At 57.4% G+C, this 114885-nt stretch carries 110 protein-coding genes, 1 tRNA gene and 2 pseudogenes (2 of these 113 cut by a window edge); 36 read left to right on the top strand and 77 right to left on the bottom strand.

The annotated features are described in order from the left end of the window. From ACP0GE_RS17255 to ACP0GE_RS17160, 20 genes are all read right to left on the bottom strand, one after another. Window positions 1–225 carry the 5' portion of a DUF5333 domain-containing protein gene (locus ACP0GE_RS17255; protein WP_424833144.1) on the bottom strand. Its footprint begins 180 nt before the window's first position, so the window shows 225 of its 405 coding nt (coding positions 1–225); the start codon lies at window positions 223–225; the stop codon falls past the left edge of the window. Window positions 226–323: 98 nt separating this feature from the next. After that, window positions 324–722 carry a hypothetical protein gene (locus ACP0GE_RS17250; protein WP_424833143.1) on the bottom strand — a complete coding sequence of 133 codons (399 nt, stop codon included), beginning with the start codon at window positions 720–722 and terminating at the stop codon, window positions 324–326. 14 nt (window positions 723–736) lie between these two features. Further along, entirely contained in the window at window positions 737–1153 is a 417-nt protein-coding gene (locus ACP0GE_RS17245; RefSeq protein WP_424833142.1) for an MAPEG family protein, read from the bottom strand. A 5-nt stretch (window positions 1154–1158) separates the two neighbouring features. Then, on the bottom strand, window positions 1159–2457 hold the full coding sequence (gene nuoF / locus ACP0GE_RS17240) for an NADH-quinone oxidoreductase subunit NuoF (protein ID WP_424833141.1): 1299 nt from the start codon (window positions 2455–2457) through the stop codon (window positions 1159–1161). Between the two features lie 6 nt (window positions 2458–2463). Next, entirely contained in the window at window positions 2464–2691 is a 228-nt protein-coding gene (locus ACP0GE_RS17235) for a DUF5337 domain-containing protein (RefSeq protein WP_424833140.1), read from the bottom strand. Between the two features lie 31 nt (window positions 2692–2722). Then, complete coding sequence (gene nuoE / locus ACP0GE_RS17230) at window positions 2723–3820, bottom strand: NADH-quinone oxidoreductase subunit NuoE (protein ID WP_424833139.1); 1098 nt, start codon at window positions 3818–3820, stop codon at window positions 2723–2725. Further along, window positions 3820–4203 (bottom strand): hypothetical protein, encoded by a 384-nt coding sequence (locus ACP0GE_RS17225; RefSeq protein WP_424833138.1) that lies wholly within the window; start codon window positions 4201–4203, stop codon window positions 3820–3822. Before ACP0GE_RS17225 ends, nuoE begins: the two co-directional genes overlap by 1 nt. Further along, entirely contained in the window at window positions 4200–5423 is a 1224-nt protein-coding gene (locus tag ACP0GE_RS17220; RefSeq protein ID WP_424833137.1) for an NADH-quinone oxidoreductase subunit D, read from the bottom strand. The genes ACP0GE_RS17225 and ACP0GE_RS17220 overlap by 4 nt, the downstream gene beginning before the upstream one ends. Beyond that, window positions 5423–5548 carry a hypothetical protein gene (locus ACP0GE_RS17215; protein ID WP_010442774.1) on the bottom strand — a complete coding sequence of 42 codons (126 nt, stop codon included), beginning with the start codon at window positions 5546–5548 and terminating at the stop codon, window positions 5423–5425. Before ACP0GE_RS17215 ends, ACP0GE_RS17220 begins: the two co-directional genes overlap by 1 nt. Continuing rightward, a complete protein-coding gene (locus tag ACP0GE_RS17210; protein WP_424833136.1) occupies window positions 5548–5721 on the bottom strand; it encodes a hypothetical protein in 174 nt (57 codons plus the stop codon). Before ACP0GE_RS17210 ends, ACP0GE_RS17215 begins: the two co-directional genes overlap by 1 nt. A gap of 3 nt (window positions 5722–5724) precedes the next feature. Further along, window positions 5725–6327, bottom strand: a complete 603-nt coding sequence (locus ACP0GE_RS17205; protein WP_424833135.1) for an NADH-quinone oxidoreductase subunit C — start codon at window positions 6325–6327, stop codon at window positions 5725–5727. Window positions 6328–6338: 11 nt separating this feature from the next. Then, window positions 6339–6872 carry a NuoB/complex I 20 kDa subunit family protein gene (locus ACP0GE_RS17200; RefSeq protein ID WP_010442777.1) on the bottom strand — a complete coding sequence of 178 codons (534 nt, stop codon included), beginning with the start codon at window positions 6870–6872 and terminating at the stop codon, window positions 6339–6341. Next, window positions 6863–7228 (bottom strand): NADH-quinone oxidoreductase subunit A, encoded by a 366-nt coding sequence (locus tag ACP0GE_RS17195; RefSeq protein ID WP_050602775.1) that lies wholly within the window; start codon window positions 7226–7228, stop codon window positions 6863–6865. The genes ACP0GE_RS17200 and ACP0GE_RS17195 overlap by 10 nt, the downstream gene beginning before the upstream one ends. Before the next feature lie 194 nt (window positions 7229–7422). Further along, on the bottom strand, window positions 7423–8205 hold the full coding sequence (locus tag ACP0GE_RS17190) for a crotonase/enoyl-CoA hydratase family protein (protein WP_424833134.1): 783 nt from the start codon (window positions 8203–8205) through the stop codon (window positions 7423–7425). A 9-nt stretch (window positions 8206–8214) separates the two neighbouring features. Beyond that, window positions 8215–9069 carry a hydroxymethylglutaryl-CoA lyase gene (locus tag ACP0GE_RS17185; protein WP_424833133.1) on the bottom strand — a complete coding sequence of 285 codons (855 nt, stop codon included), beginning with the start codon at window positions 9067–9069 and terminating at the stop codon, window positions 8215–8217. Window positions 9070–9147: 78 nt separating this feature from the next. Beyond that, a complete protein-coding gene (locus ACP0GE_RS17180) occupies window positions 9148–11079 on the bottom strand; it encodes an acetyl/propionyl/methylcrotonyl-CoA carboxylase subunit alpha (protein WP_424833132.1) in 1932 nt (643 codons plus the stop codon). A gap of 6 nt (window positions 11080–11085) precedes the next feature. Next, window positions 11086–11511: an ASCH domain-containing protein gene (locus ACP0GE_RS17175; RefSeq protein WP_424833131.1), complete on the bottom strand. Its 426-nt coding sequence runs from the start codon at window positions 11509–11511 to the stop codon at window positions 11086–11088. Between the two features lies 1 nt (window position 11512). Continuing rightward, window positions 11513–13117 carry a carboxyl transferase domain-containing protein gene (locus ACP0GE_RS17170; protein WP_424833130.1) on the bottom strand — a complete coding sequence of 535 codons (1605 nt, stop codon included), beginning with the start codon at window positions 13115–13117 and terminating at the stop codon, window positions 11513–11515. 14 nt (window positions 13118–13131) lie between these two features. Further along, window positions 13132–13635: a hypothetical protein gene (locus tag ACP0GE_RS17165; protein WP_424833129.1), complete on the bottom strand. Its 504-nt coding sequence runs from the start codon at window positions 13633–13635 to the stop codon at window positions 13132–13134. After that, window positions 13632–15158 (bottom strand): AMP-binding protein, encoded by a 1527-nt coding sequence (locus ACP0GE_RS17160; RefSeq protein ID WP_424833128.1) that lies wholly within the window; start codon window positions 15156–15158, stop codon window positions 13632–13634. Before ACP0GE_RS17160 ends, ACP0GE_RS17165 begins: the two co-directional genes overlap by 4 nt. 137 nt (window positions 15159–15295) lie before the next feature. Here ACP0GE_RS17160 and ACP0GE_RS17155 point away from each other — a divergent pair, with 137 nt between their 5' ends. Beyond that, window positions 15296–15895 carry an OmpW/AlkL family protein gene (locus tag ACP0GE_RS17155; protein WP_424833127.1) on the top strand — a complete coding sequence of 200 codons (600 nt, stop codon included), beginning with the start codon at window positions 15296–15298 and terminating at the stop codon, window positions 15893–15895. 50 nt (window positions 15896–15945) lie between these two features. On the opposite strand, the gene ACP0GE_RS17150 is transcribed toward ACP0GE_RS17155, so the two are convergent. From ACP0GE_RS17150 to ACP0GE_RS17140, 3 genes are all read right to left on the bottom strand, one after another. After that, window positions 15946–17109: an isovaleryl-CoA dehydrogenase gene (locus ACP0GE_RS17150; RefSeq protein ID WP_424833126.1), complete on the bottom strand. Its 1164-nt coding sequence runs from the start codon at window positions 17107–17109 to the stop codon at window positions 15946–15948. 167 nt (window positions 17110–17276) lie between these two features. After that, a complete protein-coding gene (locus ACP0GE_RS17145; protein WP_424833125.1) occupies window positions 17277–18467 on the bottom strand; it encodes a DegT/DnrJ/EryC1/StrS family aminotransferase in 1191 nt (396 codons plus the stop codon). A 39-nt stretch (window positions 18468–18506) separates the two neighbouring features. After that, window positions 18507–19178 carry an HAD-IA family hydrolase gene (locus ACP0GE_RS17140; protein ID WP_424833124.1) on the bottom strand — a complete coding sequence of 224 codons (672 nt, stop codon included), beginning with the start codon at window positions 19176–19178 and terminating at the stop codon, window positions 18507–18509. Window positions 19179–19310: 132 nt separating this feature from the next. Between ACP0GE_RS17140 and glmU the strand changes: the two genes are divergently transcribed. The 4 genes from glmU to ACP0GE_RS17120 are packed head-to-tail and all read left to right on the top strand — an operon-like array spanning window position 19311 to window position 23728. Beyond that, window positions 19311–20666, top strand: a complete 1356-nt coding sequence (gene glmU, locus ACP0GE_RS17135; protein WP_424833123.1) for a bifunctional UDP-N-acetylglucosamine diphosphorylase/glucosamine-1-phosphate N-acetyltransferase GlmU — start codon at window positions 19311–19313, stop codon at window positions 20664–20666. Window positions 20667–20669: 3 nt separating this feature from the next. After that, complete coding sequence (gene glmS / locus ACP0GE_RS17130) at window positions 20670–22493, top strand: glutamine--fructose-6-phosphate transaminase (isomerizing) (protein ID WP_424833122.1); 1824 nt, start codon at window positions 20670–20672, stop codon at window positions 22491–22493. 3 nt (window positions 22494–22496) lie between these two features. Then, a complete protein-coding gene (locus ACP0GE_RS17125) occupies window positions 22497–23039 on the top strand; it encodes a pyridoxamine 5'-phosphate oxidase family protein (protein ID WP_424833121.1) in 543 nt (180 codons plus the stop codon). A 2-nt stretch (window positions 23040–23041) separates the two neighbouring features. Next, a complete protein-coding gene (locus ACP0GE_RS17120; protein ID WP_424833120.1) occupies window positions 23042–23728 on the top strand; it encodes a DNA alkylation repair protein in 687 nt (228 codons plus the stop codon). On the opposite strand, the gene ACP0GE_RS17115 is transcribed toward ACP0GE_RS17120, so the two are convergent. Continuing rightward, complete coding sequence (locus ACP0GE_RS17115; RefSeq protein WP_424833119.1) at window positions 23716–24123, bottom strand: hypothetical protein; 408 nt, start codon at window positions 24121–24123, stop codon at window positions 23716–23718. The genes ACP0GE_RS17120 and ACP0GE_RS17115 overlap by 13 nt on opposite strands. A 90-nt stretch (window positions 24124–24213) precedes the next feature. Between ACP0GE_RS17115 and moaA the strand changes: the two genes are divergently transcribed. Continuing rightward, on the top strand, window positions 24214–25221 hold the full coding sequence (moaA, locus tag ACP0GE_RS17110) for a GTP 3',8-cyclase MoaA (RefSeq protein ID WP_424833118.1): 1008 nt from the start codon (window positions 24214–24216) through the stop codon (window positions 25219–25221). A gap of 1 nt (window position 25222) precedes the next feature. Further along, on the top strand, window positions 25223–26548 hold the full coding sequence (locus tag ACP0GE_RS17105) for a 3-deoxy-D-manno-octulosonic acid transferase (protein WP_424833117.1): 1326 nt from the start codon (window positions 25223–25225) through the stop codon (window positions 26546–26548). 42 nt (window positions 26549–26590) lie between these two features. Here the strand turns inward: ACP0GE_RS17105 and ACP0GE_RS17100 are convergent, their stop codons facing one another. The 5 genes from ACP0GE_RS17100 to ACP0GE_RS17080 are packed head-to-tail and all read right to left on the bottom strand — an operon-like array spanning window position 26591 to window position 33134. After that, window positions 26591–27754: a M20 aminoacylase family protein gene (locus tag ACP0GE_RS17100; RefSeq protein WP_424833116.1), complete on the bottom strand. Its 1164-nt coding sequence runs from the start codon at window positions 27752–27754 to the stop codon at window positions 26591–26593. A 17-nt stretch (window positions 27755–27771) separates the two neighbouring features. Beyond that, window positions 27772–28935: a M20 aminoacylase family protein gene (locus ACP0GE_RS17095; protein WP_424833115.1), complete on the bottom strand. Its 1164-nt coding sequence runs from the start codon at window positions 28933–28935 to the stop codon at window positions 27772–27774. An 18-nt stretch (window positions 28936–28953) separates the two neighbouring features. Further along, a complete protein-coding gene (locus ACP0GE_RS17090; RefSeq protein WP_424833114.1) occupies window positions 28954–30120 on the bottom strand; it encodes a M20 aminoacylase family protein in 1167 nt (388 codons plus the stop codon). Window positions 30121–30141: 21 nt separating this feature from the next. Next, entirely contained in the window at window positions 30142–31308 is a 1167-nt protein-coding gene (gene argE, locus ACP0GE_RS17085; RefSeq protein WP_424833113.1) for an acetylornithine deacetylase, read from the bottom strand. A 5-nt stretch (window positions 31309–31313) separates the two neighbouring features. Next, window positions 31314–33134, bottom strand: a complete 1821-nt coding sequence (locus ACP0GE_RS17080; protein WP_424833112.1) for an ABC transporter ATP-binding protein — start codon at window positions 33132–33134, stop codon at window positions 31314–31316. 286 nt (window positions 33135–33420) lie between these two features. On the opposite strand from ACP0GE_RS17080, the gene ACP0GE_RS17075 reads away from it, so the two are divergent. The 3 genes from ACP0GE_RS17075 to ACP0GE_RS17065 all read left to right on the top strand — a co-directional run bounded on the left by ACP0GE_RS17075 (window position 33421) and on the right by ACP0GE_RS17065 (window position 37202). Further along, on the top strand, window positions 33421–35127 hold the full coding sequence (locus ACP0GE_RS17075) for a peptide ABC transporter substrate-binding protein (RefSeq protein ID WP_424833111.1): 1707 nt from the start codon (window positions 33421–33423) through the stop codon (window positions 35125–35127). A 94-nt stretch (window positions 35128–35221) separates the two neighbouring features. After that, on the top strand, window positions 35222–36229 hold the full coding sequence (locus tag ACP0GE_RS17070) for an ABC transporter permease (protein ID WP_424833110.1): 1008 nt from the start codon (window positions 35222–35224) through the stop codon (window positions 36227–36229). Beyond that, on the top strand, window positions 36222–37202 hold the full coding sequence (locus ACP0GE_RS17065) for an ABC transporter permease (protein ID WP_424833109.1): 981 nt from the start codon (window positions 36222–36224) through the stop codon (window positions 37200–37202). The genes ACP0GE_RS17070 and ACP0GE_RS17065 overlap by 8 nt, the downstream gene beginning before the upstream one ends. 7 nt (window positions 37203–37209) lie before the next feature. Here ACP0GE_RS17065 and ACP0GE_RS17060 read toward each other — a convergent pair whose 3' ends face one another. The 6 genes from ACP0GE_RS17060 to ACP0GE_RS17035 form a co-directional block, all read right to left on the bottom strand. Next, window positions 37210–38307: an MFS transporter gene (locus ACP0GE_RS17060; RefSeq protein WP_424833108.1), complete on the bottom strand. Its 1098-nt coding sequence runs from the start codon at window positions 38305–38307 to the stop codon at window positions 37210–37212. 108 nt (window positions 38308–38415) lie between these two features. Continuing rightward, window positions 38416–39693, bottom strand: a complete 1278-nt coding sequence (locus ACP0GE_RS17055) for a DUF3422 family protein (RefSeq protein WP_424833107.1) — start codon at window positions 39691–39693, stop codon at window positions 38416–38418. Between the two features lie 107 nt (window positions 39694–39800). Beyond that, on the bottom strand, window positions 39801–40157 hold the full coding sequence (locus ACP0GE_RS17050; RefSeq protein WP_424833106.1) for a VOC family protein: 357 nt from the start codon (window positions 40155–40157) through the stop codon (window positions 39801–39803). Window positions 40158–40317: 160 nt separating this feature from the next. Beyond that, window positions 40318–41772, bottom strand: coding sequence for an NAD(P)(+) transhydrogenase (Re/Si-specific) subunit beta (locus ACP0GE_RS17045; protein WP_424833105.1), 1455 nt, complete (start codon window positions 41770–41772; stop codon window positions 40318–40320). A 13-nt stretch (window positions 41773–41785) separates the two neighbouring features. Next, a complete protein-coding gene (locus ACP0GE_RS17040; protein ID WP_424833104.1) occupies window positions 41786–43357 on the bottom strand; it encodes a Re/Si-specific NAD(P)(+) transhydrogenase subunit alpha in 1572 nt (523 codons plus the stop codon). A 131-nt stretch (window positions 43358–43488) separates the two neighbouring features. Beyond that, a complete protein-coding gene (locus ACP0GE_RS17035; RefSeq protein ID WP_424833103.1) occupies window positions 43489–43938 on the bottom strand; it encodes a methyltransferase family protein in 450 nt (149 codons plus the stop codon). 170 nt (window positions 43939–44108) lie between these two features. Between ACP0GE_RS17035 and kynU the strand changes: the two genes are divergently transcribed. Beyond that, window positions 44109–45266 (top strand): kynureninase, encoded by a 1158-nt coding sequence (gene kynU / locus ACP0GE_RS17030; RefSeq protein WP_424833102.1) that lies wholly within the window; start codon window positions 44109–44111, stop codon window positions 45264–45266. Here the strand turns inward: kynU and ACP0GE_RS17025 are convergent. Further along, window positions 45259–45837 carry a TetR/AcrR family transcriptional regulator gene (locus ACP0GE_RS17025; protein ID WP_424833101.1) on the bottom strand — a complete coding sequence of 193 codons (579 nt, stop codon included), beginning with the start codon at window positions 45835–45837 and terminating at the stop codon, window positions 45259–45261. The two genes, kynU and ACP0GE_RS17025, sit on opposite strands and share 8 nt — an antisense overlap. A gap of 99 nt (window positions 45838–45936) precedes the next feature. Between ACP0GE_RS17025 and ACP0GE_RS17020 the strand changes: the two genes are divergently transcribed. Together ACP0GE_RS17020 and ACP0GE_RS17015 are read left to right on the top strand one after the other, a co-directional pair. After that, entirely contained in the window at window positions 45937–46401 is a 465-nt protein-coding gene (locus ACP0GE_RS17020) for a (2Fe-2S)-binding protein (RefSeq protein ID WP_424833100.1), read from the top strand. 3 nt (window positions 46402–46404) lie between these two features. Further along, complete coding sequence (locus tag ACP0GE_RS17015; RefSeq protein ID WP_424833099.1) at window positions 46405–48645, top strand: molybdopterin cofactor-binding domain-containing protein; 2241 nt, start codon at window positions 46405–46407, stop codon at window positions 48643–48645. Window positions 48646–48694: 49 nt separating this feature from the next. Here the strand turns inward: ACP0GE_RS17015 and ACP0GE_RS17010 are convergent, their stop codons facing one another. The 3 genes and pseudogenes from ACP0GE_RS17010 to ACP0GE_RS17000 all read right to left on the bottom strand — a co-directional run. Beyond that, a complete protein-coding gene (locus tag ACP0GE_RS17010) occupies window positions 48695–49474 on the bottom strand; it encodes a gamma-glutamyl-gamma-aminobutyrate hydrolase family protein (RefSeq protein WP_424833098.1) in 780 nt (259 codons plus the stop codon). Between the two features lie 231 nt (window positions 49475–49705). Continuing rightward, the gene (locus ACP0GE_RS17005; protein ID WP_424833097.1) at window positions 49706–50131 is read right to left on the bottom strand and encodes a GlcG/HbpS family heme-binding protein; all 426 of its coding nucleotides are present in this window, start codon (window positions 50129–50131) and stop codon (window positions 49706–49708) included. 24 nt (window positions 50132–50155) lie between these two features. Continuing rightward, a pseudogene (locus tag ACP0GE_RS17000) lies at window positions 50156–51139 on the bottom strand (malate synthase G); the annotation flags it as partial. Between the two features lie 171 nt (window positions 51140–51310). Here ACP0GE_RS17000 and ACP0GE_RS16995 point away from each other — a divergent pair. After that, a complete protein-coding gene (locus ACP0GE_RS16995; RefSeq protein ID WP_424833096.1) occupies window positions 51311–53143 on the top strand; it encodes an IS1634 family transposase in 1833 nt (610 codons plus the stop codon). A gap of 130 nt (window positions 53144–53273) precedes the next feature. Here ACP0GE_RS16995 and ACP0GE_RS16990 read toward each other — a convergent pair. Further along, window positions 53274–54422: pseudogene (locus ACP0GE_RS16990) on the bottom strand (malate synthase G); the annotation flags it as partial. Window positions 54423–54619: 197 nt separating this feature from the next. Here ACP0GE_RS16990 and pepN point away from each other — a divergent pair. The 7 genes from pepN (at window position 54620) to ACP0GE_RS16955 (ending at window position 63996) form a co-directional block, all read left to right on the top strand. Continuing rightward, on the top strand, window positions 54620–57172 hold the full coding sequence (gene pepN / locus ACP0GE_RS16985; protein WP_424833095.1) for an aminopeptidase N: 2553 nt from the start codon (window positions 54620–54622) through the stop codon (window positions 57170–57172). After that, the gene (locus ACP0GE_RS16980) at window positions 57172–57609 is read left to right on the top strand and encodes a hypothetical protein (RefSeq protein WP_424833094.1); all 438 of its coding nucleotides are present in this window, start codon (window positions 57172–57174) and stop codon (window positions 57607–57609) included. Before pepN ends, ACP0GE_RS16980 begins: the two co-directional genes overlap by 1 nt. A 127-nt stretch (window positions 57610–57736) precedes the next feature. Further along, on the top strand, window positions 57737–58984 hold the full coding sequence (locus ACP0GE_RS16975) for a hypothetical protein (protein ID WP_424833093.1): 1248 nt from the start codon (window positions 57737–57739) through the stop codon (window positions 58982–58984). 101 nt (window positions 58985–59085) lie between these two features. Beyond that, window positions 59086–60597, top strand: a complete 1512-nt coding sequence (gatB, locus tag ACP0GE_RS16970) for an Asp-tRNA(Asn)/Glu-tRNA(Gln) amidotransferase subunit GatB (RefSeq protein ID WP_424833092.1) — start codon at window positions 59086–59088, stop codon at window positions 60595–60597. Between the two features lie 91 nt (window positions 60598–60688). Further along, on the top strand, window positions 60689–61945 hold the full coding sequence (pepT, locus tag ACP0GE_RS16965; protein ID WP_424833091.1) for a peptidase T: 1257 nt from the start codon (window positions 60689–60691) through the stop codon (window positions 61943–61945). A gap of 80 nt (window positions 61946–62025) precedes the next feature. After that, window positions 62026–62508, top strand: coding sequence for a DUF4177 domain-containing protein (locus ACP0GE_RS16960; protein WP_424833090.1), 483 nt, complete (start codon window positions 62026–62028; stop codon window positions 62506–62508). A 117-nt stretch (window positions 62509–62625) separates the two neighbouring features. Further along, window positions 62626–63996, top strand: a complete 1371-nt coding sequence (locus ACP0GE_RS16955) for a DUF3179 domain-containing protein (RefSeq protein ID WP_424833089.1) — start codon at window positions 62626–62628, stop codon at window positions 63994–63996. Here ACP0GE_RS16955 and ACP0GE_RS16950 read toward each other — a convergent pair. From ACP0GE_RS16950 to ACP0GE_RS16870, 17 genes are all read right to left on the bottom strand, one after another. Next, the gene (locus ACP0GE_RS16950) at window positions 63993–65678 is read right to left on the bottom strand and encodes a chloride channel protein (RefSeq protein ID WP_424833088.1); all 1686 of its coding nucleotides are present in this window, start codon (window positions 65676–65678) and stop codon (window positions 63993–63995) included. The genes ACP0GE_RS16955 and ACP0GE_RS16950 overlap by 4 nt on opposite strands. Before the next feature lie 88 nt (window positions 65679–65766). Then, entirely contained in the window at window positions 65767–67416 is a 1650-nt protein-coding gene (recN, locus tag ACP0GE_RS16945) for a DNA repair protein RecN (protein ID WP_424833087.1), read from the bottom strand. 36 nt (window positions 67417–67452) lie between these two features. Further along, window positions 67453–68316, bottom strand: coding sequence for an outer membrane protein assembly factor BamD (locus tag ACP0GE_RS16940; RefSeq protein ID WP_424833086.1), 864 nt, complete (start codon window positions 68314–68316; stop codon window positions 67453–67455). 126 nt (window positions 68317–68442) lie between these two features. Further along, window positions 68443–69363, bottom strand: a complete 921-nt coding sequence (gene lpxC, locus ACP0GE_RS16935; RefSeq protein ID WP_424833085.1) for a UDP-3-O-acyl-N-acetylglucosamine deacetylase — start codon at window positions 69361–69363, stop codon at window positions 68443–68445. Between the two features lie 213 nt (window positions 69364–69576). Next, complete coding sequence (gene ftsZ, locus ACP0GE_RS16930) at window positions 69577–71187, bottom strand: cell division protein FtsZ (RefSeq protein ID WP_424833084.1); 1611 nt, start codon at window positions 71185–71187, stop codon at window positions 69577–69579. A gap of 346 nt (window positions 71188–71533) precedes the next feature. Continuing rightward, window positions 71534–71941 (bottom strand): hypothetical protein, encoded by a 408-nt coding sequence (locus ACP0GE_RS16925; RefSeq protein WP_424833083.1) that lies wholly within the window; start codon window positions 71939–71941, stop codon window positions 71534–71536. After that, a complete protein-coding gene (gene ftsA, locus ACP0GE_RS16920; RefSeq protein WP_424833866.1) occupies window positions 71928–73262 on the bottom strand; it encodes a cell division protein FtsA in 1335 nt (444 codons plus the stop codon). Before ftsA ends, ACP0GE_RS16925 begins: the two co-directional genes overlap by 14 nt. 8 nt (window positions 73263–73270) lie before the next feature. Further along, a complete protein-coding gene (locus ACP0GE_RS16915; RefSeq protein ID WP_424833082.1) occupies window positions 73271–74278 on the bottom strand; it encodes a cell division protein FtsQ/DivIB in 1008 nt (335 codons plus the stop codon). Beyond that, entirely contained in the window at window positions 74266–75183 is a 918-nt protein-coding gene (locus ACP0GE_RS16910) for a D-alanine--D-alanine ligase (protein ID WP_424833081.1), read from the bottom strand. The genes ACP0GE_RS16915 and ACP0GE_RS16910 overlap by 13 nt, the downstream gene beginning before the upstream one ends. Window positions 75184–75291: 108 nt before the next feature. After that, window positions 75292–76218 (bottom strand): UDP-N-acetylmuramate dehydrogenase, encoded by a 927-nt coding sequence (gene murB / locus ACP0GE_RS16905; protein WP_424833080.1) that lies wholly within the window; start codon window positions 76216–76218, stop codon window positions 75292–75294. Continuing rightward, window positions 76215–76508, bottom strand: a complete 294-nt coding sequence (locus tag ACP0GE_RS16900) for a hypothetical protein (RefSeq protein WP_424833079.1) — start codon at window positions 76506–76508, stop codon at window positions 76215–76217. The genes murB and ACP0GE_RS16900 overlap by 4 nt, the downstream gene beginning before the upstream one ends. Before the next feature lie 23 nt (window positions 76509–76531). Next, entirely contained in the window at window positions 76532–76798 is a 267-nt protein-coding gene (locus tag ACP0GE_RS16895) for a DUF2484 family protein (RefSeq protein ID WP_424833078.1), read from the bottom strand. Next, window positions 76795–77043, bottom strand: a complete 249-nt coding sequence (locus ACP0GE_RS16890; protein ID WP_424833077.1) for a DUF2484 family protein — start codon at window positions 77041–77043, stop codon at window positions 76795–76797. The genes ACP0GE_RS16895 and ACP0GE_RS16890 overlap by 4 nt, the downstream gene beginning before the upstream one ends. Before the next feature lie 76 nt (window positions 77044–77119). After that, a complete protein-coding gene (murC, locus tag ACP0GE_RS16885; protein ID WP_424833076.1) occupies window positions 77120–78529 on the bottom strand; it encodes a UDP-N-acetylmuramate--L-alanine ligase in 1410 nt (469 codons plus the stop codon). Further along, on the bottom strand, window positions 78526–79623 hold the full coding sequence (locus ACP0GE_RS16880; RefSeq protein ID WP_424833075.1) for a UDP-N-acetylglucosamine--N-acetylmuramyl-(pentapeptide) pyrophosphoryl-undecaprenol N-acetylglucosamine transferase: 1098 nt from the start codon (window positions 79621–79623) through the stop codon (window positions 78526–78528). Before ACP0GE_RS16880 ends, murC begins: the two co-directional genes overlap by 4 nt. Next, window positions 79623–80786 (bottom strand): putative lipid II flippase FtsW, encoded by a 1164-nt coding sequence (gene ftsW / locus ACP0GE_RS16875; RefSeq protein WP_424833074.1) that lies wholly within the window; start codon window positions 80784–80786, stop codon window positions 79623–79625. Before ftsW ends, ACP0GE_RS16880 begins: the two co-directional genes overlap by 1 nt. A gap of 196 nt (window positions 80787–80982) precedes the next feature. Further along, the gene (locus tag ACP0GE_RS16870; protein ID WP_424833073.1) at window positions 80983–81924 is read right to left on the bottom strand and encodes a hypothetical protein; all 942 of its coding nucleotides are present in this window, start codon (window positions 81922–81924) and stop codon (window positions 80983–80985) included. Between the two features lie 638 nt (window positions 81925–82562). On the opposite strand from ACP0GE_RS16870, the gene ACP0GE_RS16865 reads away from it, so the two are divergent. From ACP0GE_RS16865 to ACP0GE_RS16855, 3 genes are all read left to right on the top strand, one after another. After that, the gene (locus tag ACP0GE_RS16865; RefSeq protein WP_424833072.1) at window positions 82563–83759 is read left to right on the top strand and encodes a tyrosine-type recombinase/integrase; all 1197 of its coding nucleotides are present in this window, start codon (window positions 82563–82565) and stop codon (window positions 83757–83759) included. Window positions 83760–83897: 138 nt separating this feature from the next. Continuing rightward, entirely contained in the window at window positions 83898–84134 is a 237-nt protein-coding gene (locus ACP0GE_RS16860) for a helix-turn-helix transcriptional regulator (protein WP_424833071.1), read from the top strand. A gap of 154 nt (window positions 84135–84288) precedes the next feature. Continuing rightward, the gene (locus tag ACP0GE_RS16855) at window positions 84289–86733 is read left to right on the top strand and encodes a TOTE conflict system archaeo-eukaryotic primase domain-containing protein (protein WP_424833070.1); all 2445 of its coding nucleotides are present in this window, start codon (window positions 84289–84291) and stop codon (window positions 86731–86733) included. Between the two features lie 459 nt (window positions 86734–87192). Here ACP0GE_RS16855 and ACP0GE_RS16850 read toward each other — a convergent pair whose 3' ends face one another. Next, window positions 87193–88872, bottom strand: a complete 1680-nt coding sequence (locus ACP0GE_RS16850) for a hypothetical protein (RefSeq protein WP_424833069.1) — start codon at window positions 88870–88872, stop codon at window positions 87193–87195. Window positions 88873–89152: 280 nt separating this feature from the next. Here ACP0GE_RS16850 and ACP0GE_RS16845 point away from each other — a divergent pair, with 280 nt between their 5' ends. From ACP0GE_RS16845 to ACP0GE_RS16815, 7 genes are all read left to right on the top strand, one after another. Next, entirely contained in the window at window positions 89153–89461 is a 309-nt protein-coding gene (locus ACP0GE_RS16845; RefSeq protein ID WP_424833068.1) for a hypothetical protein, read from the top strand. 233 nt (window positions 89462–89694) lie between these two features. Continuing rightward, window positions 89695–90321 carry a hypothetical protein gene (locus ACP0GE_RS16840; protein ID WP_424833067.1) on the top strand — a complete coding sequence of 209 codons (627 nt, stop codon included), beginning with the start codon at window positions 89695–89697 and terminating at the stop codon, window positions 90319–90321. Then, window positions 90311–90700 carry a hypothetical protein gene (locus tag ACP0GE_RS16835; protein ID WP_424833066.1) on the top strand — a complete coding sequence of 130 codons (390 nt, stop codon included), beginning with the start codon at window positions 90311–90313 and terminating at the stop codon, window positions 90698–90700. Before ACP0GE_RS16840 ends, ACP0GE_RS16835 begins: the two co-directional genes overlap by 11 nt. A gap of 1 nt (window position 90701) precedes the next feature. After that, entirely contained in the window at window positions 90702–91274 is a 573-nt protein-coding gene (locus ACP0GE_RS16830) for a hypothetical protein (RefSeq protein WP_424833065.1), read from the top strand. Window positions 91275–91422: 148 nt separating this feature from the next. Continuing rightward, on the top strand, window positions 91423–91635 hold the full coding sequence (locus tag ACP0GE_RS16825) for a hypothetical protein (RefSeq protein WP_424833064.1): 213 nt from the start codon (window positions 91423–91425) through the stop codon (window positions 91633–91635). Continuing rightward, entirely contained in the window at window positions 91625–92407 is a 783-nt protein-coding gene (locus tag ACP0GE_RS16820; protein ID WP_424833063.1) for a hypothetical protein, read from the top strand. The genes ACP0GE_RS16825 and ACP0GE_RS16820 overlap by 11 nt, the downstream gene beginning before the upstream one ends. Beyond that, the gene (locus ACP0GE_RS16815) at window positions 92392–93108 is read left to right on the top strand and encodes a hypothetical protein (protein WP_424833062.1); all 717 of its coding nucleotides are present in this window, start codon (window positions 92392–92394) and stop codon (window positions 93106–93108) included. The genes ACP0GE_RS16820 and ACP0GE_RS16815 overlap by 16 nt, the downstream gene beginning before the upstream one ends. Before the next feature lie 19 nt (window positions 93109–93127). Here the strand turns inward: ACP0GE_RS16815 and ACP0GE_RS16810 are convergent, their stop codons facing one another. The 4 genes from ACP0GE_RS16810 to ACP0GE_RS16795 all read right to left on the bottom strand — a co-directional run bounded on the left by ACP0GE_RS16810 (window position 93128) and on the right by ACP0GE_RS16795 (window position 96549). Continuing rightward, on the bottom strand, window positions 93128–94693 hold the full coding sequence (locus tag ACP0GE_RS16810) for a reverse transcriptase domain-containing protein (protein WP_424833061.1): 1566 nt from the start codon (window positions 94691–94693) through the stop codon (window positions 93128–93130). 199 nt (window positions 94694–94892) lie between these two features. Then, window positions 94893–95219, bottom strand: a complete 327-nt coding sequence (locus tag ACP0GE_RS16805; protein WP_424833060.1) for a hypothetical protein — start codon at window positions 95217–95219, stop codon at window positions 94893–94895. Continuing rightward, window positions 95216–95815, bottom strand: a complete 600-nt coding sequence (locus ACP0GE_RS16800; RefSeq protein ID WP_424833059.1) for a hypothetical protein — start codon at window positions 95813–95815, stop codon at window positions 95216–95218. The genes ACP0GE_RS16805 and ACP0GE_RS16800 overlap by 4 nt, the downstream gene beginning before the upstream one ends. After that, the gene (locus ACP0GE_RS16795) at window positions 95812–96549 is read right to left on the bottom strand and encodes a hypothetical protein (RefSeq protein WP_424833058.1); all 738 of its coding nucleotides are present in this window, start codon (window positions 96547–96549) and stop codon (window positions 95812–95814) included. The genes ACP0GE_RS16800 and ACP0GE_RS16795 overlap by 4 nt, the downstream gene beginning before the upstream one ends. Before the next feature lie 398 nt (window positions 96550–96947). Between ACP0GE_RS16795 and ACP0GE_RS16790 the strand changes: the two genes are divergently transcribed. The 3 genes from ACP0GE_RS16790 (at window position 96948) to ACP0GE_RS16780 (ending at window position 102065) form a co-directional block, all read left to right on the top strand. Next, window positions 96948–97469, top strand: a complete 522-nt coding sequence (locus ACP0GE_RS16790; protein WP_424833057.1) for a hypothetical protein — start codon at window positions 96948–96950, stop codon at window positions 97467–97469. A 163-nt stretch (window positions 97470–97632) separates the two neighbouring features. After that, a complete protein-coding gene (locus ACP0GE_RS16785; protein ID WP_424833056.1) occupies window positions 97633–98529 on the top strand; it encodes an HNH endonuclease in 897 nt (298 codons plus the stop codon). A gap of 245 nt (window positions 98530–98774) precedes the next feature. Then, on the top strand, window positions 98775–102065 hold the full coding sequence (locus ACP0GE_RS16780) for a DEAD/DEAH box helicase family protein (RefSeq protein ID WP_424833055.1): 3291 nt from the start codon (window positions 98775–98777) through the stop codon (window positions 102063–102065). Window positions 102066–102200: 135 nt separating this feature from the next. Here ACP0GE_RS16780 and ACP0GE_RS16775 read toward each other — a convergent pair whose 3' ends face one another. Continuing rightward, on the bottom strand, window positions 102201–102347 hold the full coding sequence (locus ACP0GE_RS16775; protein ID WP_424833054.1) for a hypothetical protein: 147 nt from the start codon (window positions 102345–102347) through the stop codon (window positions 102201–102203). Between the two features lie 84 nt (window positions 102348–102431). Here ACP0GE_RS16775 and ACP0GE_RS16770 point away from each other — a divergent pair, with 84 nt between their 5' ends. Beyond that, entirely contained in the window at window positions 102432–102911 is a 480-nt protein-coding gene (locus ACP0GE_RS16770) for a hypothetical protein (protein ID WP_424833053.1), read from the top strand. Between the two features lie 12 nt (window positions 102912–102923). Here the strand turns inward: ACP0GE_RS16770 and ACP0GE_RS16765 are convergent, their stop codons facing one another. After that, the gene (locus tag ACP0GE_RS16765; protein ID WP_424833052.1) at window positions 102924–103640 is read right to left on the bottom strand and encodes a hypothetical protein; all 717 of its coding nucleotides are present in this window, start codon (window positions 103638–103640) and stop codon (window positions 102924–102926) included. Window positions 103641–103921: 281 nt separating this feature from the next. On the opposite strand from ACP0GE_RS16765, the gene ACP0GE_RS16760 reads away from it, so the two are divergent. Next, complete coding sequence (locus ACP0GE_RS16760; RefSeq protein ID WP_424830354.1) at window positions 103922–105754, top strand: IS1634 family transposase; 1833 nt, start codon at window positions 103922–103924, stop codon at window positions 105752–105754. Between the two features lie 108 nt (window positions 105755–105862). Here the strand turns inward: ACP0GE_RS16760 and ACP0GE_RS16755 are convergent, their stop codons facing one another. From ACP0GE_RS16755 to ACP0GE_RS16695, 13 genes are all read right to left on the bottom strand, one after another. Beyond that, on the bottom strand, window positions 105863–106555 hold the full coding sequence (locus ACP0GE_RS16755) for a terminase large subunit domain-containing protein (RefSeq protein ID WP_424833051.1): 693 nt from the start codon (window positions 106553–106555) through the stop codon (window positions 105863–105865). Beyond that, window positions 106542–107051 (bottom strand): hypothetical protein, encoded by a 510-nt coding sequence (locus tag ACP0GE_RS16750; protein ID WP_424833050.1) that lies wholly within the window; start codon window positions 107049–107051, stop codon window positions 106542–106544. Before ACP0GE_RS16750 ends, ACP0GE_RS16755 begins: the two co-directional genes overlap by 14 nt. Window positions 107052–107137: 86 nt before the next feature. Further along, window positions 107138–107518 carry a hypothetical protein gene (locus ACP0GE_RS16745; RefSeq protein WP_424833049.1) on the bottom strand — a complete coding sequence of 127 codons (381 nt, stop codon included), beginning with the start codon at window positions 107516–107518 and terminating at the stop codon, window positions 107138–107140. A gap of 121 nt (window positions 107519–107639) precedes the next feature. Next, on the bottom strand, window positions 107640–108281 hold the full coding sequence (locus ACP0GE_RS16740) for a hypothetical protein (RefSeq protein WP_424833048.1): 642 nt from the start codon (window positions 108279–108281) through the stop codon (window positions 107640–107642). A 3-nt stretch (window positions 108282–108284) separates the two neighbouring features. Beyond that, the gene (locus tag ACP0GE_RS16735) at window positions 108285–109649 is read right to left on the bottom strand and encodes a DUF4055 domain-containing protein (protein ID WP_424833047.1); all 1365 of its coding nucleotides are present in this window, start codon (window positions 109647–109649) and stop codon (window positions 108285–108287) included. Beyond that, on the bottom strand, window positions 109646–109915 hold the full coding sequence (locus ACP0GE_RS16730) for a hypothetical protein (RefSeq protein WP_424833046.1): 270 nt from the start codon (window positions 109913–109915) through the stop codon (window positions 109646–109648). The genes ACP0GE_RS16735 and ACP0GE_RS16730 overlap by 4 nt, the downstream gene beginning before the upstream one ends. Before the next feature lie 882 nt (window positions 109916–110797). Further along, window positions 110798–111115 carry a hypothetical protein gene (locus ACP0GE_RS16725; protein ID WP_424833045.1) on the bottom strand — a complete coding sequence of 106 codons (318 nt, stop codon included), beginning with the start codon at window positions 111113–111115 and terminating at the stop codon, window positions 110798–110800. Continuing rightward, complete coding sequence (locus ACP0GE_RS16720; RefSeq protein WP_424833044.1) at window positions 111112–111627, bottom strand: hypothetical protein; 516 nt, start codon at window positions 111625–111627, stop codon at window positions 111112–111114. The genes ACP0GE_RS16725 and ACP0GE_RS16720 overlap by 4 nt, the downstream gene beginning before the upstream one ends. After that, complete coding sequence (locus tag ACP0GE_RS16715) at window positions 111627–111860, bottom strand: helix-turn-helix transcriptional regulator (protein WP_424833043.1); 234 nt, start codon at window positions 111858–111860, stop codon at window positions 111627–111629. Before ACP0GE_RS16715 ends, ACP0GE_RS16720 begins: the two co-directional genes overlap by 1 nt. A gap of 136 nt (window positions 111861–111996) precedes the next feature. Next, window positions 111997–113226: a tyrosine-type recombinase/integrase gene (locus tag ACP0GE_RS16710; protein ID WP_424833042.1), complete on the bottom strand. Its 1230-nt coding sequence runs from the start codon at window positions 113224–113226 to the stop codon at window positions 111997–111999. A 139-nt stretch (window positions 113227–113365) separates the two neighbouring features. Beyond that, window positions 113366–113441, bottom strand: a tRNA-Thr gene (locus ACP0GE_RS16705). 351 nt (window positions 113442–113792) lie between these two features. Then, window positions 113793–114665, bottom strand: a complete 873-nt coding sequence (locus ACP0GE_RS16700; RefSeq protein ID WP_424833041.1) for an amidohydrolase family protein — start codon at window positions 114663–114665, stop codon at window positions 113793–113795. Beyond that, window positions 114662–114885 carry the end of an ester cyclase gene (locus ACP0GE_RS16695; RefSeq protein ID WP_424833040.1) on the bottom strand. The gene runs 694 nt beyond the window's last position, so 224 of the gene's 918 nt are visible here — the last part of the coding sequence; its start codon lies beyond the right edge, outside the window; it ends in the stop codon at window positions 114662–114664. The genes ACP0GE_RS16700 and ACP0GE_RS16695 overlap by 4 nt, the downstream gene beginning before the upstream one ends.

Here is a 114885-nt window from a genome sequence, read left to right as displayed (position 1 = left end):
CGAGTATCCAAGCTTGTGCGCCGTGGACCTCAGATCCCACATCACCCCAATCGCCTTCAGGCGGCGTCCGCTGATCGTGGGGCAGTATTCTGATATCTCGTTTGCGATAGCGATGTAGTAGAGTTCGTTATCGATCTCTTTGACATCGCGCAGGGGCGGTTTCGCTTCTGCCGCAAGGGGCACAACCAGCGCAACACTCACAAAAAGCGATTTCAAAACAGACATGAGCTTTCCTTTCGTCTTGGGTTTCCCAAGACGAAGTGCAGCCGTGGCGCTATGCAATAACACGCCATCTGTCGGGTCTGGATATGCGGTAACGCGGGTCATGGTCTTAGGCAGGTTCCCGCAAAGGTCAGTTTGTCATCCACGATCCGCAGGTTCTGTGGTTCAGTATCCGGACCGACCGACCAGACAATCCGCGACGACCCAAAGTTCTGCACGCAGAACTTGGTGCCTTCGAAACGCCCGGCTTCACGCGCCCCGTCCAGCGAGGCGGACGCGCCGCTAACGGTGACGCGAAACTCAGCGGGTGCTTTGCGCTTGTCCACCGGCTTGGCGCTGGCACGGAAGTACTGACCGTCGAATGCCACTCGATCGCTCGACCGAGTCGGAGCGGTTCCGCAGGCAGCCATAAGCGACAGAATTGCGAACATGGAGACCATAGCCGTACGCCCGGCTTTGGTGCCGCGCATCACTTGCACCGGTTCGCCCTGTTCCTTCACTTCAGACTCCCACATCAGAACGCGGCCACCAGGGCCATCAGACCGAGAACCAGCATGCAGGCCCAGCCGAGAACATAGAAAATCGAACGCAAACCACTGTGCGGGCTTCCAATCCCACGCAAATGCACCACCAGCATGATTACACGCGCCACCAGCGCGACCGACGCCAAAAGGTTGACCCAAAACGGGCTGGCACCGAGTAAGATGGCTGCAATCGTCACGGTCAGGAAAGCAGGCAATGTTTCCGCGCCGTTCAGATACGCCCGGTTCAGACGATAGGCCTTGTCAGCATAGTCCTGATCCGGAGTCGCACCCGGCGCCAGCCCCTTGCCCGCCTTCGCGAGGGCCGAGAACGGCGACAGAAACAGGATGATCAGAGTGAAGATCACCAAAGCGGCTATTGCGTGGGAATATTCGGCGTAGACTTCCATTGGATTTACTCCGCTGCTATCGCACCCATACGGCCCGATTTCTGGGCCTTGATGCGATCTTCGATCTCTTCCCGAAAGTTGCGGATCAGGCCCTGAATCGGCCAGGCCGCCGCATCGCCAAGGGCGCAGATCGTATGGCCTTCGACCTGTTTGGTCACGTCGAACAACATGTCGATCTCTTCCAATTCGGCCTCGCCGCGCACCAGACGATCCATAACGCGCATCATCCAGCCGGTGCCTTCGCGGCAGGGCGTGCACTGGCCGCAGCTTTCGTGCTTGTAGAACTTCGACAGACGCCAGATAGCTTTTATGATGTCGGTGGACTTATCCATGACGATCACAGCGGCTGTACCAAGACCAGAACCCAAGTCGTTGCGCAAATGGTCAAAATCCATGATCGCGTCGCGCATGTTCTCGCCACGCACACACGGAACAGAAGACCCGCCCGGGATCACCGCCAGCAGGTTGTCCCAACCGCCGCGAATTCCGCCGCAGTGGGCCTCGATCAGTTCCTCAAAGGAAATCGACATCGCCTCTTCAACGACGCAGGGGTTGTTCACATGACCCGAGATCGCGAACAGCTTGGTGCCTGCGTTGTTCTGACGCCCAAAGCCCGCAAACCAATCCGCACCCCGGCGCAGAATGGTTGGCACTACGGCAATCGATTCCACATTGTTCACCGTGGTCGGACAGCCATAAAGCCCCGCGCCCGCCGGGAACGGAGGCTTCATGCGCGGCATGCCCTTCTTGCCCTCAAGGCTTTCGATCAGAGCGGTTTCCTCGCCGCAGATATAAGCGCCCGCCCCGTGATGCAGGAACAGATCGAAATCCCAGCCCGAGCCTGCCGCGTTCTTGCCCAGCAGACCGGCGTCATAGGCTTCGTCAATCGCGGCCTGTAGCGCTTCACGCTCTCGGATATATTCGCCACGCAGATAGATGTAGCAGGTATGCGCATTCATCGCGAAGGATGCGATCAAGCAGCCTTCGATCAGCGTATGCGGATCGTGGCGCATGATCTCGCGGTCTTTGCAGGTGCCGGGCTCGGATTCGTCAGCGTTCACAACCAGATAGGCCGGACGCCCGTCGCTTTCCTTGGGCATGAACGACCATTTCAAGCCGGTCGGAAAGCCAGCGCCACCACGTCCACGCAGCCCCGAGTCCTTCATCGTCTGAATGATCCAGTCGCGGCCCTTTTCGATCAGGCCAGCGGTGCCGTCCCAATGCCCCCGGGCCTGCGCGCCTTTCAGCGTACGCTCGTGCATCCCGTAGATGTTGGTAAAGATCCGGTCCTGATCCTTCAGCATCGCGTGTTACCCTTGGTTATCCTGACGCATGCGCCAGAGTTGAAAAATGTTGACGCCCGCATAGATGAACCCTGCCAGAGCGGCAAAATCAAACAGCAGCGCATAACGCCCCGGCATCCCCAGCGCGGGACCGACGAACAGGGTGACTCCAAGCCAAATCACCATCGTCACGGCGATGACGATGCCGATATGACGGCCCTTTCGGGCTATGGCTTGTTCCTTGTCCATATCCATCTCATCCCGATGCCCCGGATGGGCACCTGTCCTAATCTTCGTAAGTGCCGTCTTCCTTGGCGCGTTTGGCGAATTCGGTTTCCTCACCCGCAGCCAGTTTGGCCGCTTGTTCGATCCAGCCGTCCCGCTCGATCCTGCCCTTGAATTTCAGCCGAGCATCAACCCAGGCGACGTGCGCAGGCGTCCAGTTGGCAATCTGGTCGTAGTGGAAAAAGCCCAATTCATTCAGCGTTTCTTCAAGCTTCGGTCCGACGCCTTTCAGCATCTTCAGATCATCCGGCTTACCCCCCCGGGCGCCGGTCAGCGTCTCGGGTTGGTCTTCCTTGGCCTTGGCCTCTGCCGCCTGTTTGACGGCCGGTTTTGCCGGTTCAGGCGCTTTCGGAGGCTTTGGCGCCGCCTTCGTCGCCGCTGCCTTGCCATCCTTGCCCAGCCAAGGCGTCAGAATCGGAACCTCGGTCCCGTCGATCCGTTTGACCGTGTCACCCAAATCCGTGGCGAGTTCCACGCTGGCGTTGTACTGAGGTTTCCCTGCGTCATGCTCGGCCAAGCTGCTGAGGCCCTTTAGCGGTTCTGCTGCATAGCGCCCGTTCTGCGGACCAGGCGTCGGCACCTTGCCTGCGGCCAGATCATCGATGATCTTGCCAAAGCTATCGGCGGTCAGATCCTCATAGTAGTCCTTGCCGATCTGCGCCATCGGCGCGTTTGTGCAGGACCCCAGGCATTCGACCTCTTCCCAGCTCAGCTTGCCATCGGCGGACAACTCATGCGGCTTGGCGGCGATCTTTTCCTTGCAGACCGCAATCAGATCCTCAGCCCCGCAGATCATGCAAGAGGTCGTGCCGCAGACCTGAATATGCGCAATCGAGCCAACCGGTTGCAGTTGGAACATGAAGTAGAACGACGCGACCTCAAGCACGCGGATATAGGCCATGCCCAGCATGTCGGCGACGGATTCAATCGCCGGACGGGACAGCCACCCCTCCTGCTCCTGCGCGCGCCACAGCAAAGGGATCACCGCGCTGGCCTGACGGCCCTCGGGGTATTTGGTGATCTGCGCTTCGGCCCATTGCTGGTTGGCAACGGTAAAGACAAAGCTTTCGGGTTGTTCGGGGTGAAGACGGCGGAGCATTAGTCTTCCTTCACTTCTATTTGAAGGTTCTCGTCATTAGACGTAATCATACGACAGGAAACACCTTTGAGTGCCCCTTCGACCCCCTCAATGGTGAGGTTCATCTCGTAACTATAATTGACCAAGTTGAACGCCGAAATCCTTGCCACGTCCCTCAGGCGTTCAGCGCAAGCAGCAAGCACTTCCTCCCGCGTCTGCGGAAATTCCGGTGCAGCCTGAACATAGCTTTCAAGAAGCTCCGAAAGCACACCAACGTCTTCAGCCGATATTCTGTCGGAAACGAGATCGCTTCTGGGCTCCTCGGAATAGAGAGACCAACCTACCTCAGCGTTCGAAATACTTGCAGCAAAACACATCAGCGCAGTGATCGACAGCATCTTCAACGGTCAATCTCCCCAAACACAACGTCCATGGTGCCGATGATGGCTGCAACATCTGCCAGTTGGTGACCCCTCGCAACATGATCCATGGCCTGCAGATGCAGGAACCCCGGCGCGCGCAGTTTGGCGCGGTAGGGTTTGTTGGTGCCGTCGGCGACCAGATAGACGCCGAACTCGCCCTTGGGGGCCTCGACGGCGGCGTAAACTTCGCCTGCGGGGACGTGGAAGCCTTCGGTATACAGCTTGAAGTGATGGATCAAGCTTTCCATCGAGGTCTTCATGTCTGAGCGTTTCGGCGGGGTGATCTTGCCGCGCGCCAGAACGTCGCCGGGACAGTCGCGGATTTTGGCGATGGCCTGACGGATGATCAGCAGCGACTGGCGCATCTCTTCCATCCGCACCAGATAACGGTCATAGCAGTCGCCATTCTTGCCGACGGGGATCTGGAACTCGAACTCGTCATAGCATTCATAGGGCTGCGCGCGGCGCAGGTCCCATGCCAGACCCGAGCCACGGACCATCACGCCCGAGAAGCCGTATTTCTGGATGTCATCCTCGGTCACCACGCCAATATCGGCGTTGCGCTGTTTGAAGATGCGGTTTTCGGTCAGCAGCCCGTCGATGTCGTCCAGAACGGCGGGAAACTCGTGGCTCCATGCCTCGATATCGTCCAGCAGTTCGGGCGGCAGGTCCTGATGCACACCGCCGGGGCGGAAATAGGCGGCGTGCAGGCGGGCACCACAGGCACGCTCATAAAACACCATCAGCTTTTCGCGTTCTTCAAAGCCCCAGAGCGGCGGGGTCAGAGCGCCCACGTCCATCGCCTGTGTGGTGACATTCAGCAGGTGGTTCAGGATGCGGCCAATCTCGGAATACAGCACCCGGATCAGCGAGCCCCGGCGCGGCACCTCGACCCCGGTCAGCTTTTCGATGGCGAGACACCAGGCATGTTCCTGGTTCATCGGCGCCACATAATCCAGACGGTCGAAATACGGCAGGTTCTGCAGATACGTCCGGCTTTCCATCAGCTTTTCGGTGCCACGGTGCAGCAGGCCGATATGCGGATCACAGCGTTCGACGATCTCGCCGTCCAGCTCAAGCACAAGACGCAGAACCCCGTGCGCCGCAGGGTGTTGCGGGCCGAAGTTGATGTTGAAGTTGCGGATCTTCTGTTCTCCGCTCAGCGCGTCCGTGCTGCCGTCATCGTATCTTGAGCCGTCCATCAACGCCCTCGTTTCTTCTTCGCTTCGGCCCGAACCCGGACCTTTTCCGCCTCAGCCGCCTTGGCAGCGGCCCCGGCCAGCAGAACCCCAAGCGCCCCCAACGCAATCAGTTCCCCCAGACCCATCAGCGGCGCTCCATCTCTTGCAGTTTCATGGCCATGATCCAGATCAGGACCAGCGTTCCAATGGGGATGACGCAGGCGACAACCCAGTATTTCTCGATCCCGAAATGCGGTAGCAGTTTCAGCATCGGGATGATCGTGGCGACCGTGACGGCAATCCAGATCAGGAACTCCATGACTTACGACTCCTGTTTTTCATCCCCCGGAAGAATGTAATTGGCACCTTCCCAAGGGGACATGAAATCAAACTGGCGGTATTCCTGAACAAGGCTGACCGGTTCGTAGACCACGCGCTTTTGCGCCTCGTCATAACGTACCTCGGTATAGCCGGTGGTCGGAAAATCCTTGCGCAGCGGATAGCCGCGGAACCCATAGTCGGTGAGGATACGTCGCAGGTCCGGGTGGCCCGAGAACAGGATGCCGAACATATCGAACACCTCACGCTCGAACCAGTTGGCCGAGGGGTGTACATCGACGATCGAGGGCACCATATCCTCCTCGCGGATCGAAACCCGCAGGCGGATGCGCTGGTTCTGGTACATCGACAGGAAGTGGTAAACCACGTCGAACCGCTTGGCCCGTTCCGGGTAATCCACACCGGTGATGTCCACCAGAGACGAGAATTTGCAGGTCTGGTCGTTCCGAAGGAATTCCACGAACTCCACCAGATTCGATGGGGCCACATCCACATTCAGCTCGCCATGGGTTACATCCCAGGACAGAACACAATCGGATCGCTTCAACTCAAGCTGCGCGCCAAGTTCCTTGAGTGCTTCGCTCATAAGCTCTCTCCTCAGCGTACAATCGTGCCGGTGCGGCGGATTTTGCGTTGCAGCTGCATCAGACCGTAAAGCAACGCCTCAGCGGTCGGAGGGCAACCGGGCACGTAAATATCCACGGGCACAACGCGGTCGCAGCCGCGCACAACCGAATAGGAATAGTGATAGTACCCACCGCCATTCGCGCAGGACCCCATCGAGATCACATAGCGCGGCTCGGGCATCTGATCGTAAACCTTGCGCAGCGCCGGGGCCATCTTGTTGGTCAGCGTTCCGGCCACGATCATCACGTCCGACTGCCGTGGAGAGGCGCGCGGAGCGATACCAAACCGTTCCGCATCATAACGCGGCATCGAGGTGTGCATCATTTCAACCGCACAGCAGGCCAGACCGAAGGTCATCCAGTGCAGCGAACCGGTGCGCGCCCAGTTGATAATGTCTTCGGTCGAGGTCAGCAGGAATCCTTTATCCTGCAACTCGGCATTCAGGGCCTGGGTGGCGACTTCTTTGTCGACGCCAGCGGTGTTTGCACCCGTCATCACTCCCATTCCAGGGCCCCCTTCTTCCATTCATAGGCAAAGCCGATGGTCAGAACGCCCAGGAACACCATCATGGACCAGAAACCCACATCGCTGATGTCCTTGAAGCCGACGGCCCATGGGAACAGGAAGGCGATTTCCAGATCGAAGATGATGAAGAGAATCGAGACCAGGTAGAATCGAACATCGAATTTCATCCGCGCGTCGTCGAAGGCGTTGAAACCACATTCGTATGCGCTGACCTTTTCGGGGTCGGGATTGCGGACAGCCAGGACCACAGCAGCCAGAATCAGCACGATTCCAAGGCCCACGGCAACGGCCAGAAACACCAGAATCGGGAGGTACTCCCGCAGCAGGTCTTCCACGAATAGCTCCTTTCCTGCGCATGCCCCGAACGGGTGCGCCGTCAATTGGCGTGTTGACTGGACATTCTCTATCTGTGCGGGGTCAGAGGGTCAACCGAACAGAATCGCGCATGGGCCTAATTCTGGGCTTGCAAAACTGCGTTCTTATTTCAGTTCTACGGGCGAATCCTTTCAAGCGGAAACGTATGGTAAACCTAATTTTTCCATGCAGGTTTTCGTTTGTCGAAGAATGCGGCGATACCCTCTTGGGCTTCGTCGGTTTCCCACCGCCTGACCAAAGCCTGAATCGTCTGATCGATCACGCTATCATCAATTTTTGGTCCCAATGTCTGAACCAGATGTTTCGCCGAGGTTACAGCACCCGGTGCGCAGGACAGATAAGGCAAAACCTCTGCTTCGACGGCCTCGTTCAGCAGCTCGTCAGGAACTATGCGCGCCAATAGGCCCAAATCGACCGCTTCAGCCGCATCAAACACACGCGCAGACATAAAGACCCGCCGCGCGCGGGCTTCGCCCATGCGAGCAATGACATAAGGCCCGATTGTCGCAGGGATCAGCCCCAGACGGGTCTCGGTCAGACCCATTTTCAGCGTGTCGGCTCCGATGGCCACATCGCACACTGCAGCCAGTCCGACCCCGCCGCCAAACGCGTTGCCTTGCAGCGCGCCAATCAGCGGCTTGGGCAAGCAGTTCAGAGCGTTCAGCATTTCAGCCAGTTTGCGGGCTTCGACAAACCGCGTTTCAGGGTCGGCTGCCATCTGATCCCGCATCCAGCCCAGATCCCCCCCGGCGCAGAAGGTCTTGCCCGCACCGGTCAGGATGACTACGCGAACAGCATCATTGCTGGCCAGCATTTCAGCAGCCTGCGTCAACTCGGCAATCATTTGCGCCGACATTGCATTGTGCTTTTCCGGGCGATTCAAGGTCAGAGTCGCCACTCCACGCGCGTCGATGTTCAGCAAGATCGTGTCAAACATGTTTTTTCCTTATCCCTGCCGCATCGCCCGCGCCATCTGCGCGGCCTCTTCTAGAACCGCCATGTCCAGACCGGTCTGATATCCCAATCGCTCCAAATGTGTCGCGACGGCTTCCGTGGCTACATTCCCCGAAGCGCCAGGCGCATATGGACAGCCGCCCAGACCGCCCACCGCCGCATCAAAAACACGAACACCAAGCGCCAGAGCTGCATCGATATTGTCGATGGCCCGCCCGTTTGTGTCATGGAAATGCCCCGCCAGCCGCGTCACGGGCACCCGCTCGCGCACGGCAAGCAGCATATGCGCAACCTTGTCCGGTGTCCCCCGCCCGATCGTGTCGCCCAGAGAGACCTCGTAGCAGCCCAGCGAAAACAAGCGATCTGCGACCTCAGCCACCTTTTCGGGCGGAGTAGGTCCGTCATAAGGGCAGTCCGTAACGCAGGAAACATAGCCGCGAACCGGCAAATCGATGTGGCGGGCAGCCTCTAGAATCGGTGTGAACCGCTCAATGGATTCGGCGATGGTCGCGTTGATATTGGCCTTGGAAAACCCCTCGGACGCCGAGGCGAACACAGCGATCTCATCCGCTTTGGCGGCCAAGGCATCTTCATAGCCCCGCATATTCGGTGTCAGCGCCGCATAGCGCACATTTTCGGCGCGCGTGATCCCGGCCAGAACTTCGGCACTGCCTGCCATCTGCGGCACCCATTTCGGGGACACAAAGCTGGCCACTTCAATGCGGTTGAACCCGGCCCGGCTGAGGCAGTCCACCAGCGCCACCTTGTCGGCGGCAGGGATATCACGCTTTTCGTTCTGCAACCCGTCGCGCGGACCAACTTCGAATATCTCGACCCGTTCATCCATGTTCAGCGCCCTCCCGGCTTCTTCTTGTTCCAAATACGGATGACCCGACCGTGCCACGCAATGCGCTAAACGAAAAGATCACGCTTCCTCCAACCGGATCAGTGCAGCCCCGGCCTCAACCTGAGCCCCATCCTCTGCCAGAACCTCGGCCACAACGCCATCGCGCGCCGCCAGCAGGGAATGCTCCATCTTCATAGCCTCAAGAATGGCAAGACGGTCGCCCTCTTTCACGGTCTGGCCCGGCGTGGCGAACACAGCCTTGATCAGACCCGGCATTGGCGCCTCGATCACATTGGTATCGCCCGTTGCACTTGTGTCTCTGTCCAGCGGGTCGATGACTTCGAAGGTCTGACCGTAAGACTCAAAGACAGTGATTACGTCGCCACTGACCACAACCTGTGGCATGGGACTGCCATGAATGGTCCAGCGCCGCGCTTCGCGAGCGGCAATAAGGGTCTCAGTGTCAATCTTCCAGATTTGGCGATCAGGGTTTTCGACCTGAACATCCAGGTCCACGGCTTTTCCATCCTGACGCAATTGCACAGCCCGGTGCAAAGGTGCCCATAACGAAAATCCTGTCTCCTCGCACGTATTCACAAGTTCCAGCGCTGTCATAGCCGCCGCAACATGTGCTGCCGAAGACGGCGGCACGTCCTTGACCAGATCGCCCAAATCCCGCCCGATCAGCCCTGTGTCAACATCGCCTGCAGCAAAACCCGCATGCCGCGTCAGCGCGCCCAGAAAAGCAAGGTTGGTTACCGTTCCCGCAACTTCGGTATGCCGCAATACCCGGTTCAAGGATTCCAGCGCCACGGCGCGCGTCGGACCATGCACGACGACCTTCGCAATCATCGGGTCGTACCAGGGGCTGATAGTATCACCTGCGCGAACGCCACTGTCGGCCCGGCAATCGACCGGAAACTCCAAATGGGTCAATGTCCCGGTGGCTGGCAAAAATCCCTTGGGCACATCCTCGGCATACAGCCGCGCCTCAAAGGCATGCCCATTGATCGACAAGTCCTCTTGCTGTTTCGGCAGGCGTTCCCCCGCCGCGACGCGCAGCTGCCATTCCACCAGATCGACGCCGGTAACCGCCTCGGTCACCGGATGTTCAACCTGCAGGCGCGTGTTCATTTCCATGAACCAGAACCGATCCGGGCGCAGCCCGTCCGAGGCATCTACGATGAACTCAACCGTCCCGGCACCTTTGTAACCGATGGCTTCAGCCGCGCGCACGCCGGCCTGCCCCATCGCCTCGCGCATTTCAGCTGTCATGCCGGGTGCCGGGGCCTCTTCGATCACCTTCTGGTGCCGCCGTTGGAGCGAGCAGTCGCGTTCAAACAGATGCACCGCATGGGTGCCGTCACCAAAGACCTGCACCTCGATATGACGCGGCTTGGCGACGAATTTTTCGACCAGAACCGCATCATTGCCAAAGGCGGTGCGCGCCTCTCCGCGTGCACTGTCCAGCGCCGCCGGGAAGTCCTCGGGGCGTTCAACCAGCCGCATACCCTTGCCACCGCCACCGGCGACGGCCTTGATCAGAACCGGATAGCCGATGGTGTCGGCGGCTCCGGCCAGATGCTCGGGGTCCTGATTGTCACCGTGATAGCCAGGCACCACGGGAACGCCCGCCTGCTCCATCAGCACCTTGGCCGCATCCTTCAGACCCATCTTGCGGATCGCATCCGCCGAGGGGCCGATAAAGGTCAGGCCAGCCGCCTCAACCGCATCCACGAAATCGGGATTTTCGGACAGAAAGCCATAGCCGGGATGGATCGCCTGCGCGCCGGTATCCAGCGCGGCCTTAATAATCACATCCCCCTTCAGATAGCTTTCCGCAGGGGCCGCGCCGCCGATATGCACCGCCTCATCGGCCATCACCACATGTTTCGCCGTGGCGTCCGCGTCCGAATAAACCACAACGCATGAGACACCCATTTTCTGGGCGGTCTCCATCACCCGGCAGGCGATCTCACCCCGGTTGGCGATCAGGATTTTGTTGAACATGTCCATCTACCCCTCGGCTGCCAGATCTTCGACAAGGCGAAATCTCTCGCAGACCAATTCCATCTCGGGATCAAACCCGCCATTTCTTTCGAAGTATCGGCGGTGACCTTCGCGCCAGCCTTCCAGCGTCTCATTCTCGCCCTCTGCCAGTGCGAATTCTTCGGTCACATCGCAATATCTGCAAATCGAAACCTCTACGGTTTCAATCACCAATGCCGGGCGATCATCCCAATCCAGCGCGATATCCTGCCGCCCTGGTTGCGGCATGTCCGAGCTTCCGTCCGGATAGTCACGCAGAGCGCCGCAAGTTGCGGTTTTCTTACCGGATCGGACCAAAGCCAGAAGTTCCGCGCTGAGAACCGGATTGTCTCCGAATTTAAAGGTTTGCGCCCGCGGGTAGCGTGCCTTTACCTGTTCCAGAACCGATCCCATCTTACATCCTGAACACGCCAAAGCGTGTCTCCTCAATCGGCGCATTCAGCGCAGCATTCAACGACAGGGCCAGCACGTCACGCGATTTGCGCGGGTCAACGATACCGTCATCCCAAAGACGAGCGGACGCGTAGAGCGGATGCGATTGCTCCTCGAACATCTCAAGCGTTGGGCGTTTGAACTCGGCCTCTTCCTCAGCCGACCACGTGCCGCCCTGCCGCTCGATCCCGTCGCGTTTGACGGTGGCCAGGACGCCTGCGGCCTGCTCGCCGCCCATCACCGAAATCCGCGAATTTGGCCAGGTCCACAGGAAGCGCGGCTGATAGGCGCGCCCCGCCATGCCGTAATTCCCGGCCCCGAATGAGCCGCCGACCAGCATGGTGATCTTCGGCACCGAAGTCGTCGCCACTGCGGTCACCATCTTGGCCCCATGCCGCGCGATGCCTTCGTTTTCGTATTTCCGCCCGACCATGAACCCGGTGATGTTCTGCAGGAACACCAGAGGCGTTTTGCGCTGCGAACACAGCTCGACAAAATGCGCGCCTTTCTGTGCGGCCTCGGAAAACAGCACGCCGTTATTGGCGATGATCCCAACCGGGCAGCCTTTGACATGGGCGAAGCCGGTCACCAATGTCTCGCCAAAGCGCGGCTTGAATTCATCGAACCGAGAGCCATCGACCAACCGCGCGATCACCTCGCGAATGTCATAGGGCGTGCGCAGATCGGCCGGGACCACACCGAGTATTTCCTCGGGGTCATAGGCCGGGTCTTCGGGACTGGCCCAATCCACAGTTTGCGGCTTGCGCAGGTTCAGCGAGCCAACGGCCCGCCGCGCCAAAGCCAACGCGTGAGCATCATCCTCGGCCAGATAGTCAGCCACACCCGACAGGCGGGTGTGCACATCACCGCCACCCAGGTCTTCTGCCGAGACGACCTCTCCGGTCGCGGCCTTGACCAAGGGCGGTCCGGCCAGGAAGATTGTCCCCTGTTCTTTGACGATGATCGTCACGTCCGACATCGCAGGCACATAGGCCCCGCCCGCCGTGCACGAACCCATCACCACCGCGATCTGAGCAATCCCCTTCGCGCTCATCCGCGCCTGATTGTAGAAGATGCGGCCAAAGTGGTCGCGGTCGGGGAAAACCTCGTCCTGATTGGGCAGGTTCGCACCGCCGCTGTCGACCAGATAGATGCAGGGGAGGTTATTTTCCTCGGCAATCTCCTGCGCGCGGAGGTGTTTCTTGACGGTCAGCGGGTAATACGTACCGCCCTTCACGGTGGCGTCGTTGCAAACCACCATGACCTCCTGCCCGTGCACCCGACCAATCCCGGCGATCACCCCGGCACAGGGCGCCGCATCCCCATACATCCCATGCGCTGCCGTCGCCCCGATTTCCAGAAATGGAGAACCAGGATCGAGCAAGTTCGCCACCCGGCGGCGCGGGAGCATTTTGCCCCGCGATTCATGCCGCGCGCGGGATTTTTCGCCCCCGCCCATGCGGGCGGCCTCGGCAGCAGCAGAGATTTGCGCCAGCGCGTCGAGATGGGCGGCGCGGTTTGCCTTGAAGCCCTCAGAGGCGGGCATGGCTTTGGATGTGAGTTTCATTTGTGTGCGCTCCGCTATTGATTGATATCGCTCGCCGAGCGTTGCAGAATTCGCAATGTGTGCCATCCGGCTAAAGCATCAGAGTAGTCACACACAGCTTGTTTAGACACTCCATCGATTTGGACAGTCTCGCAATTTGGCATCATGCTACTGAGGGAGGCCAACATTGCGCTATTTGCCATTTCTTCCGCAGTAGGAGGTTCAGAGTGATCAAGGCGGATATCCTCCGGGATGAGCGACCATTTCGACCCAACTTCGTTTTGCATCCAGTTAATTACTTCCAACAGACAGCTTTCAGGAGGCGCGTTGAAAGCGGCCAATTCACACATTTTCCTCCCTTGCGAAATGCATTGCGCATCCATCGGGATGGCAAGCGGAACGTTTGGAACGAACTCCGTGCAAGTCGTCAAAAAAGAAGCAGTCTCAAATTTGGGATTTTCGACTGTCTCAGCCGCCAGTTGCGTTCCAAAAACTACCGACAATCCAACAATCCAATACGTCTTTAAACTAAATTTCATTTGGCAGACTCCTTAGCGGCCATGCTCTTCAATTCCTTTCGGATCACCTTCCCCGTCACCGTCATCGGCAGCTCATCCAGAAACGCCACCTCACGCGGATAGGAATACTGCGCCAGCCGATCCTTGACCCAATCCTGCAACTCCTGACCCGAGGCCTCTGCCCCCGGTTTCAACACCACATAGGCCTTCACGATTTCGGTCCGCAGCGGGTCGGGCTTGCCAACAACACCCACCGTCGCCACCGCCGGGTGGGTCAGCAGGCAATCCTCGATCTCGGCGGGGCCGATGCGGTAGCCTGCCGAGGTGATCACGTCGTCATCCCGGCCAACAAAACGCAGGTACTCCCCTTCCCACACGCCACGGTCACCGGTGATCAGCCAGTTTCCACGGAACTTCTCGGCCGTCGCCTCCGGTCGGTTCCAGTACTCCAGCAGCATCGAGGCCGAGCCACGCCGGATGGCCACATCGCCCTCTTCCTTTGTCGGCGTGCCGTCTTCATCGACCACCGCGACCTCATGGCCCGGTACTGGTTTACCGATACAGCCGGGACGTGCCGGGAAATCCTCAGAGCAAGAGGACACAACCATATTGCATTCGGTCTGGCCGTAGAACTCGTTGATCGTCAGGCCAAACGCCTGCTGCCCCCAAGCCAGCATCTCGGCACCGAGGGGTTCCCCCCCGGATGCGACGGACCGCAACCCGGGGATTGCCTGATCCGCCGCTTTCAGCATCCGCAACGCGGTGGGGGGAAAGAACACATTCCGCACACCACCGCGCGCGATCACGTCAGCGCAGGCTTCGGGTGTGAATTTTTCAAGCCGGGCCGCAACAACCGGAACGCCCAGCGCCAGCCCCGGCATCAGCACATCGAACAAACCGCCGATCCAGGCCCAATCTGCCGGAGTCCAGAGGCAATCGCCGTCCCGAAGATGATTGTGGCTAATCGAAACCCCGGGAAGGTGCCCCGTCAAAACGCGATGCCCGTGCAGGGCGCCTTTGGGGCTGCCTGTTGTGCCCGATGTATAGATCAAGACGGCGGGGTCATCTGGGCCGGTATCGGCAAAAGGTACCGGCTCAGGCGCTTCGGCGAGTTTGGCCACCTGCACCGGCTCGGCCAGGTCACCCAGCAGCGCGGCACCTTCAGGATCGGTCAGAACAAGCTCTGCCCCGGCATCGCGTACCCGCGAGGCCAGTGCGTCCTGTTTGAACAGCTTGAACAGGGGCACCGAGATTGCACCGATCTTCCAGATCGCCAAATGAGCCGCCGCACACCAAGGCGATTGGCTGAGAATCACGCCAACCCGGTCACCCGGTTGGATTCTTTGCATCAAAGTCCACGCGATTGCGTCCGCCCTGCGCCCCAACTGACCATAGGTAACCGTCTGGCTGCGCTCTGCCGTCAGATCCACCACGGCCGGCCGGTCTGATGCGTGGCTTAGACACTGTTGGGACATATTCAGGCGATCCGGCACATCCCAGCCCCCCGCTGGGCTCAAACCCGGTATGCACTCACGCGAATTCATGCCCGCAAACCCCTGTTTTCATGACAATTTGACTCAGTGGATAGGTTACATATTCCGCTGGGTTTTTGATCCAGATCAGCGTCGGCGACACGCCCGGGCTGCAAGAAACCCCCATTAACAAAAGCAAAGGCATGAATATGAACAAGAGAATCGCCGCCCTGACGCTCACCTCTGCGCTGGTTGCGTTTACTGCTCCGGCGCTGGCGCAATCGCAGGGGGATTGGACCCTTGGTATCGGTGTTGGCTATCTGGATCCGAAATCCGACAACGGCACAGTTCTGGGGATGGACACCACCATCGACTCGGATACCCGACCGATCTTCACCGCCGAATATTTCATCCGCGACAACCTTGGCATTGAGCTGCTGGCGGCGACACCGTTCAAACATGACATCACGCTTGGCGGCAACACCAGCGCCGGCAGTGTCAAGCATCTGCCCCCGACCCTGTCGCTGAACTACCACTTTGTCACCAACAGCGCCTGGAAGCCCTATGTCGGCGCGGGTCTTAACTACACGATCTTCTTTGACGAAGACATGCCCGGGCTTGAGATCGAGGATTCCTTCGGCGTCTCTCTGCAAGCGGGTCTGGACTATATGGTTACCGAAAACGGGGCCGTGCGGCTGAACGTGCGTTGGTTCGACATCGACCCGGACGTTAACCTGAACGGCAGGAATATCGGCAAGGCCGAGATCGATCCGTGGCTGGTTGGCGTTTCCTACGTTCATACGTTCTGATCCATTGCCCGAAACGCCCCACGGATCCCTTTTCTGTGGGGCGTCTCTGATCACAGCATTTCGCTCATCAACTCACGCCCGATCAGCATCCGGCGGATTTCGCTGGTGCCCGCACCGATCTCCATCAGCTTTGCGTCGCGGAAGATCCGGCTGACCGGGGCATCGGCCAGAAACCCCGCCCCGCCCAGCGCCTGAACGGCTTGATGGGCCTGCGTCATGGCCTGTTCCGAGGCGTACAGACAGCAAGCCGCCGCATCCTGTCGGGTGACATCGCCCCGGTCGCATGCCTTGGCGACCTCGTACACATAAGCCCGGGCCGAGTTCATTGCGGTATACATGTCGGCGATCTTGCCCTGCATCAGTTGGAAACTGCCAATCGGTTTGCCGAACTGCTTGCGCTCGGCCAGGTAGGGCATCACTTCGTCCAGACAGGCGGCCATGATGCCGGTGCCGATCCCGGCCAGCACAACACGCTCATAGTCAAGGCCTGACATCAGGACGGCAACGCCCTTCCCTTCTTCTCCCAATACGTTCTCGAACGGCACCTCGACATCTTCGAAAATCAGCTCGGCCGTGTTCGACCCACGCATCCCCAGCTTGTCGAAATGGGGTGAGGTCGAGAAGCCCTTCATCTCTTTTTCGACCAGAAACGCCGTGATGCCTTTTGACCCCGCATCAGGATCGGTCTTGGCATATACCACCAGAGTATCCGCGTCCGGCCCGTTGGTGATCCAGTATTTGCTTCCATTCAGGCGGTAATGATCGTTGCGCTTTTCCGCCCGCAATTTCATCGACACGACATCCGACCCGGCCGAGGGTTCGGACATGGCCAACGCCCCCACATGATCGCCCGAGATCAGGCGTGGCAGATATTTCTGTTTCTGCTCAGCGTTCCCGTTCAGTTTGATCTGATTGACGCAGAGATTTGAATGCGCCCCATAAGACAACGATACCGAGGCTGAAGCCCGCGCGATTTCTTCCACGGCGACGGTATGCGCCAGATAAGACATGTCCGCGCCTCCGAACTCTTCGGGTACAGTAATGCCTAACAGCCCCAGATCGCCCATTTCTTTCCAGAGTTCGTTCGGGAATGCGTTCGAACTGTCGATCTCAGCCGCCATCGGCTTGACACGTTCCTGCGCCCAGCGGTGCACCATGTCGCGCAAAGCGTTCACATCTTCGCCCAGATCAAATTGCATCGTCGCCGTGAACATATGCACTCTCCCGCAGTCGTTAATGAACAAGTGTTCAATAAATAGATAGCAGCGAATCCGTAACCGGTCAATCTTTGTGGTTTCAGCAGCCCGAAACGAACAATGCCGCCCATTGAGGGCGGCATTTCAAAGGAACGAAGCGTGCGCTGCAGGCGCACTCCGCTGGACTACGATTGGAAAACCGCACCAACCTCGGCGCGGATAATGCGCGCGATCAATTGGCAATCCTCGATTGAAAATGTCAGTGGCACCCGCATATCCATAATCGACGCAAGAATCCGATCACTTGCGGGCATTGGCTCGCTGTCGGCATAGCGCCAACTGTCGTAGCGCGATGTAAACCCGGTCGGCTCGGACCCTCCAAACCATTTGAGTTCAACCCCACGTGCCGCACAGCGACGGATGACATCGCCAATCCGCTCGGATGACCAGTCCAGCAGTAGGAACTGAATAGAAGACCCGACATAGGTCTCGGCCTCGGGTCGTTCGACAATCGTCAGGCCCGGCGTGCCGCGTAGACCTTTTTCAATCTCGTCATACCGCTCGTTCCAACGGTCAACCTGCCGGTCAAGGTCGCGCAACTGAGGCCGCAGGATAGCCGCCCGCAGATTGTCCATCCGACCCGATATGTTCGGAGTATCGAACTTGATCGTCTCGAAAACCTCGGGGGCTGGTGCTGCCAGATGGCGTTCATACAGCATGTATGACCCGGACAGCATTGTTGCCTTGGCCGCGATCTCCTCGTTATCGGTGGCCAGCAACCCGCCCTCACCCGAATTGACGTGCTTGTAGGTCTGACAGGAATAACAGCCGATAGCGCCCTGCCGCCCGGAAAGCTGCCCGCGCCAGGCCGCCCCCATCGTATGGGCACAATCTTCGATCACGACGACCCCCGCGGCATCGCAGATCTGCATCAGGCGATCCATGTCGCACAAATGGCCCCGCATATGGCTCAGCATCAGCACACGCGCCAAGGGCAGTTTGGCCTCAAGATCGTCCAGATCGATGGTCAAACCTTCGGTAACACCAACAAAAACCGGCTTTGCCCCGACCGAGGCAATCGCCCCGGGAACCGGTGCCAATGTAAAGGCATTGGTCAGAACCGCTTCACCCGGCTGCACCCCAACCGCGCGCAGAGCCGTGGCCAAGGCATAACCGCCCGACGCCACGGCCAGACAGTATTTCGCCCCCATCTGGGCCGCGAATTCCTGTTCCAGCAAAGACGTTTCGCCCACTTCACCCGGCGCCACGTTGTAACGATGCAGGCGGCCATGGCGCAGCACGGTCAGCGCGGCCTCGATAGCATCTTCCGGAAGGGGTTCCTGCTGGGTAAAGCTACCCGAAAAAATCTCGGTCATAGTTTAGTTTTGGGGTCGCTTTGTTCGGCGGTCAAGGGATCATGCAACCGCACCGATCAGATCTGGCACCAGCCCGGGCAGGTCATCGAAATGATGCAGCAAGGCCTCTGGCTCCAGCGCTGCCATATCGTCACCGGATGGCCCGAAGGTAACCAGCACCGAGGGCACCCCGGCCGCACGCGCAGTGTTGCGATCTGTGTCGGAATCCCCAATCAGCACACAATGCTTCGGGTGGCCACCGGCCCGCCGCGCCGCCTCACGCAGGGGTTCGGGATCGGGCTTGCGCACCGGCAACGTATCGGCACCCACCAAAGACGCGAACTGATCACGAACGCCCAGACGGGTCAGCAGCAGATCGGCCAGCCCTTCGGGTTTGTTGGTACAGATGCCCACGCCATAGCCTGCGGTTTTCAGGGCCTCTACCGCGTCCAACGCGCCGGGATAGAATACTGTGTGCCTATCAATGGCCTGTTCGTAGACATCCAGAAAAATCGGATAATACGTATCGACAGTCTTTTCACTATAAGCTCCGACCCGCTTCAACCCCTGGCTTAGCATCATGCGCGCGCCTCGCACCGCCACAGCTGCGTCCTGATCGGGCAGCAGGACGTCCCCATGCCCCATATCCCGGAAACAGTGGTTTGCTGCGGCCAGCAAATCGCCCGAGGTGTCCGCCAAAGTTCCATCGAGATCAAAAATCACACTGCGCATTCTGCCTCCGTTCCGGCGGGTTTTCGCCTGTAACTGTTGCAAACGGCAATCTTCTTTGATGGGCGAACCGCTTGCGCCTTTGCCGTCAGCGGATAAAACGGACCGCGACAAAACAAAAGAGAAAACGAGTTCATGAGTATTGCCCTTGTCATTCTGGCCGCCGGGAAAGGCACCAGAATGAATTCGGATATTCCAAAAGTCCTGCACCCGATCGCGCAGACGCCCATGCTGGTCCACGCCATGCGCGCAGGAGGGGCCCTTTCGCCAGAACGCACGGTGATCGTCACCGGCCACGGGTCCGAGATGGTGGCAGAAGCGGTTCGAAACGAAGACGAGACCGCACAGGTGGTAGTGCAGGAAGAACAGCTGGGCACCGCCCATGCCGTGGCACAGGCCCGGGCTGCGCTGGAGGGTTTCAGGGGTAATGTGATCGTTCTTTACGGCGACACACCCTTCATCGATCCCGACACCCTGCGACGCATGGTCGAGGCCCGCAAAACCTTTGATCTGGTCATGCTGGGTTTTGATATTGCCGAAGTTCAACCGCGTTACGGTCGCCTTATCATGGATGGCGATCGTCTGGTCGAGATCGTGGAGTACAAGGACGCAACCGAGGAACAGCGAGACATTCGTTTCACCAACAGCGGCCTTCTGGCCTGCGATGCGGCTTTGCTGTTTGATCTGATCGATCAGGTTAGCAACGACAACGCCTCAGGCGAGTATTACCTGACCGAATTGCCCGCATTGGCCAACGCACGCGGGCTTTCCGCGACGGCGATCAAATGCGACGAGGCCGAAACCCTCGGCGTCGATTCCCGTGCTGATCTGGCCGCCGCCGATGCCGAATTTCAGGCCCGCGCTCGCGCGGCTTTGTTGCAGCAAGGCGTGACTCTGATGGCTCCGGAAACGGTCTATCTGTCTGCAGATACCGTTATCGGCCGCGACGCCGCCATCGAACCCAATGTGGTTTTCGGTCCCGGCGTGACAGTCGAAAGCGGCGCGACGATCCGGGCGTTTTCGCATCTTGAGGGGTGCCATGTCAGCCGCGGCGCCGTCGTTGGCCCCTATGCCCGCCTGCGTCCCGGCACCGAACTGGCTGAAAACACCCGCATCGGCAATTTTGTCGAGGTCAAAAACGCCGAAATCGCCGAGGGCGCCAAGGTCAATCACCTCAGCTATGTTGGCGATGCGTCCGTTGGGGCAGCGACCAATATCGGTGCCGGGACGATCACCTGCAATTATGATGGGGTGATGAAGCACAAAACGACCATCGGCGAAGGCGTCTTTATCGGCTCAAACACCATGCTGGTTGCTCCGGTCACGATTGGTGACGGTGCGATGACGGCTACGGGAACGGTGGTAACCGAGGATGTCGAACCGGACGCGCTGGCACTTGCCCGTTCACGGCAAGAGAACAAACTTGGCTACGCAAGCAAATTGTTTCAAATGCTAAAGGCGAAGAAGGCTCGCCGCGATACAGAGGCCTGAATTATGTGTGGTATTGTTGGAGTTCTGGGGCAGCACGAAGCCGCCCCCATTTTAGTCGAGGCGCTGAAGCGGCTGGAATATCGTGGTTATGACAGCGCAGGTATCGCCACAGTAAACAACGGCGCTTTGGGGCGTCGTCGGGCGGTTGGCAAGCTGGTGAACCTCAGTGATCTACTGGTACATGACCCATTGCCGGGGAAATCCGGGATTGGTCACACCCGCTGGGCCACGCACGGCGCGCCATCGGTCAGCAATGCGCATCCGCACAAGGCTGGACCGGTGGCTGTTGTCCACAACGGAATTGTCGAAAACTACCGTGAACTGCGCGCTGAACTGGCAGAGCTGGGCATCGATTTTCAAACCGAAACAGATACCGAAACCGTTGCCTTGATGGCCGAGCATTACATCAAGGACGGCCTGTCCCCCCAAGATGCGGCGTTCAAGACGATCGACAAGTTGGAAGGTGCCTTTGCACTGGCCTTTTTGTTCGATGGGCAAGACGACCTGATCGTAGCCGCGCGTAAGGGGTCTCCGCTTGCCATCGGACATGGGGACGGAGAGATGTTTGTCGGATCAGACGCCATCGCACTGGCCCCGCTGACCGACCGGATCACCTATCTTGAGGAGGGCGACCGGGCCGTGTTGACCCGCACGTCGCTGGAAATCCGCAACGAGGCCGGTGAAATCGCCAACCGCGAGATTCGCCGGATCAAGCTGGATCAGGCACGCACGGACAAGGCGGGTCACAAGCACTACATGGCCAAGGAAATCGCCGAGCAGCCTGTTGTCGTGGCCGAGGCGATCCGGTCCTATCTGCCAACCGGGGGGCACAAGGTGGTTCTGCCAGATACCGATCTGGATTTTTCAAAGCTAGACCGCCTGACCATGGTTGCCTGCGGCACGGCTTTCTATGCCTGCCTGACCGCCAAATACTGGTTCGAACAACTGGCCAAAATGCCGGTCGAGGTCGATATCGCCAGTGAGTTCCGCTATCGTGAACCTCCGATCAGCGACCGAACACTGGCCCTGTTTGTCAGCCAATCGGGCGAAACAGCGGACACGCTGGCCGCCCTACGCTATTGCGAAGGCAAGGCAGAAAAAATCGTGTCGGTCGTCAATGTCCCCGAAAGCTCGATCGCGCGGGAAAGCGACATCACCTTGCCGATCCATGCCGGAGTCGAAATCGGCGTTGCCTCGACCAAGGCGTTTACCTGTCAGTTGAGCGTATTGCTGATGCTGGCGCTCAAGGCGGCCGCAGACCGGGGCACTTTGACTGACGAGGAACTGGCCGACCACGCGGCTGCGCTGCGGGGGTTGCCTTCGGTGCTGAACACTGCACTGGATCAGAACCGCGCGATCAAGAAGTCCGCCCAACGCCTGTCGGAAGCCCGGGACGTGCTATTCCTGGGCCGTGGCCTGATGTATCCACTGGCCATGGAGGGCGCGCTTAAACTCAAGGAAATCAGCTATATCCACGCCGAAGGTTATGCATCGGGTGAGCTGAAGCACGGCCCTATTGCGTTGATCGACAAACAAATGCCAGTGGTCGTCATGGCCCCGCGCGACGCGGTCTTCGACAAGACCGTGTCGAACATGCAGGAGGTCATGGCGCGCAAGGGCAAGGTGATCCTGGTGTCTGACGATGACGGAATTGCCCAAGCGGAAGACGGGGTCTGGAGCACGATCCGCATGCCCCATGTCCATCAGAGCCTGACCCCAATCCTGTATTCCGTACCTGCGCAACTGCTGGCCTATCACACCGCTGTTGCCAAAGGCACGGACGTGGATCAGCCGCGCAATCTGGCAAAATCCGTGACGGTGGAGTGACCCATGGCCAAGCAATTTCCCGATCTGGACGACGCCAAGCGCAAGTTCATCGAAGATCAACACATGTTTTTCGTTGGAACAGCGGCGGCAGATGGGCGGGTCAACATCTCTCCCAAGGGCATGGATTCACTGCGGGTTCTGGGGCCGAACCGGATCATCTGGATGAACCTGACCGGCAGCGGAAATGAAACCGCCGGTCACCTGCTAGAGATCAACCGCATGACGCTGATGTGGTGTTCGTTCACTACGCGCCCGATGATCCTGCGCACCTATGGCACGGCCCGTACACTTCACATCGGCGACGACGATTGGGATGAACTTGCCGCGCATTTCCCGGATCATCGCAGTGCTCGGCAGATTTATGACGTCGACATTGATCTGGTGCAAACATCCTGCGGCTATGCGGTGCCTTTTATGGAGTACCAGTCTGATCGGGAAACGATGCAGAAATGGGTCGATGGTAAGTCGGATGACGATATCCGCGCGTATTGGGTTGAAAAAAACCAACACACCATCGATGGCAAGCCAACCCAAGTTCCGTCCTGACTATGCTCGGCACGTATCTGGATCAGATAAAGGCCCAGGCTGACCCCGAGCGTGGCGCGCAGATGGCAGCCTATCACAAGGTCGACCGCCCCTATCTTGGCGTTGCAAACCCGGTTCTAAACGATCTGACCAAGACCTGGCGGCAACAATTGTCCGTCACCGACCGTATCGCTTTGTCTGATGCCCTATGGCAAACCAACATTCACGAGGGCCGTCTGGCCGCTGCAAAACTTCTGACGCAAGCCCGCATCCGACCCGATGACGCCGTCTGGGACCTGCTGCAAAGCTGGTTGCCGGATTTCGATGCCTGGGCGGTGGCCGACCATGCCTGTATGGCAATGCAAAAGCGCCTGACAGCGGACCCGGACAGGCTGGATCAGGTCGAGGTCTGGACCACATCCGATCACATGTGGACCCGCCGCGCCGCCATGGTGGCCACCCTGCCCTGGACCAAGCAAAACCATCCGAAGCCGGATGACCTGAAACGCCGAGATCGTATTCTTGGCTGGGCCGCAGGCTATGTCGATGACAGCGACTGGTTCATTCAAAAGTCCATCGCGTGGTGGCTACGCGAGCTATCCAAGCATGACCCGCACCGCGTGATCTCATTTCTGGATCGGCATGGCGATGAAATGAAACCCTTTGCCCGCAAAGAAGCCGGTAAATACCTGCGGGCTCAGTCGGAATAGACTTCAAGCTCGACCAGTTCGTCCAAAGGCAGTAACAGCGCCTGCATCGCTTCCAGCGACAACCGGCTACCGCCACCTGATACAGGCACCAAGGTCACATAGGCCTGCGCCCCTGTTTTCGATACGACAACCCGCCCGTTGATTTCACTTTCAACCAATGGTGTCTGTAGCCATCGGCCCGGTGTCGAGGGATCGCCCAATCCGGCAATCGTTGTCCTTGGCCCAGCCCATCCCGCCTGGCTATCCGCCGCGGGTTGCGGCTGCGGCTCTACCTCGGCGACAGCAGGGGTCGGTTCGGGCTGCGCCTCGACACTTCCAAACAATCGGTCCGAGGTTGACCGAACCACATCGCAGCCCGCAACCAGAAAAGCCAGTGTCAACAGCACATATCTCATGCCTGATTTCTAGCGCCCTGCGCCCATCTGTTCCAGACCATAACGCAGATCTGACTTGCCGCTGGTGTGTTCCCGATTTACCTATGAGCCATGACAGCTCCGCTTATCGACCCATTTGCCCGCGCTATTACCTATCTCCGCGTCTCCGTAACGGATCGCTGCGATTTCCGCTGTGTCTACTGCATGTCGGAAAACATGACCTTTCTGCCCAAGAAAGATCTGCTGACGCTGGAGGAACTGGACCGCATGTGTTCAACCTTCATCCGGATGGGGGTTGAAAAGCTGCGTATCACCGGCGGCGAGCCGCTGGTGCGCCGCAATATCATGACGTTTTTCAACAGCATGACCCGGCATCTGGACAGCGGCGCGTTGAAAGAGCTGACGCTGACCACCAATGGTTCGCAATTGCATCGGTTCTCGGATGATCTGTATGCTGCCGGGGTGCGTCGGGTGAATGTCTCTCTGGACACGCTGGACGAGGATAAATTCGCCAAAGTCACGCGCTGGGGCCGACTGAAACAGGTGTTGAGCGGTATTGACGCGGCGCAAAAGGCCGGTCTGCAGGTCAAGATCAATGCGGTGGCGTTGAAAGGCTTCAATGAGGAAGAACTGCCGCGCATCACCGAATGGTGTGCCGAACGCGACATGGACCTGACCTGGATCGAGGTTATGCCGATGGGCGATATCGGCAACGAGGATCGGTTGGATCAATACTGGTCGCTCAAGGATGTGCGCAAGGAATACGAAAACCACTACAGCGTGACGGACCTCGCTGAACGCACGGGCGGTCCGGCGCGCTATGTCCGACTTGAGGAAACAGGCCAGAAGATCGGCTTTATCACCCCGTTGTCCCATAACTTCTGCGAAAGCTGCAACCGGGTGCGTCTGACCTGCACAGGTGAGCTGTATATGTGCCTCGGGCAAGAGGACATGGCAGACCTGCGCGGGCCGCTGCGCGATCATCCCGACACTGAGGAGCCGCTGGAAAACGCGATCCGGGCCGCCATCAACCTCAAACCCAAGGGACATGACTTTGATTACTCCCGTCAGGCTGTCGATGGTCAAATGACGCGCCACATGAGCCATACAGGCGGCTGACATGCCCGCACGGGATGCGCGTCCGACGCTGATCTACAAGACATATTGCGTCGCGACCTCGCTCTTGTCGCCACTGATCTGGCGGACAGTGCGCAACAAATTGCAAGCCGCAAACGTATCCCCCAAACGACAGCGCGAGCGTCTGGGCCATGCCAGCCTGCCCCGTCCAGCAGGCCGCTTGATCTGGTTCCACGCCGCCAGCGTTGGCGAAAGCCTTTCGGTTCTCAGCCTCATCAAACGTATTGGGATCCGCTTGCAAGACACCGAATTCCTGATCACTTCGGGCACCCCCACCTCAGCCGCGCTGATTGAAAAACGGCTACCGCCGCGCACCCGCCACCAATACCCGCCACTGGACACCGCAGGCGCTGTGCGCCGCTTTTTGGATCACTGGCGCCCGGATGCCGGCATTTTCGTCGAAAGCGAAATCTGGCCCCGGTTGATCGTGGAAAGCTCAGGTCGCAATATCCCCCTGGCTCTGCTGAACGCGCGCCTCTCAAAGAAATCCGTCGCCGGATGGAAAAAACGCCCGAAAACCGCGCGTTTTATTCTTGGCAAGTTTCAGGTTTTTCTAACTCAGAACGATCAAACAGCGTCCAACCTTCTATCCATAGGCGCGCCATCCGACCGAGTACACCCCGGCACCAACCTCAAATCCATGTCAGAGCCGCTGCCTGTGGATGACGCTGCGCTGACTGACATCAGGACGCAAGTTACGGACCGTCCGGTCTGGATCGCCAGTTCAACACACGAGGGCGAAGAAGAAATCGTTCTCGCCTCACATACCGAATTGCTGAAACGCTGGCCCAACCTGCTGCTGCTTCTGATCCCACGTCACCCGGAACGCAGACACGACGTCGTGGCCCTGACCACCAAGGCAGGCCTGAGCTGCGCTCTGCGAAGCAAAGCCCAGCCGATCACTGCGCAAACGCAAGTCTACATTGCCGACACGCTGGGCGAGCTGGGAACCTGGTACGCCCTTAGCCCGATTGTGTTTCTGGGCGGCTCCCTAAAGGAAATCGGCGGGCACAACCCGTTTGAGCCCGCACAGGCAGGCGCAGCGGTCATCACCGGACCGGGCTATTTCAACTTCGCCGAAACCTTCGCCCCGCTGATCGAAACCGGCGGAGCGGTTGAGACCCCGTCTGCCGCCGAACTGACCGAAACCGTAGCCCTTTGGCTGTCAGACGAAAACGCGATCACCGCAGCCCGCGAGGCCACGAAATCCTGCGTAAACACCCAGAAATCAGCGCTGGAATCCGTTGTCGACACGCTGTGCTCAGGCCTGCACCTTGGCACTGCCCCGGATCCAACTTCATCTGGCTAAAAATATCCCGGGGGTGTGGGGGCAGAGCCCCCACCCTTTTCATCAAGCCGCTGGCATCCGCTGCTCGACAATCTCGGCCCACCAGCTGCAGCCAGCCGGGATCGCCTCGTCGTTGAAGTTGTATTCGGGATGATGAACCATCGCGGTATCGCCATTTCCCACCAGAATATAAGCGCCGGGCCGTTCCTCCAGCATGAAGGCGAAATCCTCGCCCCCCATGACCAAAGGCGCCTCTTCGCAGTTGCCGGATACCGACCGGGCGACATCGGCGGCGAATTCGGTTTGCTCGTCACTGTTCACCATCACCGGATATCCTCGGATATACGTCACATCCGCCGTACCGCCAAAGGTTGCGGCAACACCGTTGCAAATCTCCTTGATCCGCTGCTCGGCCAGATCCCGCATCTCTTTGCTCATGGTGCGAACTGTCCCTTTGATCTGCACGGTCTGGGGGATCACATTGAACGCCTTGGACGAAGTCTCGAACGAGGTCACCGACACCACAACCTGATCAATCGGATCTGCATTGCGCGACGCGATGGTCTGCAATGCCAGAACCGCCTGTGCGGTCATCACTGTGGTATCGATCGTCTCTTGCGGTTTCGCCGCATGGCCACCCCGGCCCTCAAAAGTGATGTCAAACTGGTCCGTTGCAGCAAAGAAGGACCCCGGCCGGATCGAGAAGCTGCCAACTGGTTTGCCCGGCCAGTTGTGCATCCCATAGACTTCCTGGATATTCCAACGCTCCATCATGCCGTCATCGCACATTTCCTTGCCACCGCCGCCGCCTTCCTCAGCGGGCTGGAAGATGACCACGACCGTGCCGTCGAAATTGCGTGTCTCAGACAGGTATTTGGCCGCACCCAGCAACATCGCCGTATGCCCGTCATGTCCGCAGGCATGCATCGCACCATCGGTTTTTGAGGCATAGTCCAGCCCCGTCGCCTCATGAATCGGCAGTGCATCCATATCGGCCCGCAACCCGATCACCTTTCCGTTGGTATCGGTCTTGCCCTTGATCACGCCCACGACCCCGGTACGTCCGATCCCTGTGACGACCTCGTCACAGCCGAAATCCTTCAGTTTGTCCGCAACCAAAGCGCTGGTACGGTGTGTTTCGAACAGAATTTCAGGGTTTTCGTGAATGTCTCGCCGCCACGCGGTGATTTCATCCTGCAATTCGGCAAAACGGTTTTTGACTGGCATCTCTTCTCTCTCCTACTTCAAGCTGCGGGCATCCGCCGCTCGACCATTTCGGCAAACCATGAACATCCCATCGGAATGATCTCGTCGTTGAAATTGTATTCGGGATGGTGCAGCCCCGCGCTGTTACCATTGCCCAACACGATAAAAGCACCGGGGCGTTCTTCCAGCATGAACGAGAAATCCTCGCCCCCCATCACCATCGGCGCTTCACCACAGCTGCCACCCACAGAAACCGCAGCCTCGGCAGCATATCCTGTCTGTTCCTCAGCATTGATCGTCACCGGAACGCCGCGTGTGTAGGTCACACGCGCCGTGCCGCCAAAGGTTTCAGCGATACCTAGCGTCACGTCCTTCAATCGCTGTTCAATCAGGTCCCGCATTTCGTTCGAATGCGTCCGAACCGTGCCTCGTATCTGCGCCGATTGCGGGATTACGTTGAACGCCTTGGACGAGGTTTCAACCGAAGTCACAGACAGAACCGCCTGCAAGATCGGATCGGCATTGCGCGAAACGACCGTCTGAAGCGCCACGATCAACTGAGACAGCATCACCGTGGTATCAACCGTCTCCTGTGGTTTCGCCGCATGACCGCCCTTCCCCTCCAGATGGATATCAAACTCATCAGCAGCGGCCAGCAAGGGACCCGAGCGAATGGCAAACTGGCCAGTCGGTACGCCCGGCACATTGTGCATGGCATAGACTTCCTGAATGCCGAACCGGTCCATCAGCCCGTCCTTGCACATGGCCTCGGCCCCGTTGCCGCCCTCTTCGGCAGGTTGGAAGATCACAACGGCAGTGCCGTCGAAATTCCGCGTCTCGGCCAAGTATTTCGCGGCCCCCAGAACCATCGCCGTATGACCATCATGGCCACAGGCATGCATCGCACCGTCGGTTTTCGAGGCATAGTCCAGACCGGTCTGTTCCTGCATCGGCAACGCATCCATATCGGCGCGCAGCCCGATCACACGGCCTTGGGTATCGCTTTTACCTTTGATCACACCAACAACGCCGGTGCGCCCGATCCCGGTTACCACCTCATCACAGCCGAATTCTTTCAGCTTTTCGGCCACCAGCGCACTGGTGCGATGAGTTTCATAGAGAATCTCGGGGTGTTGGTGAATGTCACGCCGCCAGCCGGTGATTTCTTCGTGCATCTCTGCAAGGCGGTTTTTGATCGGCATGTCATTCTCCCCTTTTTGTCAGGCGACGGGCAATCGTCGTTCCACCAGCTCGGCAAACCAGCTGCAGCCGGCAGGAATGGCGTCGTCGTCGAAATTGTATTCCGGGTGGTGGCACATGGCCGTGTCCCCGTTCCCGATAAAGATGTAGGCTCCGGGCCGTTCTTCAAGCATGTAGGCGAAATCTTCTGACGGCATGATTGGATCGGTGCTGTCATTGACCTTGCCAGCCACGGCCTCTGCCGCCTCGGCGGCATATGTGGTTTCAGCGTCAGAGTTCACCGTCACCGGATAGCCGGGCGTCCATGTCACCTGCGCCGACGCTCCAAAGGCCGAGGCTGTGTCTTCCGCAATCCGGCGCACCCGGTCCTCGGCGATTGCGCGATACTCGGGATCAAGCGTTCTGACCGTCCCCTGCAAACGCGCCGTATGAGCGATGACATTCGAAGCAGCGCTGTCCGTCTCAAACGTTCCCACAGTCAGGACAACGCTTTTGATGGGATCGACGGTGCGCGATACAACCGATTGCAAAGCCACGACAATATGCGATGCAACAAGCGTCGTATCCACCGCATCATGAGGCGCCGCCGCGTGGCCGCCCTTACCAGTCACAACAATCTCGAACTCATCGGAGGAGGCCAGCAAAGCGCCGGGTCGGATCGCAAATTCCCCGACCGGCATCCCCGGCATGTTGTGCATGCCGTAAACTTCCTGAATGCCCCAGCGCTCCATCAGGCCATCCTGACACATGGCCAGACCGCCCGCGCCACCCTCTTCCGCAGGCTGGAAGATCAGCACCACCGTCCCGTCGAAATTCCGCGTTTCGGCCAGATATTGCGCCGCGCCCAGCAGCATCGAGGTATGGCCGTCATGCCCACAGGCATGCATCTTGCCGGACACGGTCGACGCATAGTCCAGTCCCGTCGCCTCTTCGATGGGTAGGGCATCCATATCGGCACGCAGCCCGATAACCCGCCCCTTGGTATCCGTCCGGCCCTTGATCACCGCAACAACTCCGGTTTTGCCGATGCCCGGCGTGATCTCATCCACGCCGAATTCCTTCAAACGGTCGACAACAAAACCCGCAGTTTCCTCAACATCATACATCAGCTCGGGATGCATATGCAGATGACGACGCCATTTGGTGATCTCGCCATGCATCTCGGCGAGCCGGTTCTTGACGGGCATTTTTGACCTCCCTGTGCCGTGTTACGCGCAGAGTCTTTCTACAAGACGTTCCATAAATTTTTGGCCTGCGTTGAATTGAGAAATCGTAATGAACTCATTCGGCTGATGCGCCTGCGCAATATCGCCCGGGCCGCAGATGACGGCCGAGTAGCCTGCTTCCTGAAACTGGCCCGCCTCGGTGCCATAGCTGACCACGTGGCTGGCATTGTCACCGGTCAGGGCGCGCACCAGCGCCTCGGCCTCACCATCCTGTTCCGGCACAAGACCGGGGATCGAGAAGTTTTCGGACAGTTCGATCCGCGCTTCGGGGTGGATGGCCTGCATTCGGGCCTCAACCTCGCGCACCTGTTGGAAATAGGCGTCGCGCCAATCGGCTTTTCGCTCATCCGGGACAGTGCGGAAATCCAGCATGAAATGGCAGTCTTTGGCGGTGATGTTATGCGCCGTGCCGCCCTCGATCATTCCGACATGCACGGTAGTCCAGGGCGGGTCAAATACGGCAGCGACATCGCTGGGTGTGGCGGCCCTGTTTCTGGCGTTCTGTTCGTTCGCCCAATTGACCAGCGGTGCAGCCTCCATGATCGCATTGACGCCCGTGTGCATGATCGAACTGTGGACTTCGAACCCGACCATATGGGTGTCATAGCCAAAGCCGCCCTTGTGGCCGGTGACCGCCTGCATCGTCGAGGGTTCACCCACGACCACAGCTGAACCTTTCGGCAGAACCTGTTGCATCGCTTCGATCATGGGCGGAGCGCCGGTGCAGCCGACCTCTTCATCGAAGCTCAGCGCCAGTTGGAGCGGGCGTTTGATCCCAGCGTTGTGCGCCTCGACAAGGGCCCAGATGGCCAGCGCGTCAAAGCCCTTCATATCGCAGGTGCCGCGCCCAAAATACTTGCCGTCCTTTTCGGTGACGGTGAAGGGATCAGTATCCCAGGGCTGGCCGTCAACCGGCACTACATCCGTATGGCCCGACAGAACTACAGCCCCCTCTTGCCATGGCCCCACATGCGCGAAGACCGCCGCCTTATGCGGCTGATCCGGGTCGGTCCAGCGATGGGGGGCCACCCCATGGTCGCGCAGGTAGTCTTCTACCCAATCCACAAGCGGCAGGTTGGTGTCACGGCTTACGGTCGGGAATGAGATCAGCTTGGTCATGATCTCAAGCGGCGTCAGGCGCTGTGCCATAGGGATCAATATCCGCTGTCGGTGGTCAGGATGAAGTGCCCCGGCTCAACCTCGTTATACTGTGATGGTTCCGGCGTGTATCCAATTGGATGAATAGGCGACGGGATCGGCTTGAAATTCAAGTCTTTTTCGGATTTTCGCTTGTTCGGATCGGCGATCGGAACCGCCTTCATCAAAGCTTGCGTATAGGCGTGCTGGGGGTTCTCGAACACCCGCGCGCGTGGCCCCAATTCCACAATCCGGCCCAGATACATGACGCCGACATAGTGGCTGACCCGTTCAACCACCGCCATGTCATGGCTGATAAACAGATAGGACAGACCCAGTTCGGATTGCAGTTCCATCATCAGGTTCAGAACCTGCGCCTGCACCGACACGTCCAGCGCCGAGACCGCCTCATCCGCGATAATCAGCTTGGGGTTCAAGGCCAGAGCGCGGGCAATAGCGATCCGTTGACGCTGACCGCCCGACATCTCATGCGGGAAGCGGCGCATGAAACTGCGTGGTAACTGTACCTTGTCGAACAGCTGCGCCACGCGATCCTGTAATTCCGAACCCGATGCGACGCCGTAGTTGCGCATCGGCTCGGCCACCTGATCAACCAACTGCATCTGTGGGTTCAACGAGGCGAAGGGATCCTGAAAGATCATCTGCATGTCCAGCCGCGCCTTGCGCAGACCGGATTGATCCAGTTTCATGATATCGGTGCCATCCAAATCAATCTCACCGGCCATCGGTTCGACCAATCGCAGGATCGAGCGTCCGGCCGAAGACTTACCACAACCCGATTCTCCCACCAGGCTCAGCGTCTGCCCCCGGTTCAACGTAAAGGAAACATCCTCGACCGCGTGTACGTTCGAAATCGTGCGGCGCAGCAGCCCGCCTTTCACAGCAAAACGCGTTGTCAGGTTTTTGACGGTCAGCAAAACTTCTTCTGTGCCCGGGATGGGCGCGATGGTCTGACCTTCGACACCCAAAAGCTTCATCGGCTCGGGCGCAGATTTACCCTGCATTTCGCCAAGCTTAGGCACAGCGGCCAGCAGCGCCTTGGTGTAATCATGTTGCGGGTTCTCGAAGATTTCCTTGACGGTGCCTTCTTCAACCTTGTTGCCGCGGAACATGACGACAACACGATCGGCCATCTGCGCCACGACTGCCATATCATGGGTGATGAACATGACCGCAGTGCCGGTTTCCCGCTTGAGGCGGTCCATCAGCGCCAGGATCTCGGCCTGAATGGTCACGTCCAGCGCGGTTGTGGGCTCATCCGCGATCAGCAGGCGCGGCTCGCACGCCATCGCCATAGCGATGACCACGCGCTGACGCATGCCGCCGGACAGTTCATGCGGATACTGCTTTAAACGGCGTTCCGGCTCGGGGATACGGACTTGGCGCAACAGCTCCAGCGCGCGTTCCTCGGCCTGCGCTTTGGACATGTCTTTGTGGATACGCAGCCCTTCGGTCAACTGACGGCCCACGGTGAAAACCGGATTCAGGGCGGTCATCGGCTCCTGAAAGATCATCCCGATCTCGTTTCCGCGAATCTGTTTCATCAGATCCTGGTCGACTTGCGACAGGTCAGTTTCACCACCGTCACGGCGATCAAACAGCAACTGTCCGCCTGCAATTTCGCCGCCACCGAACTCGACCAGGCGCATCAAAGACAACGAGGACACAGACTTGCCCGACCCCGATTCGCCAACGATACAAACGGTTTCGCCGGGGTTCACTTCAAAGGATACATCCTCGACCCCGACAACGGGCCCGTCCTTTGTCTGAAATTCGACACGCAGTTTCCTGATCTGGGCAATAGGCTGATCCAGCACGCGCACGCTCCCCTTGGCGGCCAATATTTTTTTGATTGCCAAACGCTAAGTCGGCGCGATGGGAAAAGTCAAACCCATAGGAACAGAACCTCACGACAAGCTTGCAATTTTCTAAAACTCTGTTTCGATACACCGCGTAACCGTTTTGGGGAGAAGACGGCATCACAATCGTGCGATCTGGTTTTGGGAGTTCAGAATCGGCCATCCATCCCCTTTGCGGCAACGCCAAATCCGCAGGCCTTGCGGAGATAATCGAGACACGAATGTGTCCAACTTGGAGTGTATGATGAAAATCAAAACCCTTTTGCTAGGTGCGATTGCGAGCACGGCCATGGCCCCCATGGCCTTTGCCGAGCGCGGATCGGACGGCAATGTCAGCATTATTTACTGGCAGGCGCCTTCGATCCTGAACCCGTTTCTGTCGGGTGGCACCAAAGACGTGGAATCAGCTTCTCTGGTGATCGAGCCGCTGGCCCGTTACGATCAGGACGGCAACATGGTGCCATTTCTGGCATCGGAAATACCGACCGTTGAAAATGGTGGCGTCAGCGAAGACCTGACCTCAATCACCTGGAAAATCGCACCGGGAATCACCTGGTCGGATGGCACACCTTTCACGTCGGCAGACGTGAAATTCACTGCCGACTACTGTATGCACCCTGAAGGCGGTTGTGCGCAGGTGACTAAATTCGAAGGCGTGACCTCGGTTGAGGCTGTGGATGACCTGACCGTCAAAGTGACGTTCGACGCGCCAACCCCATTCCCCTACGGCCCGTTTGTGGGTGGCGAAAGCCCGATCATTCAGGCGGCACAATTTGCCGACTGCATGGGCGCCAAGGCCCCCGAGTGCACCGACCAGAACTTTAACCCGATCGGAACAGGCCCGTTTGTCGTCACCGAGTTCAAGCCGAACGACGTGATCACAATGAAGGCCAACGACAACTATCGCGACCCGAACAAGCCTGCCTTTGCCACGCTGACCTTCAAAGGCGGTGGCGATGCAACCGCGGCTGGCCGTGCCGTTATGGAAACTGGCGAGTTCGACTATGCCTGGAACCTGCAGCTGGCACCCGAAGTGATCCAGCAGATGCAGGAAGGCGGCAAGGGTACTCCGGTCGCAGGCTTTGGCCCGCTGGTCGAGCGTATCATGCTGAACCAGACCAACCCTTCGCCCGATCTGCCGGAAGGCGAGCGGTCAACTGCGAAGCACCCGCATCCGTTCCTGCAGGACCCGGCTGTTTACAAAGCGATGTCGATGGCCATCGACCGTCCGCTGCTGGTGGAAATCGGGTATGGCCAGGCCGGTCAGGTCACCTGTAACTGGGTCCCGGCCCCGGCTGCTGTGAACTCGGATACCTTTACCTGTGACACACAGGACATCGATGGCGCCAACAAGCTGCTGGATGATGCAGGCATCGTCGACACCAATGGCGACGGTGTGCGTGAAAAAGACGGTGTACCGCTGAAGATCGTCTACCAAACCTCGACCAACGCCGTCCGTCAGGACTTCCAGGCGCTGATCAAGGAATGGTGGAGCCAGATCGGCATCGAAACCGAGCTGCGCAACATCAACGCATCGGTCTTCTTCGGTGGTGATCCGGGCTCGCCCGATACCTTCCAGAAGTTCTATGCCGACGTTGAAATGTACGCCAACACTTTCAACGGCACCGACCCGCAGTCCTATCTGGGCAACGGCCTGTGCGACAAGGCACCCAAGCCGGAATCGCAGTGGCAGGGTGAGAACATCAGCCGCTTCTGCAACGAAGAGTTCGACAAGCTGCATGGTCAGCTGGCCGAAACCGCCGGCGCGGATGAGCGCGCAAAGATCGCACGTCGCCTGAACGACATCATGGTGGAAAACGGCGGTATGATTCCGCTGGTTCACCGTGGCCGTCTGTCGGCGCATTCGAACACGCTGGGTGGCGTAGTTCTGAATGTTTGGGACAGCGAACTGTGGAACGCAGCTGACTGGTATCGTAAAACCGGTTCCTAAGCGTTAAACTTGCAATACCGCGTCCCGATCGATATCGGGGCGCGGCCACAGCAAGACCGCTCCAACAAGAAGACGCATACAAAGGCGCCTCTTAATGCTCAACTTTACCATCAGACGACTGGTGCTGGCCGTACCAACGCTCCTGTTCATCAGCCTCGTCATCTTCCTGCTCCTCGAACTCGCCCCCGGCGACCCGATGGCACAGGTTCCCCTTACCGTCCCGCCCGAAGTCAAAGAGAAGATGCGCGAGGCCCTTGGCCTCGGTCAGCCGATGCATATCCGGTTCTGGAAGTGGATCGTGCAGTTCTTCTGGATCGAACCGCAGGTTCTGGTCGACGCGATGTTCGGCACCACCTTCTCGGAAGGTGACCTGCGTGTGATTTCGTGGCAGACCCGCTCGCCCGTCATGGATATCGTTGTTCAGCGTATCCCGCAGACCCTGTGGGTTGTCGGCACCGCTTACGTGGTCGCCATCCTGATCGCCCTGCCCATCGGCATCTATTCGGCCTATCGCCAGTATTCCTGGTTCGATCAGATGGGGACGTTCGTGTCTATGGTCGGCTTCTCGGTTCCGCCTTTCTTCTCGGGCGTGCTGGTCATCGTGATCTTCTCGGTGCAACTGGGCTGGTTCCCGTCGATCTACGACACGACACATGTGGTCAACGACTGGGACAGCTTTGTCGTCCAGCTTAAACAGATGATCATGCCAGTTATGGTTCTGGCATTGCAGATCACGGCACAGCTCAGCCGCTTTATGCGCGCCTCAATGCTGGACAACCTGAACCAAGACTATGTCCGCACCGCCCGCGCCAAGGGCCTGAGCGAATATACGGTCGTGATGGTCCATGTCCTGCGCAACTCAATGATCCCCGTGGTCACCGTGATCGCGCTGGGTATTCCCGCCATCTTTGGCGGTGCCATCATCACCGAGCAGGTGTTCAAGGTGAATGGTATCGGCCAGCTGTTGATCGGCGCTATTCAGGCCAACGATCTGCCAATGGTACAGACCCTGACCTTCATCTTTGCCGTGTTGATCGTTCTGTTCAACCTGATCGCCGACGTCTTGTACGGCATTCTGGACCCGAGGATTCGCTATGACTGATACCGATAAATCAGACACGCTGATCCCCGACGAAGGCTTGGCCCCCGCCTCGACAGCGCTTCCGACCGCAGGTGTGATGGAGGAGCTGACCACCCCACCTCGCAGCCAGTGGCGCGATGTGTGGGATCAGTTCAAAACCCATAAGGGCGCGATGATCGGGGCCATCCTGTTCATCTTCATCGTCGCCGCGGTCTATTTGGGGCCGTATGTCTGGACCATCGATCCAACCCAGATCGACATCCGCTCACGCAATCAGGGCCCAAGTTGGGGGCATCCGTTCGGAACCGACCAGTTGGGCCGTGATATTCTGGCCCGCATGATGTCGGGTGGGCAGACATCCGTGTCGGTCGGGATCACCGCGATGTTGCTGGCGCTGTTCCTGGGATCATTCATCGGCGTGGTTGCCGGGTTCTTTAAACGTCTGGACGGACCGCTGATGCGTCTGACCGATCTGTTCCTGGCTCTGCCCCTGCTGCCTTTGCTGCTGGTCATGATGCTGCTGTTCCGCGAACCGCTGTCGGCGGCTTTCGGGCTGGAGCGTGGGATCTTCATTCTGATCGTCTGCGCAATTGGCATCACCTCCTGGATGCCTACGGCGCGGATCGTGCGTGGCGACGTACTGGCCATCAAAGAACGTGAGTTCGTTCTGGCCGCACGCTCCATCGGCACCAGCAATTCGCAGATCATCACACGGCATATCCTGCCCAACGTGCTGTCACCGATCATGGTTTCGGCAACGCTTGGAATTGCCACGGCGATCATTACAGAAAGCGCACTGTCCTTCCTTGGTTTGGGCTTTCCGCCCGACTTCCCGACTTGGGGACGGCTGCTCTTTGATGGCGTCGATTACCTGCAGCAGTATCCCGAACGCGTATTCTGGCCCGGCCTGGCAATCTCGCTCACCGTGCTGAGCGTGAACTACCTTGGCGACGGCCTGCGCGATGCGCTGGACCCGCGCATTCGCGGACGCTGAAACACACTCAGTCGGCGCGTCTCAGCGCGCCGGCACATACCACGATCAAGGCAGCCAGCGGCAGCAATACCGCAAAGGCCAGACGCAGCCCAAAGAGTTCGGCAAGAAAACCGATCAACGGAGGGCCGATCAACAGCCCCCCATACCCAAGCGTCGCAACACTGGCGATGGCCTGTCCCGGAGGGACGTTCGGATCATTTGCAGCCCGGCTGAAGGCCAAAGGCATGATCACCGCGTACCCGATCCCCATCGCTGCAAACCCGGCCAGGGCCAGCTCGGGTGTTGCAGCCGAGACCACCGAGAACACGCCAATCGCCGCGCAAACCCCGCCGAACCGTGCCGTGGTCACAGGACCAAAACGGGCGATCACCACTGCACCTGCCAAACGAAACGCCACCATGGTCACAGAAAAAACGGCATAGCCCAAGGCTGCCGTACTTTCGGCAGCACCCGTTTCATCCCGCAGAAAGATCGCGCTCCAATCGGCGACCGCCCCTTCCCCCAATGCCCCGCACAATGCGGTGAAACCGACCAGGATCAACGCGCCCGTAGGCAGCGCGAACACCGATCCCTGCGATTGTTCAGATCTTCGGGAATCCCAACGGACCCAGGACATCGTCAGCGCGAGGGCAACCACAACACCTCCTGCCAGCAGGAAATGCACAAGCACGCTCAGCCCCAACTGCACCGCACCGTAACCGCTTAGCGCCCCCAGACCGGCGCCCAGGCTCCACATCGCGTGGAATGAAGACATGACCGGTTTGTCATGGGCTTGCTCGACCTCAGCGCCCCAGGCATTCATTGCAACGTCCATGGACCCGTGAAAGGCCCCGAAAACAAACAGGAATGCGGCCAAAGCCCAAAAGCTGCCGGCCAGAGCAAGCAGGATCAGGGACAGCGTGTAGAGAACGGCTATGACCCGCGTGATCGCAACCGCACCAAACCGGTCGGTCAGTCGCCCGGTCACGGGAAACGAGCAGACAGCACCGGCAGCCATGAACAGCAGCCCATATCCCAGCGCCTCATGCGTCAGCCCCAGATGATCCCGCACCGCAGGAATGCGCGAGGCCCAGATCCCGAACAGGGCACCATTCAAGATGAACATGGCAGTAACAGCCCGCCATGCAGCCACAATTCCAATCACAGGAAGCCCTCGCGCAGTCGGCCAAACGCCTCCTGTTCTACACCTCCGTCAGGTTTTGGCAATCACCGCCTAGGCAAGCCGCTTGCGAATTCTGCGGACGGCAAACCAGACACACAGCACCACGGGTATCGTAATTGCAGCCGTCAACATCCCTTTACTGACCCCAATGCTGGTGAGCGGATACAGGAAGTAGCTGACCAAAGACACAGCATAATAGCTGATCGCCACGACGGATAGCCCTTCAACTGTATGCTGCAAGCGCAGGGCCAGATCGGCACGTCGGTCCATACTTTCCAGCAGGGCCTGGTTCTGCGCGCTACGCTCTACGTCAACGCGCGTTCGCAGCAGCTCTCCGGCCCGAATAGCCCGATCCGACAGCGCCTTTAGGCGGCGTTCTGCGGATTTCACGGTGCGCATCGCCGGGTCATAGCGGCGCATCATGAAATCAGCAAAGGTCTGCCCCCCTTTGAACCGTTCCTCGCGCAGAACGGTGATGCGTTGGTTGACCAGAGCTTCATACGCGCCTGTTGCGCCAAAGCGGAACGAGCATCGGGCAGATATCGTCTCAAGTTCTGTCGATGTGGTTAACAGCTGCGGCAGCAGCGAGTCCGGAGGCGTGGTGTCATCGGTCATTTCGACCATCAACTCGGTCAGCTTACCGTCCAGCGCTCCGATCCGGGATGACAATTGGTTGACTCGCGCAAAACCCAGCATTGACATCGCCTTGTAGGTCTCAATCTCGCAAAGGCGTTGAACAATTCGCCCTGTGCGACGGTCGCCGGTCCCCTCGCGTACAAACAAGGCGAACCGCATATGCCCCGCCGGGTCTATGCGGAAATCACTTGCGCAGATGGCTGAATCGTCAAGCACTCGCGATACGGCCAGGCTTTCGGGATCGAACCAGTCCAACAATGCATCCTTCACCACCTCGTCTTTGGGGCATGGCACAACACGCAGCAAAACCGAAGTGATCCGTTTGCCGGGACTCTCCTTCAACCAGTCTTCCGGGAAAACCTCGAAATCGGCCGGGTTAAACGGCCGGTCACTGACATTCTGAGTGATCGCCGTATAGGTAACAAATTCAGTGTGCTGTTCCCATTTCAGCCAATGCCGCCCGATCTGCCCCGAGTAATGCGTGACCCCGTCCTTCGGTGCTTGCGCGCCGTGCCGGTCCAACAGGGCGACAAGATGAGCCATATCCTCACCCCGATCCCGCGCAACAGCCGCCTCGGGTTTTTTGACCGCCAGAAAAACCACTGTGCAGGGTGCGCCAGCGACCGGAAATGGGCGGGCATGCAGTTCGTTGGCCAGCGCATAGCGCAGCGGATGGTCATCAATGGGCGTCATTCAGGGCTCCAATTCGTTCAGCACACTATACGACACCTCACGATGACATCAATTATCCATTTATTTCATGCACTTACAAGGATACTACGGTATACAAACCCGCTATCTCATTGATTTGGTTCCCAGAGCTCAACCGGGTTGCCTTCGGGGTCGTGAATACGCGCGAATTTTCCAACTTCGCTGTCCCAGTCTGGATGGGTTTCCACTACGATTCCAGCTGCTTCAAGCTGCGCGGTCAGGGCCGCCAAATCATCAACACGGAAATTGATCATCCACTGCTGCTCACGCCGCCCAAAGTAGTCCGTGTCCTGCGCAAACGGGGCAAAGACCGTAAACCCCTCGCTCTGTTTCCAGGGCACCGGGTCATAATGATTAACGCCCAGATGCTCCTCGTACCATGCGCTCAACGCCTGCGGATCTTTGGCGCGAAAGAACACTCCGCCTATGCCATTCACTTTCTGCATTGCCGACCTCCAGCCGCGTTACATTCAGATCAACCTACCACACCCCACCCGCTTCATCTGGCTAAAAATATCCTGGGGGTTTGGGGGCAAAGCCCCCAAGATAAGCAAAAAAGAAAAGGGCGCCCGCAGGCGCCCTTTGCAATTCGACTGAACCCGTTGATCAATCGATCATCGGCAGCAGCTTGTCCAAGGACGCCTTGGCGTCGCCATAGAACATGCGCGTGTTCTCTTTGAAGAACAGTGGGTTTTCGATGCCCGAATAGCCGGTGCCCTGACCACGTTTCGAGACAAACACCTGCTTGGCCTTCCAGCATTCCAGAACCGGCATCCCGGCGATGGGGCTGTTGGGATCTTCCTGCGCCGCCGGGTTCACGATGTCGTTCGAGCCGATGACGATGGCCACGTCCGTATCCGGGAAATCGTCGTTGATCTCGTCCATTTCCAGAACGATGTCATACGGCACCTTCGCCTCGGCCAGCAGCACGTTCATGTGACCGGGCAGACGGCCCGCGACCGGATGGATCGCAAAGCGAACCTCTTTACCCTTGGCGCGCAGTTTGCGGACCAACTCGCTGACCGACTGCTGCGCTTGGGCAACAGCCATGCCGTAACCGGGGATGATAATCACGCTGTCAGCGTCGTTCAGGGCTGCTGCAACACCATCAGCCTCGATAGCAATCTGTTCGCCTTCAACGGCCATCTGCTCCCCTTGCGGACCACCAAAGCCGCCCAGGATCACACTGACAAAGTGACGGTTCATCGCCTTACACATGATGTAGGACAGGATCGCACCCGACGACCCCACCAGCGCACCAACCACGATCAGCAGGTCGTTGCCCAGCGAGAAGCCAATCGCCGCCGCGGCCCAACCCGAATAGCTGTTCAGCATCGACACAACGACCGGCATATCGGCACCGCCAATGCCCATGATCAGATGGTAACCGATGAACAGGGCCGCCAGCGTCATCAGGAAAAGCGGGAGTAAGCCTCCCGAAGCGGTATACCAGAACAGGCAGATCAGCGAGAGACCCGCAGCGGCTGCGTTCAGCGCATGACCGCCCGGCAACTTCGTTGCAGCGCTGGTCACTTTCCCCGCCAGCTTGCCATAAGCCACAACCGAACCGGTAAAGGTGATCGCACCGATGAAGATGCCCAGGAACAGTTCCACATGCAGGATCGCCAGTTCCGCCGGGGTCTTCTTAGCAATCAGCTTGGCAAAAGCGCCCAGATCAGACAGGTCCGCCTGGCCTGCGCTATCCTTGATCGCCATGACCTGCGCCACATTGCCGATCTCAAAATGCGCGTTGAAGCCAACAAACACAGCCGCCAGACCAACGAGTGAGTGCATCGCGGCAACAAGCTGCGGCATTTCGGTCATCTGAACGCGCTGCGCAACATACTGACCAATGAAACCGCCGCCTGCGATCAGCAGCAGCGACAGCAGCCACAGGCCGGAACCCGGGCCAACCAGCGTGGCAAAGACCGCCAGCGCCATACCGACGATGCCATACCAGACCGCGCGCTTGGCGCTTTCCTGGTTCGACAGGCCGCCGAGCGAAAGGATAAACAGAACAGCCGCAACAACATAGGCTGCAGTGGTGAAGCCAAATTCCATGTGCCCGGCCTCCTTAAGATTTCTGGAACATGGCGAGCATGCGCCGGGTTACGAGGAAGCCGCCGAAGATGTTGATCCCGGCCATGAAGACGGACAGCGCCGCCAGCAGAATGACCAGGAACGACCCCGATCCGATCTGCATGAGCGCACCCACGATGATGATCGACGAGATCGCGTTGGTGATCGCCATCAGCGGTGTATGCAGGCTGTGCGAGACATTCCAGATCACCTGGAAGCCCACAAAGATCGCCAGCACGAAGACGATGAAGTGCTGCATGAAGCTGGCCGGAGCGATCAGCCCCACCAGCAGCATCAGCGCGCCACCAACACCCAGCAGGGTGAACTGCTGTTTGGTCTGCGCCTTGAAGGCCGCAATTTCCTGCGCCCTCTTCTCTTCCGGGGTCAGTTCCTTGACCTCGGGCTTTTTCTGCGCCGCAATCGCCTGCACTTTGGGCGGCGGCGGCGGGAAGGTGATGTCGCCTTCAAAGGTTACGGTCGCGCCGCGGATCACGTCATCTTCCATATCGTGATTGATCTGACCGTCCTTCTCGGGCGTCAGGTCAGTCATCATGTGACGGATGTTGGTCGCGTACAGAGACGACGATTGCGCAGCCATCCGGCTGGGGAAGTCAGTATAACCGATGATGGTCACGCCATTTGGCGTTACAACTTTTTCATCCGGCACGGTGCCTTCCACGTTGCCACCGCGCTCGGCTGCAAGGTCAACGATGACCGAGCCCGGTTTCATCGCTTTGACCATATCCTTAAGCCACAGCTTGGGTGCCGGGCGATTGGGGATCAAGGCGGTAGTGATGACAATGTCCACCTCGGGTGCCAGTTCACGGAACTTGGCAAGCTGCGCGTTGCGGAACTCTTCCGACTGGACCGAGGCATAGCCGCCGGTCGCTGCGCCGTCCTGCTGTTCTTCTTCGAAGTCCAGATAGACGAATTCGGCCCCCATGGATTCGACCTGCTCGGCCACTTCGGGGCGCACGTCGAAGGCGTAGGTGATCGCACCCAGAGAGGTCGAGGTCCCGATCGCCGCCAGACCAGCCACACCGGCGCCTACAATCAGCACCTTTGCAGGTGGCACTTTACCCGCCGCCGTCACCTGACCGGTGAAGAAGCGGCCAAAGTTGTTGCCCGCCTCAATCACGGCGCGATAACCGGCGATATTCGCCATGGATGACAGTGCATCCATTTTCTGCGCCCGCGAGATGCGCGGTACCATTTCCATGGCAATAACATTCGCACCCTTGGACTTTGCCAGCTCCATCCCTTCTTCGTTACCCGCCGGATTGAAGAAGGAAATCAGCGTCTTGCCCTTAGTCAGCCGCTTAAGCTCAGCCTCGGTTGGAATCCGGACCTTGGCAACGATATCCGACGCCTTCCAAAGCGAGGCGGCGGTTTTGACAACCTCGACGCCAACGGCCTCATAGGCCGCATCTGAGAACCCGGCAGCCAGACCCGCCCCTTTCTCGATCAGGCAGTCATAGCCCAGCTTCTGCAATTGCACGGCAGAGTCGGGCGTCATCGCAACCCGGTTCTCGCCGTCCAATATCTCTTTCGGTGTGCCTAGTTTCAAAGGTGCGATCCCCCTAATTTTCGATCCGTTCGCGCGGGTGGTTGGTATTCTTCTTCGTGTTCTGATGTATCTTGCGAAAGATTATTTCGCAAGCGCAGCATCTCTTACGCAGTGTTACAACGGGCGTCCCCTCATATCCAACGCCGGGTCTGACGTTCATATCGGGCAAAATCCACCCGGAAAGTACGACGCAGACGATCCTCTTCGGGAAGGATAAAGCGACGTTCAAGCACCCAAACGAACACAGGAACGAGAACGAGCAACGCCACCGCGTCAAACCGCAGAATAAGCCCCGCCAGTATCAGAACATCGCCCAGATAGATCGGATTGCGGCTGCGTTTGTAAATCCCGGACTGGACCATCGTCGTCGGCGTTTGATGCGGAATGATGGTTGTGCAATGACGTCGAAACTCGACAACAGCCATTACGGCAAGAATGATACCGGCGCCAATCAACAGACCGCTGAGCAGATCGGTAATCGCACCGTCCAGCGAAAGGCCAAACGCAAAGAACCGGCCCTGAACCCAGGCCAGCGCTGCGAAACCAATCAGCCAGATCGGCGGAACATCGATCCGTCGCATACAGCTCTCCTTCCGCGACACAGGTGGAAACATGTCGCTTTTGCGTCACGTCCTACCGCTTTTGACCCCAATTGGCAAAAGCCCAGGATGTCGCATCAATGGACAGGCGGATAGCGATCGGTTAGGCCGAGGTGAACCGCCGATCCGAACCACAATTGAATGAGCCATCAATGACCGATTTTGCCACCACCAAATCCATGTTCGAACTGCCCGATGGCGTTATTTATCTTCATGGCAACTCACTGGGCCCAATGCCGAAAGCGGCAAGAGCGCGCGTTGACGAGGTGTTGGACGACCAGTGGGGCAAGATGCTAAGCACGAGTTGGAACGCGGCGGGTTGGATGGCCTTGCCGACAGAGCTCGGCGACCGCATCGCGCGGCTGATTGGCGCGGAACCCGGCTGCGTCATGGTTGGTGACACACTCTCGATCAAAGTCTATCAGGCGCTCGCATCGGCGCTAGAGCTTAATTCCGGCCGCAGGGTGGTCTTGTCCGACAACGGCAACTTCCCCTCGGACCTTTACATGGCAGACGGCTTGTTGCGTTCACTGGGCCCCGATTACGAGCTGCGTGTTGTCGACCCCGATGATGTCGCGACGCACATCACCGAAGAAGTCGCGGTGCTGATGCTGACGGAGGTGGGTTATCAAACCGGGCTCAAACATGACATGAAAGCCCTGACCGAACTGGCCCACTCTGCCGGTGCGATCCCGGTGGACCTGTCCGGGTGCAAGGCAGATTTTGCCATAGGCTGCACGTATAAGTATCTCAATGGCGGCCCCGGCGCGCCGGGCTTCATCTATGTCGCCCCGCATCTGCGCGACAGGGTGCGGCCTGCGCTATCGGGTTGGCTTGGCCATGAAGCACCTTTCGCCTTTGATCTGGACTATCGCCCCGGTACCGGGATCGAAAGGATGCGCGTCGGGACCCCGCCGGTCATCCAGATGACCGCCTTATCCGCCGCCATGGACATTTGGGATATGGTCGATATCGCGGACGTGCGCGCCAGATCCATTCAATTGACCGAGTTGTTCATCCAGCGGGTGGAACATTCCTGCCCCGATTTGCAACTTGCCAGCCCTCGGGACTCTGCGCTGCGAGGCAGTCAGGTTTCTTTCCGGTTCACCGAAGGATACGCTGCGATGCAGGCATTGCTCGAACGCGGCGTAATCGGAGATTTTCGCGCTCCGGACGTCATGCGATTCGGCTTCGCGCCTTTGTATATTGATGAAACCGACGTTGAAAAGGCCGTGGATATTCTGGCAGACATCATCCGCAACCGTCTGTGGGACAAGCCGGAATTCAAAATTCGCCAGCGCGTTACCTGACCGCAAGCCCAGCCCCCAGCAAGGCGGCCAGTTGGGTAATCCTCTGTTCGAACTCTTCGGCGCTGGTGGCGGTCAGTTTGACCCCTTTCAATGAGCTGGTGATCGTCTTGGCAATATCTTCCGGCGCGGCCTGAAGCTTGACGCGACCGACGCTTTCTTCGCGCCGCAGCCAATCCGCATAGTGGCGGGTCAGCGCAGCCTCGCCCTCTTGCACGATATCAGTCGCCATGGATTTCGTGTTATCCAGCATCTCAAGGCCATGCGGCGATGCAAGAATGGCTGCAAGCCCCTCAACCTGCACCTGGATTGCGTTCGACAGTATCTGGGGCACCGATCCATCTTCGGTCAGCGCCTGTTCGACCAGCGCGACCTTCTTTTCGTAATAATGCCGCGTTAGCGCGCCTACGATCGCTTCCTTGTTCTTGAAGTGCAGATAGACCGCAGGCCGCGACATCCCTGCCCCTTTGGCGATGTCATCCATCGAGGTTTTCCGAAACCCGTAGGTCGCAAAAGCCTGAAAGGCGGAATTCAGGATGGCGGTTTGCCTGGAATCTTCTTGTGAATTTGTCATAAGCGAACCCCTGACATTTTTTGTTTATTTTGTCAATTGACATCCTGACACTTTCCATTAATTATGTCAGAAACCAGCCACAGCCAAGAGAGGTGCGCCATGGCGACCACCCTTAAGATTAACGGTCAGGACCACCAAGTCGATCTGCCTGATGATGTTCCCCTATTGTGGGTCCTACGCGACGAGGTCGGTCTGACCGGCACCAAATTCGGCTGCGGCGTTGCCGCCTGCGGATCCTGCACCGTGCATATTGATGGCGAGGCCGTCCGGTCTTGTCAGGTGGCCCTGTCGGATGTTTGGGGGGACGTAACGACGATCGAGGGGCTGGGCACTCCGGACGCGATGGCGACAATCCAGCAGGCCTGGGTCGATAATCAGGTCGCACAATGTGGATACTGCCAATCCGGCCAGATCATGCAGGCCGCAGCCTTGCTGGCGGAAAACCCCACCCCGACGGATGCTGATATCGACGATGCGATGCAAGGCAACCTGTGCCGGTGCGGCACGTATCCTCGTATCCGCGCCGCGATTCACGACGCGGCCGCCAAGTTGAAGGAGGCGTAACCCATGGCTTCTATTGGTAAAATCCTCCGCCGCACCTTTTTGATCGGCTCTGCCGCCATTGTCGGTGGCGTGGCATTTGGCGCTTATTACGTATCGCGCCCTGCGGCCAACCCGCTGAAACCCGGAAAGGGTGAGACCGCGCTCAGCCCCTTTGTTCTGATCGACCAGCAGGGCGTGACCTTGTTCGCGCCGCGCGCAGAGATGGGCCAGGGGGTCATGACGACCTGGGCAGCCTTGATCGCCGAAGAGCTGGATGTGGAACTCGACCAGATCCGCGTCCTGCACGGACCGGCGGCTGCGGCCTATTACAACACAGCCATGATTGGCGAAGGCCTGCCGAACAAAGGCTATGACGTATCCGACTTTCAGCACAATCTGGGCGAAGCGCTGGGTGTGATCGGCAAGGTTCTGAGCTTGCAGGTCACCGGCGGGTCCACCTCGATGAAAGACGGGTTCGAGCGGATGCGAATGGCAGGGGCCACGGCGCGCGAGACCCTGAAACAGGCCGCAGCCGACCGGCTGGGCGTGGACCGCGCGCAATTGGCAACTGAGAAGGGCGCTGTTGTCGCCCCGGATGGCACGCGCATTCCGTACACGGAATTGGCCGAAGCCGCAGGGCAGATCGAGCCACCCGAGGTCGAGCTGCGCGATCCCGCGAAATGGCGCCTGCTGGGCCAATCACAGCCCCGCGTCGACATTCCGGGCAAGTCAACCGGAACGGCGGAATTCGGCATTGATGTACGCCCCGAGGGGATAAAGTTTGCCTCGGTTCGGATGAATCCCAAACTGGGCGGGCAGATGAATGGGTATGATGCCAGCGCCGCCGAAAACATGCCCGGCGTTGAACAGGTTGTCGATCTGGGCACAGGCGTTGCGGTGATTGCCACGAACACTTGGCTGGCCATGCAGGCAGTTGACGCCATTGACGTGGATTGGGGCGATGCCCCCTACCCGTCCGAGACCGATGCCATCTTTGAACGGATCGCCCAAGCCTTCGAGGACGAGCCCAATTCGACCATGCGCGACGACGGCGATGTGGATGTGATGCCGGATGGTGCGACCGAGGTTACCGCGGAATATACCGTACCCTATCTGGCCCATGCCACGATGGAGCCGATGAACGCCACGGCGCTTTTCACCGGCAACAGGCTTGAACTGTGGTGCGGAAACCAGGCCCCGACCTTTTTGCAAATGCATGCCGCGAATATTGCGGGCTTGGACAAAGAAGCGGTCGAAATTCACACGACATATCTGGGCGGCGGTTTTGGCCGGCGTGGAGAGCTGGATTTTGGCCGGATCGCGACTCAGGTGGCAATGGCAGTGCCGGGTACACCTGTTCAAACCACGTGGACCCGCGAAGAAGACATGCGCCACGATTACTTCCGCCCCGGCGCGATGGCCCGGATGCGCGGCGCGGTGAAGGACGGCAAGGCCGTTCTGATTCACGGCAAGGTCGCTTCGCAGTCCTGCACCCAACAGGCGGTCGAGCGTTATACCGGCTTTTCCGGCGGAGGCCCTGACAAGGTGCTGGTCGAAGGGTTCTTCAACCAACCCTACGCGGTGCCAAATTACCGCATGAGTGGTCATATTGCCGATCTGGATGTTCCGGTTGGCTTTTGGCGCTCGGTCGGCAACAGCCACAACGGTTTCTTTCACGAGACCTTTCTGGATGAAATGGCCCATGCCGCCGGTCGTGATCCTTTGGACTTCCGGCTGGAGCTTTCAAAAACCGAACACGCCCCATCCGCAGGGTGCCTTGAAGCCGTAAAAGAGATGTCCAATTGGACAGGCAAGACTCCCGACGGCGTCGGTCGCGGCGTCGCTCTGACCTACAGCTTCGGCACCCCTGTTGCTCAGGTCATCGAGGTTGTGGAAGAGGATGGAACCATCCGCATCAGCAAAGCGTGGATCGCCTGTGACATGGGTCTGGCTCTGGATCCGTCCGTGGTCGAGGCGCAAATGATCAGCGGAATGATTTATGGCCTGTCCGCCGCCGCCCATGGTGAGATCACCTTTACCGATGGTGAGGTCGAACAGTACAACTTCCCGGATTACGACGCGCTGCGCATGCACACGACGCCGGTGACCGAAGTCCGAATCCTGGAAACCAACAAGCATATGGGTGGCGCCGGAGAGCCCGGAACACCGCCGTCGATGCCTGCGCTTGGAAATGCTCTGTTTGATCTGACGGGCGAACGGGCACGTACACTGCCCTTGAACAAGCAGTTCAATCTGCTGCTCTGACCCATAAATTCCGGCCGGTCCGATCTGCGGGCCGGTCATTTCACAACGATCAGGCCGTTCGCTGCAATTGGCCTTTCCGCCCGCATTGTGTCCAGGCCCGAACCGCCTCGCCGAACGCCTCGAACAGCGGGCGCGAGACGGGGTCGTTGCCTGCATCCCATTCTGGATGCCATTGCACCGACAAGGTAAACCCCGGCGCGTCCTTGACATATATCGCCTCAGGAGTTCCATCCGCAGCGCAGCCATCTACCACGATGTTTTTCCCGACGGCCTTGATCCCCTGTCCGTGCAAAGTGTTCGTCATCACCTCGGGCGCGCCGAATAACCGGTGGAAAACGCCGCCTTCCGTCAGGGTCACAACGTGGCGCAGGGCAAATTTCTCTTCCAGTGTTCCGTCTGGGGGCATGCGGTGGTTCTGGCGCCCAGGCAGGTCCCGGATCTCGGGGTAAAGCGTTCCGCCCAGCGCGACGTTCACCTCTTGGAACCCGCGGCAGATACCCAAAAACGGCTGCCCGCGTGCGACACAGGCGCGGATCAACGGCAACGTAATCGCATCCCGCGCCCGGTCAAAATCACCATGCGCTGCCGTGGCAGCTTCACCATATTCTTCAGGATGGACGTTGGGGCGACCGCCTGTCAGCAGGAAGCCATCGCAAACGTCCAGCAACTCGTCGACCGTGACATAGCGGGGGTCGGCCGGGATCAGCAATGGGATACAATCTGACACGTTCGAGACCGCGTCGGAATTCATCGTGCCACCCGCATGGGTCGGGTATTGATCATTCATCAGATATGAATTGCCGATGATACCGACGATAGGCCGAGACATTATGTTTTCCTGGATCGTTTTCTAATCTTTCAGGAAAGCTAACCAGAGCATCACATGTGAGCAATAGTGCAAGCCCTGCGCATCAGCGCACGTTCTTGTTCAGTCACGCACACGCGGCAAGGTTTTGTACCCTTACTGCGCAGCTCTCGCCAGGTTCATTTCAATGCACATAGGCGAGAACGCAATCAGCAAAACACGGGGCACCAACAGGTTCACCTTACTAAGCTCGGATCAGATCTCACCAACCAGACCAGCGGCTTCTATGCCAGCCAGCGCCGCTGCGGCGTCATTGTCCGAAGTGTCACCCGTAACCCCAACGGCACCGATGACAGTGCCTTTGCGGTCGCGCAGCAACACACCGCCGGGAACGGGAATGACCTGTCCGCCGTAAACCCCGTTCACGGCTGCCATGAAATACGCCTGCCCTTCGGCGCGCTGCATCTGCGCAGTCCCCGCCATACCCAGCATGACCGAGCCATAAGCCTTACCGTGCGCAATCGCAAAACGCCCAGGCGCGGCACTGTCTTCGCGCTCGAACGCGATGACATGCCCGCCGGCATCCAGCACCACCACAGACAGAGGTTTCAGATCCATCTCGCGGCCTTTTTCAAGGGTCTTACGGATGATTGTGCGGGCTTTGCGCAGGGAAACTGCCATGTCGTATCCTCTCAGACTTACAAGTTAGTGGCGGGCCTTAAATTCCAGACGGCGGGCATGCAAAACCGGTTCTGTATAACCAGACGGCTGCACCCGGCCTTTGAAAACCAGATCACAGGCCGCCTGAAAAGCGATGCCGTCAAAGCCTGGGGCCATCGGAATATAAGCTGGATCGTCCGCGTTCTGGTGGTCAACAACGACTGCCATTTTCCGCATCCCCGACATCACCTGATCTTCGGTTACAATGCCATGATAAAGCCAATTGGCCAGTGCCTGAGAAGAAATCCTGCAGGTGGCGCGATCCTCCATCAAACCGATATCGTTGATATCAGGCACTTTCGAGCAACCAACCCCCTGATCAATCCAGCGCACCACATATCCCAGAATACCTTGCGCGTTGTTTTCGATCTCTCGGCTGATCTCATCAGCGCTGAGATTGCGGCCCTCCAGCAGTGGAACGGTCAGCAAGTCATCCAGCGTTCCGCGAGCCCCACCTGCGGCCAGTTCGTCCTGACGCGCCAAGACATCGACCTTATGGTAATGCGTGGCATGCAGAGTCGCGGCGGTGGGCGAAGGAACCCAAGCGCAGGTCGCGCCCGACATCGGATGGCCGATCTTAGCGTCCAGCATGTCGCCCATGCGGTCGGGCATCGCCCACATGCCCTTACCGATCTGCGCCTTGCCCTTCAGCCCACAGGCCAGACCGATATCGACATTGCGGTCCTCGTAAGACGCAATCCACGGCGTGTTCTTGATGTCACCCTTGGGCAGCATCGGACCTGCCTCCATCGAGGTATGGATTTCATCCCCCGTGCGGTCCAGGAAGCCGGTGTTGATGAACGCCACCCGCAATTTCGCGGCGCGGATACATTCCTTGAGGTTAACCGACGTGCGACGTTCCTCATCCATGATCCCCAGCTTCACGGTGTTGCGCGGCAGGCCCAGAATATCCTCGACCATATCGAAAATCTGAACCGAGAAGGCCACTTCTTCTGGTCCGTGCATCTTGGCCCAAGTTCCGCACTTTTTTGCTGAAATCGGTCGAAATTGCCGCTTTCTGGCCGGTAAAGCGTTGATTTTGTTGAGGTGAGTTTCTGGATTTTCGAAGTGGTGCCATAATGTGCTTCCTGAGGGCTTTTCGGGATTCCCAGTGGGGTGCAGCGGTCCTAATGTAGGAACATGTTTATTCGTGAGACCCTGACCCGCCGCCGCGCTGACAAATGCTACCGATCCGTCCGGTTGGTCGAGAATTTTAGAACGGGCCGCAAGGTGCAACAAAAGACGCTCCTGAACCTCGGAGCAGCCTTTCCGATCCCCAAATCGCAGTGGCCCGAACTGGTCGAACTCGTTCAGGCGGGGATTACGGGAGAAACGCCTCTGTTCGATCCTGAACCGGAATTGGCGACAATGGCGGATACCATTGTGCAGAAGTTGCGCAGCCGCGCGTTGGTCCAGTCGGCGGCCGAGGCCCTGGATGGCGGCACAGCAAATATCCGTCTCGACAGCATACAGATTGAAGACGCGCGGTCTGTGGGCTGTGAGCGACTTGCCCTGGCCGCTCTGGAGGCTCTGGGCTTTCTTGGGGTGCTCAAGAATGTCGGCCTGTCGGATCGAGACGCCCGGATCGCCATGGCGCTGGTGATTGCGCGCATGGTGCATCCCGCCAGCGAACGGGAGACTTTGCGATGGTTGGAGACCAACAGTGCCACGTTTGAACTTCTGCGCCTCAATACCGGGCCGGCGCTCTATCTCGACAAGCTGTATCGTCTCAGTGACGGTCTGGTCAAACACCACGAGGCCATCGAAGACGCGCTGTTTGACCGTCAGCGCACGTTGTTCGGCAGTTCCGGTGCGGTGATCTTCTATGACCTGACCAACACCTACATGACCGGGCGTCCAGCGTCCGATCTGGCCAGGTTCGGACGCTCCAAGCAGAAACGGAACGACTGCCCTCTTGTCACGCTCGCGATGGCCACCGACGAGGGCGGCTTCCCGCGCCGCTCCAGCGTTCTGCCCGGCAATGTCAGCGAACCCGGCACGCTGTTCGAGGCGCTGGACAGCCTTGCCACACCGGAGGACAAGGACAAGCCCACGGTCATCATGGATGCAGACATCGCTACCGAAAACAACCTCGCCGAACTGCGCAACCGGGGCTATCATTGGATCACGGTCAGGCGGGGTGGGGTCAAGCCGGATCAGGCGGATGCTGCAGGCGCGCGGGATCCTGATGCAACGATCGAGACCAGATCGGGGCATGAGGCGCGGATCTGGAACCTGTCCCACGAGCCTGAGAACGAAGCGCAACTCTGCATCTGGAGCCAGGCGCGACAGGAGCGTGATGAAGCCATTCTGGCCAAGAAGCGGGACGCCTTTGAGGCAGAACTTACCGCCTTGCACGACGGCTTGAGCAAGCCGCGCTCCGTCAAGACATACGACAAGGTTCTGGAGCGGCTCGGGCGTTTGCGGGAACGCTACGCTATGGTCAATCAGCATTATGACATCCGCGTCACAAAGGGTTCGGATGGCAAGGCCAGCGCGGTGACATGGGTACCCAATGCGGCATTCAATACACGCGATGCCCGCGCGGGCCTCTATGTGCTGCGCACCAGCCACACGGAATGGGGCCTTGAGAAGACGGTGCGCACCTACTGGCGTTTGACCGAACTCGAAGCGACGTTTGAGACGCTCAAGTCTGAACTCGGCTTGCGCCCGATCTGGCACCAACTGTCCAGGCGGATCGAGGGCCATCTGTTCATCGCGGTGCTGGCGCTGTACGGCGTCAATGTCATCCGGACCCGTCTCGCTGCGCAGGGGGTCCACGACAGTTGGGCCTCTGTGCGCAACAAGCTCGGTCGCTGGCAGCGGGCCACCACGTCCTTCACCTCCGTCGACGGCGCACGGATCGAGGTCAGAACGGACGCTCGGCCAGACCCGGTGGCGGCAGGGGTTGCGAAGGCGGCGGGCGTACCATACGCGCTTGAAAGGCGTATCCGGAAACTGAAAAACCCGTAACGGTCGAGGCCATTCCAACCGACCTCCTGACGCACAAAATGTAGTGCCATATCGGGCTTTTCCGAAAATAAAATCGTTTTGTATCATGACCTTATGGAGCCGTGTATGTCAAATTTGCTGAACCTGGGTTGGGTTTCACCACGTAGACCGACCCTTCGACCGAATTGCCGCCTTCGCGCTTGAGATCGTGCATCGCGATCAGCGTCGTGCACAGCGCGTCCATCAGTCCCTCACCGATCTCATTGCCCTCACCATCCAGAACGGCTGGGTTTGTCATCAGGTGGCCGACATTGCGCACCAACATCAACGAACGACCTTTCAGCGTCGACGGTTCACCGCCGGCGTTGGTGTAGCGCAGGTCATCCGCCAGTTTGCGGGTAAAGGTTTTGCCGCCCTTGGTGACCTCTTCGGTCAGGTCGCCTTTCATCAGGCCCAGCCAGTTGCCATAGGCCACGACTTTGTCAACAGCGTCGACGCAAGCCACCGAGTCCTCGCAGTCCATGATCGTAGACAAAGCAGACTCCAAACGGATATCCGCGATACCCGCCGGATCAGACGCACCGATGGTGCTGCCCGGGTCGATCACGATCTGCACGTGCAGACCATTGTTCTTCAGCAGAATAAAGTCCGGCTTGTCCGCAGCACCGCCAAAACCGACAAACGCGGCAGGATCGGCCAAGGCCGGAACCAGCGCACCACCGTCGATACTCAGGCCGGTGATGTCAGCCCACGACCCGTCTGCCAACGGCACGGCATCGTCCAGGAACGCTTTGGCCCACGCAATCACCTGCGCGCCGCGCTCTGAGCTATACCCACCCTTTGGAGGCAGATCACCCATCGCATCAGTGCCATAAAGCGCATCATACAAGCTGCCCCAACGCGCATTGGCCGCGTTCAGTGCAAACCGGGCGTTGTTGATCGGCACCACCAGCTGCGGGCCGGGCGTCATTGCGATCTCGGGGTCGACATTGGCGGTTTCGATCTGGAACGCCTCGCCTTCCTCAACCAGATACCCGATCTCGCGTAGAAATTCCTGATAGGCATCGGCGTCATGGGATTGACCTTTGTTGGCCAGGTGCCACCCGTCAATACGCGCTTGAACTTCAGCCCGCTTATCAAGCAACGCTTTGTTTTTGGGCCCCAGTTCAGCAACCATACGAGACAGGCCGGACCAGAAGGTATCAGGGGAAACATCCGTTCCCGGCAGAGCCCGGCTTTCAACGAAATCCGCCAGCTCGACGGCAATTTGCAAACCGTTCCGGTTTTCCCTGCTGCTCATCCTCGATATCTCCCGCATTTGTACGCCAAGGTATACACGCCTCAATTAGGCCGGAAGTTTCCGATAGGCAACATGTCTTGATCTTCGTATTGCACCGCGCGCACTGAAACATGGCGTCACCACGCGGACTACTCGGCTTGCAGGGCCGCGACATAGCCCATAACGTCGCGCCAGAGATAACTCATACGAGGCCCCCGATGCGCGACGCTGCCCCGACCACGATCTATCTGAAAGACTACACGCCCTTTGGCTATCTGGTGGACAGCGTGCATCTGACCTTTGATCTGGCCGACCACGCCACCCGCGTCACGTCCCGAATTGCCTTCCGCCCCAATCCCAACGCCAGTGATCCGACCTTCTTTCTGCATGGCGAAGACTTGACCCTGATTAGCGCAACCATCGACGGCGTCGATATTGCCCCGGATGTCACCGACAAAGGTCTGACCGCCGACGCTCCTAACGTGCCGTTTGTCTGGGAGGCAGAAGTAGAAATCGACCCCGGAAACAACACCGCGCTGGAAGGTCTTTACATGTCCAACGGCATGTATTGCACCCAATGCGAGGCCGAGGGGTTCCGCAAGATCACTTATTATCCCGACCGCCCGGACGTGATGTCCACCTTCACGGTGCGGATCAATGGCGACTTGCCGGTGCTGCTGTCCAACGGCAACCCCTCGGACAAAGGTGACGGCTGGGCAGAATGGACCGATCCATGGCCCAAACCCGCTTATCTGTTTGCGCTGGTCGCGGGCGACCTGATCGCCCACCCCGGCCAGTTCACCACCATGTCGGGACGTGACGTGGAACTCAACCTCTGGGTCCGTCCCGGTGACGAGGGCAAATGCGCCTTTGGTATGGAGGCGTTGAAGAAGTCGATGAAATGGGACGAAGACGTCTATGGCCGCGAATACGATCTGGATGTGTTCAACATCGTCGCGGTGGACGATTTCAACATGGGCGCGATGGAGAATAAGGGGCTGAATATTTTCAACTCTTCCGCCGTGCTGGCCAGTCCTGAAACCTCGACCGACATGAACTTTGAACGGATCGAAGCGATCATCGCGCATGAGTATTTCCACAACTGGACAGGCAACCGCATCACCTGCCGCGACTGGTTCCAGCTGTGCCTGAAAGAGGGGCTGACCGTGTTCCGCGACGCTCAGTTCACCTCGGACATGCGCTCGGCCTCGGTGAAACGTATCCACGATGCCATCGACCTGCGCGCGCGGCAATTCCCCGAGGATAATGGGCCATTGTCACACCCGGTTCGACCAGAAAGCTTTCAGGAAATCAACAACTTCTACACCTCAACCGTATATGAAAAGGGCGCCGAGGTGATCGGGATGCTGAAACGGCTGGTCGGCGACGACGCCTATGCAAAGGCGCTTGATCTATACTTCGACCGCCATGACGGGCAGGCCTGCACAATCGAAGACTGGCTGAAAGTGTTCGAGGACACTACCGGTCGCGATCTGAGCCAGTTCAATCGTTGGTACAGCCAATCCGGAACACCGCGTGTATTCGTCTCGGACGACTGGGTTGATGGTACCTATACCCTGACGCTCAACCAAAAGACCGAACCGACACCAGGGCAATCCGAAAAACTGCCGCAAGTGATCCCGATCGCCGTTGGCCTGCTGAATGATAACGGCGATGAGGTGCGCGCGACCGAGGTACTGGAGTTCACTGAGGCTGAGCAAAGCTTTACCTTCTCAGGCCTGGCCGCCAAGCCGACGCCGTCGATCCTGCGTGAGTTTTCAGCGCCTGTGATCCTTGAACAGGATCAGACCGATGCGGTGCATGCCTTCTTGCTGGCCCATGACACCGATCCTTTCAATCGGTGGCAGGCCGGAAGATCCCTGGCACAAGAGGCTTTGATAGGGATGATCCTGCGGGATGCAGCCCCAAATGCTGATTATCTGGACGGGCTGTTGGCCGTGTTAAGGGATCAGACGCTTGACCCGGCCTATCGCGCGCTGATGCTTGGTCTGCCGACGCAGTCGGAATTGGCCACCGCATTACACCAAAAGGGTAAGACGCCCGATCCGATGGCGATCTGGACCGCAGTCGAAACCTTGCGTCAAGCTACGGCGCAACACATGCAAGACCTGCTGCCGCGACTACATGCCGAAGCCGAGGTTGATGTGCCTTATAGCCCGGATGCCGAGCAATCCGGCAAGCGCGCCTTGGGCAGCGCTGCCCTCGGGCTCACATCCCGATTGGATGGCGGGGTCAAGGCGGCTGCGGATTATGCCAAAGCGGACAACATGACCCTTCAACTGTCTGCGCTGGCGTGCCTTTTGCGGGCCGGAAAGGGCGAGGCGGAACTGGCGGCGTTTTACGACCAGTGGCAGCATGACCGGCTGGTGGTCGACAAGTGGTTCGGGTTGCAGGCCTCAATGGCGCACCCGGACAGTGCGGCAGACATAGCGCGTGACCTGACCAAGCATGCCGAGTTCAACTGGAAGAACCCGAACCGGTTCCGGGCTCTCATGGGCTCGCTGGCAATGAACCATGCCGGGTTCCACCGTCAGGATGGTGCGGGCTATGCGTTGCTGGCTGAATGGTTGATCCGCCTTGATCCGGTGAATCCGCAGACCACGGCCCGCATGTGCAGCGCCTTCCAGACGTGGAAACGGTATGACCGTTCCAGACAAGCCCAGATGCGGGAAAACCTGACCCGTATTGCGGAAACTCCGGATTTGTCACGGGACACGACCGAGATGGTTTCGCGCATTTTGGATGCATGATGCAGGCTGATCCCGCCTTTACATTCACGCGCCACAACCGCTCTCAACGAACGATTGTGATTTTGATCTGCATTTACGCGGTCCTGATCGGCATGGTCATCGTTTTGAATGCTGCCTGGTGGATTATGGCCTTGTTGGCTTTGACCACGATACCTGCAGTGATGGATGTTGCGCGAGACACAACCGCAGGTATCGAGCTTGGGCAAGACACGCTCAAATGGCACAGCGGCGGCAGAGAGGGCCAATTGAAATTGGCTGAGGTCAAACGGTTCAGATTCGACACCCGCTGGGATTTTTCGGTGCGGGTTTCGGCCATTCTGCAGTCCGACAAACGGGTCCGTCTTCCGGACGAGTCGCTGCCACCCCATTGCGAATTCGAGGATGTTCTGAAACAGGCAGGTTTCGCTGTTGAACGCCACCATTTCAGAGCTTTCTGAAACGATCTTTCAACACTTTCATTCTTTGTTCGCGAACTCGACCCAATAAGACCTCATTTCCTTGAGTTTTTATTAAATTGCAGCCAAGCTTTCCCAAGTTTCAATTGAGTTCAGTACGAGTTTTGCCATGTTTCGGTCCCTTAAGGCTTTGACCGCCCGCAGTTCCACACCAAGCCCCACAGACGCGCCAAAGGTGCAGGTTATGGATGAGGCCTCGGTTTTCTACGACGCCGGGCAACTCAATATTCCAGTGGCCAAACCCGGACCAGAGGATCGTACGAGTCGGCAAATGATCGAACGCGGCCGTCATCTGGCGCGTCAGGATCTTTGGACCCAGCTTTCCGATGAAATGCGCGCGGCAGATGAGGCGCGGAAAAAAGCACCGTGTGGCCAACCCATCGCGGATTTGCTAGCCTTTGGCGCCCGTGCAGACGTGGTGTTGGCGGTAGAGCAGGCGCTTGCAGACGGCGTCGCCTTTGTGGATTACGACCTTCTGTGCGGGATTTCTGAACTGGAAACCGAGCTTATGGACCATCCCGATGACCCGATGATCGGTCTTGTCGTGGCATTGGCCCATATCGATCTGGCCTGGGCGTGGCGCGGAACTACGCGCGACGCGACAGCCCAGCCACAGCACTGGTCTCGCTGTGCTGCGCATTTTGACCGGGCTGCAGCCCTTTTGCCCAAATGCCGCGCCGCCGCACCAGACAGCCCTGCTGTGGCGGCTGCGGAATGTGCTTTGCTGGCGGGGCAAAGCCGGAGACACGCCCAGGTCGCCAAAAAATACGAGGCGCTGATTTCTCTGGACCCTCAGAACCACCGCCACATGCGGGCGATGGGCAGCCATCTGTTGCCACGCTGGTTCGGCAGCTATCAAGAGCTTGAATTGCAAGCCCTGCGTCACGCGGCGCTGACACATGATGTGTGGGGCGCGGGCGGGTATACTTGGGTGCAGTTTGACGCAATCGCCCTGGACCCCGAGGCCTGCGCGCGGGTCGATGTCGACTATTTCCTGGATGGGTTGCGTGACATCGTTGCCCGGCGTCCTGATCAGCAGATGATCAACCTTTTGGCTGCCTACTGCGCGATTACAATCCAAAAGGGCCTTGGTCGCAGCGAAGCGGCCGATCTGGTGCGCGCGGAACTCCGCGCGGCCGCAGATTGGCTGATCCGCGATCACATGACCGAGCTGCACCCCCTGATCTGGGCGCACGCCGCGGACGGGTTTAACAACAGTGTCCGCATCCCCTCGGCCGAGCGGTTTGCGGCCCGTGGACATCGCGACGCGTTGCAGGCCATCGCCGACCTGTTCCGGGACGAACTGCGCAGCGGTCAGAGCATCACTTTCACGCCGTCGGGCCTTCAGTTTTCCTGAAACGGGCAGGTCGTCCGCTATGACGACCCCATTCCCCCTTGCCCCTAGGCCGCGCCGGGCCTAATACGCAGGCTTAGACTTCTGCGGAAATGAGGCGCGCCATGCTCGACCTGACATACGAAATGCCCAAACCCAAAACCATCGCCGGGACCAAGCACGATTGGCAACTGGTGATCGGGATGGAGGTGCACGCTCAGGTCTCATCCAACGCCAAGCTGTTCTCGGGCGCGTCGACCCAATTCGGGGCCGAGCCGAATTCGAATGTGGCCTTTGTGGATGCCGCGATGCCGGGCATGCTGCCGGTGATCAATGAGTTCTGTGTGGAACAGGCCGTGCGTACAGGGCTGGGCCTTAAGGCGGATATCAACCTGAAATCGGCCTTTGACCGCAAGAATTACTTCTATCCCGACCTGCCGCAGGGTTACCAGATTTCCCAGCTCTATCACCCCATCGTGGGCGAAGGCGAAGTGCTAGTCGAAATGGGCGATGGCACTGCGCGCATGGTCCGTATCGAACGCATCCACATGGAACAGGACGCGGGCAAGTCGATCCACGACATGGACCCGCATATGTCCTTTGTCGATCTGAACCGGACCGGTGTTTGCCTGATGGAGATTGTCAGCCGTCCCGACATTCGCGGGCCGGAAGAGGCCGCCGCCTATATCGCCAAGCTGCGCCAGATCATGCGGTATTTGGGAACTTGCGACGGTAACATGCAAAACGGCAACCTGCGGGCGGACGTGAACGTATCGATCTGTTTGCCGGGTGCCTATGAGAAGTACCAGGAAACGCAGGACTTCTCGCATCTGGGTACCCGCTGCGAGATCAAGAACATGAACTCGATGCGCTTCATCCAGCAGGCGATTGAGGTCGAGGCCCGCCGCCAGATCGCCATCGTCGAAGGGGGTGGCAAGGTCGATCAGGAAACCCGCCTGTACGACCCGGACAAGGGTGAGACCCGCTCGATGCGGTCGAAGGAAGAAGCGCATGATTACCGCTATTTCCCAGATCCCGACCTGCTGCCGCTGGAGATCGAACAGGCATGGGTCGATGACATTGCAGCCAAGCTGCCCGAACTACCCGACGACAAAAAGGCGCGGTTCATCAGCGAATTTGGCCTGACCGATTATGACGCGTCGGTGCTGACCGCCGAAGTCGAAAGCGCTGCTTATTTCGAAGAAGTCGCCAAGGGCCGCAGCGGCAAACTGGCTGCGAACTGGGTGATCAACGAGCTGTTTGGCCGGTTGAAGAAAGAGGATCACGACATCACCGAGTCGCCGGTCTCGCCCGCTCAACTGGCCGGGATCATCGATCTGATTTCATCGGATGCGATCTCGGGCAAGATCGCCAAGGACCTGTTCGAGATCGTCTATACCGAAGGCGGCGATCCGGCGCAGATCGTCGAAGAGCGCGGCATGAAACAGGTGACCGATACCGGCGCTATCGAAGCCGCTTTGGACGAGATCATCGCCGCCAACCCGGCGCAGGTCGAAAAGGCCAAGGTGAACCCGAAACTGGCAGGCTGGTTTGTCGGTCAGGTGATGAAAGCCACCGGCGGCAAGGCCAACCCGAAGGCCGTCAACGAGCTGGTCAGTAAAAAGCTGGGCGCGTAAGTCCCATTTCACAGGAATGAGCGGAGTCCGGCCATTGGCTTGACTCCGTTTCTTTTTGCGCTCTTTCTTCCGCACCAGAGAGGTAGGTGCCATGCAGAACAGATTTGATCAGGAACTTGAAACGCGCCTGATGCGATACGCGGCAATCGACAGCCAAAGCGATGAGACCTCGGCCTCGACCCCCAGCAGCAAAATCCAGTTGGACGTATTGAACCTGCTGCACGACGAGCTGACAGAAATCGGTGCACAGGACGTGGAAATCACAGGCGATAGCGTTGTGGTGGCGACCATTCCCGGCACCGCGCCGGGGCCGACCATCGGGTTTCTGGCCCATGTGGATACGGCACCTCAGTTCAATGCGACCGGCGTCAAACCTCGGGTGATCAAGGGTTACAACGGCGGTGAGATCACCTTTCCTGACGATCCTGAACTGGTTCTTTCGCCGGAAGAACACCCCTATCTGGCCGAGAAGATCGGCAACGATCTGATCACTGCTTCGGGCACAACTCTGTTGGGCGCGGATGACAAAGCTGGTATTTCAATCCTGATGACCATGGCCCGGCATCTGATTGAAAACAATGAGATCGCGCACGGACCGATCCGGATTGCCTTCACCCCCGACGAAGAAATCGGACGTGGGGTGACGGAGCAACTTCCCAAAGATTTGAAGGCGGATTTCGCTTACACGCTGGACGGGCAGCAGGTTGGCGAGATCGAGTATGAAAGCTTCTCGGCTGACCGGGCGGTGATCAGGATCACCGGAGTTTCGATCCATCCCGGACTGGCCAAAGGAAAGATGGTCAATGCCGCACACTTGGCGGCGAAGATCGTGCAGACTCTGCCGCAGGCCACGCTGACACCCGAAGTCACCGATGGGCGCGAGGGCTTTATTCACATAACCGACATGAATGGCGGCTCGTCCGAGATGGAGATCAAGCTGATCCTGCGGGCTTTCGAGATGGACGGGCTTGAGGCGCAGCGCGAAATCATTCGTCAGGTCTGCGCCGCCGTGCAGGCCACCGAGCCACGCGCCCGGATCACCCATGAGATATCGCACCAGTATCGCAACATGCGCTATTGGCTGGAAAAGGACATGACTCCGGTCGATCTAGCGCGCGATGCATGTCGTGAGTTGGGGATAGAACCCGTTTCCGTTCCGATTCGCGGCGGCACCGACGGTTCGCGATTGACCGAGTTCGGCACCCCTACCCCGAACCTTTTCACAGGGATGCAGTGCATTCATGGGCCGCTGGAATGGATCTCGGTTCAGGACATGGCGCTTGCGACCGAGCTGTGCCTGTCTCTGGTCGGTAAGGCAGCGCAGGGTTCCGGCAACAGTGCGGGTTGAATTTCGCCAAAACACGAAGTTCGCTTTTTCCTGCGTGCTAAGATGATACCTTGCCGCTAAATGGCAATCAGGACCAGTTGATGCAGCGTTACGAATACAAAGTTGTCCCCGCTCCGCAAAAGGGTACCAAGGCCAGAGGTGTGAAGACACCCGAAGGGCGGTTCGCAAACTCGATTGAGCAATTGTTGAACCAGATGGCCCAGGATGGCTGGGAATATCAGCGCGCCGAATTGCTGCCGAGCGAAGAACGCTCTGGCCTGACCGGATCGGCGGTGAATTGGCGCAATGTTCTGGTGTTCCGCCGTGCGTTGGCTGCAGTCGAGGTTGAGCCAACCCCACCACCGATCGAGGAAGAAAAAGAAGAAGAGCCGCAACAGGTGCGCCCCGTACCGGGGCCTGACGAGTTGATGGCGGATAACAATACATCTGTTTCCGCGCCTGCGCCCATATCGGCCGAGGTTACAGACCCGCCGCTGACGCTTAAGCAGAATGACGACGCGCCGACAGACGACGATACCGATACCGATACCGATACCGATACCGATACCGAGAAGAAAAACTGATCGATCCGCTCGGGCTGCTCTGAAATCTACAAATACCTTTCACACACCTCACGCGGGTGTGGTGTGAACGTGAGCGCAAAACCGTGCAAGCTGGACATGGGATATCGGGAGGATGCCATGTCACCACTTACACGTCGCGGATTCACCGGAGCGCTTGCGGCCAGCCTGATCGCGCCAAACAGTCTTTGGGCACAGGAAGATCCGGTTCTGGCTGCCGTTCGATCCACGCTGTTTGGCAGCAGGGGCGAATTTCAGTCGGGCATGACGTTTTTGACGCAACGTGGCGACCCGGATGTGGTTTCCGCGCTGATAACGGCAATGCGTTATGGCAGGCAGCGTCAATTCGACATTGTCGATGTGATGCAATCCCTGACCGGCGAAGCGACGGGTCCGGACTGGTTCGAATGGATGCTGTGGCAGGAAAGAAACCCCCAGGTTGTACCACATCCTTCGCTGATCCCGTTCAAGCGAGAGGTTCTGCTGGGCGTCGATTCAAATTTTGACCTGTTCCTGCGCCCGCAATATCTGCAGCGAGATCGGATGAAGATCCGGTTTGAGGAAATCACTTGGGGTGGGGTCATGAAGGATGGCATCCCGTCGCTGGACAATCCAACGCTGATATCCGCCTCGGACGCCGAGTATCTGAAAGGTGACGATCTGGTTTTTGGCGTATCGATCAACGGTGATGTCCGCGCCTACCCGCTGCGTATCATGGGGTGGCATGAAATGTTCAACGAGGTGATCGGTGGCGTGCCCGTGGCGCTGGCCTATTGTACGCTATGCGGATCGGGCATCCTGTTCGAGACGCATGTTCCGGGGCGCCGGAAACCTTTCATATTCGGCTCATCCGGGTTTCTGTACCGCTCGAACAAGCTGATGTTCGACCGCGAGACGCATTCCCTGTGGAACCAATACACGGGCAAGCCTGTCGTTGGGCCTCTGGTTGACAGCGGTATTGAACTGAAACAGCGTCCGGTGGTGATCACCACATGGGACAGCTGGAAGGCATCGCATCCGAACAGCAAGGTGCTGTCTGTCAGGACTGGCCACCGGCGCAATTATGGTTCGGGGGTAGTGTATCAGGAGTATTTTGCCTCGCCCGAACTGATGTTCCCTGCCCTGGTCGACCAGTCGGCGCATCGTCAGAAGGATTACATATTCGCCGTGCGCCAATTTGGGGCTGCGCGCGCTTGGCCATTGGATGCCTTCAACCGGACACGTGTGATCAATGATGCTATTGCCAGCACACCGTTGGTATTGGTCGGAAATCCGGACAAACGCGCGGTTCGGGCCTATGAGAGATCGACCCATACTTTCAAAGCATCGGATGGAGGGTTGGTGGATGACGCAGGCCGGAAATGGACGATGACCGAAGAAGCCTTGGTCGGGCCGGATGGCACAAGGCTGCCGCGCGTCGCCGGCCATATCTCTTACTGGTTTGCCTGGGACAATTATCTGGGCGACGCGGCCAGCGTATATGGCGGTTAGGAGTGTTCTTCCGCCGCAGTGGCGGCCAGTGCCCGGTTGTATGCCTTGAGCGCATCGATGTGGTACAGCGCGCCAACGGGCTCTTCGCATCCGTCCTTGTCGATGACCACAACGGGAATGCAGGGTACTTCCGCCCGGTCGAAATAGGGCATGGCAGCCTCGAGTGTGGCGCTGGCTGCAACGCAAAGCCCTTGATCGATCAACTGCTGGGCCTCGTCCTTTGAGATTGACCGCGCACCCCCTAGCGGGCGCATGACAGCCCCTGCCCGCAACATCGCCAACAGATAGGCTTGCGGCCCCGCGGCCAGATGAACGTTGCGCCGTTCAAGCTGTGTCAGGAAGAAAGACCTGTCGACCAGGCGCGAGGCCAGTGCCGTCGACATCGAGACCGACACCATCACGGCAAGGCCGATCTGCCAGTCTCCGGTCAGCTCAAAAACGATCAGTGTGGTCGAGATCGGAGCGCCCAGCACAGCCGCCGCCACTGCCCCCATCCCGGCAAAGGCGTAAAGCGTATGGGTGCCAGAGACATCCGGCAGCAACCCGGTTGCGATCAGGCCAAAGGCAAGCCCTGTCAGTGCTCCGATCATCAGAGAGGGCGAAAACACACCGCCGCCCATGCGCCCGCCCATTGTGATGGCAACGGCCACCGTCTTGATCACTGCAAACAGGATGGCAGTGGTCAGCACAAGGTCTCCGGTCAGGGCACGTATCGTGGTTTCATAGCCGACACCGATGATATGCGGAAACCAGATTGCCAGAAGGCCCAGCATCGCCCCCGAAACAGCCGGGCGCAGCCAGCGCGGCAGCGACAGGCGGTTCTGGACATGGTTGCCGATATCCTCGGCAAAGAAAATCGACCTCATCAGCAAGAGCGAAACCAGCCCGCAGATCAGACCCAGGATCAGAAAGGCCGGAAGCTCTACATAAAACTGAAGCGACCCGGGCGTATCCAGAGAAAACTCGGTCACGTCCCCATATTGCAGCCGGTTGATCACCGTCCCAGCGACCGATGCGATCACGATGGGTGCAAACGCATGCACCGCGAAATGGCGCAGCACGACTTCAAGAGCGAACAAAGCACCCGCTATTGGCGCGTTAAAGCTGGCCGATACAGCAGCGGCAACGGCACACCCCAGAAGGTCGCGGCCAGTGATGCCATCAGCGTGAATGCGGTTGCTGACCCAGGTCGAAATTACCCCGGCCATATGTACAACCGGTCCCTCTCGTCCCGTTGATCCACCAGAGCTGAGCGTAATCAACGATGCAAAAAACGATGCGATCCCCGCTTTTGTCTCGACCCGGCCATCGGTCAGGGCCGACCCTTCGATCACGTCCGCAACGGACCGCACGCGCCCGTCATCGGTGAATTTGTGCAAAATCACCCCAACGACCAGCCCACCTATGATCGGCGTCACAAGGATCAGCACCCATGGCAGGCTTTCGACATGGCTGTGCAACAAAAGGATGTCTTCGGTGTCATAGATATAGGCCTGCAACCCGGCGATTGCCTTGCGAAACCCCAGCGCCATGAACCCCGCTGCGATCCCGATGGCCAAAGCGATGAACCAGAACTGGATCTGACTGGGACCGCGATGGCGCAGAACCCGCCATGCATCCTTAAGCGCGGCGACGGCCTGATTGAACTGATTGCGCAGAACAGTGCGGGTCGATTGGGTCATTGGCCCTCGGGGATCATGTCTTGATCCTTAGTAAGCCACGGAGCGCCCATATTAAAGCGGGATAGCAACACTGTGAGGCAGCGGCGGGCTATGCCTGCAACAGGGCGCGAGCAGCAGCGCGCGCCTCGTCGGTGATGGTGTCGCCGGCAACCATCCGCGCGATCTCGTCAACGCGATCCGGCTCGGCCAGGGGGGTCACCGTTGACAGGGTCTGCCCGTCGCTGACCTGCTTTTGAACCCGCCAGTGATGGGCCGCACGCGCCGCCACTTGCGGAGAATGCGTAACGACCAAAACCTGCCCGCCCTGCGCAAGGGACGCCAGCCGCCGCCCGACCGCATCCGCCGTGGCACCACCGACACCCCGATCGATTTCGTCGAAGATCATGGTGCGGACGCTGTCATCGCCGGTCAGGCAAACCTTGAGCGCCAGCAGGAAACGGCTGAGTTCCCCACCCGAGGCGATTTTGTTCAAAGGCCCCGACGGCGCGCCGGGGTTGGTCGCGACGGTGAAGGCGACAGCGTCGATACCTTCTGGTCCGGGGTCCGTCGAAGTGATCTCGGTCCGGAACACGGCGCGTTCCATTTTCAGTGGCGCGAGTTCGGCCATCACGGCGCTGTCCAGGGATTGAGCTGCCGATTGCCGACTGGCGCTCAGCGCGGTTGCGGCGCTGTCAAAGGCAGCCTGCGCGGTGTCCACCGCAGCGCGCTTGTCACTGAGATCGGCGTCACCCGCATCAAGCCGGTTCAGCCGGTCGCGCAGCGTATCGGCAAACGAACCCAGATCGTCCGGGGCCACATCGTGTTTGCGGGCCAAAGCCCGAATGGCAAACAGGCGTTCTTCGGCCTGTTCCAGTTCTGCCGGGTTGAAATCGAGCGCCTGCAGGCAAGTGTTCACGCCGTCCTGCGCCTCACCCAATTCAATCAACGCACGACCCAATGCAGCGATCGGCTCTTCCAACTGGCCGCCTGCATTGTTCGACACGCCTTCAAGCCAGCGCACAGCATCCGCCATCGCGCCTTCTGCCCCATCGCCGCCCAGCAGCGCAAAGGCGCGGGCCACGTCATCGCGGATGCGTTCGGCCCCCTGCATCATCCGGCGGCGGGCGTCGAGATCGGCATCCTCACCCGGTTGCGGATCAAGTTGATCCAGTTCCCCCACAGAATGGCGCAGGAATTCTTCCTCGGCGCGCATCTCGCCCAGCGTTGCCTCGGTCTGGGCCAGCGCTTTGCGTGCGGCAGACATCTGGCCCCAAGCGGCACGGACGGCAGCAAGTTGTTCTTCTGCCCCCGCATAAGCATCCAACATCGCGCGATGGCCGCGTGGGTTCAGCAGCCCGCGATCATCATGCTGGCCATGCAATTCGATCAAGGTTTCCGACAACGCCCGCAGCACCTCGCCCGAACAGCGCCGGTCATTGACCCAAGCGGTCTTGCGGCCTTCGGCCGTGTTGACCCGGCGCAGGATCAATTCCTCGCCACCGGGTAAACCAGCCTCGGCCAGAACCGCATGTGCGGGATGATCCTCTGGCAGCTCAAACTCCGCAACGACCTCGCCCTGCGCTGCACCTTGACGGACCAGTTCAGCCCGCCCACGCCAGCCCAAAACGAAGCCCAGTGAATCCAACAGGATCGACTTGCCCGCCCCGGTTTCGCCGGTCAAAGCATTCAGGCCCGGCTGGAAGGTCAGTTCCAACCGGTCAATGATCAGCATGTCGCGGATATCTAGGGCGCGCAGCATCGGGTCTTTAGCGTCCCAAGCCAAAAGCCATGGCGATTACAACCACTCACCCTTAATCGTCTGGCGATAAATCTGGGACAACCAGTTGTTACCGCGGCTCTTGAGGTCCAGCCCACGCGACGTCAGCAGCTTGTAGCCATCATCATACCATTCCGAGGACTGGTAGTTGTAACCGAGAATCGCGCCGGCCGACTGTGCCTCATCCACCAGACCCAGCGCCAGATACGCCTCAATCAGACGATAGAGCGCTTCGGCCGTGTGCGATGTGGTCTGAAAATCCTCGACCACGACGCGGAAGCGGTTGATCGCGGCGGTGAAGTGGTCCTGACGCAGGTAATAGCGTCCAATTTCCATCTCTTTGCCGGCCAGATGGTCAAAGGCCAGATCGAATTTCAAAACCGAGGACGTCGCGTATTCGCTATCCGGATACACCTCGATCACTGTGCGCAACGCCTGCAGCGCTTGAAAGGTCAGACCCTGATCGCGACCGACCTCGTCGATCTGGTCATAATAGCTGAGTGCCAGCAGGTACTGCGCATAGGCCGCGTCTTCGTCTGTTGGGTAGAAATCGATGTATCGCTGGGCCGCAGCACGGCTTTCGGCATAGTTCCCATCCGAATGGAACGAAAACGCCTGCATGATCAGCGCGCGTTTGGCCCAGTCAGAATAAGGATACAGGCGTTCGACTTCCGAGAAATACCATGCAGCGTCATCCGAGCGATTCTGTGACAGCTCGTATTCGCCGCGCGTATAAATCTGCTCGGGCGTATACCCTTCCAGGTTCTGGCTACGATCGGCACCTTTGTTACCAAAAAGGCCGCCGCCATTGCCACATGCTGACAAAACTGCTGCCAGAAGAGCCGCGCTTGCGAATCTGACTGCCGCTTTGGTGCCAACCATTCCGCCCATCCTTGTCGTCTTACTTATCGGGGTTCGCCCCGGATCGGGCCTTGGTCTAGCACATAAAATTCCGGTGCAAAACGCCTTATACGCGCGGTGACGCAATTGTCGTTTCAGGTGATCAAATCAAGCAACTTGTGGAATTTCGCTGCGGACCAGCCCCTGTCCGGGCAAACGCGCCGCTTGTTCTGGTGTACATAGCACCGGACGCACCGCACCGGGTGTTTCGAACAGCTTGCGCAACAAAGTGTTGGTCATCGAATGACCCGACTTTTCACCAACAAAGTGACCCAGAATAGGGCCGCCTGCCAGATACAGGTCGCCCAAGGCATCCAGCATCTTGTGGCGCACGGCTTCATCCTCGTGACGGAAACCGCCGGGGGTCAGTACCTCGTCGCCCTGAACAACAACCGCATTTTCCAGCGTCCCACCCAAGGCCAAACCGCTTTCACGCATGGCTTCAACATCCGTGCGGCGGCAGAAGGTGCGGCTGTCGCACAGCTCGCGCGCGAATGATCCGTTGCGCATATCCAGCGTCTTGGTCTGGCTGCCGATGGCGTCATCTTCAAAGTCGATATGAAATTCGATCTCAAGCCCGTCCGCCGGAGTGATCGATGCCCTCGCACCCTCACGTTCCACGGTCACAGGTTTCAGCACCTCATAGGCCAGAACCGGGCTGGCTTGGCGGCGTACCCCTTTGGCCATGATACCGCGGACGAATTCAACCGCAGAGCCATCCATGATCGGAACTTCGGGCCCATCAATCTCGACCAGCGCGTTATGGATGCCACATCCGGCCAGGGCGGCCATGATATGCTCGACAGTCGAGACGGTGACGCCCGCGTCGTTGACAAGGCGTGTGCAAAGCGGCGTGCGTTCGACCACGTCATAAATCGCCGGGATAAGCGCATTGCCCAGTTCAATGTCAGTCCGTTTGAACCAGATCCCATGACCAGCAGCCGCCGGTTTCAGAACCATGGTTGCAGGCTTACCGCCATGCAGCCCGACGCCCTTAAACGTGACTGATGATTTGAGCGTATGTTGCAAAGTTGACCTCAGCGAGTGGTGTCCAGCCTCCCCCGGGCTGTGTTGCACCCCAACTAAGGAAGGCAGCGCCAAGGCTCAACTCACTCTTTGTAACCGAATGAAACATGTATGTAACAGATCGGCAAATCCCTGCTTACCGTCCAGTAATGCTTTGTATTTAAAACAGAAAGAGCCGCCCGAAGGCGGCCCCCTATCTGCATTTTGTGACCGGTATCAGTTGGCCTGACGGCGCAGGAAGGCCGGAATTTCGATGCGATCCTGGTCCGGATCAGCCTCTTCCTGGGCAGGTGCCGTGGCGTCACCCTGACGGAATGACGGTTGCTGACGCACTGGCTGGGCCGGAGTATCAGCCGCGTGACCTGTCATCCGGTCGATGAGACGGTTAAACCCGAATCTTGGGCGATCCTCAGCCGCGGGTTGCGGTTGAGGGGCTGGTTGCTGCGGGCGCTCAGCAGCCATACGGGCGCGGGTAGGAACATTCTGCACCGCGGCCTGCAAGCGTTGGATCGCCTCCGGGGATGGTGTTCCCGGCAGGTCGGAACGGGCCGCATGGGTCTCAGGGGCCGGTTCAAGAGGCTCAGGCTGAGGTTCGAACTCGGCAACTTCGGGCTGGTAGGCTGGTGGCGGAAGGCCATCGTCATCCCGCGCGGTGGCCGCTGGCTGTTCTTCATGCCAGCCAGGCTTGAACTCGACATCTTCGATCGATTCAAACAACGAAGGTGCGATGTTTCCCTCGGCGGTCGAGGCCGCAACTTCAGCTGCTGGCGCTTCCTCACGCGGTGCTTCTTCCGCCGAAACTGTCCGTGTCAAAGGCGCCGACATCGAGCGCCGGGCAACCGGAACCTCAGCCTGCTTTTCGGCCACGTCGATGCCTGTTGCCACGACCGAAACGCGCATACCACCTTCCATCGCGGTATCGAGAGTCGAGCCGACGATGATATTGGCCTCGGGGTCCACCTCTTCGCGGATACGGTTGGCAGCTTCGTCCAGCTCGAACAGGGTCAAGTCGTGCGAGCCGGTGATATTGATCAGAACGCCCTTTGCGCCCTTGAGGCTGATTTCGTCCAGCAGCGGGTTGGCGATGGCTTTCTCAGCCGCCTGAATGGCGCGATCTTCTCCGGTTGCCTCACCGGTGCCCATCATCGCCTTGCCCATTTCGTCCATCACGGCGCGAACGTCGGCAAAGTCGAGGTTGATCAGGCCCGGGCGCACCATCAGGTCAGTCACGCCTTTAACACCCTGATACAAAACGTCATCGGCCATCGAGAACGCTTCGGTAAAGGTGGTCTTTTCATTCGCCAGGCGGAACAGGTTCTGGTTCGGAATGATGATCAGCGTATCGACGACCTTTTGCAGCGATTCAACGCCGTCTTCGGCCTGGCGCATGCGTTTGGCGCCTTCGAACTGGAAGGGTTTGGTGACAACACCAACCGTCAGAACCCCCAGCTCACGAGCGGCCTGCGCAATGATCGGCGCGGCGCCTGTACCGGTGCCCCCGCCCATGCCCGCAGTGATAAAGCACATATGCGCACCGGCAAGATGGTCTACGATCTGCTCGATGCTTTCTTCGGCGGCGGCTGCACCGACAGTGGGGCGCGCACCGGCACCCAGCCCTTCGGTGACTTTTACGCCCAGTTGCACACGCGCCGAAGACTGGCTTTGCTGCAAGGCCTGAGCGTCCGTATTGGCAACAACGAAATCAACGCCGTCCAACTGCTTTTCAATCATGTTGTTGACGGCGTTACCGCCAGCGCCACCAACGCCAAAAACCGTAATCCGAGGCTTTAATTCATCTTGCCCGGGCATCGAAAGATTCAATGTCATGCTCTGTCCGCCTGTTTATAAGTTGCCGCCAAATGCGGTGTATTTCTGACCTATCCGAGTTTGATTTTATCGCTCGAATCCCCAAACGTCACGCCAAAAATCGCGCGAAACCACAAAATGTGGAGGAAATATGGCATCCAACGGCGGCATTTTGCTTTCTTCGCCAGATGTTGCGGACTGACACTCATCCACCACAACAAAAGCCAAGAACCCATTGCCAAAAAGCAATGCGTGATGCGCCGTTCATCCAATCTGTGTCGCAAAACCGCTCGATGTTCTGCCGTGGGCCTCTGTCGGGCCTTGTGGATATCTTTAGGGATAAATCAGTCAGCCGCAAGCTATTTCTTCAACTGGTAGGGGCACTTGGGCAGGATAGGCCGTCTTCTGTTATGCTGCGCACTTCCTGAATTTCGGTATAGGCAAAGGTCGAAAGCCGCACCATCAGCCGGCCCTCGTGTTCGAAGGGCCACCAACATACCGGCAAGCCATCGGCATCGTCGTCATATAGAAAGCAGATCTGCCCATTCGGTGTTGTGATCTGACCATAGACGCAGCCGCGCCCCTCCATCCGCCAGACCGACACGGTGGTGCTGAGGAATTCTTCAGTCCCGACCAGATCACCGCTGGGTACATCATGGAACCGGACAGTTTTGCCCTTGAGGGCGGTCAGAAATGCTTCGGGTTCGATCAAGGTCTGGGCGGTCGCCGTCAGCGGCAACAGCGCAGCCAGAGCGGCGACCTTACCAATTGTCACGGAACCAGCGCACCGCGCGCTTGAACGGGCGGGCCGCGTAGGTATCAACCGGTATCTCGAAATCCCACCATTCATCCTGTGGATGCGCGGCAAACAGGCTAAGTCCGACCGCCGAGGAAAACCCGGGCCCCGTCGCCGATTGCGGCAATCCGTGAACACGCAAAGGTCGCCCCAGACGCACGCGCTGACCGAGGATGCGGCTGGCCAGCCCGTCCAACCCCATGATCTGACTGCCCCCGCCTGTCAAAACGATCTGCTGGCTGGGCATGTGATCAAAGCCTGCAGCGTCCAGACGGATGCGGACTTCTTCCAGAATCTCTTCGACGCGCGGGCGCATGATTCCGATCAGTTCGGCCCGGCTGACGGTGCGGCGGTCATGTTCCCAATCACCGGTGTCACCGCCGATATCGATCAGGTCGCGGTCATCTGCGCCGGTCGCGTGAACGCCGCCGTTGAACGTTTTGATCCGTTCGGCCACCGCTGCGGGCACGCCAAGCCCCATGGAAATATCGCTGGTCACGTGGTCGCCACCCATGCGAACGCAATCGGCATAGATCATATGTTTCTTCATAAAGATCGACACAGAGGTGGTGCCACCGCCCATATCGATACAGGCTGCGCCCAATTCCTGCTCGTCCTCGACCAGCGCCGAAATGCCCGAGACATAAGCCGAGTTTGCAATGCCTGCCAGCTCCAGATCACACCGTTTGATGCAGCGCACGATGTTCTGAATCGCTGCTGCATCGACGGTCAGCATATGCATGTCCACCGCCAGAGACTGCCCCAACTGCCCTCGCGGATCGGTCAGGCCCGAGCGGTTATCAAGCGCAAAGTTCACAGGCTGGGCGTGCAGCACCTCGCGCCCTGCCCCATAATCCGGCACGTCGCACGCGTTCAGAACCCGGCCGACCTCGGCTTCGGTCACAAGTTGCCCCTCAAGATCAACCTGAGCGTCCAGCCCGTAGGACCGCGGGTTCGCGCCCGAGAAGCAGGCGATCACATGGTCGACGCGAATATCCGCCATTTTCTGCGCGGCCTGCAACGCGGTTCGAATCGCGCGCTCGGTCTCTTGCATCGCGGTGACTTCGCCGAACTGAACCCCGCGCGACCGGGTCGTCGCCGCGCCGATCACCCGAAATCCGGTCTGGCCCGCCATCGAGCCGATAGTGTTATCCTCGCTCAGCGGGGTTGAGCCGTCAAAACGCAGAACAAGACAGGCAATCTTGGAACTGCCGACATCCAGAATGGCAACGACGCCTCGTTGCATCGCCTGACGGCGCATCTGGCGCATTGCGCGTTGGGATTGATACAGATCGGTCATCATTGTCGTTATTGCCCGTTACCCTCTGTCACTTTTGTATTCCACCAGGCCTCGTTGGCGGTCTTGTTCATCCGGATCGTCGGTCGCTGCCCAAGCCGCATGTCCACAACGGCCACGTCACGTTCCAAAAGATCCTTTACTTCGTTGACTGCCAAAACCCGCTCTAACGCGCGGACCGGGCGTTCGGTCGGCAGCATGATCCGCTGATTGCGATCCAGAACAAGGTCCCAGCGCCGCTCTCCGACGCGCACCAGCCCACGAACGCGGCTACCCAAACTGCGCGCGGTCGCCAATATCTCAAGCGCTTCCGGCACATGTTTATCGGCCCCCTTGCCTGCGATAAGCGGCAGAGCCGTGTGGTCGGCACGGGAGGCCACCTGATCCACATGCGCGCCGGTCTCATCCAACAGCTCGATCCCGTCCCGCGTTCGCCAGACGATAACCGGCTGACGCTCGACCACATCCACTTGCAGAATACCGCCAGGGCGGATGCGCACCGTCGCGGATTTCACCGGGTCCAGCCCGGCAATCGTGTCACGGATTTGCTCGACATCCAGATCCCAGGAACTGAGCGGGAAATCCAACGGGACAACCTCGCGGATGTCTTCGGACAAACCGGTACCTGCGCCGTCGATGGCCATCAGGTTGACCATGAATTCCGGACGCTCCTGGATCGAAGTCTTGATTTCGGCCACATAGGCGCTGACGGCGGTGCGTCTGTCCTCGGAAGCAAAAAAGCCACCGGTGGCCGCAACGAGCAAGCAGATCGGCAGACCGATTTTCAGACCGCGCCGAATTCCGGGCGTCAGCATCCAACGCTGCAAACGGTAGCTTAGCCGAGAGGGCGCCGGATCACCTCGCCGCCCAGCGCCTTGAAAAAGCTTGACCCCACGAAGTCGCAAGACAGTTTCTGCCGTCGGATCGGGGTTTTGCGCCGAGGCGAAATCGGCATCCGGACCGGCCAGCGGCTTGGACCGGTGGATCACCGGTGCGCGTGTGGCCTTCAGCGGTCGCATGAGGCGTCCTCTACCATCCAGGCGCAAAGCTGGCCGAAAGTCATGCCGCAATGCTCGGCCTGTTCGGGCACAAGCGATGTGGGCGTCATGCCGGGTTGCGTGTTGGTTTCCAGCAGGAACAGACCATCGGCCCCAAGGCTGTCATCCCAGCGATAATCCGTACGGCTCACGCCGCGACAACCCAGAGCATTATGCGCTTTCAGGGCGTAATCCATGCAACGGTCAAAGATGTCCTGCGGGATGTCGGCTGGCAGCACATGCCACGAGCCGCCGGGCTTGTACTTGGCGTCATAATCGTACCAGCCGCCATCGGTCATGATCTCGGTCACCGTCAGGGCGCGGTCACCCATCACGGTCACGGTCAGTTCTCGGCCCGCTACGTATTTCTCGACCATAATGTGTTCGGGCATGTCCTCGGACAACTGCGGAGGCCCATTCGAGCCCTTGTGCACGATATAGATGCCGACGCTGGAGCCTTCGTTGTTGGGTTTTGCCACGTAAGGCGGTTCCATCACGTGGACTTCGACCACTTCGACCTTTGGCACGATCACACTGGGGACAATCGGGAGGCCCTCGGTCTGGTAAATCTCTTTGCTGCGCTGTTTGTCCATCGCCAGCGCCGAGGCCAACACGCCGGAATGCGTATAAGGGATACGCATCCATTCCAGAAGACCCTGCACACAGCCATCTTCACCCCAGCGACCATGCAGGGCGTTGAAAACCACGTCCGGCTTGATGTCCAACAGGCGCGCATAGAGGTCAGGACCTGCGTCCAGTTCGACCACTTCAAAGCCTTCTCCCCTAAGGGCGGCCGCGCATTCGCGCCCAGAGCTGAGAGACACCTCGCGTTCCGCCGAGGGGCCGCCCATCAATACCGCCACTTTGAGGTTTGTCCTGCTCGACATACCCAACGTGCGCCTCAATGTCCCTGGACCTTATCTGATGGTCCGTATTGCGTTTATGCCTTTGATCCGTCGCCTGAAATTGCCTGTTATGGTCTGACGGTTGGGGCTTTATTCTGTCAGCGGATCGCCGACCCGCATGATTTCCCACTCTAGCGTGATGCCGCTTGTTTCGTAAACCTTTTTTCGCACCTCTTCGCCCAGACCTTCGAGGTCAGCGGCGGTGGCATCGCCGGTATTGATCAGGAAGTTCGAGTGCTTCGGACTCATCTGCGCCCCACCTAGCGTAGCGCCACGCATCCCGGCATCGTCGATCACTTTCCACGCCTTGAGGTCATGCACATCATCGGCGCGCCCGGTCGAAGAAAATCCGGCCGGGTTGCGGAACGTGGAACCGGCGCTGCGGTCCTTGGTCGGTTGGGTCTCGTCGCGTTTCCTGAGCTGCTCTTTCATGCGGGCGTGCAGTTCCTGCGGATCACCCGCCGGACCCTGAAACGTTGCCGATACCAGCACGGCACCTTCGGGCAAATCGGTCTGGCGATAACGAAAGTTGAGGTCCTCGGTGGTCAGGTCAATCAGGTCGCCTTGCCGCGTGGCGATGGTAGCCTTTTGCAGCACATCCGCCGTATAGCTGCCATAGCAGCCCGCGTTCATCCGAACCGCCCCCCCAACCGAGCCGGGTATGGTGCGCAGAAAGGTCAGGTCCACACCCGCATCCGCCGCTTTGCGCGCCACATGCGCGTCCAGCGCGGCGGCACCTGCGGTGACGGTGTTACCATCGACAGCGATACCGTTGAAACCACGCCCCAACCGGATCACCACTGCGCGCAGACCTCCGTCGCGCACGATGAGGTTCGAGCCGACGCCCATGGGGAAGATGGTTACATCGGCTGGCAGATCGCGCAGAAAGGTCTGAAGGTCTTCGGTATCGGCAGGTTGGAACAGATAGTCTGCCGGCCCGCCGACGCGCAGCCATGTCAGATCGTTGAGCGGACGTGCCTGCGTCAGGCGACCCCGAACCTCGGGCAGTGCTGTCATGTGTTTGCCCTTGCCGCCAGACTACGCCCGCCGAGACCGCCCATGATGACGGCAAACAGGAATGGCAGGACACCGCCCGTCAACCAGACGAACGGGGTAAAGGCCTGCTCCTCCTCGCCGGTTTGGACGCCCGCAAGCGTCACGATCAACACCAACGCTGTCGCCGAGGCCAATCCGATCAACCACAGCAACCCTTTGGTGCCGACCCAGCGCCCGGCGACAAAGCCGGCAACCGTACCAAGAATAAGTGAGATCAGCGGCAGATAGGCGAACGTGGCGATGTCGACCATGGGGCCTCCGGAATAACAGCCTGTTACTTACTGCTGGCCTTCATGCCCTGCATTTTCGCCTTTGTCCAACGGGTCAGATAGATCACCGGCCAACGCAGCACGGACATGCCGGCGGTCAGAACAATCAACCCGATCCACGGGCCATGCTCGTACGTGACGTAACCCAGGATCGGAATACCAACAGCGATCAGAATATAGGCACGCGTCCAGTGGTTGTCTTTGCTGGGGATCATCGCCAGCACGTTGGCGGCAAGCCCCCACAGGGCGGCAAGGGCGATGGACCAGCTCATTCCATAACCTCGCCGCGCACCCATTTGCGCCAGTAGTAGCGAAGGGGATTGCGGAACATCGAAACAAACCCACCAAAAGCCAAGAACGCCCAGAGCCAGCCGTAGTCATACCCCAGCCAGACAATCAGGACCGGCGCGCAGATCAACAGGACGATGCCCGGCGGGAATTGCAATCGCATCGGCAACAGCGCAACGATGGTGGCGCAGATCACCCACAGCGCCGCAAAGATCAGTGAATATTCCATCGCCTCCTCCGCGGAGCTTGTGCGTCAATCAACCGGTCATCGATCCTATTGGTTGTGCGATAAACATAGACCTGCGTCAAACGGCTTGTTTTCTTTGCAATTTGTCAGGAAGACTGTTGGCCCAGGCACTGATCGTACCGGCGCCGAGGCAAACGACCATATCCCCCGGGCGGGCTTGTTCCCGAACCAGACGTTCAAGATCGCTTTCATCCATGATAGCGCGCGCATGGCGGTGGCCGTGGCGGATCAGCCCTTGGACCAGATCATCGCGGGTCGCGCCAGGGATCGGGTCTTCTCCGGCGGCGAAAACTTCGGCGATTGCCACCACATCAGCGTCATTGAAACATGTGCAGAAGTCATCGAACAGGTTGGACAAGCGGGAATATCGGTGTGGCTGATGAACCGCGATCACGCGGCCCTCAGTCGCCTGACGGGCAGCCTTGAGGACGGCGGCGATTTCGACCGGGTGGTGCCCGTAATCGTCGATGATTGTCACACCATCAATTTTTCCGACCTTGGTAAAGCGCCGATTTACACCGCCGAAATTGGCCAGAGCGTCGCGGATCTCCGCAGCTTTCATACCCAGATGCCGCGCAACCGCCGCTGCCGAAAGCGCGTTCGAGACATTGTGATCGCCCGGCATCGGCAAAGTGCAGCCTTCGATCACGTTGTCTTCGTATTGCAGATGAATGTCGAAATGCGCGACCCCGCCTTTGTAGGTCAGGTTCACCGCCCGCACATCAGCCTGCGCGTTGAAACCATAGGTGCGCACGCGGCGATCAGTAATCCGGCCGACCAATGTCTGAACTTCGGCGTGGTCGGTGCAGCACACGGCCAGACCATAAAACGGCAGATTCGAGACGAATTCATAGAAGCCATCGCGTAGTTTATCGAAATCGCCCCAATGCTCCATATGCTCAGGATCGATATTGGTGACAATGGCAATAGTCGCAGGGAGGCGGTTGAACGAACCGTCGGATTCGTCGGCCTCGACCACCATCCATTCGCCCTGCCCCATACGCGCGTTCGAGCCATAGGCGTGGATGATGCCGCCGTTGATCACGGTCGGGTCAAAATCACCAGCTACCATCAGTTCGGCCATCATCGTGGTGGTCGTTGTCTTGCCGTGCGTTCCGGCAATCGCGATGTTCGAGCGCAGGCGCATGAGTTCCGCCAGCATGTCGGCACGGCGGACAACAGGCAGGCCCTGTACCCGCGCCTCATCAAGCTCTGGATTGCCCGGCTTGATCGCGGTCGACACCACAACGACAGCGGCGTTTTCAAGGTTTTCGGCACGCTGACCCACAAAGATTTCAGCCCCCAATGAGGCCAACCGATCCGTGATCTTTGATGCCTTCAGATCCGACCCTTGCACCTGATAGCCCAGGTTCAACAGAACCTCGGCGATGCCGGACATCCCGATCCCTCCGATACCGACAAAATGTATCGGCCCTACGTCCTGCGGCAGTTTGGTTGCTGGGTTCATGTGGTCTCCTTCCGCGCCAATTGCTCGACAAGGGCGACCAGACGCTCGGTCGCGTCGGGTGCCCCAACCGACAAGGCGGCTTGGGCCATTTTCTGTGCGGCTTCGGGGTTTGTAAGAACGGCGGTGATTTGCGCGCTGAGCGTGGAAACGTCAAGCGCGTTTTCGGGGATCATGATCGCCCCGTCCGCCTGCACCAATCCGCGCGCATTGGCGGTCTGATGATCACCCGCCGCCGCGGCGAATGGGATCAGGATTGACGGGCGTCCAATGACCGAAATGTCGGCCACGCTGGACGCGCCAGAGCGCGAAATCACAAGTTGGGCATCAGACATTCGGCGCGGAACGTCATCAAAGAAGGGCTGAACATCCGCTCGGATACCGTGATCGTCATAGAAGGCAATGACACGTTCAGCATCTTCATCCCGCGCCTGATGCGAAACGCGGATCTGACCACGAAGCACGTCGGGCAAAGCGGCAATCGCGCCGGGAACAACATCGCTGAGGATGCGAGCCCCCTGCGAACCACCCATCACCAGCACGGACATCGGATAGTCTCCAGGCGGGATATAGCCAGCCCCTGCCCGCTCCAATACAGCGGCGCGAACCGGGTTGCCGGTATGAGTGCCGCGCGCGCCTTCAGGCAGGTCGGTCGGCCAGACACCACAAGCCACATGGGCCACGCGGGTGGCGAACAGTTGGTTCACCCGGCCAAGGACTCCGTTCTGCTCATGGATCATACGCGGAATTTTCAGCAAGGTCGCGGCGCCAAGCGCAGGGATCGAGGGGTAGCCCCCGAAACCTACGACAACATCCGGCTTTTCTCGCGTCATCTGAACCACCATGCCAGTCACGCCTGCCGCGATCTTTGGACCAGCCAAGGCCTTGGCAGCCATACCACCACGGGCGAACGTGGCCGACGAGGCCTCGACAATCTCGGTGGATTGCGGAAAGCCGCCGGTGTAACGCGCACCGCGCGGGTCGGTCGACAAACGCACACGCCACCCCTTGTTCAGCATCGCTTCGGCCAGTGCCTGCGCCGGAAACATGTGGCCCCCGGTGCCGCCTGCTGCAATCAAAAGGTAGGGATTCCCCATCAGCCTCGTCCGCGCAGAATATCGCCAAGCTCGCCTTGTGGGCGGGTCCGCGTGAATGCCAGCAGCATGCCAACCGCAATACCCCCAGCAATCAGCGACGAGCCGCCATAGCTGACAAAGGGCAGAGTCATGCCCTTTGCGGGCAGCAATCGCACGGCGACGCCCATGTTGATCATCGCCTGAACCCCGAACATGCAGGCCAGACCGGTCCCGGCGAGACGGATGAACATGTCGCGCTCACGCATCAGCCGCAGCAGTGACCGCACGACGATCAGAGAATACAACGCGATAATGATTAGAACGAGGATCAGACCGTATTCCTCGGCAGCAACGGCGATGATGAAATCCGTATGGGCATCGGGCAGCGACCATTTCACCTGCCCCTCGCCCACACCAACGCCGAACAAGCCACCTTCCCGGATCGCGTTTGTGGCATATCCAAGCTGGGTGGTCGGATCGACTTCTTGGTTCAGGAACCCGTCAATGCGGCGCGCGAAATGTTCCGAATTCGAATAGGCGAACATGCCACCCAGCACCACAAATCCTGCCATGCCAACCAAAAGCAGCATCGGCGCTCCGGCCACGAAATACATCACGCCCCAGCCAAACAAGATCAGGCAGGCCTGCCCGAAATCGGGCTGCATTACCAACATTGCGACGATGGCCATACACAGGGCAAATGACCACAACCGGCCCGGCGGGCCATTGATCTCCTGCGAGGCGGCCAGCAACCACGCGGCGACCACGACAAAGCCGGGTTTCAGGAATTCGGATGGCTGAAGCGAAGCAAAGCCCAGCGAATACCAGCGCACAGCACCCTTTCCAAAGTCCGTGCCAAAAACCGGCAGGAAGACCAAAGCCACGAAGGCCGTTAGAAAACCCAGAACCGCGAGTCGTCGAACCAAAGTCGGCGACATCATCGACGTCAGAAGCATCGCGATCAAAGCCAGCCCGCCGAACAGCGCCTGACGCTCGACATAGTGAAACGGATCGAACCCGTTGCGCCCGGCCAATGGGGGCGATGAAGCCAGCCCCAGTAATAGCCCGATCACAAACAGGATCAGAACACAGGACATGGTCCAGCGATCAATTGTCCGCCACCACTTTGGAAGAATCGGTTCACCGCGCTGGTTCTGGACCGCGCCATACACCATCTCAGTCATGAGATACCGCCACTATCTGCCTCGTCAACGTCCCGTTTTTCGGGATCTGATTGAGAGTCTACAGTGAAAATCACGTTCAGGCCAGTGTCTTGAACCGGCAATACTGTAAAATTGGCACCCTGCGCAATTTCACGCCGTACCGGAGGCAAAATTCTGGCTCACAGGGAACTCGATAACCGGTCGCACGACCCCCAGATCAGGGTTTCAGGAACCGTATATCGGACATCGATTGGATCCTCGTCAGATCCTGTTCATACAACTCGGTAAACGCGGCAACGATATCGTCGCTCCATCCCGGCAGATTTACATCTTCCTCGATCTCATCGGGCAGCGCATGTTGCTGGAAAATACGCACCAGGTCGTCATAAAACCCTTCGCCCCGTTGCGCACCGTCCTGTTCGAGCAATTTTTGGATCTGGTGCTTGCCGATATCGGACACCAATGAAGACAGGAAGTCGAATTCCCCGGCCATGGGCCGGTCGTCCGGCATTCCCGTTACAGCACGCAATATTTCCCCCCATATCAAGGGCGAGTCCTCACTACTCCAAAGCGTAACTTTGACATCCGGCGCCAGTTCACGAATGTCTTCGATCATTGAAAGCCAGCTCAGACAGCTCAGATCGGTTGAATTTAGTACATCATGACGGTCCGCTTCGGGTAGCCACATCAGAACTTTGGGTAAAAACGTTCCAAGATTGCGGAGGCCAAGGAACAATTCTACCGGCCTGCCGCCCATCAACCGATCAAGATGCGCCACGCGCTGCCCGGCCTGACGATATAGTTGCCCGTCCTCGATGACCGACAATTTTTCACCGATGAACGAAGGATCAGAAACAATGCTCCGCTCAGCCTCTGCACCCCTGGACGGCAGAGCGAGGAACCGGGTGAGAGCATCCGCATCACTCTGAGCGTCTTGAGCAGCATTCAGAGCCGGAGCGAAGATCTGTCGATATCGCCGAGGCCCCCAGAACGACACATTTCTTTGCCCCAACAGCGCCGCGTTCGCCTGCAACGCTTTGATAAGCCGTCCCTCATCGGTAAACAGGGCACCAGCGTGGATAGCCACTTGCATGTCTGATCTACCCTTTGACTCCCAACCTTCGTTGCCCGGGGTATAGCCTAAGAATACCGCAGTCAAACCTGTCTCCGCCTGAGAGCAGCCTCAAGACTCACCTACCCAGCCCCGTTGCGCTGAGTGATCGAGACACGAAAGGGAAGGCTGATTCTTTGTACCAAAACATTTGCAACGCATTGGTCCGTGCGGAAGAATTGAGTGCAGGCAGGTTGGGCCATTATTGTAGATGTCAAATAGGAGGTTAGGTTGAACGCAATTTGGAGATATCTGATTAATCGCGACACAAGCATGGGTGGCCTGTGGCTGGCCGTGGCTTCAGGTGTTCTAGCCGGTCATGGTAGCGTTGTTGGCTTCCTAGCATTTCTGGTCGCGGCGGTCGCATTTGATCTTTTGACGAAAGGTCAGTCGAAAAGTCAGGATCCACAATAAGGTGCCCTTTTGCAGGCCGTCCGACTCGGACAGAGTCGGACGTTCGGACGGACGGCAAGGCAATCAGATCAAATATTTATTAATTTCAGTGGTTTAGTGGTGCCCCCACACGGACTCGAACCGCGGACCTACTGATTACAAAAATGGGATACTTCGGTTGCTCTGAGTGGGTTACGTTGTTTTTACCTAATAAATTCAGATGCTTCGGTTGAGCAGACCCGGTGGTGGTTGTTACGAAAATTGCAAATCAATTGCAAAATTCGGAGTCAATCATGGGAACTCAGCGCGTCAAATTCACCGAAGGCAGTATTGAAAAGCTGCCCTTTTCAACTGCTGGCACAGACCGCTATGCCGACATTCGCAAGGGCGTATTTCCAAATCTGTACTTGGACGTCGGTACAAAATCCAAGACGTGGCGGTTGGTCAAATTCGCGCACGGAAAGACCAAATCCAAGACGCTTGGCAAATGGCCTGCGATGAACCTGCACCAAGCAGCACAGGCGGCGGAGAGCATGGCAGAGCGCGTAGCTGATGCGACACACGCCCTTCCCGCCCCTGATGCCCATAGATCGAAAGAGATTACGCTGAAAGAGGCGTTTCTCCGGCACACAACCGAACGCGTTGATCCGCGCACGAAGGAGAAATCACCCAACACGATCTACGACTATCTTTCGACGTTGCAAAACCACGCCGGACCGAAGGGTGAATGGTTGGATGTCCCCATTGACGAGATCACGCGACCGATGATCAACGCCCAAATCAAAGCGTTGAAGGATAGCCCTGCTCAAGCGACCAAGTTGCTTCGCATCCTTTCTGCCATCTATCGCAACGAAATGCTGATCCGAGACGATGTGATCGAAGACCCAACCTTCCGCATTCGGGCATACGCGTCGAAACCCAAAGAGTTGCTGTTCGATCCCTCTGGGCGATGGCCTGCACTTGACGCCGTCATGGAGGTTGAAGATGTGACCATGCGAGCGGTATGGCTTGTTATGCTGTTCACAGGCATCCGCTCGACCAACGTGCGCAACATCGAGTGGTCAGACCTTGACTTGGAACGGAACCTTTTGACTATCCCGCGCCTCAAGAACGGCACGAAACGCACCTTCCCGCTTTCCAGCGTGGCGTCGGCTGCATTGAGACGCATCCCACGCATTCATGATGATTTGGTCTTTGCCTCCAAAACCAAGGCCGGTGTCCCAATCACACACCAACAGGCGCTAGGTTCTCCCAAAGTATTGCGCCAACACGATACTCGGCATCTGTTCACGTCGGCAGGATCAATGGCGGGCATTGATCGCTCCAAAGTGAAATACCTTCGTGGCGATATCGTCCTCGGTGACGGGGCAGACGTTGGATACATGCACGGTATTGCAGCACATGAAGACGTTGAGAAAATCGGACAGTTGATCGCCCAAAAAAGTTCGACACCTTATTCTCAACTTGTAGCAGCAATCGAAACCAACTAACCGCAATTTCATATATCAACCCGTGTCCCTGCCGAGACGACAACCCTTTCTCGGCGGCGGATGCGCACCGTCTGGCCTTGAATGCCATGTTAGGGAGGTGTGCATTTGTTCTGACACCCTTAAGTTAGGGAACGTCAAATGAGTGCTGAAAGCATCATCTCTGAACTTCGCGCCGCTATTGAGACGCATCAACATCCGCAAATCATGACCCCGCAACAGGCCGCTGATTTTCTCGGTGTGTCTGACTACTACTTGCTTGATCTTCGCAAGAAAGGCGCAGGTCCAACGTATTCGCAGCCGGGATCAAAGATTGTTCGCTACCAGCGCGATGATCTGGTGGCGTGGCTGAATGAAAACCTAGTAACCGCAAAGTAAATGAGGCGCAGGTTTCGCCGACCTACGCCTCAAAATCAGCTCAACACGACAAGGAACGTTGAATTAAGTGGCTATTACATAAGCCATTTATCCTGATGCTGAAACCGGAGATGAAGGTTGGGCCTGTGCTTTCCGACAGAGGAAAGACGACCGAATGCAAAAGAAAGAGATCCTCAACTTGATCGTTGAGAAGGCCGGACCCGGTGTCAGTTATGGCTACTGGGAGGGCGACAAGTTCAAGTACAACACGTCGAAGGGCGTGGAAGACAAGTTCACGGCTGAACTGCTGGACGCGCACTTGAAAACGCAACCGCCCCTCGGCTTCAACACAACGTTGAAAGAAAGGCGCTCGCATTTCATGGTGTTCGATCTCGATGCAAAACCCGGCAAACAAATTGCCGACGAAGGCATCGGCTTCACAACATGGCGTATCTGTAAGGCTTTGAGCGATGGAGGCTATCCGCACTTCATTGTTCGGTCAGGCGGTGGACGTGGTGTTCACGTCTGGGTCGTGTTTGAAAAGTCCATGGGTCAAGGGCATATCGTGCGCACAGGCACCGATATCCTTGAGGCTGCGTCATCTTCGAATGAAAAGTTCCTAAAAGGCGCAGGCGGCTTATATCACGAGACAAAGCCGAGTGGCGCAAACATTCATGAAGTCGACATTTACCCACAAGGCGAAGCGAAACGCTATAATCTCGCATTGCCATTCGCACGCAAATCGACACTCCTCGACTGGTCGGACGGCAATCGCGATAGCAACGGCACGCCTTTGCTCATCGAAGTCGATGCAGCAGATGTGAAACTCGCGCAGCCTCGCAAGCGGGGTCCGAAGTCCAGCGACGCTAACAGAGGCGAAGTAGATACTGACCGCGCTTTGCAATGCTACATGCAAGCGCAGCCCGGCGAGTCTTTCAAAGATTGGTCTCGTGCGGCGTTTCATATTTGCGGCGCGTTCCAAGACGACGGCGAAGAACTGTTCTTGAAGTATTCACGCGCAACGCCGGGTTACGATAGCGACGAGGACGTGGCGCGCGAGTGGGGACGTATCGCTCCGAAGTGCGAACCAAATCCATATCCGTTCTGGGTGCTTGCAAAATCAGGCGGCTACACAGGCGGTCTGCCCGAAGGCGTAACATTCTCGAAGGCCGATGCGCCTCGCATTCTTCTTGAAGACATCATCGACGCACTAGAATTGTTCCAAGACCAAGACGGTATCGCGTTTGCTCGCGTCTCGAATCGTCGTGTTATGCGCATTGATGGTATCGAGTTCGCAGACCTCTTGCGACGTACAGTCCATGAAGCTGGAGTGCCTGCGTCATCGGAAGTCATCAAGCACATGCAGGACCATGCACGGGCCTACTCATACGCCGAACGTGAGGACGTACACCTACGCGTCAAAGAACACCCTGACGGCATCTTCATTGATATGTGCGATGACAATGACAACGTGGTGCAGATCACGCCAAAAGGTTTCTCCCTGATAACTGGCGACTGTCCTGTTGCGTTCCGACGTTCGGGGCAGTCAGCACTCGAACTCGACCCCAAAGGTACGGTGGATGATATCCGCGCACTGGTGAACTTGGATGATGATCAGTTTGTGATCTTCATGGCGTGCGCCGTGTCAATGTTCTTCACGGAAAGCCCGTCCCCTATCGTCAACCTGACAGGCGAATACGGTGCCGCAAAAACATCGGCAACGTGGGTGATGCGCTCGCTCTTGGACCCTGTGACCGCAATGACGACGCCTTACTCTGGAAAGCCCGACGACCTTATTCTGAGGGCATGGCACAATGCCGTCGTGACGCTAGAGAACATGTCCGACTTGACCAAGATATCCGATCACTTGTGCGGGATATGCACGGGCATGGGTTTCGAGACGCGGCAGCTTTATTCAAACGCCGATATGTTCACCATCTTCGTCAAGCGCCCTATCATCGTAAATGGCATTGAACCTGCGCGATACGCTTCTGACCTCATATCGCGGATGATCGACATTGAACTGCGCAAGGCCGAGAAAACGATGTCCGAAAAAGCGTTCTCAGAAAAACTTGCGGCATCACGACCGCGCATGTTCGGTGCTATGTGCAATCTCGTATCTGACGTTTTGCGCATCCTCGAAACCCTCGACGTTGAACAGTATGCCCAGCGGGAAATCCGGGTTGCGAGTTTTGCGGCGATTGGCGAGGCGACTGCGCGGTCGATGGGCAAGCCCGACGACTGGTTTGTGAAAGTGATGGAGCAACGGCAGGAAGATGCTCAGCTTGAGGCCGCAATGGACGATGTGACGTACTGCGCACTTGGGGTCTGGGCAACGGACAAACCGAAGGGCACGGAAATTCGTACCTCACCTTTGCAATTACTCAAGCAGCTTGGTGATGCGTGTCGCGACAACGGCCTTGATGCGTACCGCCTTCCAAAAACTGCATCTACGTTGTCGCGTGCCTTGAAGGGCGTCGCCCCAATGCTGCGGAAACGTGGATGGTCAATGGAACGCGTGAACCGTGATTGGCTGATTGTAACGCCTGACCCAGCGCAAGAATTCTTGGATATGGTTGAAGCGGCACGACTATCGAGTGCCGCAAACGTGCCGTTCTGATCTGGTGACCACAGGCACCGCAGGATTAAGGGGGTGGTTCGAGCTTTAGCTCTGCGAGTTAGTTAGTTGGGTAGGCGGAAATCAGGGGCGAACTAACAAACTAATTTGAGAGCTAAAAGGAGTGACCGGGGGTTTTGCCTGCGGCGCCTGTGGTCAATGGCTTCAGCGAGCGCGAAGACGCCCGCACTGCCCTCGCGTTCTCCGCACAATCGCTCGAAGATCACCCAAAATTGCATGGAAAAATTGCAAAGCGGAGATTTATCCAATCATATCAAGCGAGACAGACTGATATGATATCAGTCCTTCTTGGATAAACTCGATGAAATTGCGGTACGCGGCCGCAATTTCTCGAGGAACCAAATAGGCATTCGGACATCTATGCGTGCGGTTTGTTGCACTCGAATATCAAGATAACGCCCGTCGCCGAATGTTATCCAAAACCACAGAAGTGCGCGTTCATTATTGCGAAATTGCCAGTCTATTTTGCTTTTCACCGCACGCTTGATCAGCACTTTCGTACACTGAAGGTACTGTAGCCGGCTGACTGAATGCGCCAAGGGTTACAAAATGTGTGGTCTCATCGGTAGTGACAATCTCGAGCATGTACTCATTGGCGGCCTCGGATCGTCCGGCTGCCGCCTTCCAATTTGTGAAAGCACCAGGCATATGATTCAATCCCCAAGTATAGTGTTGGATCGACTCGTGCTTCGATTGGTAGTTTGTCGACATGTTCCCGCTAGCGTCTTGCAGCGCCTTTACCGCTGAATTGTTTAGCGAAGCCACTGGAATGCAATTTTTTAGCAATCGCATTCTCGATATGAACTCAGGTTGCTGAAAGTTGATCACGGGGTAGAACTGTACGTAGAAGTCGTGGAATTCACAATTCTTGTAGGTCGCCCATCCACACTGCGGAGCCGATCCGTTTGTCTGCACCCAATTCGAAATTTGTGCAAATGGCAGTTTGAAGTACTTTGTAGGTTCCAACGATGGGATATCTGTGCCAGCTCGCGTGCTAACCTGCACGTCTCCCGGATCAAGACGGTTGTAGGCTTGATACTCTGCGCGAATGTCTTGAGTAACCTTTTGTAAACTTTGCTCGACTTTCTTTAGCTCGTTATATCCTTGTGGGGCAAACACGTTCTGCGGCTTGCTGTCTAGCAATTGTTGAGCCAGTTCATGCCGGGCCGACGCAGTTACCAATCGCTCAAAATGGGTTCGACGAGCTCGCTGAACCTCATCATAGTAATCTTCAAGAAGTCCATACTGACCATCTGTTGCAAAAACAACTTCTGCTAAATTCTTCACGTCTGTTGTATTAAAGCGCAACAACCGTGCATTGTCCGGGGTTACTCCTCTCAACGCTACAGCCATCGCTTCTTTCAAGTCTCCGATGTCTCCATTTCCTGCACGCAGAAGTGCGTCCAGCGCATCCGTATTTTCGCTTCCGCCGACTCGGCGATAGGTCATTTGGATGGAAACCGAGCTGTCTGCACTTTGCGCAGCCTTCACAATGTTTGCACTTGCTTCACCGGACGACCAAGCTGCTCGGACGGCTGCCTCGAGGCGGGTCAAATTGGACTTACTGGAAGCAGTAAAACTGTAAAACAATGAAACCGACGCACCAGAAACGGTCTCGGCGATCACCCCACTTCCCGCGGCCTGACGCCACAAGTGTAGTTTTCCCCCGTCGTTTGCGAGTTCAAGATAATCTTTGCCTTGGGTACTCAAACGCAACGTCCCAGTCATTTTCTTGGGTTTAAATTCGCGCGAAGCAGTAATCGACACGACAATCTTGTTTTCTGCGCGTCGACTGATTTCGTCGTAACTCAGCGACGCTGATGCGCTCGACAAGCCGAATTCAGCTTCCGCGCTAGCGTCAATACTCAGTGCACTTGCATAATCACTGAAATTCGAAATTTCCCGATAATCGAACTCCACGCCGGACAAACCCGGTTCTTGTGCTACCGCGTTATTGCTCCATTCGAAAAAACCGTTCCCACTTAGATTTTCGCTCGGTCGCATCTCGTCGTAGGGCTGCCCTAAGCTAATTGAGCTGTTCGGATGATAAAAATATGTTTCCCCTAAAGCTGGAGACACAAAAGTTACGGCCGCCAAAGCCACAACAAACCTAGTAGGCATTCAAATTTTTCCTTCAATTTTGCTTCGTCACCAAAAGGCAACCTGTCGAAACTTTCCAAGATTCACGATGAACCAAAACATCGGCTTGTGTAAACAAATACTACCTCAAAAACCTTCAGTAACACCTCATTTCCCGGACAGGGCCTCAGGAATAATCTGTTATGTACTCGTGACCGCTGGCCACTGAGACAGGAGGCGGTCGCTCAAAATGCGTGCTCGGGTGTCGGCTCTTTTCCTCGAGGTTCGCCCGAGCGCGCATACCTTCTTTGGAGACCAGCCAGTGCAACTCGACTACGAAATCCACCCGACCGAACATGACGACAACCTCATCACTTTGACATGCCACAAATACACCCAGCGAGCGACTTCCCGGCCGTTCCCACGCGAAGTGATCGCCACAGCGCTTGCCGATGCCCTTGATCAGCGTACCGTTTATGCAAGGGCGTATGACCAATACGACGTCCGTTTCACCAACACCAATGTGCGGATCACTCAATCAAGCCAAGTGATCGCGGAATTCCCGATCATTTTTGCACCAACCCTGATTGCGATGGCCCGTGGGACCGAAGGCGATCTGTTCGCGGCCTAGTTCATGGAGCCTGATACATTGGGCGTGCTGCATGACTGGTGCGCCAATATCGGCGCCACCTAATTTTCCAAATAACTGAGTTATTCCGCCGCCCAAACTGGGCTTGAGCGCTTCCCAAATTGCCACCGATAACGATCACGAGGAGCGGCGCTCTGTCCTTTCGTGATGATGCAAACGGAAAGAGGGGCTGATGTGTTCGGTCCCTCTTTTTGCAATCACCACAAGGACAGGCGATGTCTGATCAAATCGAACAAGCGCTTTCGGCGCTCCTAAAGCAAGTCACGGCGCTGACCGAAAAGGTCGAAGCGCAAGACAAAAAATTCGAAAATACATTCAAGATGAATGAGCGGCTCTTGCGAGACAAGAAAGGGCCGAAACCCGACGACAAGCCGGACGTTTCGGATATCGCGGCATCCATGCAGGCGCTGGCAGACAAGATGGCGAAACCTGCCCTGGACGCAACGCCTCACCGCAAAGATGGCGACCCCGTAGCCATCACGCGAACGGATGCACTCGACGCCCGTAAATACGACGCAGCGAAGGCGCAAGCAACAGAGCTTGGTGTTCCATTGGAAATGATCGACGACCGCCCCTCTGCCCGAGTAGAGCGCCCAGCCACGTATCAATCGCGCGAGACCGATACGTCAATGATCGACACGGTAGACGACACAGCACAGAAGGTGCGATGGGTGCGCCATGACGTTGCGACGGGCGGTGCTGGCTTGATTCAAAACAGCTTGGCTGCGGAGCGCGATGGGTATCGTCTAGCGACTTTCAAATCAGACGACGATTTACCTGATGCGATGAAAACCAAAATCGGGCTAATGGCATCGGCTGCGGGTGGTGGCGATGCTGACTAATGAAGAACGCGCCCTGCTGCATGTCGCGACCGTAATCGTTCGCAGTGGCAACATTGATCACTTTCGGGTGGATGATAATGGCTTAGTAACAGGCCCGCGCATCAAGCCATTCAAGATCGACGGATCAAGTGACTACGACGATGTTGCGCTCGTCTCGCTGATCTACATAGCGGCCAATTTGATCAAACTTGGCGGGGTCGATCCGGTTAATGCGATAGACCATCTTGTCGATCTCGGCGTGCGGCATCGCTTTGCCAAGAATGTCGTAAATCGGGTTGTTGGGCGCAGGCATTTGTTCTCCGAAGTTTGGGACGTTGTGAGCCCGATGTATATGGCCCAGCCCGACGATGCCCCAACCGCAATCGCAGGAGTCACCTGAAATGGGCACGAAGCACTCAGGTGCAAAGCCGAAGCTCGCGTCTCATCCGAAACGCGATGAGTTTGTGCGCGACGTTGTGTTGGGGCGGAAGACCAAACTCGAAATTGCAGCTGAGGCAGGCGTAGATAACGCGACGATCACGCGCTACTTCCAGAAGTATGTGTCGGAGGCGGAACGTCGCGAGATCATCGCGAATGATCGGTACGAGCGGGCAGATCAAGCGGCACATGCTATAGCGGGCGAAAAAATGGATGTTGCGGCGACTTACAGTACGCTCGCAAAGCGCGTTGACCGCATCGTCTCGCGGGCGGAGGCCAACGAAGACGACGCGTTTGCGTTGGCGGGCCTTGAAAGCTTGCGCCGCGTGCTCAAAGACATCGCGCAAATGCACAAGCTGCTGTCTGACAACGTGTCGGTAACAGTCGCCCTGACCGACGCACCCGAATGGCTGCGCGTCCGTGCAATTTTCCGCGAACTCGTCGATACGCACCCGGAAATTCGTCCCACACTTTTGCGCCTCCTAAAGGAAGAAAAGCTGTCCATTACCAAGGGAGACACAAGTGCCGGATTGTAAACCGCCCGAACCGCTACCCTACGAAGGCCACGGTTGCTGTGAGCGGCCCATCCGCGCAAAGCAGAAGCCCGTTCAGCGTTTCAAAAAGCCACCACGTATAAACGTGGAGCCTGACGGCCTCGGCGTCGTCCCTTGCCGAGCAGGCACGATGCAACAGAGGTTCGTGGACGCACTGCACAAAGGCGCGACGTGGGACGATCTTCGCGCAGTGGCGATCCGCGCAGACGGCACTCCGTGGGACGACAAAGCCATCTCGGCGCTGATGTACTCAGACCTTCGCTCGAAAGGCTACGGCGTGCGAACCAAGCATGACCTCGACCGCGGCCTCTATTACCAACTGATCGTGCCCGATGCCGTATGACCTGAACCCATATGCGGACTTCCTCGACCTCGTTCATGGCGACAACGACCCGACGTTGCAGCTAGAGCGGTTTCTGCGCACGGAGGTCAAAAACCCTATCGCAGATGAATGGCAGACCGAAGTTCTGGAAAGCACAGCCTCCACGATTGCGATCTGCGTTGCACGTCAAGTGGGCAAGTCATGCGTCCTAGCCGCAAAAGCCATTCGGGCCTTAGAACGTGGTCACACGGTCTTGGCAACGGCACCTGCTGAGCGTCAGGTCAAGTTGTTGACAAGGAAAGTAGCGCAGTACCTCCGCACGACCAACTTAGTTATTGAGCGGTCAACGCTGACCGAAATCGAAACGTCAAACGGCGGGCATTGGGTGGCTGTTCCTTCAACATCGGACACAATTCGCGGGTATACTGTTCACCTTGCTATGGCCGATGAAAGCGCATTCTTGGCCGGGGGTGGTGAGGAAGTAATCTCAGCGATCACCCCCATGTTGGTTCAAAACGGCCAACTTCTACTCGCATCGACGCCCGCCGGAAAAGAAGGTTTGTTCGCGCAACATTTTCTCGATCCAAAACCGCATGTGCATCGCGTCCTAGTCAAGGGGACTGAAATTCCGCGCTTGAAAGCAAAGGTAGACCGTTTGCGCGCGGAATTGTCCACGACCCGCTTTCAACAAGAAGTAGAATGCAGATTTCACAGTTCGGGGCGGGGCTATTTCTCGATGGACCAAATCGAACAAGCAACATCTGCAAGGAGCGCGATATGTCCACAGTTCTAGAACTCGTCGAACGTTCTGACGGCTCGATTGTGAACGCGAGTGACGGAGACCCGGCTGTCCGTCGTGTGCAAGGATATCGCCGATACTGGATTTCTGCTGACTTGGGGCAAGCCAACGACTTTACGGCAGTCACAGTAACTTTGGACGAACAACTGCCCGTTCTGAATGATGGGGTGGTCGAATTGGGGCCACGCGAACTCACCGTCGTCTTTGCCGATCGTTTCCGTGGCGTGTCATATGTCGCCGTCTGCGACTACCTCGTGCGGCTGCTCAACGCGCACCCTTTCCGTGGAAAAGCACAACTCGTGATCGACGGGACGAGCATTGGTAGAGTCTGCTCCGATGTCTTAACCGAGCAGTCTGTACCTCACGTCGCAATCCAGATGACGGGCGGTGTCGATTGGTCACGGAAGGGCCGCTATGTGAATGCAGCGAAGGTGACGATCATCGAAAACACAGCCGTTCTGTTCGCCTCGGGCGACCTCAAAATGGCTCATGACCTGCCGTTGCGTTCGGAACTTGAGGCAGACCTCGCGTCATTCACCGTCCAGACGACGGCGGCTGGGAACATGGTGATCGGGCAAGATCGTAATACGGGAGGCCATGGCGACCTTGGGATCAGCTTGTGCCTCGGCGCGTTCGCCGCCCAATACCTCAAGCCGCAGTTGACGGCACAGGGCAAGCTGACGGGCTGGTACTGAAAGAAACGGCGACCGCAGGTTAATAGTCGAAGGCATCAAACAGTGAAGCAATATCCATCGAGGAGTCATAGCCCGGTGCCTGCACGCCCTCTAGGCCAAACGTGAAGAAGTGTTTCCTAGCGGCTCGCCAACCTCTCACAAGGCTCGGGAACTTGACCTCAACCGCATCCTTTTCGTCATCTTCGTCCCGCCAAGCTGACTCGGAGAACCATGTTCCCAGGATCAATTCTTCATTCGACGGAGTCGGGCAATTCCTTCGGTATTGTCGTCTTAGGATTTGTCGCCTTACGACGCAGGCGCGCCGGACCATATTCACGGTCCAGCCATCCAGCTCTTTCAGCACTTCTGCGTCCTCGATCAGACAGTAGAACCCCATGAGGCCGCGCATACTTTTCAGTTTGCCCTGATGGTACAGGAAATCTTGGATATCCTGCTCCTTCAAGCCGCCATAGAAACCGCGCCGCAGCTCGTAGATCAAACCAAGCAAATCCCAATCATATTGCTTCTTTCGGTAAGCTCTACCCTCAGCATACCCGTGTTTTAGCGCGTTGATCAGATAGACATTGATGAGCCGAGAAACCTTCTGCTGTAACTTTCGTTTGGTTTTGTCGGGCATCGTCAAACCCGCATCTCGAAACCCGTAGCCCAGGTAAGTGAAATCGTTGATTGTGCGGACCTCGTGCTGATGATCAGAAATGACAGCGATACCCGGAGACTTTTTTCGGTTCACAATCAGACCGCTTTCTGAGCAGTGCCGATCAAAACATCGCTCAAGCCGTTGTGCCTCTTCATAACTGCCGCAGATCGCGACCACATCGTCCGCGAACCGCACGAACTTGCCAGACTCGGCAGATAGTTTCCTATCAAGGTCATGATTAGCCAGATTGGCTAGGAATAATGAAGCTGACGACCCCTGCGGGGTGCCCTTAACTTTCCGCATAAAGGTGGCCGTGCGGTGCGCCTCGGAATTCCCGTACCTGTGATGTAAGAACGCCTCGAACACATGACGCTCGTGTGGCGTCAGGCTCACGGTTGAACGATCCCCGATTTTCTTCTTCAAGTAGTTGGCTGGAATGTTGTCGAAGTATTTCTCGAAGTCGATTTGAACGGCAAAAAGCTTCCCGTCCTTATCAAAGTCACGAAGCGCAAGGATGGCATCAAAGACATTCTTGTCTGGGTGGTAGGCGTATGAATGGGGCGACAGACGCTTCTTGTTCCTGTTCAGCGTCCGTCTAAGCAGGACATTGGCGACGGCCGCGTCCGGTATACCAAATGCGGTTACAATTCGTTTGCTGCCATCTGGCTTTGGAATCTCGAAAGTAACGGCGGGCTCTGGATCGTACTGCTCATCAAGTATCTTTCGCCAAATAGCTGTCGCAATTACATTGGCATTGCGCTTGCAGTGCTTTGGGTCAAAATGCCGGTGAAGAGGCGTGCGATGCCTGACCGTCGGGAGCGTCGGCGTCAGGCCTGTACGCCTTTGAAACTTCTTCCGATACTTCTCTTCCTTTTCAGCCTGCTTTCGGTCTTTGTCGAAGGCTCGCTTACTTAGCCGTTTAATTTCCGCTCTTAATTCATTGCGCATTATTTTTTCTCATCAAATTCGGTGGGGCGCATAGAGTAAGGGGAAACGACAACCAAGGGTCGCCGCCGCCATCCAGTAGATACTGTCGCCTAATCAGTCATCCCGATAAGGGCGTCATCGACCTCATAGAGGCCGGGTAGGTCGCGCCCCACCTAGGCTCCACGCCATGAGCAAAAGAGAGCAAAGGCCTTCTTGGGAGTCAATCGTGGATTGTGTCTTTGCCCAGATACTGAACGTAAACGACATGACGCCCGCACTTCCGCAGCATCGCAGAGCCGACACGGCGCAAGTTTGCCTGACTGACAACTACCTGAGTGCGCGTGCCTTCGGGCCGCCAACTCGTGTCGCTGGCAGCAAAAAGATGATATTTCTTTTCGGTGTCGCTCAACTCGATCTTTTTGCCGTCGATCTTGAGATCGAGATATTTTCGCAAGTGATCATTGTAGGCGACAATCGAATGTCCGGGTTTGTCGGGGGCATCTGAGAACAGTTTCCAAAGATCGTCCTCGTGCGAAACGGAAATCATGGCGCGGCGGGCTTTCTTGGGCTGCGGTGGACCGAAAATTCAATGATGGCGTCCCGATGTGCTTCGATGACTTCGCGCACACGCTGGATAAGCTGCGCCTTGACTGGGCGCTGCTCAACTCTCTGTTCGTCAAACTCCTCGCGGCGACGTTTGACTGTGATGTAAACAAACTCATCATCTGCGCGACGGCGATCAATTTCCCAACCTTCACCCTCAATGTTCTCGGACAGGGTTTGCTCCGCTGCATCAAGCGTTTCACGGTTGAACGACTGCTGCTCCGAGGCGTGGATGCCTGAACACTCGGGGATAAGGGACGGATCAATTTCGCCTGTGTCATAGAATTGCTGACGCGCGGCCAGAAGCTGTTGCTTTTCCTCTTCAGCGCGCTGGACTTCATCCGCAAGCATCATAGCTCGGTGTTCAGCATCCGCTTGACGCTTTTTCAACCGTTCGATCTTGTCGTTCATTTCCTCGAAGGTAAGACCGAAAGGATCGTCGAGACGCGGGTTTAAACGACCGTCTAACATCCGCTCAGCCACCTTGCGAGGACTTGAACCCTCAACGTGCTTGAAGATGCCGTCTACAAGGCCGCTCATCTGATTGACCTCGATACAATAATGCCTCGCACAGTTGGATTTTTGTAGCAGGCATGTTCTTGAGAGAAGTCGACCTCGTCAGCAATGGACATGGCGGCATAAAGTGATGTGGCGGTGAACACCCGTTTTTCTGGGCAACAAGTCTCGGCAGGCAGGTGCACAGTGAAGAGATTGTCTCCCTCGCTTCCGATAAAGCCCTCAGGATTGACCTCTATTAAGTCGTCATCTCTCAGGTACTCAAACCTGTCCAAGAATGCCTGCTTCCAAGGCATCGACGTCGATTTCTCGCTGTTGAAGTCCCAGTAATTTTTGAAGACTGCCAGATATTTTTTCTCGAAACCTGTGTTTTGGAATTCGCAAGATTCACCGCTTGGAAAGCGAAAGCGAATTCGATCATCTGCTATACAGGCCGCAATCGGGGCATTGCCGAACGACTTGAGCAATCTGACCTCGCTGGCGAGCAGTGAAGTGTTTTGGATGCTGCAACGACCTATGTTGAACTCGATCAAATTCTCATTGTTTGTCGCGAACATCTTGTTGCGGCGTATGTGTAGAAAGGTTTCATGGTTGGTGTTGCCCAGAGGATTGTTTGCTTTAACGCGGACCTTAGACAAGAACTTGCTGGCAGTGTTTGCCGTGTCCAACCATCCTTCAGGAAGATCGTGCCATTCGCCATCGACGAAGGCAGGCGCAACGGCCTCACCACAAACTGGTGCGTCTACTGTTATGGCCAAATCACCATCCATAACGCAGTTGGTTAGTGTGGGTTCCTGTCAACAATGTGGCGGGGAGGCGAAAACTGACCACGCATCAAAGTCTTACGCGGAATTGCAAAAATAATTGCAAAATTCAGACACCAGAAACCCTAGATGCGTCGCAATTAGTGCAACTATTTGATTTTACTTGTGAAAATGGTGCCCCCACACGGACTCGAACCGCGGACCTACTGATTACAAATGCCTAGGGCTAGACGCTAACCGCTTGATGGCAAAGCGTTAGTCGCGGTGGGCGTTCGGCGTTACAAGGATTTTGCAAGGGTCGCTCAATTCCAGGTGGATCAGACTTGTGACCAGACACTTGAGACACCATATGTAGATACAGTTGAATAAGAATATCTACATAAGGTGCTGTCGTGTCTAATTTGATCTCGTGGTTTCAGAACAACTGGATGGAGGCAATTACGCTAACCGCCACTCTCATCGCCGTGGTTGCGAGCGTACTGGCTGTGCGAATTGCAGTTCTGGCTTTGGGTGTCGCAAGACAATCAGTCCTATCCGCTGACAAGGCACATGAGCGGGACGTCAGACTTCAAGCCCGGTCTGCACTGGCAGACGTCCGAGGAAGCTATCAAAAGCTCGCCTCTGACTGTGAACTGAACCTAGAGAAATGGCGGCAACACGACCGGTCCAAAGGCATGATGCTAAGCGCCAATCCGTTTGAACCAACGAAGGAGGAGCAGGAAACCAGTGCGCTTCGTACTCAAGGAGCCAGATTGCTACGCTCAGTTGATGAGAGGTTTCAATCTATTGAACTGATGAACCTCAATGATCTTGAAAGTGGTATCCCCGACATTCGCCAGACAGCCGCGTCGATTGACGCCCTTGCTCGACGCCTTCGAGAACCCAATGAGGCATTTAATGGTGGTTGGCGATAGACGCCAACCAATCAAAAATCCCTCTTGGAACCTCAACGTGATCAAGACGTGTTTTGAGAGTGAATGGCTGGCACCGGATGTTTTGTCTCTCCCTCCGTGGCGGCTTCAACCCCTCGGGCAATCAGTTTAACGATGTCTTTGAAATTATAAGAACGCGAGACCCATGCAGAAACCGTACGACGAAGATGGGAACGAAATTGACTCTCTCTATCAGATAGAACGTGGGATTGATGGATTTGATCTAATTATTGAGTCTCAAGGTGGATCAACAGGCGGGCGGCCACCACGAAATACGGGATATGCCAAAGCAGTTGCGCATCACCTTCAACGCATGAAGGCCATGAACTCGGTGCTCGAAGATGTCCAAATCGCCAGCGCGCCTGTCATGAAGTACCCAGAGGATAAAAGGCGTATCGTTCCCGAGGGTTTTTCTTTGCCCTTGGTTCTTCACGAAGTTGACGATCTGGAACTCCTTCGGCTCGCAATCGGTCGTGCTTCGGCCGCATTTGAGAATCCCAATGGTTATGGAGGAAACCGAACCAAGAAGCTAAGGCTTCGCATGGCGTGGCAACATGCAAATGATCTGACGGCATCCCAAATCGCAGATTTGCTGGCTGGTTCGATGCGTTTGGAGAAAACGACCGCTGATCCTGCAGAACTTCAATTGCGGGTAGCGCGCGCGCAAATTCGACTGCTTTCATCCAAACAGGTAGACCAGACGCATCCTCCACCTGGCCAACGGATCGTTCCAACAGCGCCCTCGCCTGCGTCAAGGTATGTTCGAGACCCAGAAGTCATCGCTTGGGTTTTATTGCAAGCTGCGGGAACGTGTGAAAATTGCGGTAAGCCAGCGCCCTTCATACGTGCAAACGGCGAGGCATTTCTTGAGGTTCACCACGTACGACCGCTTGGGGACGGCGGACCAGACACTGTGGATAATGCCGCCGCATGCTGCCCCAACTGTCATCGGCGATTGCACTACGATCCGGACCGGGAGAGCCTCCGTCTCGCTTTAATCGAAGCTGTGGCGCGCTTGAAAGATCACCCCTCAAACGCCTAAAAACCCGAATTCGGTTCTAGAGCCGGTCAGATAGTTCTAGTTGATCGTGGCTCCTGAAAACGTTGGTAGTTTCCAACATTCCGGCTGGGCCTGGCCTAGGCTCAACGGCAACTATCCTAGGGCAAATGGCGCAAAAATGAAGTTGCTCTTGAGCACTTAGCTCCTCATCTCTAGGTAGAACGTAGTGTACTAGATTGAAGTGCCAGAGAAAATTCAAGTTTCAAAGTTGCAGGTTCCTACATAGCATGACTGACCTTTTTGCGAAAAAAATCGAATTCAATCCCCCGGAAAAAATCATCATCGATGGCCGTATGGAAAGTGCATACTTACGTAAGGTCGCCGCTCAAACAGATACTCTGGAAATATCGCTGGAGGAATTCAAACAAAACCGAGTGTCGGGTATTATCGGCACCACGAATGATGGAAGGCGCTACGCATTCATCGACAGGAAAACAACGGTAAGAATAGATGCCGATGAGGTGTTTAAGATTGATGATGCCTCAAGTGTCGAGGCGTGTGCCAAATTTCTCAATTCGAAAGTCCCACATCGACTCTTTCCCAAACCGATTAACCCCAAATCTTTGGAAGCCTCTGAACTAAAGAAGATTGCTGATGACGCCCGGGCTGCATGGATCGGCAAGTTCAAAATTGTCGAAGAGGATCTCGTTTCAGACACTGACGGTCTACGCACCCCTCAAGTTGGTGCAATCCACGCCTCGCTTGCGCACTGGAGTGTTTCCAACAACCCAGCCACAATAGTGATGCCAACAGGGACAGGAAAAACGGAGACCATGCTGGCGCTGTCAACTGCGGTCCCAATGCATCGTCTCATGGTTGTTGTTCCCAATGACGCGCTTCGAACTCAGATTACCAACAAGTTCTTGTCTTTCGGCGTTCTAAGGGGCTTCGGGTGTCTTCCTTACGACGTGGAACTACCGACAGTCGCCATGCTAACCCGAATTCCTAAATCTATAGACGAAGTTGAAAGGGTTTTTGCCGCCGCCAACGTTGTTGTAACGACCATGAGCATTGCCGGAAGAGCAAAACCTGCAATTCAAGAAAAGATGGCCGAGTTGAGTTCGCATCTTTTTGTCGACGAAGCCCACCACATTGGCGCAAAAACTTGGCGCCGGTTTCGTGCTCATTTCAAAAAGAAAAACGTTCTGCAGTTCACGGCCACACCATTCAGGCGCGACAAACTACGAGTCGATGGAAAACACATTTATGTCTATCCGCTTTGGAAAGCTCAGCAAGAGGAGTACTTCAAACCTATAAATTACATTCCTGTTAGCGGCGCAGATGATGCCGAAACAGACAAGCAAATAATAGACTTGGTAGGTCAGGTACTTCATGCAGACGCCTCAAAGGGATTTGACCATCTGGTAATGGCTCGCTGCGATCGAAAAGAGAGAGCGGACTATCTGCATAGCCTCTATTGCGCTAAGTACCCAGAGCATAACCCGTTGCTGTTGCACAGTGATGTCAGCCCTTTGGAGAAAGACAAGGCAATCGCGCGGCTCCGCTCTCGTGAGGCAAGGATTGTGGTTTGTGTTGATATGCTAGGCGAAGGCTTCGATTTGCCAGATCTTAAAATTGCCGCCCTACACGACAAGCACAAATCAGAAGCAGTAACACTTCAGTTTATTGGTAGGTTTACAAGATCACGGGATGACCTTGGAGAAGCCACTGCGATCGCAAATGTTGCCCTCGGAGATGTCAATGAACCATTGAAGTCGCTATACGCCGAAGACGCCGACTGGAATGAGCTCATCAATCGCATCGGGCAGTCCCGAACTGAGCGAGAGGTGCGAAGAGAAGAAGTTTTTGAAGGGTTTTCTGAAACACCAGAACGATTTCCTTTGGAGACGCTCACCCCCCGAATGAGCACGGTTGTCTATAAGACAGGGAGTGCCGTCTGGCAGCCAGAGCTAATTATCGAAGCGTTTCCGGCAGGTGCGATTGTGGAGGGCCCGCACATAAACGAGCATGAGCGGCTTGCGATCTTTGTCAAACGCGACACAGAACAACCAAAGTGGACCTCTTCCAAAGCCGTCCACAACACAGAGTATAATTTATACCTTGTGCATTGGGACGAGGATCAGGAACTCTTGTTCGTGAACTCGTCAAAACTGAAAGACATGCATGAGCCGTTGGCAAAAAAAATCATCGGCGATCATGCTTTGCGTATCACAGGAGAGGACGTCTATCGGTGCCTCTATGGTGTACGAAGGCTTTGTCTCAATACGCTCGGCTTAAGTGAAACACAGAGGCGGCCAGTCGTATACTCTCAGTTCATGGGTACGGACATTACACCTCAGATTGATGAGTTGCCGGGTAATCGGAATCGTTCAAAGACAAACCTCTTTGGACAAGGTTACACCAACGATGGCAAGATCACCTTGGGATGCTCTCGAAAAGGCAAGTTCTGGTCTTATGATGCGACGAATAATTTTGGCGAGTGGATTGACTGGTGCCGCGCACTCGGAAGGAAACTCCTAGATGAGAGCGTTCCTACGGATGCTTTTTTGAAAAATTTGGTCAAACCAGAACGTCAAGAAAGCATGCCTTTCAAGACGCCGATTGCAATAGTTTGGCCGGAGCGCATCCTAGATCAGGATGAAAGCCGGATCGAAATTGTACTAGATGGAACACGCTACCCAATTTTTAACTGCGAAATACAGATCGCCGACTTTTCGGCTGGAGGGCCAGTACGTTTTTCCATTTCGTGTGGAGAGCGTAAATGTTCCTTTGAGATGAGCATTGCCAATCAGGTTGCCCAATACGTTCAGACCGACGTCGGGCAAATCAGCGTTTCCTTGCGGCGTAGAACGTTATCCATCGCCGAGTGGTTTAAAGAAGACCCTCCACAAATTTACTATGCCGATGGTGATATGTTGGTCGACACCGAATTGTTCGTATTACCCGAGCACGCCGACAGGACATCATTTGACTTAGACAAACTCATTCCGAGAGATTGGACCGGGGTTGATATCACTAAAGAATCCCAAGGATTGGAAAAGCGTGCGGATTCGATCCAAAAGGCCATGATTGATCAACTTATCGAAGAAGATACCTTTGATGTTGTTTTTGATGACGACGCTGCTGGCGAGGCAGCTGATATTGTTTGCATTCGTGAAGACAACAACACGCTTTTTGTTCACCTGTACCACTGCAAGTTCTCTAGTGAGGCAAAACCGGGCGGTCGGGTAGCCGACCTTTATGAGCTTTGCGGCCAGTCACAGAAATCACTTCGCTGGCGAGAGAGCCCCAAAGTATTCTTACAGCATTTGAGAAAGCGGGAAGGAGACCGTCGCAAAAAGTCGACCGTGTCGCGCTACGAGATCGGTGATCCATCAATCGTAAATGGCTGGTTGGGGCGATGGTCGGAACTGAGCTTTCGTTTCCAAATCACCGCAGTGCAGCCGGGATACTCGAAGAAGAAGGCAAAAAACGAGCATTTGGAACTATTAGCGGCAACGTCCAGTCTCTTGATGGAGACGTGGTCGATTCCGTTCTCTCTCATATGTTCTGAGTGACGGATAGCCAAAGAGATTGAAACAAAAACAGACGGCGCATTATTGCACCGCCTGTTTAAGCTGCTGATATTGCCGCACACTCCGATCAGCCGAGAACGTTCAGCGGCCCAGCTGACAGGTTCTCGATGTCATCGATTATGCGACCACATCGACCCACAATGGTGAGCCACCTGCCGTGGTGATTAGAGTAATATTTCGGCAGTTGCCGTCCTCGTCGTAATACTCGATCTCACCAGCAAACACGCTTCCGTCTTCGCTAATTGCGCGCAGTAATTGCTTCATTTTCTCATTCATCGGTTTCTCACTCCTTACCGAGTTGGGTTCCGCCTTATTGGCGTGCTACCGTTTTTGCAAAGGAGAGAGTCGATGTCAGTTGAGCAGGATTCTGATTTCCTCAACTTGAAAGAAGAGGAAGGTGACGCGTTCATGGCGTGGGCCGTGCTGTCGTCCCAACTGGAGGACGCACCGGAATGGGTGCGCGTGTACTTCCAGCGTATCATGGACAAGATCGACGAGTTCGATCCGCATGACGATTTGGAAATTGCCCTGACACACCAACTCGAGGTGCCTGTTCTCCGCGCGCGGCCTCACAAGCCTATTGGTGCCAAGTCAAAGCACGACTATGCACTGATCTTCGATTGGGTTGACGAGTGGATGCGGTCGGAGGATGCACCTCTCGAAGACGCCCTATGGCAGTACGTAGAAGTATTCGAACTCGATCCTGACGTGTTCGAGACGATCAAATCTGCCTACCACAGAGTGCGCCGCGCCCGTTTAAACGCTATGGATCAGGAACGGCCTCATTGGGGCTTCAAGCAGCGTATCAAAGACGGCGATGGCGACTAGAGACGCGGCTTTTCACGCCCATCCTAGTAGGGTGTAATCGACTGATCCGAAGAACCCGCCATCCAGATGCGTCACGCGGAGATAAGCAAGAGCGGCGGCGATAGCACGGTCAGCGTGATGCCCTTTGCCGCCACCAGCCAGCACTAGGTTTCCGGCGGACGTGGTGGTCAACTCGAAAGAGGCGATCTCATTGATCAAATCCTGCTTGCCGTCGAGATCATCGGCGACCGTCAATCCGCCCGTCTCTATCCCGGCAGCTAGGTTCTCTACCAACAGAGACTTCGAACAGCGGACGGTATTGCCGTCGCGCGTGATGGCTGCCCCTGCGGTGATCACGACGCCCAGATGTTCGATGCCAGCGAGGTCCAGAACAGAGGCAAACGGCTGTCCTAGGCCTGAAGCATCCACAGTCAGGGTCCAGTGCGGGATTTTGAGCAGGCGTTTTGCGAGGTAGTCGGCGAGATCGGTGTAGGAGTAAAGCTGGATCGTCTCTTGGAACACGACGGTCGCCTGTCGTGGCCCCAACTCCTGTTCGAAGCCGCGCCCTGTGAACCGTGGATAACATTCGTCCCGCACGACGACGATTGCCGATGGGTCATTACGCCCAAGGTCCATGCCGACGTGATGGCGAACCCATCCGCGCTTTTGTGTTCCGGCAGCAGCCGGATCAGAATTCGATGGCAACGTGACCGTGCCGTCTTTGTGGAAGATGAATTCTGGCTTCGTCATGGTTACACAAGCTCCAGTGCTTTGACGTGCGGGTTAGATGCCTTTTCCAGCGCCTCCCAAGAGACAAGCGGCGTTCCAGAGCCGATGAACTCGCAAAGGTGTTCCCGTCTAAACCCAAGTTCCGCACTTTTTGCTGAAATCGGTCGAAATTGCCGCTTTCTGGCCGGTAAAGCGTTGATTTTGTTGAGGTGAGTTTCTGGATTTTCGAAGTGGTGCCATAATGTGCTTCCTGAGGGCTTTTCGGGATTCCCAGTGGGGTGCAGCGGTCCTAATGTAGGAACATGTTTATTCGTGAGACCCTGACCCGCCGCCGCGCTGACAAATGCTACCGATCCGTCCGGTTGGTCGAGAATTTTAGAACGGGCCGCAAGGTGCAACAAAAGACGCTCCTGAACCTCGGAGCAGCCTTTCCGATCCCCAAATCGCAGTGGCCCGAACTGGTCGAACTCGTTCAGGCGGGGATTACGGGAGAAACGCCTCTGTTCGATCCTGAACCGGAATTGGCGACAATGGCGGATACCATTGTGCAGAAGTTGCGCAGCCGCGCGTTGGTCCAGTCGGCGGCCGAGGCCCTGGATGGCGGCACAGCAAATATCCGTCTCGACAGCATACAGATTGAAGACGCGCGGTCTGTGGGCTGTGAGCGACTTGCCCTGGCCGCTCTGGAGGCTCTGGGCTTTCTTGGGGTGCTCAAGAATGTCGGCCTGTCGGATCGAGACGCCCGGACCGCCATGGCGCTGGTGATTGCGCGCATGGTGCATCCCGCCAGCGAACGGGAGACTTTGCGATGGTTGGAGACCAACAGTGCCACGTTTGAACTTCTGCGCCTCAATACCGGGCCGGCGCTCTATCTCGACAAGCTGTATCGTCTCAGTGACGGTCTGGTCAAACACCACGAGGCCATCGAAGACGCGCTGTTTGACCGTCAGCGCACGTTGTTCGGCAGTTCCGGTGCGGTGATCTTCTATGACCTGACCAACACCTACATGACCGGGCGTCCAGCGTCCGATCTGGCCAGGTTCGGACGCTCCAAGCAGAAACGGAACGACTGCCCTCTTGTCACGCTCGCGATGGCCACCGACGAGGGCGGCTTCCCGCGCCGCTCCAGCGTTCTGCCCGGCAATGTCAGCGAACCCGGCACGCTGTTCGAGGCGCTGGACAGCCTTGCCACACCGGAGGACAAGGACAAGCCCACGGTCATCATGGATGCAGGCATCGCTACCGAAAACAACCTCGCCGAACTGCGCAACCGGGGCTATCATTGGATCACGGTCAGGCGGGGTGGGGTCAAGCCGGATCAGGCGGATGCTGCAGGCGCGCGGGATCCTGATGCAACGATCGAGACCAGATCGGGGCATGAGGCGCGGATCTGGAACCTGTCCCACGAGCCTGAGAACGAAGCGCAACTCTGCATCTGGAGCCAGGCGCGACAGGAGCGTGATGAAGCCATTCTGGCCAAGAAGCGGGACGCCTTTGAGGCAGAACTTACCGCCTTGCACGACGGCTTGAGCAAGCCGCGCTCCGTCAAGACATACGACAAGGTTCTGGAGCGGCTCGGGCGTTTGCGGGAACGCTACGCTATGGTCAATCAGCATTATGACATCCGCGTCACAAAGGGTTCGGATGGCAAGGCCAGCGCGGTGACATGGGTACCCAATGCGGCATTCAATACACGCGATGCCCGCGCGGGCCTCTATGTGCTGCGCACCAGCCACACGGAATGGGGCCTTGAGAAGACGGTGCGCACCTACTGGCGTTTGACCGAACTCGAAGCGACGTTTGAGACGCTCAAGTCTGAACTCGGCTTGCGCCCGATCTGGCACCAACTGTCCAGGCGGATCGAGGGCCATCTGTTCATCGCGGTGCTGGCGCTGTACGGCGTCAATGTCATCCGGACCCGTCTCGCTGCGCAGGGGGTCCACGACAGTTGGGCCTCTGTGCGCAACAAGCTCGGTCGCTGGCAGCGGGCCACCACGTCCTTCACCTCCGTCGACGGCGCACGGATCGAGGTCAGAACGGACGCTCGGCCAGACCCGGTGGCGGCAGGGGTTGCGAAGGCGGCGGGCGTACCATACGCGCTTGAAAGGCGTATCCGGAAACTGAAAAACCCGTAACGGTCGAGGCCATTCCAACCGACCTCCTGACGCACAAAATGTAGTGCCATATCGGGCTTTTCCGAAAATAAAATCGTTTTGTATCATGACCTTATGGAGCCGTGTATGTCAAATTTGCTGAACCTGGGTAAAGGTCGCCTCAGACATCGTTGCGCGGTCAAACTCGACCTGCGCCTTACGCCTCGGGATATCGATGGACCGGGCTGTGATGCGACGCACCCGCTTTGCGGATGTCCATGTCTCATAGAAATACCCCTGCCGCATGTTCGGGGTTGAGAGAAGAAATATTCTGCCTGATGAACGGCGCATTGGGAAGAACGCGGTCAATGCGTCATCGTCCAGAAAGCACGCCTCATCTGCGATGATTGTATCCGCTGTCATACCGCGCGCCTGATCGGTCGCGGGCACAACGATGATCCGCCCACCGTGCCGGGGGTGTGCTTCCAGTTCGGTCTGGGTCTGCCGCACGATGGGCGGGCAGAACGGATCGGTATTCTTGTATTCCAGAATGCGCCGGAACAACTCGGTTGATTGGCGCAGTGACGGGGCCGTTAGGATGACCGTTTTACCGCGTGAGAAGTCATCGTAACCGAGACCGCCTGCCGTGGTCGATTTGCCCGACTGTCGACCACACAGGGCAAGGATCATCCTGTCCGCCTCGTTTAAACGGGGATCTGATCGCAGCAGATCGACCTGCCACGGATCGGGTTCACCGATGGCAAGACGGAAACGCTCGACTGGATCGAGCGATACAGTCAGCCCTTGCAGGAAAGACAGGAGATGGGGATCAGGGGCGGTCATCAATCAGAACCGGTTCCTTGATCACGCCCATCCGGTCCATTTCGCCCAGAAAGTCATGCTTGGCCGCTGGGTGGTTTTCCAAAACTCGCATGATGATCTGGCGCAGTTGGATGAACTGCGGGCTCTCATTGAGGTTCAGATGGATGTCCATCTTCTTGTTCAACTTGCCATGCAGGTCAGCCAGAGCCATCAGCGACTGCCGTAGCTCTTTCAGCGTACCAAGGCGCATGGCCTTTTCGTCGTCGTCTTTGGCGTCTTGGAGTAGCGATTTCAATTCGCGCAAAACCCATTTCAGGTCTTTGTCGGTGTCTTCGCCGAACTCGTCGATCATCTCGCCGCGCGCTTTGAAGTCGGCAATTTTGGCGTCGTGTGCGGCCTGCGCCAAGATTCCAAGGCGTTCTTCCTCGCCAACATGCTGCGCCATGAACCGGCTGACTGATGTGGTCGAAATTTTGAACTTGAGGTCGCGTTGCAGGTCTTTCGTGACTCGATCCATGGAACGCCGCCCGAGAACGATATCTCGGACGACATCCTGCCGAACCTTATCTGGCAGGTTCAGGAGCTTATGCTGCTGACCCCGGCTCATTCGTCGCGAACGATTTCAAGATCAACGCCACGGTCGGCGGCCAGCTTCTTCGCTGACCGATACTTGACCGGGTCGCGCGCGTCGGCTTTGGACAGGCGGATGTTCTGACCCTCAGACGCGAATTGCAGCAAGCCGTTCTTGTCGGTCTGTTCCTGCTGCTGTTTGGCCTCAAGACCCGCGAGCAGCTTCTTCGTGGCCTCAACTTCGTCTTGCGATTTCTTCAGCTTGAGTTCGTCCAGCAGTTCGTCGTTCTTTTTGACGACGCCCTGAATTTGGGCCTCGACCGATTCCGTGATTTTGGGAAGGATTGCCTCAACCATTTTACCGGAGAGGGATTCGATCAGTTTTGCTGCCTGATCGTCGTTGCTGTCTGCCATTGCTATGCTCCAATACGGAAAAAAGCGAGACGGGAAGATCACAAACCCGCCTCGCTCCTTTTCATCGAAATAGGGAGCACAGCGAGCCCCCGGCCCACATCATGCTCCTTGAGGCTGGCCCCTATCCGGCGCAGGCCGCAACCGGAAGTTTAGGTACAACTTGCCATTCAGGACCCAGCTTCTCGACAAGCCCAAGGCGCTGTAACCGATCAAGATGCACACGGATCGTTGTCGTATCGAAATCACCGTCTGTGGCGAACACAAGCTGCCGGATGGTCAGGGATTCGTCTTTGAGAGCGTGCAGAAGCACGTCTTGGGTCAGGGTCTTTTTGATGCGTGGCAATTGGACGGGTTGGGGATCAGGTCGCTTGATGCGTTTGGGCGCTGGTGGCCGCGAGTTCATCTCCCGCCATATAGCACGCGATTGTGCAGCGCCCTTTTCCCGCATCTTGGCTTTGTCACCGCGCGGTCTAGAAACATCGAACATTGCCGCCAGCAGCGCGTCGTTGCCCTCTAGGAATGCAACAACCCGCTGCCGCAGTTGGGCTTCCCTAAGCCCTGCCATATCGCACCAGTCGCGGCGCGACTGCGCCCATTCACCGGCTTTGTTCGTGAGAAAGGCGATGGTGTCACGCTTATCTTTTTCGTTTAGCTGGGATGTAGCCCCGGCGACATTAAGCAGGTCAAGCAGGGCGTTCACGATGACCGCCGCTGCTAGTTGTGACGTAGGTGTCTGACAGGTCGGGTCTGCCGTCTCCATCATGGGTTACGTCACTCCGGGCAGGATGGTTTCGTCCTCGTCGATCATGTCTTTCTCGTCGTCGAGGGTGCGGTTCACATCCATCAGTTCGCCCTTCTTGAGGTTCATCAGGAACGTGTCGTGCGAGATTGCGCCCGCCTGCCATGACTTAAGCAGAGCGGTTAAGACCGCAGGGTCCATCTGGGCCGTGACAAAATCGCGGTGTAGGAACACTTTGACCTGATCTGCGGTGCCCGGATGGGTCCATTCGGCGGCCAGTTTCAGGAGTTTACGAATGCCTTCTTCGACCATGACGACCGACGAATGCAGCAGCGACAATTCCGACCGATGGCGCAGCTTGGCTGTGTCGGTCGTCTCATTGCGACCTTTCCCGTCATAAACCATCCGCGCACCGAGCGTTGCCATCTGGGCCGTTAGGTCGTCCAAAGCCGTCTTCTGCGCAGCAATACCTGCGCCCGTGAATTCCAGCATTCCTGCGGTCGCGCCTTGCGGCAGAACCCAAAACGCACCGCTACCGATTTGCTGCGGTTTGTTCGCCTCGTTGATGCTGCCCGCGATCCAAGGTGTCGGTTGGGATGTCAAAAACAGCGACCAATAGTAGTCAGCCGACACGCGCCAGTGAGCCAGGTTGACGTTCACGAGGTCGAGGAACGGCGGCTTTTCCACATCGACTTTTAGGTTGTAGGGCGAGATGACAACCGCCGGGATATGGTCCAGATGCTTGCCGTTCACCACCGGCGTAATCGGCTCGTGGATTTCAACCTCGTGGGTCTTCTGGGTTTGGGCATCGCGCGTCACGTGGTAACGCCGCACCGTGTAGACAGGGTCGAGTGTCAGGACGAGGTGTTGTTCCACGCCGCTATCTTCGAGTTCGGCATCATCCTCATGCAGGCGCAGATAGGTCAGCTTTTGACGCCCCTCGACCAGTTCATTGCGCCAGTCCAGAATCGACTCCGCATCGAAGGTCGAAATGAAGGGGGCGGAGGCAGGCGCGGCCCCCTCCTGCGGATAGTCGAGGACCAGTGCACGGCGTCCGATGGACATCACCTCGCGCAGGGTATCGTCAATCAGGGTGGTGATCGAATTGCCTTCGAACGTCGCGGTATCCCGCATCGGTTCGAGCCGGGTTGGCAACTCGATCACCGGGGCGTTGCGCGTTGCCGCGCCAACGAGACCACGCAGTGTGCGTTCCGCAACGGCGTAGAAGGAACCGCCGGTGAGGTAGCGCGTGAACTGCGATTGAGTCATGCCTTCGGGTCGGGGCAAATAAATCTCGCCCTGCTTTTTCAGGCGATCTTCGCCTTCGATCACATCGCGGATTTTGTCATATTCGATCCGGCGGTCGTGGTATGAGCGGTGGTAAATTTTCATGTGAGTTCACGCAGGACCAACTTCCATGGAATTTCGAACCAAGCGTCTTTTCCGACTTGACGAATGCGAACTCCGTTCGCGGTCGAGTCGGCCAGAACTCCGTGAAACTCGCAGCCATGTTGGTCGTCGTCCGATTTAAACACCGCGAGGATCAGGGCTTTCGCATCTTCGGGCGAGATCGGTAGAGGCAGATGTGTGGATGTGTGGATGTCGTTACCCACAAGTCGGCAACCCTCCGGGCTTTCGACGATCTGAAATTCTTGCATTGGGGGCTCCCCGGTTGAATGCCGGGCGGGTTTGAAAGGCGAAGCCGACAAGGACAGGAAGCAGCTTCTGGTCAGCGAGCACCCACCCGGCGCGAAACACTCGCAATTCGTTATTGCAACTCAGAATTGAGCGCGCGACCGGAAGTTTAGGTACAACTGGGGAGAATTTAGGACTCGCAGAGCGCGTCAGAGAGGCGGAGTTTTGGGGCGTCGGGCATGATGGTGGGGGAAATGCGCGCTATGGGCGTCAGCGTTGAGTAGAGCGATTGAGACGATGGATTTATGAGTCAGGGGCGTGACTTGGGTTTGAAGGGCGCAGGGTAAACGTGGAAATTGTGATCTTCTGTCTTCCCCCGGGTCACCGCCGCTGGCTCAGAGAAAAGGGGGTGGTCGAGGCAGTTGACCGCGATAAACCAGTCGAATACGTCGTTACAAGGATTGTCACAAGGAATGCGAGCGGGATTTTGCTGCGAGTTCAAACGGTTGGATGATCAGATTGAGTGATAGAATATCACTTGCTGTAGCCAATTGTGCGCAGATGACGGACTTCCGCCGGGAGTCAGGGACATATGTGCAGAGATGCGCCCATACCCAGATGGGCACGTTAATCCCAGGATTTGGCGATCTCTTCGCGTACGCACGCGTGAGGCGTCAAACAAAACCGCCTTACTGATCACTGCTGCCAAGCATTCTGGACACGGGACCGCACGCACTTTTGCCTGTGGTCAAACTTTGGTGCTCCTGTAGCGTCGGAAAAACCACCTGAAACCAAGGTGATACTACCCAAAACCGCAGAAACCGCACAAAACACAGGGCATCGCTCCCGAAAACGAGCAGTACACGCGCGTACGCGTTGTGTGCGCGCACGCGTAACGCAGTTTTCTAACCACACGGTTCACACTGGACCGCCTGTTTCTCCTGTTCCGTCAGTTCCAGCACCCACGGGCGACACTGTCTTTTTGCCACCGTCGTGTTCTGTCTCGACACCATACCGACCGCGCGCAATGCCTTTGCGAACTCAGCCGCCGATCCTGACCAACCAGCCGCTCTGGCGCCCGCCTTCAAAGGTGCCCACTTAACGAAGTACCGCTCACCATCGAACAACGCCGCTCCTTGATGGAACGGCGCGTCCTTTAGCCCACGCGAACGCAGACAATGGTTCTGGTGGCAGTATTCAAGAACCCATTCGCGCGTAATCATGCGAGTTCCTCCTCGGACAAATCAAGCACCCAAGGCCTCACTGACGTGTTGGCAATCGTTGTAGGTTTCCGGGGTTTCAACCCTGCTGCCTTTAGGTCTTTGCTAAAGCGTTGGTCATGCCCACAGAAACCGTGTTCCCGCGCGTTCGAGAGCAGTGATTTACGTTGCACGATATACTGGCCATGCTCGAACAATGCCGCGCCTGAAAGGAACTTCGCGTCGTCTAGACCACGATCCAGATGGTTTTCGCGACAATAGTCGAGAGCCCAGTTTCGAGTTGCACGCCAATGACCTGTCACAGGACACCGTGTCTCGGCGTTGCGCAGCAGCGGTTCGACCAGCGCCTTGTGATCACCGCGATACATCCAAAAGCGGTTTGTCTGCTGAGTATATGCGCGCTCGAATCGGGTTTTGGCCCGAGCGGCGGCGACTCTCATTGAAACGACAAAACCATCTTCTGTGTATACATCGCAGCTCTCACCATCTTCGTGCAATTCAATCTTGGTGATCATTAGCCCTGCTCCCGCATCCATGCGACCACATCATCACGCAGGTAGCGAACTACCCGGCTTGTCGGTTGCGAATAAGGCGGACCAAAGGCGTCTTTGCGCCAGCGGAACAGCGTTTCCGTTGTGACACCGAGAAACGTCGCCGCTTCTTCTGGGTTCATTACTTGGGGTGGGTTTGCGCGGACCATATCCACGCGCAAGTCAGCCAACTGCTGACCGAGTTCGTCGATTGTCATGATAACCTCAACGGTAGGCGATTGCAGGAAAGCCCTATCTGGGCGGTTCATTTCTCTGCGTGCTGTCGCGTGCCTATCTGTCCCCGCAGGTCACAGTTCAGCGCTGCCGCATCGCTACTCCGTTGATGTTTGTAAATTAAGTGCCCGTTCGACCAATTTCAACAACATTGCAAGGTGTATTCTGAAGCTGCTTATTGATCGCCTCTGCAATCGCGTCAGCGCCGCGCTTCTGCTCATCAAAGCTCGGTTCACCATAATGCCCGAGCATGCGCAGGTCATTGTCTGTCAGCGTCTGCTGGGCAAGCCAGCGGTGTACATGACGCGGGCAAACCTCGCGCGCCGCCGTCATCCAGAAATGCCGCAGGTCACCGGGATTGGTCAGTTCAAGCCCATCTATCTGGCCAAGGTGTTTACGCTTGTCGCCGATGATGCGCCGGGACGGAAACACCCAGTCGCAATCGTCATATCGGATTTCATGTAAGCGCTTTAGAAGCTTGAGCGCATCATCCGACACGGCAATTGTTCGATTAAATGTGTGCTTGCTACGCGCAAAAGTTACCGTGCCAGTATTGAGATCGACGTTATCCCATGTCAGAGCCCGGAATGTTTTCTGACGGAACCCCGTATACCAAGTCAGCATCCACCAAAGGCGGATATGTTCGTTTGGTATTTGCTCAATCTCGGCCCAGCGATCAGCCCATGGCACAGACATATCGAGCTTCCCTGTTTCAACCCGGCTTTTGATTTTGGTGTTGTCCAAGAGCGATGGAATTGGCAGCGTCAAGGCGCACAGGCGATTGACGAAGCGAACAATTGCGCCGGCCAATACAGAGGCTGTTCGCGCGCCATGCGGACACGTCAACTGTAAAGTATTCAGGTACTGATTGATCTCAAGGATCGGCAGATCATCTACGTGCGTATCCGTCCACATAGTGAAATGCAGCTTGAATACATTCCTGTAATCCTTTGCAGTATCTTCAATCATCGGAGCCTTGCCCGATGCCCGCTCGCTGGTGCGGTGCTCGATGTACTGTTTCAGAGCTTCCTCGAATGTCGGGATGCCAAGAGCCGCCTTCTGAGTTTCGCGCTCATCCTTTGTCAGCACATTGCCTTCGTGAATGTCGAGCAGCGTCGCGCCCATCTGCTTCTTTGCCCAAGCACAATGCGCGCCTTTGCTCGCCCACTGCGCCAGCTTGACCGACCGCGTCTTTTGCGCGCCAGAATCCCACTTGGTGACGTACCAAGTTTTGACGCCGCTCTTGGTCACGCAGAGGCGCAACCCCTTGCAGGACGGATCTGAGAACCATGTTGTCTTGGTTGTGGACAGCGACTTGAGTGTCGAATCCGTGAACTTAATCTGCGGCATACCATGTCCTTGTAATGACCGTTTCGTTACAAGGTTCATGATACGTTCTAACCATAATCAAACCCAACCGAAGATTAAGATTGCACCTCAAGTAATTGAGGAAACATCTTATTTTGCCGGTGTTTGACTGGTGTTTAAGTGGTGCCCCCACACGGACTCGAACCGCGGACCTACTGATTACAAATCAGTTGCTCTACCAGCTGAGCTATAGGGGCACTTTCCATGCTTATCTGCGTCATTGGAACCTGATCCAGAACATTCTCGGGATCCAATTTTGTGACGCTCTGCATCGAAAGCTGAGACGTATTTTGGAGTGCCTTCTAAGCAATCTCCGGCCTGCGTCTCACTGGATAGGCAGGCGTATAGGATAAAAGTTTCTGCCCTGCAACCCGCTAATTTACGCCTTTCCATTCCCCGCTCAGGGCGCGCCCCTACCCCAAGAAAAGCGCGTGTTAACGCATCGCAAATCATGTCCAATACCCTTGTTTCGGGCAACTCATATTCGCACCAAAGTTTAACCCGGTCGAATATCCGAAGACCACGACTCTGCTGGCCATTCCAGTGCTCTAATCGAATTCGTAGAATCGCCGCGCCGATCCGCAGAACACGTCCGCATGATCTTCTTCAGGAACGAGTTCCACATGTCTTGCGCACAAGTCTTCATAGCTGGAGTACAGACTGTCGACCGGGAAGTTGGATCCGAACATGCAGCGATCCGCTCGGAACTGAGAGAGGCACGTTTCCACAACAGGTTGCACGCTGTCCACGCTCCAACCAAGATCAAACATCCCAAGACCCGACGGCTTGCAATAAACCTGTGGCAGCTCGGACAAGGATTTCAGCGATACCTTCCAGTTTTCCAACCCGGTATCCGAACGATCATGCGGCGAACCGGCGTGGCACAAGGCCACCTTGGTTTCCGGCGCTTGCTGCAAAACCGATACGGCTTGTTCCATCAACCCCGGCAGTAGCTGAAGATCGAAAGAGAGATTGCGCTCTCCCAACTGTTGAAGACCAGCCAGGAATCTAGGGTCTTCAAGCAATGAATTGGTGCCCGTTTGATTGTCTTCGTCCGGCGAGCGGCCAATAATCTGGCGAACGCCTCGCAGTGAAGACAGCGTTTGCAACCGGTCCAACTGTGCCGTCAGATCATCCGAAGTCAGATCGCAGAAAGCAACCTGTACCAACGGCCAATCCGGAGTTTGATCGGCAACAGATTGCACCCATTGCGCTTCGGCCCACGGATCGGCAGCGCCGACCTGAATGTGAACCGATGCGGTAAATCCCTCGGATTCGGCATCTTTACGAAACTCTTGCAGCAGATAGTCGCGCTGAATCGGAGTGGGATCCCCAAAGAAGCGCAGGGCACCCTTTTCCATCAGCCAAGGATAGTACACTTCGCTCAGGTTCCATAAATGATGATGCGCATCGATTTTCATGGCGTTTCGATTCCAGTCGTACGCGACAGAATATCGACACCCTGCTGTTTCCAGAAATGCAGCAAATCGATAAATATCCAGTTTTCAGCCAGCTTGTCGCCCGCCCGACGGTAAATATCGATGACGCGAAACTCGCCTTTGACCCCTGTTGCAGGCATCCCCATGAAGCCCCCGGTGGGAATGGCGGTAAAATTCGGCCACCCGAAGAAACCACCGTAGT

This window comes from Ruegeria sp., from assembly GCF_965243365.1.
Classification (GTDB): domain Bacteria; phylum Pseudomonadota; class Alphaproteobacteria; order Rhodobacterales; family Rhodobacteraceae; genus Ruegeria.
This window is presented reverse-complemented; position numbering and strand designations above follow the sequence as displayed.

Coding starts and splice junctions, on each gene's coding strand:
- ACP0GE_RS17245 (WP_424833142.1), bottom strand. CDS start 1,153: ATGGAAGTCTACGCCGAATATTCCCACGCAATAGCCGCTTTGGTGATC.
- nuoF (WP_424833141.1), bottom strand. CDS start 2,457: ATGCTGAAGGATCAGGACCGGATCTTTACCAACATCTACGGGATGCAC.
- ACP0GE_RS17235 (WP_424833140.1), bottom strand. CDS start 2,691: ATGGATATGGACAAGGAACAAGCCATAGCCCGAAAGGGCCGTCATATC.
- nuoE (WP_424833139.1), bottom strand. CDS start 3,820: ATGCTCCGCCGTCTTCACCCCGAACAACCCGAAAGCTTTGTCTTTACC.
- ACP0GE_RS17220 (WP_424833137.1), bottom strand. CDS start 5,423: ATGGACGGCTCAAGATACGATGACGGCAGCACGGACGCGCTGAGCGGA.
- ACP0GE_RS17215 (WP_010442774.1), bottom strand. CDS start 5,548: ATGGGTCTGGGGGAACTGATTGCGTTGGGGGCGCTTGGGGTTCTGCTG.
- ACP0GE_RS17210 (WP_424833136.1), bottom strand. CDS start 5,721: ATGGAGTTCCTGATCTGGATTGCCGTCACGGTCGCCACGATCATCCCG.
- ACP0GE_RS17205 (WP_424833135.1), bottom strand. CDS start 6,327: ATGAGCGAAGCACTCAAGGAACTTGGCGCGCAGCTTGAGTTGAAGCGA.
- ACP0GE_RS17200 (WP_010442777.1), bottom strand. CDS start 6,872: ATGGGAGTGATGACGGGTGCAAACACCGCTGGCGTCGACAAAGAAGTC.
- ACP0GE_RS17190 (WP_424833134.1), bottom strand. CDS start 8,205: ATGTTTGACACGATCTTGCTGAACATCGACGCGCGTGGAGTGGCGACT.
- ACP0GE_RS17185 (WP_424833133.1), bottom strand. CDS start 9,069: ATGGATGAACGGGTCGAGATATTCGAAGTTGGTCCGCGCGACGGGTTG.
- ACP0GE_RS17180 (WP_424833132.1), bottom strand. CDS start 11,079: ATGTTCAACAAAATCCTGATCGCCAACCGGGGTGAGATCGCCTGCCGG.
- ACP0GE_RS17175 (WP_424833131.1), bottom strand. CDS start 11,511: ATGGGATCGGTTCTGGAACAGGTAAAGGCACGCTACCCGCGGGCGCAA.
- ACP0GE_RS17170 (WP_424833130.1), bottom strand. CDS start 13,117: ATGAAACTCACATCCAAAGCCATGCCCGCCTCTGAGGGCTTCAAGGCA.
- ACP0GE_RS17165 (WP_424833129.1), bottom strand. CDS start 13,635: ATGAAATTTAGTTTAAAGACGTATTGGATTGTTGGATTGTCGGTAGTT.
- ACP0GE_RS17160 (WP_424833128.1), bottom strand. CDS start 15,158: ATGAATTCGCGTGAGTGCATACCGGGTTTGAGCCCAGCGGGGGGCTGG.
- ACP0GE_RS17155 (WP_424833127.1), top strand. CDS start 15,296: ATGAACAAGAGAATCGCCGCCCTGACGCTCACCTCTGCGCTGGTTGCG.
- ACP0GE_RS17150 (WP_424833126.1), bottom strand. CDS start 17,109: ATGTTCACGGCGACGATGCAATTTGATCTGGGCGAAGATGTGAACGCT.
- ACP0GE_RS17145 (WP_424833125.1), bottom strand. CDS start 18,467: ATGACCGAGATTTTTTCGGGTAGCTTTACCCAGCAGGAACCCCTTCCG.
- ACP0GE_RS17140 (WP_424833124.1), bottom strand. CDS start 19,178: ATGCGCAGTGTGATTTTTGATCTCGATGGAACTTTGGCGGACACCTCG.
- glmU (WP_424833123.1), top strand. CDS start 19,311: ATGAGTATTGCCCTTGTCATTCTGGCCGCCGGGAAAGGCACCAGAATG.
- glmS (WP_424833122.1), top strand. CDS start 20,670: ATGTGTGGTATTGTTGGAGTTCTGGGGCAGCACGAAGCCGCCCCCATT.
- ACP0GE_RS17125 (WP_424833121.1), top strand. CDS start 22,497: ATGGCCAAGCAATTTCCCGATCTGGACGACGCCAAGCGCAAGTTCATC.
- ACP0GE_RS17120 (WP_424833120.1), top strand. CDS start 23,042: ATGCTCGGCACGTATCTGGATCAGATAAAGGCCCAGGCTGACCCCGAG.
- ACP0GE_RS17115 (WP_424833119.1), bottom strand. CDS start 24,123: ATGAGATATGTGCTGTTGACACTGGCTTTTCTGGTTGCGGGCTGCGAT.
- moaA (WP_424833118.1), top strand. CDS start 24,214: ATGACAGCTCCGCTTATCGACCCATTTGCCCGCGCTATTACCTATCTC.
- ACP0GE_RS17105 (WP_424833117.1), top strand. CDS start 25,223: ATGCCCGCACGGGATGCGCGTCCGACGCTGATCTACAAGACATATTGC.
- ACP0GE_RS17100 (WP_424833116.1), bottom strand. CDS start 27,754: ATGCCAGTCAAAAACCGTTTTGCCGAATTGCAGGATGAAATCACCGCG.
- ACP0GE_RS17095 (WP_424833115.1), bottom strand. CDS start 28,935: ATGCCGATCAAAAACCGCCTTGCAGAGATGCACGAAGAAATCACCGGC.
- ACP0GE_RS17090 (WP_424833114.1), bottom strand. CDS start 30,120: ATGCCCGTCAAGAACCGGCTCGCCGAGATGCATGGCGAGATCACCAAA.
- argE (WP_424833113.1), bottom strand. CDS start 31,308: ATGGCACAGCGCCTGACGCCGCTTGAGATCATGACCAAGCTGATCTCA.
- ACP0GE_RS17075 (WP_424833111.1), top strand. CDS start 33,421: ATGAAAATCAAAACCCTTTTGCTAGGTGCGATTGCGAGCACGGCCATG.
- ACP0GE_RS17070 (WP_424833110.1), top strand. CDS start 35,222: ATGCTCAACTTTACCATCAGACGACTGGTGCTGGCCGTACCAACGCTC.
- ACP0GE_RS17065 (WP_424833109.1), top strand. CDS start 36,222: ATGACTGATACCGATAAATCAGACACGCTGATCCCCGACGAAGGCTTG.
- ACP0GE_RS17060 (WP_424833108.1), bottom strand. CDS start 38,307: ATGTTCATCTTGAATGGTGCCCTGTTCGGGATCTGGGCCTCGCGCATT.
- ACP0GE_RS17055 (WP_424833107.1), bottom strand. CDS start 39,693: ATGACGCCCATTGATGACCATCCGCTGCGCTATGCGCTGGCCAACGAA.
- ACP0GE_RS17050 (WP_424833106.1), bottom strand. CDS start 40,157: ATGCAGAAAGTGAATGGCATAGGCGGAGTGTTCTTTCGCGCCAAAGAT.
- ACP0GE_RS17045 (WP_424833105.1), bottom strand. CDS start 41,772: ATGGAATTTGGCTTCACCACTGCAGCCTATGTTGTTGCGGCTGTTCTG.
- ACP0GE_RS17035 (WP_424833103.1), bottom strand. CDS start 43,938: ATGCGACGGATCGATGTTCCGCCGATCTGGCTGATTGGTTTCGCAGCG.
- kynU (WP_424833102.1), top strand. CDS start 44,109: ATGACCGATTTTGCCACCACCAAATCCATGTTCGAACTGCCCGATGGC.
- ACP0GE_RS17025 (WP_424833101.1), bottom strand. CDS start 45,837: ATGACAAATTCACAAGAAGATTCCAGGCAAACCGCCATCCTGAATTCC.
- ACP0GE_RS17020 (WP_424833100.1), top strand. CDS start 45,937: ATGGCGACCACCCTTAAGATTAACGGTCAGGACCACCAAGTCGATCTG.
- ACP0GE_RS17015 (WP_424833099.1), top strand. CDS start 46,405: ATGGCTTCTATTGGTAAAATCCTCCGCCGCACCTTTTTGATCGGCTCT.
- ACP0GE_RS17010 (WP_424833098.1), bottom strand. CDS start 49,474: ATGTCTCGGCCTATCGTCGGTATCATCGGCAATTCATATCTGATGAAT.
- ACP0GE_RS17005 (WP_424833097.1), bottom strand. CDS start 50,131: ATGGCAGTTTCCCTGCGCAAAGCCCGCACAATCATCCGTAAGACCCTT.
- ACP0GE_RS16995 (WP_424833096.1), top strand. CDS start 51,311: ATGTTTATTCGTGAGACCCTGACCCGCCGCCGCGCTGACAAATGCTAC.
- pepN (WP_424833095.1), top strand. CDS start 54,620: ATGCGCGACGCTGCCCCGACCACGATCTATCTGAAAGACTACACGCCC.
- ACP0GE_RS16980 (WP_424833094.1), top strand. CDS start 57,172: ATGCAGGCTGATCCCGCCTTTACATTCACGCGCCACAACCGCTCTCAA.
- ACP0GE_RS16975 (WP_424833093.1), top strand. CDS start 57,737: ATGTTTCGGTCCCTTAAGGCTTTGACCGCCCGCAGTTCCACACCAAGC.
- gatB (WP_424833092.1), top strand. CDS start 59,086: ATGCTCGACCTGACATACGAAATGCCCAAACCCAAAACCATCGCCGGG.
- pepT (WP_424833091.1), top strand. CDS start 60,689: ATGCAGAACAGATTTGATCAGGAACTTGAAACGCGCCTGATGCGATAC.
- ACP0GE_RS16960 (WP_424833090.1), top strand. CDS start 62,026: ATGCAGCGTTACGAATACAAAGTTGTCCCCGCTCCGCAAAAGGGTACC.
- ACP0GE_RS16955 (WP_424833089.1), top strand. CDS start 62,626: ATGTCACCACTTACACGTCGCGGATTCACCGGAGCGCTTGCGGCCAGC.
- ACP0GE_RS16950 (WP_424833088.1), bottom strand. CDS start 65,678: ATGACCCAATCGACCCGCACTGTTCTGCGCAATCAGTTCAATCAGGCC.
- recN (WP_424833087.1), bottom strand. CDS start 67,416: ATGCTGCGCGCCCTAGATATCCGCGACATGCTGATCATTGACCGGTTG.
- ACP0GE_RS16940 (WP_424833086.1), bottom strand. CDS start 68,316: ATGGTTGGCACCAAAGCGGCAGTCAGATTCGCAAGCGCGGCTCTTCTG.
- ftsZ (WP_424833084.1), bottom strand. CDS start 71,187: ATGACATTGAATCTTTCGATGCCCGGGCAAGATGAATTAAAGCCTCGG.
- ftsA (WP_424833866.1), bottom strand. CDS start 73,262: ATGACCGATCTGTATCAATCCCAACGCGCAATGCGCCAGATGCGCCGT.
- ACP0GE_RS16915 (WP_424833082.1), bottom strand. CDS start 74,278: ATGCGACCGCTGAAGGCCACACGCGCACCGGTGATCCACCGGTCCAAG.
- ACP0GE_RS16910 (WP_424833081.1), bottom strand. CDS start 75,183: ATGTCGAGCAGGACAAACCTCAAAGTGGCGGTATTGATGGGCGGCCCC.
- murB (WP_424833080.1), bottom strand. CDS start 76,218: ATGACAGCACTGCCCGAGGTTCGGGGTCGCCTGACGCAGGCACGTCCG.
- ACP0GE_RS16900 (WP_424833079.1), bottom strand. CDS start 76,508: ATGGTCGACATCGCCACGTTCGCCTATCTGCCGCTGATCTCACTTATT.
- ACP0GE_RS16895 (WP_424833078.1), bottom strand. CDS start 76,798: ATGAGCTGGTCCATCGCCCTTGCCGCCCTGTGGGGGCTTGCCGCCAAC.
- ACP0GE_RS16890 (WP_424833077.1), bottom strand. CDS start 77,043: ATGGAATATTCACTGATCTTTGCGGCGCTGTGGGTGATCTGCGCCACC.
- murC (WP_424833076.1), bottom strand. CDS start 78,529: ATGAACCCAGCAACCAAACTGCCGCAGGACGTAGGGCCGATACATTTT.
- ACP0GE_RS16880 (WP_424833075.1), bottom strand. CDS start 79,623: ATGGGGAATCCCTACCTTTTGATTGCAGCAGGCGGCACCGGGGGCCAC.
- ftsW (WP_424833074.1), bottom strand. CDS start 80,786: ATGACTGAGATGGTGTATGGCGCGGTCCAGAACCAGCGCGGTGAACCG.
- ACP0GE_RS16865 (WP_424833072.1), top strand. CDS start 82,563: ATGGGAACTCAGCGCGTCAAATTCACCGAAGGCAGTATTGAAAAGCTG.
- ACP0GE_RS16860 (WP_424833071.1), top strand. CDS start 83,898: ATGAGTGCTGAAAGCATCATCTCTGAACTTCGCGCCGCTATTGAGACG.
- ACP0GE_RS16855 (WP_424833070.1), top strand. CDS start 84,289: ATGCAAAAGAAAGAGATCCTCAACTTGATCGTTGAGAAGGCCGGACCC.
- ACP0GE_RS16850 (WP_424833069.1), bottom strand. CDS start 88,872: ATGCCTACTAGGTTTGTTGTGGCTTTGGCGGCCGTAACTTTTGTGTCT.
- ACP0GE_RS16840 (WP_424833067.1), top strand. CDS start 89,695: ATGTCTGATCAAATCGAACAAGCGCTTTCGGCGCTCCTAAAGCAAGTC.
- ACP0GE_RS16835 (WP_424833066.1), top strand. CDS start 90,311: ATGCTGACTAATGAAGAACGCGCCCTGCTGCATGTCGCGACCGTAATC.
- ACP0GE_RS16830 (WP_424833065.1), top strand. CDS start 90,702: ATGGGCACGAAGCACTCAGGTGCAAAGCCGAAGCTCGCGTCTCATCCG.
- ACP0GE_RS16825 (WP_424833064.1), top strand. CDS start 91,423: ATGCAACAGAGGTTCGTGGACGCACTGCACAAAGGCGCGACGTGGGAC.
- ACP0GE_RS16820 (WP_424833063.1), top strand. CDS start 91,625: ATGCCGTATGACCTGAACCCATATGCGGACTTCCTCGACCTCGTTCAT.
- ACP0GE_RS16815 (WP_424833062.1), top strand. CDS start 92,392: ATGTCCACAGTTCTAGAACTCGTCGAACGTTCTGACGGCTCGATTGTG.
- ACP0GE_RS16810 (WP_424833061.1), bottom strand. CDS start 94,693: ATGCGCAATGAATTAAGAGCGGAAATTAAACGGCTAAGTAAGCGAGCC.
- ACP0GE_RS16805 (WP_424833060.1), bottom strand. CDS start 95,219: ATGATTTCCGTTTCGCACGAGGACGATCTTTGGAAACTGTTCTCAGAT.
- ACP0GE_RS16800 (WP_424833059.1), bottom strand. CDS start 95,815: ATGAGCGGCCTTGTAGACGGCATCTTCAAGCACGTTGAGGGTTCAAGT.
- ACP0GE_RS16785 (WP_424833056.1), top strand. CDS start 97,633: ATGCAGAAACCGTACGACGAAGATGGGAACGAAATTGACTCTCTCTAT.
- ACP0GE_RS16780 (WP_424833055.1), top strand. CDS start 98,775: ATGACTGACCTTTTTGCGAAAAAAATCGAATTCAATCCCCCGGAAAAA.
- ACP0GE_RS16775 (WP_424833054.1), bottom strand. CDS start 102,347: ATGAAGCAATTACTGCGCGCAATTAGCGAAGACGGAAGCGTGTTTGCT.
- ACP0GE_RS16770 (WP_424833053.1), top strand. CDS start 102,432: ATGTCAGTTGAGCAGGATTCTGATTTCCTCAACTTGAAAGAAGAGGAA.
- ACP0GE_RS16765 (WP_424833052.1), bottom strand. CDS start 103,640: ATGACGAAGCCAGAATTCATCTTCCACAAAGACGGCACGGTCACGTTG.
- ACP0GE_RS16760 (WP_424830354.1), top strand. CDS start 103,922: ATGTTTATTCGTGAGACCCTGACCCGCCGCCGCGCTGACAAATGCTAC.
- ACP0GE_RS16755 (WP_424833051.1), bottom strand. CDS start 106,555: ATGACCGCCCCTGATCCCCATCTCCTGTCTTTCCTGCAAGGGCTGACT.
- ACP0GE_RS16750 (WP_424833050.1), bottom strand. CDS start 107,051: ATGGATCGAGTCACGAAAGACCTGCAACGCGACCTCAAGTTCAAAATT.
- ACP0GE_RS16745 (WP_424833049.1), bottom strand. CDS start 107,518: ATGGCAGACAGCAACGACGATCAGGCAGCAAAACTGATCGAATCCCTC.
- ACP0GE_RS16740 (WP_424833048.1), bottom strand. CDS start 108,281: ATGATGGAGACGGCAGACCCGACCTGTCAGACACCTACGTCACAACTA.
- ACP0GE_RS16735 (WP_424833047.1), bottom strand. CDS start 109,649: ATGAAAATTTACCACCGCTCATACCACGACCGCCGGATCGAATATGAC.
- ACP0GE_RS16730 (WP_424833046.1), bottom strand. CDS start 109,915: ATGCAAGAATTTCAGATCGTCGAAAGCCCGGAGGGTTGCCGACTTGTG.
- ACP0GE_RS16725 (WP_424833045.1), bottom strand. CDS start 111,115: ATGATTACGCGCGAATGGGTTCTTGAATACTGCCACCAGAACCATTGT.
- ACP0GE_RS16720 (WP_424833044.1), bottom strand. CDS start 111,627: ATGATCACCAAGATTGAATTGCACGAAGATGGTGAGAGCTGCGATGTA.
- ACP0GE_RS16715 (WP_424833043.1), bottom strand. CDS start 111,860: ATGACAATCGACGAACTCGGTCAGCAGTTGGCTGACTTGCGCGTGGAT.
- ACP0GE_RS16710 (WP_424833042.1), bottom strand. CDS start 113,226: ATGCCGCAGATTAAGTTCACGGATTCGACACTCAAGTCGCTGTCCACA.
- ACP0GE_RS16700 (WP_424833041.1), bottom strand. CDS start 114,665: ATGAAAATCGATGCGCATCATCATTTATGGAACCTGAGCGAAGTGTAC.